This window comes from Pseudomonas sp. XS1P51, from assembly GCF_054897845.1.
Genome location: NZ_CM142707.1, coordinates 222583 through 337925 on the forward strand (window position 1 = coordinate 222583; position 115343 = coordinate 337925).

At 59.9% G+C, this 115343-nt stretch carries 92 protein-coding genes and 5 pseudogenes (2 of these 97 only partly in view); 29 read left to right on the forward strand and 68 right to left on the reverse strand.

The features are described from left to right. A protein-coding gene (locus ACYZUD_RS01155) for an IS3 family transposase (protein ID WP_462021020.1) occupies positions 1–1083 on the forward strand; the annotation gives its coding sequence in 2 pieces (ribosomal slippage) (positions 1–209 and positions 209–1083; 1221 coding nt in all); it begins 137 nt to the left of the window's first position. 214 nt (positions 1084–1297) lie between these two features. Then, positions 1298–2284: a DUF4917 family protein gene (locus ACYZUD_RS01160; RefSeq protein WP_462022212.1), complete on the forward strand. Its 987-nt coding sequence runs from the start codon at positions 1298–1300 to the stop codon at positions 2282–2284. A 253-nt stretch (positions 2285–2537) separates the two neighbouring features. On the opposite strand, the pseudogene ACYZUD_RS01165 reads toward ACYZUD_RS01160, so the two are convergent. Further along, a pseudogene (locus ACYZUD_RS01165) lies at positions 2538–3951 on the reverse strand (IS1182 family transposase). A gap of 228 nt (positions 3952–4179) precedes the next feature. Between ACYZUD_RS01165 and ACYZUD_RS01170 the strand changes: the two are divergent. From ACYZUD_RS01170 to ACYZUD_RS01180, 3 genes are all read left to right on the forward strand, one after another. Beyond that, positions 4180–4683, forward strand: a complete 504-nt coding sequence (locus tag ACYZUD_RS01170) for a sigma-70 family RNA polymerase sigma factor (RefSeq protein WP_462022214.1) — start codon at positions 4180–4182, stop codon at positions 4681–4683. Positions 4684–4696: 13 nt separating this feature from the next. Next, on the forward strand, positions 4697–5662 hold the full coding sequence (locus ACYZUD_RS01175) for a FecR domain-containing protein (RefSeq protein WP_462022215.1): 966 nt from the start codon (positions 4697–4699) through the stop codon (positions 5660–5662). 103 nt (positions 5663–5765) lie between these two features. Next, positions 5766–8213, forward strand: coding sequence for a TonB-dependent siderophore receptor (locus ACYZUD_RS01180; protein ID WP_462022217.1), 2448 nt, complete (start codon positions 5766–5768; stop codon positions 8211–8213). A 442-nt stretch (positions 8214–8655) separates the two neighbouring features. On the opposite strand, the gene ACYZUD_RS01185 is transcribed toward ACYZUD_RS01180, so the two are convergent. Then, positions 8656–8919, reverse strand: a complete 264-nt coding sequence (locus tag ACYZUD_RS01185; RefSeq protein ID WP_427544950.1) for a hypothetical protein — start codon at positions 8917–8919, stop codon at positions 8656–8658. A 213-nt stretch (positions 8920–9132) separates the two neighbouring features. On the opposite strand from ACYZUD_RS01185, the gene ACYZUD_RS01190 reads away from it, so the two are divergent. Further along, positions 9133–10071, forward strand: coding sequence for a hypothetical protein (locus tag ACYZUD_RS01190; protein WP_462025160.1), 939 nt, complete (start codon positions 9133–9135; stop codon positions 10069–10071). A 275-nt stretch (positions 10072–10346) separates the two neighbouring features. Here ACYZUD_RS01190 and ACYZUD_RS01195 read toward each other — a convergent pair whose 3' ends face one another. Next, positions 10347–10709: a DUF3085 domain-containing protein gene (locus ACYZUD_RS01195; RefSeq protein ID WP_462022218.1), complete on the reverse strand. Its 363-nt coding sequence runs from the start codon at positions 10707–10709 to the stop codon at positions 10347–10349. A gap of 456 nt (positions 10710–11165) precedes the next feature. On the opposite strand from ACYZUD_RS01195, the gene ACYZUD_RS01200 reads away from it, so the two are divergent. Continuing rightward, positions 11166–11531, forward strand: a complete 366-nt coding sequence (locus ACYZUD_RS01200) for a DUF3742 family protein (RefSeq protein WP_462022219.1) — start codon at positions 11166–11168, stop codon at positions 11529–11531. 8 nt (positions 11532–11539) lie between these two features. On the opposite strand, the gene ACYZUD_RS01205 is transcribed toward ACYZUD_RS01200, so the two are convergent. The 5 genes from ACYZUD_RS01205 to ACYZUD_RS01225 all read right to left on the reverse strand — a co-directional run bounded on the left by ACYZUD_RS01205 (position 11540) and on the right by ACYZUD_RS01225 (position 16114). After that, a complete protein-coding gene (locus ACYZUD_RS01205) occupies positions 11540–13096 on the reverse strand; it encodes a conjugal transfer protein TraG N-terminal domain-containing protein (RefSeq protein ID WP_462022220.1) in 1557 nt (518 codons plus the stop codon). A gap of 10 nt (positions 13097–13106) precedes the next feature. Then, positions 13107–13415 carry a hypothetical protein gene (locus ACYZUD_RS01210; RefSeq protein ID WP_462022221.1) on the reverse strand — a complete coding sequence of 103 codons (309 nt, stop codon included), beginning with the start codon at positions 13413–13415 and terminating at the stop codon, positions 13107–13109. Between the two features lie 3 nt (positions 13416–13418). Further along, a complete protein-coding gene (locus tag ACYZUD_RS01215) occupies positions 13419–14801 on the reverse strand; it encodes an integrating conjugative element protein (protein ID WP_462022222.1) in 1383 nt (460 codons plus the stop codon). Next, complete coding sequence (locus tag ACYZUD_RS01220; protein WP_462022223.1) at positions 14798–15754, reverse strand: TIGR03756 family integrating conjugative element protein; 957 nt, start codon at positions 15752–15754, stop codon at positions 14798–14800. The genes ACYZUD_RS01215 and ACYZUD_RS01220 overlap by 4 nt, the downstream gene beginning before the upstream one ends. 105 nt (positions 15755–15859) lie before the next feature. After that, positions 15860–16114 carry a helix-turn-helix domain-containing protein gene (locus ACYZUD_RS01225; RefSeq protein ID WP_462022224.1) on the reverse strand — a complete coding sequence of 85 codons (255 nt, stop codon included), beginning with the start codon at positions 16112–16114 and terminating at the stop codon, positions 15860–15862. A gap of 169 nt (positions 16115–16283) precedes the next feature. On the opposite strand from ACYZUD_RS01225, the gene ACYZUD_RS01230 reads away from it, so the two are divergent. After that, a complete protein-coding gene (locus tag ACYZUD_RS01230; RefSeq protein WP_462022225.1) occupies positions 16284–16541 on the forward strand; it encodes a LasR-specific antiactivator QslA in 258 nt (85 codons plus the stop codon). A gap of 41 nt (positions 16542–16582) precedes the next feature. On the opposite strand, the gene ACYZUD_RS01235 is transcribed toward ACYZUD_RS01230, so the two are convergent. The 32 genes and pseudogenes from ACYZUD_RS01235 to ACYZUD_RS01390 all read right to left on the reverse strand — a co-directional run bounded on the left by ACYZUD_RS01235 (position 16583) and on the right by ACYZUD_RS01390 (position 56717). Next, positions 16583–19324: a conjugative transfer ATPase gene (locus ACYZUD_RS01235; protein ID WP_462022226.1), complete on the reverse strand. Its 2742-nt coding sequence runs from the start codon at positions 19322–19324 to the stop codon at positions 16583–16585. Then, complete coding sequence (locus ACYZUD_RS01240) at positions 19321–19737, reverse strand: TIGR03751 family conjugal transfer lipoprotein (RefSeq protein WP_462022227.1); 417 nt, start codon at positions 19735–19737, stop codon at positions 19321–19323. Before ACYZUD_RS01240 ends, ACYZUD_RS01235 begins: the two co-directional genes overlap by 4 nt. Then, positions 19700–21217 (reverse strand): TIGR03752 family integrating conjugative element protein, encoded by a 1518-nt coding sequence (locus tag ACYZUD_RS01245; protein ID WP_462022228.1) that lies wholly within the window; start codon positions 21215–21217, stop codon positions 19700–19702. The genes ACYZUD_RS01240 and ACYZUD_RS01245 overlap by 38 nt, the downstream gene beginning before the upstream one ends. Continuing rightward, a complete protein-coding gene (locus ACYZUD_RS01250; protein WP_462022229.1) occupies positions 21207–22019 on the reverse strand; it encodes a TIGR03749 family integrating conjugative element protein in 813 nt (270 codons plus the stop codon). Before ACYZUD_RS01250 ends, ACYZUD_RS01245 begins: the two co-directional genes overlap by 11 nt. Then, on the reverse strand, positions 22016–22657 hold the full coding sequence (locus tag ACYZUD_RS01255) for a PFL_4703 family integrating conjugative element protein (protein WP_462022230.1): 642 nt from the start codon (positions 22655–22657) through the stop codon (positions 22016–22018). Before ACYZUD_RS01255 ends, ACYZUD_RS01250 begins: the two co-directional genes overlap by 4 nt. Continuing rightward, the gene (locus ACYZUD_RS01260) at positions 22654–23067 is read right to left on the reverse strand and encodes a TIGR03750 family conjugal transfer protein (RefSeq protein ID WP_462022231.1); all 414 of its coding nucleotides are present in this window, start codon (positions 23065–23067) and stop codon (positions 22654–22656) included. The genes ACYZUD_RS01255 and ACYZUD_RS01260 overlap by 4 nt, the downstream gene beginning before the upstream one ends. 7 nt (positions 23068–23074) lie before the next feature. After that, positions 23075–23446 carry a TIGR03745 family integrating conjugative element membrane protein gene (locus ACYZUD_RS01265; protein ID WP_462022232.1) on the reverse strand — a complete coding sequence of 124 codons (372 nt, stop codon included), beginning with the start codon at positions 23444–23446 and terminating at the stop codon, positions 23075–23077. Between the two features lie 17 nt (positions 23447–23463). Continuing rightward, positions 23464–23703, reverse strand: coding sequence for a TIGR03758 family integrating conjugative element protein (locus ACYZUD_RS01270; protein WP_462022233.1), 240 nt, complete (start codon positions 23701–23703; stop codon positions 23464–23466). Further along, entirely contained in the window at positions 23700–24032 is a 333-nt protein-coding gene (locus ACYZUD_RS01275) for an integrative conjugative element protein, RAQPRD family (RefSeq protein ID WP_462022234.1), read from the reverse strand. Before ACYZUD_RS01275 ends, ACYZUD_RS01270 begins: the two co-directional genes overlap by 4 nt. 227 nt (positions 24033–24259) lie before the next feature. Beyond that, a pseudogene (locus tag ACYZUD_RS01280) lies at positions 24260–24789 on the reverse strand (IS3 family transposase); the annotation flags it as partial. A gap of 497 nt (positions 24790–25286) precedes the next feature. Next, positions 25287–25682, reverse strand: coding sequence for a YbaN family protein (locus ACYZUD_RS01285; RefSeq protein ID WP_462022235.1), 396 nt, complete (start codon positions 25680–25682; stop codon positions 25287–25289). 88 nt (positions 25683–25770) lie between these two features. Further along, positions 25771–26379: a biliverdin-producing heme oxygenase gene (locus tag ACYZUD_RS01290; RefSeq protein ID WP_462022236.1), complete on the reverse strand. Its 609-nt coding sequence runs from the start codon at positions 26377–26379 to the stop codon at positions 25771–25773. A 115-nt stretch (positions 26380–26494) separates the two neighbouring features. Continuing rightward, positions 26495–28654 (reverse strand): HlyD family efflux transporter periplasmic adaptor subunit, encoded by a 2160-nt coding sequence (locus ACYZUD_RS01295; RefSeq protein WP_462022237.1) that lies wholly within the window; start codon positions 28652–28654, stop codon positions 26495–26497. A 3-nt stretch (positions 28655–28657) separates the two neighbouring features. After that, positions 28658–30010 carry an efflux RND transporter periplasmic adaptor subunit gene (locus ACYZUD_RS01300; protein WP_462022238.1) on the reverse strand — a complete coding sequence of 451 codons (1353 nt, stop codon included), beginning with the start codon at positions 30008–30010 and terminating at the stop codon, positions 28658–28660. Further along, positions 30007–30774 (reverse strand): efflux RND transporter periplasmic adaptor subunit, encoded by a 768-nt coding sequence (locus ACYZUD_RS01305; protein WP_462022239.1) that lies wholly within the window; start codon positions 30772–30774, stop codon positions 30007–30009. Before ACYZUD_RS01305 ends, ACYZUD_RS01300 begins: the two co-directional genes overlap by 4 nt. Continuing rightward, complete coding sequence (locus ACYZUD_RS01310) at positions 30764–32446, reverse strand: TolC family protein (protein WP_462022240.1); 1683 nt, start codon at positions 32444–32446, stop codon at positions 30764–30766. Before ACYZUD_RS01310 ends, ACYZUD_RS01305 begins: the two co-directional genes overlap by 11 nt. Before the next feature lie 20 nt (positions 32447–32466). After that, the gene (locus ACYZUD_RS01315; protein WP_462022241.1) at positions 32467–41997 is read right to left on the reverse strand and encodes a putative Ig domain-containing protein; all 9531 of its coding nucleotides are present in this window, start codon (positions 41995–41997) and stop codon (positions 32467–32469) included. Positions 41998–42046: 49 nt separating this feature from the next. Next, a complete protein-coding gene (locus ACYZUD_RS01320) occupies positions 42047–43636 on the reverse strand; it encodes a hypothetical protein (protein WP_462022242.1) in 1590 nt (529 codons plus the stop codon). A 236-nt stretch (positions 43637–43872) separates the two neighbouring features. After that, entirely contained in the window at positions 43873–44430 is a 558-nt protein-coding gene (locus ACYZUD_RS01325; RefSeq protein ID WP_462022243.1) for a TadE/TadG family type IV pilus assembly protein, read from the reverse strand. Beyond that, positions 44427–44921, reverse strand: coding sequence for a hypothetical protein (locus ACYZUD_RS01330; protein ID WP_462022244.1), 495 nt, complete (start codon positions 44919–44921; stop codon positions 44427–44429). The genes ACYZUD_RS01325 and ACYZUD_RS01330 overlap by 4 nt, the downstream gene beginning before the upstream one ends. Next, positions 44918–45775 carry a tetratricopeptide repeat protein gene (locus tag ACYZUD_RS01335; protein WP_462022245.1) on the reverse strand — a complete coding sequence of 286 codons (858 nt, stop codon included), beginning with the start codon at positions 45773–45775 and terminating at the stop codon, positions 44918–44920. The genes ACYZUD_RS01330 and ACYZUD_RS01335 overlap by 4 nt, the downstream gene beginning before the upstream one ends. A gap of 20 nt (positions 45776–45795) precedes the next feature. Continuing rightward, positions 45796–46740, reverse strand: coding sequence for a type II secretion system F family protein (locus ACYZUD_RS01340; RefSeq protein WP_462022246.1), 945 nt, complete (start codon positions 46738–46740; stop codon positions 45796–45798). 30 nt (positions 46741–46770) lie between these two features. Continuing rightward, positions 46771–47751, reverse strand: a complete 981-nt coding sequence (locus ACYZUD_RS01345; protein ID WP_462022247.1) for a type II secretion system F family protein — start codon at positions 47749–47751, stop codon at positions 46771–46773. Positions 47752–47753: 2 nt separating this feature from the next. Beyond that, a complete protein-coding gene (locus ACYZUD_RS01350) occupies positions 47754–49103 on the reverse strand; it encodes a CpaF family protein (protein ID WP_462022248.1) in 1350 nt (449 codons plus the stop codon). A 10-nt stretch (positions 49104–49113) separates the two neighbouring features. Beyond that, positions 49114–50331 (reverse strand): hypothetical protein, encoded by a 1218-nt coding sequence (locus tag ACYZUD_RS01355; protein WP_462022249.1) that lies wholly within the window; start codon positions 50329–50331, stop codon positions 49114–49116. 12 nt (positions 50332–50343) lie between these two features. Continuing rightward, positions 50344–50994, reverse strand: a complete 651-nt coding sequence (locus ACYZUD_RS01360; protein WP_462022250.1) for a CpaD family pilus assembly lipoprotein — start codon at positions 50992–50994, stop codon at positions 50344–50346. A 17-nt stretch (positions 50995–51011) separates the two neighbouring features. Then, on the reverse strand, positions 51012–52382 hold the full coding sequence (locus ACYZUD_RS01365; RefSeq protein WP_462022251.1) for a type II and III secretion system protein family protein: 1371 nt from the start codon (positions 52380–52382) through the stop codon (positions 51012–51014). 57 nt (positions 52383–52439) lie between these two features. Next, positions 52440–53360, reverse strand: a complete 921-nt coding sequence (gene cpaB, locus ACYZUD_RS01370; RefSeq protein ID WP_462022252.1) for a Flp pilus assembly protein CpaB — start codon at positions 53358–53360, stop codon at positions 52440–52442. A gap of 13 nt (positions 53361–53373) precedes the next feature. After that, a complete protein-coding gene (locus ACYZUD_RS01375) occupies positions 53374–53925 on the reverse strand; it encodes an A24 family peptidase (protein WP_462022253.1) in 552 nt (183 codons plus the stop codon). Continuing rightward, positions 53922–54116: a Flp family type IVb pilin gene (locus ACYZUD_RS01380; RefSeq protein ID WP_462022254.1), complete on the reverse strand. Its 195-nt coding sequence runs from the start codon at positions 54114–54116 to the stop codon at positions 53922–53924. The genes ACYZUD_RS01375 and ACYZUD_RS01380 overlap by 4 nt, the downstream gene beginning before the upstream one ends. 134 nt (positions 54117–54250) lie before the next feature. Next, a complete protein-coding gene (locus ACYZUD_RS01385) occupies positions 54251–55606 on the reverse strand; it encodes a sensor histidine kinase (RefSeq protein WP_462022255.1) in 1356 nt (451 codons plus the stop codon). A gap of 445 nt (positions 55607–56051) precedes the next feature. After that, complete coding sequence (locus ACYZUD_RS01390; RefSeq protein WP_462022256.1) at positions 56052–56717, reverse strand: response regulator transcription factor; 666 nt, start codon at positions 56715–56717, stop codon at positions 56052–56054. A gap of 765 nt (positions 56718–57482) precedes the next feature. On the opposite strand from ACYZUD_RS01390, the gene ACYZUD_RS01395 reads away from it, so the two are divergent. After that, positions 57483–57680, forward strand: coding sequence for a hypothetical protein (locus tag ACYZUD_RS01395; protein WP_462025161.1), 198 nt, complete (start codon positions 57483–57485; stop codon positions 57678–57680). Positions 57681–58830: 1150 nt separating this feature from the next. Here the strand turns inward: ACYZUD_RS01395 and ACYZUD_RS01400 are convergent. The 3 genes and pseudogenes from ACYZUD_RS01400 to ACYZUD_RS01410 form a co-directional block, all read right to left on the reverse strand. Beyond that, positions 58831–59562 carry a TIGR03747 family integrating conjugative element membrane protein gene (locus tag ACYZUD_RS01400; protein ID WP_462022257.1) on the reverse strand — a complete coding sequence of 244 codons (732 nt, stop codon included), beginning with the start codon at positions 59560–59562 and terminating at the stop codon, positions 58831–58833. A 90-nt stretch (positions 59563–59652) separates the two neighbouring features. Further along, positions 59653–60551: pseudogene (gene traD / locus ACYZUD_RS01405) on the reverse strand (conjugative transfer system coupling protein TraD); the annotation flags it as partial. A 9-nt stretch (positions 60552–60560) separates the two neighbouring features. Next, positions 60561–61937: an IS30 family transposase gene (locus ACYZUD_RS01410; RefSeq protein ID WP_462022258.1), complete on the reverse strand. Its 1377-nt coding sequence runs from the start codon at positions 61935–61937 to the stop codon at positions 60561–60563. A gap of 56 nt (positions 61938–61993) precedes the next feature. On the opposite strand from ACYZUD_RS01410, the pseudogene ACYZUD_RS01415 reads away from it, so the two are divergent. Further along, positions 61994–62288, forward strand: a pseudogene (locus ACYZUD_RS01415) (integrase core domain-containing protein); the annotation flags it as partial. A gap of 109 nt (positions 62289–62397) precedes the next feature. Here the strand turns inward: ACYZUD_RS01415 and ACYZUD_RS01420 are convergent. The 6 genes and pseudogenes from ACYZUD_RS01420 to ACYZUD_RS01445 all read right to left on the reverse strand — a co-directional run bounded on the left by ACYZUD_RS01420 (position 62398) and on the right by ACYZUD_RS01445 (position 76747). After that, the gene (locus ACYZUD_RS01420) at positions 62398–71067 is read right to left on the reverse strand and encodes a GH36-type glycosyl hydrolase domain-containing protein (RefSeq protein WP_462025162.1); all 8670 of its coding nucleotides are present in this window, start codon (positions 71065–71067) and stop codon (positions 62398–62400) included. Between the two features lie 549 nt (positions 71068–71616). Next, the gene (locus ACYZUD_RS01425) at positions 71617–71862 is read right to left on the reverse strand and encodes a hypothetical protein (RefSeq protein ID WP_462025163.1); all 246 of its coding nucleotides are present in this window, start codon (positions 71860–71862) and stop codon (positions 71617–71619) included. A 273-nt stretch (positions 71863–72135) separates the two neighbouring features. Next, on the reverse strand, positions 72136–73590 hold the full coding sequence (locus ACYZUD_RS01430) for a tyrosine-type recombinase/integrase (RefSeq protein WP_462022259.1): 1455 nt from the start codon (positions 73588–73590) through the stop codon (positions 72136–72138). Positions 73591–74007: 417 nt separating this feature from the next. Further along, positions 74008–74661 (reverse strand): annotated as a pseudogene (locus tag ACYZUD_RS01435) (OprD family outer membrane porin); the annotation flags it as partial. A 155-nt stretch (positions 74662–74816) separates the two neighbouring features. Beyond that, the gene (locus ACYZUD_RS01440) at positions 74817–75293 is read right to left on the reverse strand and encodes a MarR family winged helix-turn-helix transcriptional regulator (RefSeq protein ID WP_462022260.1); all 477 of its coding nucleotides are present in this window, start codon (positions 75291–75293) and stop codon (positions 74817–74819) included. A 110-nt stretch (positions 75294–75403) separates the two neighbouring features. Beyond that, positions 75404–76747, reverse strand: a complete 1344-nt coding sequence (locus ACYZUD_RS01445; protein WP_462022261.1) for a spinster family MFS transporter — start codon at positions 76745–76747, stop codon at positions 75404–75406. Positions 76748–77072: 325 nt separating this feature from the next. On the opposite strand from ACYZUD_RS01445, the gene ACYZUD_RS01450 reads away from it, so the two are divergent. Continuing rightward, positions 77073–78053 carry an AraC family transcriptional regulator gene (locus ACYZUD_RS01450; protein ID WP_462022262.1) on the forward strand — a complete coding sequence of 327 codons (981 nt, stop codon included), beginning with the start codon at positions 77073–77075 and terminating at the stop codon, positions 78051–78053. A gap of 18 nt (positions 78054–78071) precedes the next feature. On the opposite strand, the gene ACYZUD_RS01455 is transcribed toward ACYZUD_RS01450, so the two are convergent. From ACYZUD_RS01455 to ACYZUD_RS01485, 7 genes are all read right to left on the reverse strand, one after another. Next, positions 78072–79643 carry a methyl-accepting chemotaxis protein gene (locus tag ACYZUD_RS01455; RefSeq protein ID WP_462022263.1) on the reverse strand — a complete coding sequence of 524 codons (1572 nt, stop codon included), beginning with the start codon at positions 79641–79643 and terminating at the stop codon, positions 78072–78074. A 15-nt stretch (positions 79644–79658) separates the two neighbouring features. After that, positions 79659–80423 (reverse strand): class II aldolase/adducin family protein, encoded by a 765-nt coding sequence (locus ACYZUD_RS01460; RefSeq protein WP_462022264.1) that lies wholly within the window; start codon positions 80421–80423, stop codon positions 79659–79661. A 23-nt stretch (positions 80424–80446) separates the two neighbouring features. Further along, positions 80447–81433 carry a ketopantoate reductase family protein gene (locus ACYZUD_RS01465; protein WP_462022265.1) on the reverse strand — a complete coding sequence of 329 codons (987 nt, stop codon included), beginning with the start codon at positions 81431–81433 and terminating at the stop codon, positions 80447–80449. Positions 81434–81508: 75 nt separating this feature from the next. Beyond that, positions 81509–82303, reverse strand: coding sequence for an ABC transporter ATP-binding protein (locus tag ACYZUD_RS01470; protein ID WP_462022266.1), 795 nt, complete (start codon positions 82301–82303; stop codon positions 81509–81511). Next, positions 82300–84102, reverse strand: a complete 1803-nt coding sequence (locus tag ACYZUD_RS01475; RefSeq protein WP_462022267.1) for a branched-chain amino acid ABC transporter ATP-binding protein/permease — start codon at positions 84100–84102, stop codon at positions 82300–82302. Before ACYZUD_RS01475 ends, ACYZUD_RS01470 begins: the two co-directional genes overlap by 4 nt. Then, on the reverse strand, positions 84099–85136 hold the full coding sequence (locus ACYZUD_RS01480) for a branched-chain amino acid ABC transporter permease (RefSeq protein ID WP_462022268.1): 1038 nt from the start codon (positions 85134–85136) through the stop codon (positions 84099–84101). The genes ACYZUD_RS01475 and ACYZUD_RS01480 overlap by 4 nt, the downstream gene beginning before the upstream one ends. A 108-nt stretch (positions 85137–85244) precedes the next feature. Beyond that, entirely contained in the window at positions 85245–86396 is a 1152-nt protein-coding gene (locus ACYZUD_RS01485; protein WP_462022269.1) for an ABC transporter substrate-binding protein, read from the reverse strand. On the opposite strand from ACYZUD_RS01485, the gene ACYZUD_RS01490 reads away from it, so the two are divergent. The 15 genes from ACYZUD_RS01490 (at position 86395) to ACYZUD_RS01560 (ending at position 100391) form a co-directional block, all read left to right on the forward strand. Continuing rightward, on the forward strand, positions 86395–86835 hold the full coding sequence (locus ACYZUD_RS01490; RefSeq protein WP_462022270.1) for a hypothetical protein: 441 nt from the start codon (positions 86395–86397) through the stop codon (positions 86833–86835). The two genes, ACYZUD_RS01485 and ACYZUD_RS01490, sit on opposite strands and share 2 nt — an antisense overlap. 349 nt (positions 86836–87184) lie before the next feature. Further along, positions 87185–88297: an amidase gene (locus ACYZUD_RS01495; RefSeq protein ID WP_462022271.1), complete on the forward strand. Its 1113-nt coding sequence runs from the start codon at positions 87185–87187 to the stop codon at positions 88295–88297. Positions 88298–88323: 26 nt separating this feature from the next. Then, positions 88324–89496 carry an acyl-CoA dehydrogenase family protein gene (locus ACYZUD_RS01500; protein WP_462022272.1) on the forward strand — a complete coding sequence of 391 codons (1173 nt, stop codon included), beginning with the start codon at positions 88324–88326 and terminating at the stop codon, positions 89494–89496. Positions 89497–89522: 26 nt separating this feature from the next. Then, entirely contained in the window at positions 89523–89882 is a 360-nt protein-coding gene (locus ACYZUD_RS01505; RefSeq protein WP_462022273.1) for an IacB protein, read from the forward strand. 16 nt (positions 89883–89898) lie between these two features. Further along, positions 89899–90432 carry a nuclear transport factor 2 family protein gene (locus ACYZUD_RS01510; RefSeq protein ID WP_462022274.1) on the forward strand — a complete coding sequence of 178 codons (534 nt, stop codon included), beginning with the start codon at positions 89899–89901 and terminating at the stop codon, positions 90430–90432. Between the two features lie 53 nt (positions 90433–90485). Beyond that, positions 90486–91760: an aromatic ring-hydroxylating oxygenase subunit alpha gene (locus ACYZUD_RS01515; protein WP_462022275.1), complete on the forward strand. Its 1275-nt coding sequence runs from the start codon at positions 90486–90488 to the stop codon at positions 91758–91760. A gap of 15 nt (positions 91761–91775) precedes the next feature. Continuing rightward, positions 91776–92255: an aromatic-ring-hydroxylating dioxygenase subunit beta gene (locus ACYZUD_RS01520; protein WP_462022277.1), complete on the forward strand. Its 480-nt coding sequence runs from the start codon at positions 91776–91778 to the stop codon at positions 92253–92255. A gap of 10 nt (positions 92256–92265) precedes the next feature. Further along, on the forward strand, positions 92266–93006 hold the full coding sequence (locus tag ACYZUD_RS01525; protein ID WP_462022278.1) for an SDR family NAD(P)-dependent oxidoreductase: 741 nt from the start codon (positions 92266–92268) through the stop codon (positions 93004–93006). Positions 93007–93085: 79 nt separating this feature from the next. Further along, positions 93086–94045, forward strand: a complete 960-nt coding sequence (locus ACYZUD_RS01530; protein WP_462022279.1) for a PDR/VanB family oxidoreductase — start codon at positions 93086–93088, stop codon at positions 94043–94045. Positions 94046–94064: 19 nt separating this feature from the next. Then, positions 94065–94565: a flavin reductase gene (locus ACYZUD_RS01535; RefSeq protein ID WP_150632634.1), complete on the forward strand. Its 501-nt coding sequence runs from the start codon at positions 94065–94067 to the stop codon at positions 94563–94565. Positions 94566–94791: 226 nt separating this feature from the next. Beyond that, positions 94792–96069 carry an OprD family porin gene (locus ACYZUD_RS01540; protein WP_462022280.1) on the forward strand — a complete coding sequence of 426 codons (1278 nt, stop codon included), beginning with the start codon at positions 94792–94794 and terminating at the stop codon, positions 96067–96069. A 139-nt stretch (positions 96070–96208) separates the two neighbouring features. Beyond that, complete coding sequence (locus tag ACYZUD_RS01545) at positions 96209–97390, forward strand: alpha-hydroxy acid oxidase (RefSeq protein ID WP_462022281.1); 1182 nt, start codon at positions 96209–96211, stop codon at positions 97388–97390. A 141-nt stretch (positions 97391–97531) separates the two neighbouring features. Further along, a complete protein-coding gene (locus tag ACYZUD_RS01550; protein ID WP_462022282.1) occupies positions 97532–98638 on the forward strand; it encodes an NAD/NADP octopine/nopaline dehydrogenase family protein in 1107 nt (368 codons plus the stop codon). Further along, positions 98635–99633 (forward strand): 3-hydroxybutyryl-CoA dehydrogenase, encoded by a 999-nt coding sequence (locus tag ACYZUD_RS01555; RefSeq protein ID WP_462022283.1) that lies wholly within the window; start codon positions 98635–98637, stop codon positions 99631–99633. The genes ACYZUD_RS01550 and ACYZUD_RS01555 overlap by 4 nt, the downstream gene beginning before the upstream one ends. Before the next feature lie 134 nt (positions 99634–99767). After that, positions 99768–100391 (forward strand): NIPSNAP family protein, encoded by a 624-nt coding sequence (locus ACYZUD_RS01560; RefSeq protein WP_462022284.1) that lies wholly within the window; start codon positions 99768–99770, stop codon positions 100389–100391. Positions 100392–100454: 63 nt separating this feature from the next. Here the strand turns inward: ACYZUD_RS01560 and ACYZUD_RS01565 are convergent, their stop codons facing one another. From ACYZUD_RS01565 to antA, 8 genes are all read right to left on the reverse strand, one after another. Continuing rightward, positions 100455–101141 carry an ABC transporter ATP-binding protein gene (locus ACYZUD_RS01565; RefSeq protein WP_462022285.1) on the reverse strand — a complete coding sequence of 229 codons (687 nt, stop codon included), beginning with the start codon at positions 101139–101141 and terminating at the stop codon, positions 100455–100457. Further along, entirely contained in the window at positions 101134–101883 is a 750-nt protein-coding gene (locus tag ACYZUD_RS01570; protein ID WP_462022286.1) for an ABC transporter ATP-binding protein, read from the reverse strand. The genes ACYZUD_RS01565 and ACYZUD_RS01570 overlap by 8 nt, the downstream gene beginning before the upstream one ends. Then, positions 101880–102905 carry a branched-chain amino acid ABC transporter permease gene (locus ACYZUD_RS01575; protein WP_462022287.1) on the reverse strand — a complete coding sequence of 342 codons (1026 nt, stop codon included), beginning with the start codon at positions 102903–102905 and terminating at the stop codon, positions 101880–101882. The genes ACYZUD_RS01570 and ACYZUD_RS01575 overlap by 4 nt, the downstream gene beginning before the upstream one ends. Positions 102906–102915: 10 nt before the next feature. Continuing rightward, complete coding sequence (locus ACYZUD_RS01580) at positions 102916–103827, reverse strand: branched-chain amino acid ABC transporter permease (RefSeq protein ID WP_462022288.1); 912 nt, start codon at positions 103825–103827, stop codon at positions 102916–102918. Between the two features lie 64 nt (positions 103828–103891). Beyond that, complete coding sequence (locus ACYZUD_RS01585; protein ID WP_462022289.1) at positions 103892–105052, reverse strand: ABC transporter substrate-binding protein; 1161 nt, start codon at positions 105050–105052, stop codon at positions 103892–103894. A gap of 107 nt (positions 105053–105159) precedes the next feature. Next, entirely contained in the window at positions 105160–106185 is a 1026-nt protein-coding gene (antC, locus tag ACYZUD_RS01590) for an anthranilate 1,2-dioxygenase electron transfer component AntC (protein WP_462022290.1), read from the reverse strand. An 18-nt stretch (positions 106186–106203) separates the two neighbouring features. Beyond that, positions 106204–106695: an anthranilate 1,2-dioxygenase small subunit gene (gene antB, locus ACYZUD_RS01595; RefSeq protein ID WP_462022291.1), complete on the reverse strand. Its 492-nt coding sequence runs from the start codon at positions 106693–106695 to the stop codon at positions 106204–106206. Positions 106696–106697: 2 nt separating this feature from the next. After that, positions 106698–108101: an anthranilate 1,2-dioxygenase large subunit gene (gene antA / locus ACYZUD_RS01600; protein WP_462022292.1), complete on the reverse strand. Its 1404-nt coding sequence runs from the start codon at positions 108099–108101 to the stop codon at positions 106698–106700. Positions 108102–108513: 412 nt separating this feature from the next. Between antA and ACYZUD_RS01605 the strand changes: the two genes are divergently transcribed. From ACYZUD_RS01605 to ACYZUD_RS01615, 3 genes are all read left to right on the forward strand, one after another. Further along, positions 108514–109770 (forward strand): OprD family porin, encoded by a 1257-nt coding sequence (locus ACYZUD_RS01605; protein WP_462022293.1) that lies wholly within the window; start codon positions 108514–108516, stop codon positions 109768–109770. Between the two features lie 363 nt (positions 109771–110133). Further along, positions 110134–111147, forward strand: coding sequence for an AraC family transcriptional regulator (locus ACYZUD_RS01610; protein WP_462022294.1), 1014 nt, complete (start codon positions 110134–110136; stop codon positions 111145–111147). Between the two features lie 27 nt (positions 111148–111174). After that, positions 111175–112173 carry an AraC family transcriptional regulator gene (locus ACYZUD_RS01615; protein WP_462022295.1) on the forward strand — a complete coding sequence of 333 codons (999 nt, stop codon included), beginning with the start codon at positions 111175–111177 and terminating at the stop codon, positions 112171–112173. A gap of 54 nt (positions 112174–112227) precedes the next feature. Here the strand turns inward: ACYZUD_RS01615 and ACYZUD_RS01620 are convergent, their stop codons facing one another. The 4 genes from ACYZUD_RS01620 to ACYZUD_RS01635 all read right to left on the reverse strand — a co-directional run. Further along, positions 112228–113463, reverse strand: a complete 1236-nt coding sequence (locus tag ACYZUD_RS01620) for a dienelactone hydrolase family protein (protein WP_462022296.1) — start codon at positions 113461–113463, stop codon at positions 112228–112230. A gap of 63 nt (positions 113464–113526) precedes the next feature. Further along, the gene (locus tag ACYZUD_RS01625; protein ID WP_462022297.1) at positions 113527–114339 is read right to left on the reverse strand and encodes an SDR family oxidoreductase; all 813 of its coding nucleotides are present in this window, start codon (positions 114337–114339) and stop codon (positions 113527–113529) included. Continuing rightward, entirely contained in the window at positions 114336–114929 is a 594-nt protein-coding gene (locus ACYZUD_RS01630; protein ID WP_462022298.1) for a cysteine hydrolase family protein, read from the reverse strand. Before ACYZUD_RS01630 ends, ACYZUD_RS01625 begins: the two co-directional genes overlap by 4 nt. Further along, positions 114929–115343: the 3' portion of an aromatic-ring-hydroxylating dioxygenase subunit beta gene (locus tag ACYZUD_RS01635; protein WP_462022299.1), read on the reverse strand. 119 nt of this gene lie beyond the right edge of the window; 415 of the gene's 534 nt are visible here — the last part of the coding sequence; its start codon lies beyond the right edge, outside the window — the gene reads right to left on this strand; it ends in the stop codon at positions 114929–114931. The genes ACYZUD_RS01630 and ACYZUD_RS01635 overlap by 1 nt, the downstream gene beginning before the upstream one ends.

A 115343-nucleotide genomic window follows, 5' to 3' on the forward strand; every position in this document is an offset into this window, starting at 1 on the left:
CGGCATCAATGCCAACCAGCTGTTCCTATGGCGCAAGTTATATCAGGACGGCAGTCTGTCGGCGGTCAGTGCCGGTGAAGCCGTTGTGCCCGCCTCGGAGCTGAGCGATGCGCTCAAGCAGATCCGTGAACTGCAACGGATGCTCGGCAAGAAGACGATGGAAGCGGAAATCCTCAAAGAGGCGGTGGAGATCGCCCGGTCGCGAAAATGGATTGCGCACTCACCCTTGTTGCCGGGGGACGACCAGTGAAACTGGTCAGCGAATGTCTCGGTGTGGCGCGCTCGCAATTAACGGTTCGAATCAAGCAATCGGTATCGCCCAAAGTCCGGCGAAGCAGGGCCCTGAACGACGCTGATCTGGTGGTTGAAATCCAGCAACAGATCAGCGAGCTGCCCAGCTATGGCTACCGTCGTGTTTGGGGATTGCTGCGTCGCGCCCGTGAAAAGCGGTCGCTGCCGGCGATCAACGTGAAGCGGGTTTACCGGGTGATGCGTGACCACAACCTTTTGCTTGAACGCCGGATCAAACAGCCCGGCGTGCCGCGTCGGCACGAAGGCCGTATTGCCGTGGAAACCAGTGATACGCGTTGGTGCTCGGACGGCTTTGAGTTCCGCTGTGAGGACGGCGCCAAACTGAGCGTGACCTTTGCCCTGGATTGCTGTGACCGCGAAGCCATCGGCTGGGTCGCGAGTCCGACCGGGTACAGCGGCGATGACATCCGCGACTTGATGCTGGAGAGCGTAGAGAAACGCTTCGGTGATCAACTGCCTGCAACGCCGGTGCAATGGCTAAGCGACAACGGCTCGGCGTACACCGCCGAACAGACACGCCTGTTTGCTCGACAGATCGGTTTGCAGCCGGTGACCACTCCAGTGCGCAGCCCTCAGAGCAATGGTATGGCCGAGAGCTTCGTGAAGACGATTAAGCGCGATTATGTGGCGCATATGCCCAAGCCGGATCGAGAAACGGCGCTGCACAATCTGGCAATTGCCTTCGAGCATTACAACGAGCAGCATCCGCACAGCGCCTTGAAATATCGTTCACCGAGGGAGTTCAGGCGCTTAGCGGCAGCATCAATTTAACGGGGAGTTGGTGTCCGGTTTGGTAGGGGCAAGTCCAGCAGATTTATTAGCACATTTTCTGCCACACCGGTGGCTCTCTGGTCGTTGCTGACCGCGCCATCTTGATCGAGTGATGGCTAGATGATATTTAAGAGTGTACGGATATGTGTTAAAGCTGTGCTTGGGGATCAACATTGAGGTTAGGGCGGCGTATTTTAATGCCAGGGAAGGATCTATGCCATACCGAATTTTTGATTGGGAAGAGATCGCTGGTGACTTCGAGCGGGGTACTGTTCTGGTCGGTAACGGAGCGAGTATCGCGATCGATAGGAGCTTCGGGTACGAGGCGCTTCTGCAGGAAGCACGTGAGCATGGCCTGCTTACTGCTGATGTAGAAGATCTTTTCAGGTCATTCACTACGAACGATTTTGAGTTGGCGCTTCGGCTCATTTGGCATGCGGCCAAGGTCAATACTGCGCTCCGGATCCCTGATGGCATCACACGTCAGATTTACCGGGATATTCGCCAAGCACTCATTGAAACCGTACGCGCTGTGCACCCTGCACACGCTGATGTAGCTGCTCGTCTTCCCAGTATGTATCGCTTCCTGAAGCAGTTCAGTACGATCCTGTCGCTGAATTACGACTTGCTTGTGTACTGGACGATGACCTACGGGATAGACGTACAGGACCGGCATCGGTTCAAGGACTGCTTCCTGGGTGGAAGCTTCGATGACGACTGGAAGCGTTTTAGACGGAGTACTGGGGAGCAGACAAATACGCTCGTCTTCTATCCCCACGGTAACTTGGCTCTGTGTCGAGACGTAGTAGAAATAGAAAGCAAGATTCACGACCAAGGCCCAGGGCTTTTAGGCTCAATTCTGCATGCCTGGAGCACCGGTGATGTTATTCCCCTGTTTGTAAGCGAAGGTACTTCGGCACAGAAGCTCACGGCGATCCAGAACAGCTACTACCTATCCACGGTGTATCGGGAGGTTATTCCTTCATTGGAGGGGAGCCTCACCATCTTTGGATGGGGAATGGGCGAGCAGGAAGCGCACCTACTTCATCGACTGTCGAAATCGGATGTGGATCGGGTTGCGTGTTCTGTCTATCGGGGCAACCAACGGTTCTGCGATGCCGCGGCCCGTACTCTCAGAGATCACTTTGGCGATATAGAGGTTGTGTTCTTTGATAGTGCGTCTACCGGGTGGGCAGTTTGAATCGCCCCTAGTTCTGTAGCTACCTCCAAGCTACAAGGGAGGGCCTGCTAAGCCCTGAGTAACCGCCCGCTTTTGGCCGAGAGTGTGTAAAAACGCGTTCACTGGCGATGGCCGCCGAGCGCGGATTTCTTTACTGCTTCGAGCGCTCGTAGAGCGCTCTGGTGCTTGAGATTTCGATTTAGGCGTCGCCATGGATGACCAGTCAATGGAACATGCTGTATTGGCCTCATACACTCGCAAAAAATAGCAGCCGTTAGGCTACAAGAGCCCTTAGCAGCCCCTCGGTACCGAAGATTTTCATTGTCCGCTTCAGGTTGTAGGCGAGCACGTTCAGGCTCATCTCCGTGCTGACTCCTTGCAGCTTTCGCGTCAGGAAATGTGTCGCTCCCATCCAGTGTTTGAGCGTCCCGAAGGGATGCTCGACAGTCCGCCTGCGGATCCGCATCATCTCGGGCGCACTATTCAAACGGCTCTGCATTTCTTCCAGTACGGCCTCATGCTCCCAACGCCTGATACGCCGTTCCGTACTCGGTGTGCACTGCGCTTTCAGCGGGCAAGTTTGGCAGCGTGAGCTCCAGTAGCGGTGCAACTTCATTCCCTTTTCAACGCTCGAAAAGCGCCAGATCAAAGCCTGCCCAGCCGGGCAAATGTATTCGTTTCTCTGCGCGTCATAGCGGAAGGCATCGTTGTTGAAACGCAGAGGTCATCGATTTCGGTACATAGGCGACGATATCCGCATCGTGGCAGGCCAGGATTTATTCGCTTTTGAAGTAGCCTTTGTCAGCTACCACCGAGAGCGTTTCCAGGCCCATGGCCTCGCGCGTCTGCTTGGCCATCGAACTGAGTTGATCGCGATCAGAACCGACATTGGTTACTTCGTGAGCCACGATCAAATGATGCTTCGCATCGACCGCCGTCTGCACGTTATAGCCGACGATTCCAGTGCCTCGCGTCATCATGGATCGAGCGTCCGGGTCGGTCAGTGAAACCTGTTTATCCGGCGCTTCGTTAAGCCGGGTTTCGATGACCTGAAGCTCTTTCATCTGAGCTTTTAGCTTGTTGATCTTCTCTTGCAAACGGGCAGCCTTGGGCCGTGAGATCGACGGTTCTTGCTGATCGGCTTCGTCGAGTTCCGTCAGATACCGGTTGATGCTCGATTCAATTTCTTCCATCCGCCGTTGCAGCTTGGTGCTGGTGAAATTGCGGTCGCGGTTATTGACCGCCTTGAACTTGCTGCCGTCGATGGCGACCAGGCTTTCTTCGAATAATCCTAGCTGCTGACACAGTACGACGAACTGTCGGCAGACGCCGAAAATGGCTTTACCGTTATCTTTTCTGAAATTTGCGAGGGTCTTGAAGTCAGGCATCAAACGGCCGATCAGCCACATCAGTTCGACATTGCGCTGCGTCTCTCGCTCCAGGCGCCGGGTGGATTGGATGCGGTTGAGATAGCCATAAATGTAGATCTTCAGCAGGATCTCGGGATGGTAAGCAGGTCGGCCGGTACTTGCTGGCATGACACCTTCAAAACCCAGCTTGCCCAGGTCGAGTTCGTCGACGAAGACATCGACTACACGCACCGGGTTGGTATCAGTCACGTAATCGTCGAGGCTTTCGGGGAGTAATGTACTTTGGCCCCGATGTTCACCTTGAATGAAGCGCTTCATGGGCGATCCCTGCGATGAAATCCTCAGAAATCATAGCAAGGGTTCGCAAAGGCGTTTTTACACACTCTCGGCCGATAGGAGACGCTGTGATTCTCTCCTTTGAGCAGTTCCGCGTGAGACCAGCAAGAGGTGCCTAAGTGTGGGCTTGAGCAATCAGGGCTCAATCGCATACGATAAGCATTATCAAGTACGCACTGATTTCCTCTCGCTTTTCCGGGCCCATTTTCCATGCCGCCACATGACACCCAGCCTTGCGTCGACATCCAGACGCTCTACACCGACCATCACGGCTGGCTGCAAAACTGGCTGCGCAAGAAACTGGGCTGTAGCAGCAACGCCGCAGACCTGACCCATGACACTTTCCTTCGCTTACTGACCAAGAAAGACCCCATCGAGATTCGTGAGTCACGCGCTTTGCTGGTGACCATCGCACGCAGCGTGTTGAGTAATCATTTCCGCCGTCAGAAGCTGGAGCGTGCCTATCTGGAGGTGCTCGCCAGCCTCCCTGAGAATGTGATGCCGTCGCTTGAAGAGCAGGCAATCCTGCTGGAAACCTTGATCGAACTGGATCGCCTGCTCGATGGGCTGGCGGCCGATGTGCGTCAGGCGTTTCTCTGGTCGCAGCTCGATGGTCTGGCACATTCAGATATTGCGGCCCGCCTGAATGTCTCGGTGACCACGGTCAAGCGCTACATCGTCAAGGCGGGTGTACAGTGTTTCTTTGCAGCGTGAAGGGGACCTCTTGATGAGCGCCGTTTCGCCAGCCGTTGCCGAGCGCGCGGTCGAGTGGATGGTGGAGTTGCAAAGCCCGCCTGTGGCGCCAGCCACGCTCGTCCAATGGCGACAATGGCGCGCGCAGGACCCCGAGCATGAGCGCGCCTGGCAGCGTATCGAGGCGTTTGGCGAGCGCTTTTCGGGGTTGGTGCAAAACGCCCATATCGCTCAGGCCACGCTCAATTCATCCGACAGGCCCGATCTGGAACGGCGCCGGGCGATCAAGGCCCTGGCGTTGCTGGTCAGCCTGGGCGCCGGCGCCTGGGCCGGGCGCGATACGACTCTCTGGCAGAACGTCAGTGCCGACTATCACAGCGCGGTGGGCGAGCAACGTCAGCTGACGCTGGTCGACGGAACTCGCGTGTTGATGAACACCGACACCGCCATCGATGTGCGCTTCGATGCCAACTCCCGTCTGCTGCGCCTGTTGCGTGGCGAAGTGCAAGTCCGTACTGGCAATGACCGGATGACACGTCCTTTCCTGGCGTACACCGCCCAAGGTCGCATCGAAACCTTCAGCAGCCGCTTTCTGCTTCGCCAGGCCGAGGGATACAGCCGTGTTGCGGTGGCTGAAGGAAACGTCACCCTGTTAACAGGGAAGCGCCCGGCGCTGGTGCTGCAAGCCGGGCAACAGGTGATGTTCACCCCTGACGAACTCGGCCCGATCCGCTCGGTCAGCGATGCTGACCTGGCGTGGACGGATCGCATCATCATTGCCCACGACCAGCGCCTGGAGGATTTTCTCGCCGAAGTGAGTCGCTACCGGTCCGGACATCTAGGTTGCAGCACTACGGTAGCGAGCATTCGGGTGGCCGGGACATACCCGCTGACCGACACTGACAGGATCCTGCAAACCCTCGGTGCGACGTTCAACCTGCACGTGCGCAGTTTCACCCCTTATTGGGTCACTCTGGAGCCCAGGGAACGGCGGACCTGAATCTATTTTGAAAAACTTCTGCTCAGGGTGGTCCATATGGCGTTCTCGCGAGACATGGAAATAAAGACACCTTTTTCCTTGCTCATTTCTCGTGGAGTTTGACATGAATCACCCCCTGCGCCTTCGCGCCATACCCTTGGCGCTCGCCTTTAGCCTGGCGTCCGGCGCGTTTAGCAGCGCACTACTTCTCGCCCCCGCGCGGGCCTCTGCTGCCGACAGCACGCGTCATTACGATATCGCCGCAGGCAGCCTACGAGACGCCCTCAATCAGTTCGGCCACCAGGCCAATCTGTTGGTGTCCTACCCGGCGCAACAGACAGCGGGACGCGTGAGTCAGGGACTACACGGCGACTACACCGTCGAGCAGGGGCTTGCGCTGCTGCTCTCGGGTTCGGGACTGCAAGCGGTACACCTGAGCAACGGCAGTTACACCTTGCAGACCGCGCCTGAAGGCTCGATGACCTTGCCGACCTCGACCATCAATGGCGCCGCCGAGCAGAGCATTACCGAGCCCATCGAAGGCATCGTCGCCAACCGCAGCAGCGTTGGCACCAAGACCAACACAGCGATCAACGAAGTGTCGCAGTCGATATCGGTGATCACCCGCGACGAAATGGACAAACGCGGCGTGCAGGATTTCAACTCGGCGGTGGCCTATACCCCCGGCATTCGCGCCATCGATTACGTGGGCGGGCAGGGCGCCCCCGACATTTACATGCGCGGCTTCCGCTCCTTCAACTTGTTCGGCATCTACAAGGACGGCCTGCGCAGCGGCTTCAACCAGTACGACACCGACTTCGAGACCTTCGCGCTGGAACGCATCGACGTGATCAAGGGCCCGGCATCGGTGCTCTATGGGCAGATGGCGCCCGGCGGCATGGTCAACCTGACCAGCAAACGGCCCACCGACGAAACCATTCACGAAGTACAGATTCAGGGTGGCAGCCACGATCGCCGTCAGGAAGCCATTGACCTAGGCGGGCGTATCGATGACGAGGGCAAGTTGACCTACCGCTTCGTCGCCCTGCAACGCGATAGCGGCACGCAGGTCGATCACTCGCCGGATGACCGCACCTACGTCGCCCCCTCGCTGACCTGGAAACCAGATGACGACACCAGCTTCACGGTCCTGACCAGCTACATGAAAAGCCGCAAGGGCGGCGCCGAACAAAGCTTCCCGGTCAATGGCACGCTCAACGGGACAGCCGTTGGTCACGTGCCGTCGAGCACCTATCTGGGCGATCCCCATGTCAGCCACTACGACGTCGAGAACACATCGGTCGGTTATATCTTCGACCGTCAGCTCAGCGAGAACTGGAAGTTTGAACAGAACGCTCGTTACGTGGAGTCCGATGTCGACTACATCAGCAACGGCGCGCGTAACAGTGCGCAACTGGGCAGCGACGGCCGCACCTACACCTTCGGCTACCAGAAGCGACCGAAGAAGACCGACACCTTCCTGCTCGACAACAACCTGCAAGGCCAATTCGACACCGGTCCGGTCAATCATCAGGTGCTGTTCGGTATCGACTACGGTCACTATTCGGGACGCGAGTCACGACTGGGTTCGAACAACCAGACGGTGGACATCTTCGACCCGGTGTACAACGCCAACGTGGTGTGGAACGCGGCCAAATCCACCGACGGCAAAAGCGTCGTGGTGCAGAAGGGCGCGTACTTTCAGGACCAGCTCAAGCTCGACAACTGGCGTCTGACTCTTGGCGGGCGGCAGGACTGGCTGGAGGACCGCGAATACAGCTACCTGGGCAGTGGCGATCGCAGTGCGCAGAATGACCACAAGTTCACCGGTCGCGTGGGCCTGGCGTACCTTTTCGATAACGGCATCACGCCTTACGCCAGCTATAGCACCTCGTTCCAGCCAACCTCCGGTACCGCGCAGGATGGCAGCACGTTCAAGCCGACCGAGGGCGAGCAATACGAGTTGGGTGTCAAGTACCAGCCGCCAAGCCAGAACAGCTTCATCACCGCATCGATGTATGACCTGACCCAGAAAAACGTCACCACCACCGACCCGACCAACGCAAGCTTCCAGGTGCAGACGGGCGAGCAACGTTCAAGAGGCTTCGAGCTGGAAGGCAAGGCCGAGCTGACGCAAAGCCTGGACCTGATTGCGTCCTACGCCTACACCGACGCCGAAGTGACAGAAGCCAACACCGTCGGCACGGGTGTGACGGCCTATAGCCTCAAGGGCAACCGGCCGATCGCGGTGGCGAAAAATACTGGATCGTTGTGGCTGGACTACAGCCTTCAAAACGGACCGCTCGATGGTGTGGGAGTGGGCGTCGGGCAGCGTTATGTAGGTTCGTCCTACAACGCCAAGAATACCGTCAAGGTCCCCGGCTACAGCCTGACTGACGCCAGCCTGCGCTACGACCTGAGCAAGTTGAACGCCAGCCTTGCGGGGACCAGCATCGATTTGAACGTCAACAACCTGTTCGACAAAACCTACTTTACGCCCGGGTTCTACGAGAACAGCGTGTTCTACGGCACGCGCCGCACTGTGATTGGAAGCCTGACGTACAAATGGTAAGTGCGGCCAGACTACGTATACAAAAGCCAGTTTGACGGATAGGCGTCGTGAACGATCAAGCCTTCTAAAGCGGGGCTTTTTCGTCAGGGCGGTCAAGGCGAGGAGGTGCCTATCATTTCCTCGATCTGAATCGCCCTATTCGACAGCCTGGGGTCGCACGCGAGACGTAGCACCTCGCGCTGCGTAACTATTGGCAGCCTCATGTGTTCTCCTCGCGACAGGCGTGTGAATGCCTCACAAGTCGCGCCGTGTGAAAATTGCAGACAAACGGAAGGTGATCGGCTTGACGCCGAACGCGAGGAACACAGAATGATGGTGCGTAGGGCTCAAAACCTAACACCACTAAAAAAGCCTAGGACTCCACCCCTGGGCTTTTTTGTGTTCCAAGTCCACCGGCTAACTCCTAGCCTGGTCTCATTGCGATACTCCTCATATGCCTAGGTCACACGGCCTGCTGCCGTGCGCAGCGCTGCGTGGCAATCCAGCAGGCGACCTCCTTGGACAGAGCGAAGAACCCTCGACGATTAGGTACTTCAAACAGGGGCACCTCAATCGTTCCCCGCTGTTTAGCCTTACGAAACGCGTCGTAAGACGTGTAACCCAACTCTCTCCACAGCGCGCTGCCACCCACCATCAGGCCATATCGATCCTTGAGATCGAGCTCTAATTCGGATGCGAGGATTTGGATTTGAATGGGCTCGCGCATCGCACTTATGTCCAGTTTGGTCACAGTTAATAGTAATAAACCGCCCCCTTGCGCTCTAGCCGTAAGACTTCTACATTTTTTACGGTACAAAGAACGGTTGCGGATTTTTAACTGTCTGATTTTAAAAGAATTGCAAACATTTATTCGGAGTTCGCAGAGAGCTTGCGCGAACCAATTCCGGAAAATAGTAGTCCCCGGAGCAACACGGTGGAAATGCTCGCAGTGGGCTATTGGTTCGAAGGCCCGAGGCAGCGGACAGGCCTTAAAACTGCCTATGCCCTTGAGCTGTATTTCGAAAAAGAGTCATTTCGAAGAAACGCGAATGGCACGATCCGGCATTACCGAAGCAAGTGGTCAAGGTATGAGCAGAAAATGATCTCGCCCAAGGCGAAGACCTTGAGCAGGGTGGAACTGCTAGCACCTGGATCTTCCCGCGACCTTAACCATCCCCTATGGGCATTAGTGAAACTGCTCTCGCGTAAACGGAAGATCAGTTTCGACAATTACTTCCGAACGCTAAACACCGAAGTCCAACTGGTGCTTTATCGCAATACCAGCGACATGATTTGGGACAGTGCTCAGCGCGAACCAACCACTCAAGTTCTACTCGAAAAACTCGAACGCAGGGCAAGCTTGGATACCCTCGCAGCGCTGATCGTGATAGTGGTCGAAGCGGATCATCTGGGTCGAAAATCTCTTGCTATAAAAGCAGTAAACTCCCTACACAAAGTACTTCTGATGCTGGCGATGGAGCTTCAGGCGCGCGGTGTTGCCGTTGGCCTAATTGATTGGCTGGCGTTCAACGTCTTACCTCTTGGCGTGCCTGCGCACCTGCAGATCTGGATGAGCAGCGCTGACTACATCCACGCGTCCGCCCATTTGAACACCATGGTTTACCAGCATCCCGAAAGGCGCGGAAAAACCTTGCCTTGGAAGCTTCGTGCCAGGCTGATGTGCAAGCTTCTTGCCGGGGATATGGGGATTGACGTTCTGCACGCAATGCGCCCGCAGTTCGAGTTGCGGGAAGACGTCGGGGAAATCGCGGGCGAGTTGGTCGAGGAGTTTAAGAAGACGTCGGCACTCAGAACTTGGGGGTGGATGTGCATCGCTGATGGCACACCTCAAGTAGTGCCCCCCGTAGCGCTGCTTTAGCCTTCCCATGATTCGCTAGGCGAGTGGTCAAGTCCAATGCAAATGCCTGGTCACGTCCGATGCAAACGACTGGTCAAGTCGAATGCAAGCGGGAGGTCAAGTGGTGTGCAATTTCCCAGGTCAACCTGAATGCGAAAATGACGCGTATATCTGCGAGAAAAAGCCCCTCGATAGAGGGGCTATGAACGGATTTCCCGTCAGGACATCGATCAGGATATGACACAGGTAACTGCCTTAATCAGGCATTCAGTATGTTTTGGCAAGATTGCTGATCTTTATCGCATGCCCGTTTTTGTTTTCAATACTTCCAGGTAAAGGTGAGTGTCGGTCGCACGAATAATCAAGTCATCACCTGTCTCCAATAGCTCGGTAAGCAGTCCATCATTGACGTCTAAGTACTCGCTAAAATCGTCTCCTCCTAATTCGCTAATGGCGACGTTCCACCATTGCTCGAACTCATCGAGGTACGGGTTGCAGCCAGTCGCATAAACAAGGACCTTGCGACTGCCGTTGGGAGTTGTCTCGTCGACCTCAGACATGAGGTACACCCCATGATCCTTGACCAGTATGATTCGACAGTCGTTTGCTAGGGCTTCGGACAAGACCGCCCGCAGTTCAATGCCTGCAAATTGCAGCATGATTGATATCTCCGTTGACAGTGCTAAGAAACCTGTCCCCATGCGGGAAAGATTTCCCCGCGGTGGGTTGAAGAAAAACAAGAAGGTTTGCCTGGCGAGCGGCGCTCGAAAAGTGCTCAGGAGAGCAGTAGGCGTTCATCACCGTAGAAGCGGTTATCGTGCGAGCCACCGAACGCTAATCGCACTTGGGGAGAGCCATCACCGAAATGACGTAGCCTTGAAGGTTCTGGCTACCTGGGAAGTGCTGTCGATAACAGCGATCCGTACCTTGTATTTAGCTGGACGATTTATCTGGGTCAATCACTGTAGAGACGCTGTTTCACGGGGTTTGTCTTCTGGCTTCCAATGAAGATTTTTCGGCCGGAAAAACTGATAAGCGGTCAGGCACGGGCCGTTTTCAGTAGTAGGCTGTTACTCTTGTCTCAACCATGAAAACGCTCAGAAGAGGGCGAGACCATGCCGACTCAGCAACCTGTTCAGAGTTCACGTGCCCACCGCTGGGCGTACGCCTGTGGTCTGTCGGTGAAGCGTGGTTACCGTAAGTTGAAAACGTTTGAATCCCGCGTGGTTGAGCGTGCGGAAACGGCAGGTATGCCCGCAGGTAAATTACTTGTTCGCGGGAGTTTTCTGACTGCCAAGTTTGCTCTGCTCGGAGCATTTCTTTTTGTTAGCTTCTGGTTGTTTGTGCTGATGTGCACAATCGTCGTATTAGCAGCTATCCCAATTCAGGATTCAGACACTCCAGGTATTGACGATCTCGATGATCCAACGCATAGAACGTCTTGGCCTGAGCGGTACGATAAATGGGGTTCTCTGAAGTAGCCTCTTGGTTATTTTGAGCTCGATTTACCCGAAACAATTCTTGCACCGCTCATCAACTGAGAGGTTCCGTTAGAGCTCGCTGTCTGTGCTGCGTGGGTTCCCCTGCTGAGCATTCCTTCTACGCCTGAACCTACGCTATATCCGGCCCAACTCATGGCCCCTAGAAACAGCATTGGTAGCACGATGAACATCGCCCCCATCACATACTCGATCACCTGTGCCGTGACAGTTCCATCCATGAAGCCGGATGTGGGCAGCGACAACAGCACCTGATTGGACGCTGAAACCTGGTTGTACAAGGTGTCGAGCATGCTGGAGTCGACCCAGCGGGCCAACTCCCACCAAAAACTCAGCATGTGCAGCGTGAACAGTGCGAACGTCACCGTCATGACGGTCTTCAACTGGTAGGTACTGACCAATAGAATCAGCGGCAAGCTGATGATGATGCCCATGATCAGGAAAGCCTGCACCATCGGCAGGGCGGCGCGTAGCGCATTCATCGCCGGGAAGTTGCTGAAGGAGCCGAGCGCCAGCCCTGTGTTGGTGGCCAGGTTATTGAGCCCCTGATTGATCGAGCCGCCGCGGGCGCTGGAGCCATAGTCCTGGTACACCTGTCCGGGCGACATGGACATCGATTGCTGGCGCGGGCTGACCAGTTCGCGCACGGCGGCATCCTCGATCTCGTTGCTCGAACGACCAGTCAACCAATCTTTCAGCTGAGTCAACAACGAGGGATCAACCTGCCCGATCAAACGCTCGCGCAACCCGACACCGCTGTCGCTCCACCATTGCTTGCAGGTGGGGTAGCCCGCACCATTCTCCAGCCGCGGCAAGGAAACATCGCGATTTTCGTCATACGGCCAACTGACTCGCGGCGTGCGTGAGCGATCCGTGTCGTAGTAGCCAGGCGTATCGAGCAAATAGCTTGAGCCGATCCAGGAGGCGTCATGACTTTGTGCCTTGTCCAACTGCGGACGGTTGGTGAATAGCCGAGAACGGGAATAGCCGTAGCAGTCGCGGGTGAAGTCGGCGACCTCCTGCAGCAGCACCTGGCTGTCGATGCGCGAGCTGTCGATCTCCATGCGCATCTGCCGGATATCCGGTGCGCAGGGGATGGAGGCGGTGGCCGCCGCGGTCACGCCTTTGCTCAAGGCATGCACCAGAAACCACCAGATCGGCACGTTCGCAGAGCGTTCGCCGATAGTATTGAAGGTCGTCCCCCAGGCGGTTTCCGTCGGTTTGGCCACACTCACGCCGCAGCGCTGGCTCGCCGCATCATCGAACGTCATTGACGAGAGGCTCAACGGAAAGACCGGCGCGCAGCCGAACAACACCACGATGTAGGCCAGCCACAACCGGTTCTCGATCCGCGGCACTGAGAGCAGTCCCTTGTTACCTTCATCCGCGCCTTGCTGACGGGCCGATAGCCATTCCTGCATGATGATTGCACCAAAGGGCGCGGCGAATAGCCCGGTGTCGGACAGGACGCTCCAGAGGCCGTTGTTGATGATCCAGGCCAGCAGGGAGAGGTAAAACTCCAGGTAGCTGTTGGTGCTCATAAGCATGGGGGTGACCTCACAGTCGGGTGAGTTCGACGCAGATAAAGAGCACGAGCCCTAATGTCCCGATGCGTTTCACGCGCAGTCGATCCTGTGGTCGATGTCGGTAGCGTCGAAGCAGGTTCCACCAGAGCGCAAAGGGGGCGGCGTAAAGTAGGGTGCGCCACCACCGCAGATAAGGTCGTGCGGATTCGAATGCCTGCTGCCAGACCTCGAAACTACCCAGCGCAGTGCAGCCGATCCAGGCGACCAGTGCGGCGGTCAGGATCATCACTGCGGCAATCCCCAGACTCAAAAGCAAAGTGAATAGCAGTGAGCGTTTCATGGCTCACTTGCGTCTGGCGTCAGCATCATTGAGTCGACCGGGCTCAGGGTCGCCTTGCTCGACGGTCCGCGAAGCATCAGCACCACCGGCATGCCGATCGAGCACCAGGCTGGCGGTGTTGGTGGCCAGCATCTGCCGGACCTGCAGCTCGGTTTGTAGCAGACGTATTTCGCGCTCCAGGGCGTCGATATTTTTTGTCAAGGCGGTTTGGGCCGGCTCAGCGGAGGCGATGTTCGGTTCGTGACTGCCTGCCAGCAGGGTGCGCAGTAGCAGAAGCGCTTTGTCGAGCACACTGGACAAGGCCGTTTCACTGGCCAGGCGCCGTGCCAACAGATCCTGGTCAGGGTCGTCACGCAGGGCTTCGATCACGCCACGGGTCACCGGCAGCATCGGGCTCGAGGCTTTAGCCAGATTGTCAGGGGTGGGCGACAGTGAGCCGGACAGCAGCCCTTGCAGGGCCTTGAGACGTTCGCTGTAGGCCTCCTGGATCAGCGGCGTCAATCCGCTGCCGGCGGTGGCACGCAGGGTTTCGCAGCTGTCGCAGGTCGAGACTTCGCTCTCGCCCAGTACGCGGACGGCCCATTCGGATTCCTCTTGGGGCGAGGTCCAAGTCTGGCAAATAGCCCCGCCTAAGCAGTCGCTGCTACTGATCGAGGCGCTGTCATCCACCGACCGGTTATGCAGCAGGTTGTAGCCTGCTCGCACCACGTCGTCGGTCACCCGAATGGGCGTCTGTCCGTTACCTCCGGCCTTCGAACCGCCGACCCAGGACACTCCATTGTTGCCGTTATGGGCCTCGGTGTTTTTCACCGCGGCCACTGCATCAGCGCCGGTTTGCTCCAGATTGCCCTGCATCTCCTGGTTCTTGGCCAGCGAACCCCAGCCGGCTTGACCGACCTTGTCCGCCATCTTTTCGGCCATGGCTTGGCAGGTCAGCTTGGAGCGGTCGAAGTCGATACGACCTTGCATCACCCCGTTACTGAGCAACTCATAGAGACCGGGGTTGGCGCGCTGGATGATCAACGCCGGCAGCGACATCACCGCTTGGGTCGCGTTCTGCACGATGCTGCCCATGATCTGCTGGAAACCTTCGGTGACTCCGTTCAGTTGGTTTTGCAGGGTGTTAGTGAGGCTCATGTTTCCGCACATCATGTTCGCTCGCCATGACCCGCCGACACCGAGACCACTGGGTCGGTAGAGCGAACTCGGTGAGCCGACTGCCGAGCCGCCACCGATGGTGTACATCACTCGGTCGTCGAGTACTTCGCCTTGAGTACCCAGGCGGTAATCGCCCTCGGCGGCGTGGGCATGCGTGACCATGGCGAGCAGTCCGTAGAACACCAGACTCATCGTGCCCAACCAGGGTCGCGCGCGAAGCCGGCTCATGACGCACCGCCTTCAAAGTCGATGCTGAACAGGAAGGTCTGTCCCTCACGTTTGCAGCAGCTATAGGGACGCCACAGCGACCAGGCGTAGCCGCCATCCGCGCTTTGTTCCGGATCGCTGGGGAAGATGGCGCACGTAGGCTGCACCTGAGGGTAGAGTAATTGCCATTTGTGGGTCGAAGCGTCGTTTTCAACGATCGGGCCAGGCGGCCAGTAGCCGTCGCGTTTGGCGGGCGTGAGGGGTAAGTACACATGCGGCTGCCAGTTGCGGGTCATCACATCGCCGGCCCGTTGCGCCATGACGGCGGCCGCCTTGAAATCGTCGGGCTGTACCAGAAAACCCTGCCGGGGATAAACGTTGCCCCACATGTTTCCCGAAGCCTGACGACCGATTTCACGGATCCCCGGCACGAGCGACTCGGGGTAGAAACTTTCTGGGATGCCATGGCGCCAGGCCAGTGAGTCCAGGGTACTCAGGTAGTAGGGCATGAACGCCGTTGCACCGCTGGCGCAGGCGTAGCCGGACTGCGAAGCCAGTTGCGTCGCGGCCCAGCCACCGGGGTGGCCGATCCCGTCGACGTTCTTGAAGCGGGGCAGGTTGTCGCGGCGGGTGTTCGGCGTGATCAGGTTGCCGCCACCTTCCGCGCCGCTGATGGGAGCGGAGAAGGCGGCCATCTCGGTCCAGGGGTTGTTGCCGGTGGTGGCATAGCTCGAGACCACCAACTCAGGAATGAAATGACGAACCTTCATTGAGGTTTTGACTGTGCAACCGAAGGGCGTGCAGAGGAGCCAGAAACAAATGCCGACGATTCGGTATTCGAGACAGCCTGGAGAAAGCACGGAGGACGTGATGCTGCCGCTGTCCAGCGCCACGCTTGGGCCGCACGTCAGCAGGATGCTTAGCGCTAAGGGCCGTAGCTTTGTGGGCGGGATTGACGAGCAGGCAACGGGCATGATCCAGGCTCTCGGTGTATGGCCTGGGCAGGTTCGGTTAGGGACTGAAGACTGTCAGTAGAAAAAATGAAGGTGGGTGTGTCGACTTTGTGAGACGTGAGACTATTATTTGACGTGAAGGGCGTTGCGCAGGAGATCGGGTTCCGTAAGCAACTGATCTGTAGTGATTTCGAGAATATTCGCGAGTTTGCACAGGACCAACAGCGACGGATTGCCCGTGCATCGTTCGATTTGACTGACGTAGGTGCGATCCACCTCGGCCATGAGTGCCAGTTGCTCTTGGGTCAGGTTTTTCAGGCGTCGCATCCAGCGGATGTTTTCCGACAGATGCAGACGAAGCTGTTCGTAGTTTTGAGTCATGCGCGCAAACTGCGCCTTGAGGGACTCTCAATCCACGGGATATAGTCTACATTGGCATTCAACTAGGCCATTTGGTGTTCAGGCCTGTTATCGAGCGTTCATTTGGTGTCGTTAAGCTTTTCGAGGTTGGATTCCAAATCTAACAATAATTCAGACATCTAGGGTGTGTATGGACGAAAACTACATTGCAATTCCGGCGGCGGATGGTTGCTCAAGTCTTCTGACGCCTTGGGGCAGCGAGTTTGCCCCGATGATCGAACGTGGCGTGCAATGTGCTCAGGCTTGGCTTGATACGCCCGGCGAGACTCCACTGTGGTGGGCGCTGGCGCAAACCCGCAAGACCTTTCCTGTCGGCGACTGCCAAGATGCCTTCGAAGCCGGCTTCCTGTTGAGGATTCAGCAGCGGCTTCGGGGCGCATCACAATAACCTGTCGCTCGTTTTAGAGCGCGATGCTTGAATAGATTCCCCTATGTGGGTTCTATTCCTCGCGCTCTATCAATCCGTTCAGCTACGCGGTGAGCCGCTTCCAACTCTGAACAGCTGTTCTCCTGCATCAGTGTCCAGCGCTCGGCTTTTTCCTCGGGCTCCGTCATGGCCAGGGCGAGATAAAGACTAGGCGGTACAGCCCGAAACAGCGTTTCGAGCTTCTTCGACAGCACGACTCCCTCAGTGTATTTACCCGGCTCCTTACTGGCGGAGAGCAACAAGGCTTTCTGCGCCGGTGAAAGCTTCTTGAAGCGGGCGATTTCTTCGATTTCCGCCGGTGGCATGTTCAAACAAATCCACCATTCGATCATGTTGAGCATGGTCTGCGCGGCAGTGGGGAAGTCGGCAAGGTTTTGCGTCGCCAGCCAGAACCACGCGCCGAGCTTGCGCCACATCTTCGTGCCCTTGACCACGAATGGCGCCAGCAGCGGGTTTTTGGTGATGATATGGCCCTCGTCGGTGACCATGATGATCGGACGCCCCAAATACTGATCGCGCTCGGCGAGGTTGTTCACGGTGTTCATCAGGCTGATGTAGCTGATGGACATCTGTGCCTCGTAGCCTTCGCGCGCGTAAGTGGCGAGATCGACAATGGTCACATCGCTCTCGGGCCAAGGCGTGCCTTCGCGATCGAACAGTTCACCCTCGAAACCCTGGCAAAATAGGTCGATGGACTCGCCCATTTCCTGGGCGCGCTCGCGACGCTTCTCCGGCAAGTGCGGGTCGGCGGCGACGCGCAGCAAGGCGTCGCGCACGTTGCGGGTCAGTACCTGGCGGCCGGTGGCGACGCAGTTCTGCGCCGCATCCAGAATGCACTCGCGGATCAAGCTGCGATCGGCCCGGCTCAGGCGCGCCTCTTCTTTGGCCTCGCCGCCGGTGATCATCAGCCGGGCGGTGATTTCCAGCTCACCAAGAACATCGCGTTGGTCTTCGCGACTGGCTACCGCCTCATCGTCCAGCTCATCGATCGACAGACTCGCCACCTGATCCGGCTGCTCGACCAGGCGCCAAGCGTCGGCGAACGGAGCGAGGCTGACCGAGGCACCAGGTTTCAATTGGACCTTGTTGACCGACAAGCCCTGTGTCGCGAAGTAATCGCCCTGCAAGCCGAATGAGTTGCCGGCTTCGACGATAAACAGGCGAGGGCGGTACACCGCCATGACCTGCATGAGCAGGGTGACCAGGGTCGCCGACTTGCCGGCCCCGGTGGGGCCGAATAACAGCAGATGGCCGTTCATGGCCCGGTCCAGACGTGACAACGGATCAAAACTCAACGGCGAGCCACCACGATTGAACAGAGTAATGCCCGGATGGCCGGTGCCGGTGCTGCGGCCCCAGACCGGAACGAGGTTCGCCAGGTGCTGGGCGAACATCAGACGCGTGTACCAGTTGCGCGTATCGCGGGCCGGGTTGTAAGCCATCGGCAACCACCGCAGGTAGCTGTTGCAGGCGGCGACTTCGTCGCCTTTCCGCACCGGCTGAAGCCCCGCACCCAACAGGGCGTTGGCCAGGCTGACCGAGCGCTGGTGCAACTGCTGTTCATCATGACCGCGAACATAGAACGCCAGCGTTCCCCGGTACAGCTTGTGCTGACGACCGATGATCGTGCGAGCCTCTTCGACATCCTGACGGGTCTGGGTCGAGGCCAGGTTTTCACCGATGGCTTTGCGGGCCAGGCGGTTCAACTGATCCTCGAGCACGTCCTGCGGCTTGACCACTAGGGTCAGGCTCATCACCGTGCCTTCAGGCAACTGGTCAAATAGCGCATTCACCGCGTCACCCTTTCGGGTTTCGCCGGTGAGTTGACCAATCGATGGCGCCCGCCGCAGCTTATCCACCACCATGACCCGATGGGGTTGACCATCGAAGTACCAGAGTCCGCGCTGCACATCCGAATGCGGTTCGTTGAAGAACAGCCGCTCGGCAAAGTCATGATCAAAGGGCAGTTCCAGCGACTCACCGTCGCCCGACTCCGGATAGGCCGCGCGGCGGTAGAACTCCTCGGGCGCTTCATCGGTGAGCCTGGGGGCTGGATTGAACCAGGGCAATAACCAGGCATACAGACCTCGACCATCGACTCGCGTTGATTGCACCCCGCACGCCTGCAGCGAGGCACCGATCCGCTCACAAGCCTGATGCAGGGATTGCACCGGGGTGAGTCCCGTCTCCTCGCCGTCAGACTCAAGCCAGCGATAGACCACCAGGCGCACCTGGCGGTTGTTTCCGCGCCAGGGCAGGCGCGTGACTGCCTTGTCCTCGAACAGACCGCCGGGCTTGGCGATGGCCTTCAGATGTCGGCGAGTAAGTTCCAGGTACGCTTCGGTGAACACCGTGCCTCGCGCGCTGTACTGAATGTAATCAGTGAGCCGGGTCAGGTAGGGGGTGAAGTCGTTGTCGTCCTGACAGAAAAACTGCGCCACCCAAGGGGCTTGATCCCGCTCGTCAAAGCTGTCCTGCAGGGCATCCTCAAGGGCATCGCGGGCCGCCCTCAACCAATCGGGTTCGCGCCCTTCAGTGCCGATGGGCATCAACTCGAACACCGAACCCACCGAGCGATTGTCATCGAGCAGAAAACACTGCTCGGTGTCGAGGTACTCGACCCACGGAAGGTGATCGGTGAAGCTGGGGTTGCGCGCGTACAGTGCGGCTTCATCGGCCAAGGTGGCGCGAGGGCGCAATGGATTGCGCCAGGCTTTCCACGCGTGAGCGCCGGTTCGCATCATAAGTCTTCCTGGCGTTCACCGGGCAGCGCGTACTGCACGCGCTGGTAAAACGGAAAAACGGTCGAGTAGCCCGGGACCGGTGCCTGCTCGGTACCGCTCAGGTGCGGATACACGTACAGCAGCAGATCGGGATTGGGCAGGCGAGGGAACAAATTGTGGATCTCGTTCGTCGCGGTGCGCGTGTACGGTTCTTGGAGAGAGGCGGAGAAATCTACCTGGGCCAGCGGACGGCGTAACTGCTGCCGAGCATCCAGCAGTTGCTGCTGAGTGCCTTGCGAGCCGGCACCGTTCCAGATGTCCAGCATGGTTTGCTCGCCATGGGACAGCAGTGTCTCCTTGTCGGTGGAACACCCCGCCAGAACCCAGCAGAACACGCTAATCCAGGTCAGGCAGGGAGGCATGGTCTTTTTCATGGCGAACGCTCCGGCCCTTGGGCTCGTAGTCGATGGTGATTTCATGGTCGAGGTGCAGAGCGACTTGGGCGGCCGGTGGCACGTACACGGCAGCAAAGGCTTCGCCATACAGCTTGTTCACCCACTCGCGGATGTCGCTGACCCCACCGCTGAGAATTGAATTCAGTGCGCTATTGCCACTGCTGCTGGTGACCCCGAAGACACTGCCGCCCGAACTGATCACGCTGCTGTTGTTCTTCTCATCCCCGAGCAGAGCGGCGACACCGGCGCCGGCGGCCGTGATGAGGCTCTGGCTGCCGAGGTACTGCTGGGCGTTCGAGCGGCGCTCGCCGGCAATGCAAGGAATGCCATACGGATCGGACAGGTAACCGAGTCCGCCACGGATTTTGTCGGTGTTCGAACTCTGGGTGGTGGAGGCATTGCGGCTGGCTACCGCCTTCGGCTGAGGCACCGTGCGGATGGTGCCATTGGTAAACACAAAGGTGATCGACTCGACCTGTCCGCGTACGCAAGACAGGGTCCAGTCACCGGAGGCTGTGCCGCTCATCACGGCCCCTGCGACGTCCGGCAGGTCGATGCCGTTGGCAGTCAGGTTCTCCGGACCGACCAGCACCTTGAAGGGATAGGGATCATTCACTGTGCCGTCCACCGGGACTCGGCCGATCAGCGCGGTCATGGCGACCGAGCCCATCAATGTCGCGTTTTCGGGAATGGTGTAGACCGGCTTCGCGCCTTCGGTACGATCAGCGGAGCGCGTCAGGTCACGCTCACCCTTGGTGACTGCACGTAGCTGTTTCTGGCTGCGATCAATAGCGTTATCTTTCAAACCTTCCAGTGAGTTGAAGGTGGAAGGCAGACTCAGTGCGGGGGAGGTCTTAGTTTTGCCTCGGGCGTCGGTAGACTTAGCGTCCGAGGGTTCAATCCACTGCATCGTGTCACCGGCAGGATGGCCTCCCTCGAACTGAGCGCCATCGCCTGGCTGAAGCCCCAGTCCGACCGGCAGATCCTGACCTTTGCCGGTCAGTCCGGACAACTGATTCTGCAACTTTGTCAGCAGCCCATGGGCCTGGCGACTGTCTTGTTCCGCTTTGAGTCGTGCTTCGTTGGCTTGGCGACGGCCTTCGTCAACCTGCTGGGTCACACTGCCGAGCGCCGTCTGGATACGCGAATCGACACTGTTTTCCCGCTCGCGCAGTCGATTGTTTTCCGTCTGCAGTGAGTCATTGTGTTTCTTCAAACCGAGCATGTCGCTGCGCATGGCCTTCACCTGGCCAACCAGGGTGGCGACCGTGTCGCGTGGGGTATCGCCTGCAATGCCAAGCGACTTGGCTTGCTCGGCGGATAACTGAAGGTTGCCCTGATCAACAGGGTCCTCTGGAGAGGGCGTGCTGCCACCCGCGACCCAGGTTTTCAGGATGATCAGCACCACAGTCAGCAGCGCAGCCGGTACCAGCCATTTGAGCAATGCATTAGCCTTCATCGCCAGCACCTCGCACAACGGGCGGGAGCAGCACGGCGTGTTCGAGGCCGGCACCGCGAGTGACGAGGTAGGCGATCGTGGTGTCTTCAGCACTGCCGACAGGCCCGAGGAAGGCGTGTTGGAAGGTCGCGGCGAACAGCTTGGCCTGAAGCTGACGCGGGTCGAGTTGCACGGTCCCTGAACCACGATTGCGCAACTTCACCGCCGTTACCCAGTAATCACCGAGTCGCCAGGCAGCGATGGGTGTGCTGGACACGTTTTCGGTCGGCAGCAGGGGCGGTAGTTCGGTGCGCAACTTAAGCGGTACGCGGCGTATACCTGGTAGGGACTCCACGGTGCGCAGAGGCGCGTACAGGCTTTGCGCGGCATAGCGCGTCAAAGCGACCGGGATCGGTGTATGTTCTGAAACAGGGACGGTGCTAGATTCAGCCTCGGTAGCTTGCACCTGAGCATTCTTGAGAATGCGCACGGGCTCCAGCGGTTGATCGCCGGGAGTGGCCGCGATATCTAGAAGGATGATCTCGCCCGTCGTTACTGATTGCAGTTGCAGGCGGGTCGGTGCAATGGCTTCCGACGCGCGCAGGTACAGCGTGCCGCCAGTTGATTGTACGCGCAGCTTACCTGTCAGGGTTGAGGGCACGCCGACTCGAACAGCCTCATCGACAAAGACCACCCGTTCTTGATTGATCACCAGAGGGACCACGAGGGGTAGGCGTTCCCAGTGCATCAGCTCGACGGCCTGCGCTGCAGCTCCCCATAGCATCAGTGCGACGGTGAGTCCCAGGGTAGAAATCCGCTTCATGGCTCAACTCCAGGCAGGGAGATTTTTTGCGGAGTGCCCTGATAGCAATCCAGCGCCAGCCCCCACTTATTGCGTTCGGGGTCCAGGTCGAAACGCACTACGCGTAATGGATAACGCACCACCACTCGTTTCACCGGTTCGGCGGCGTAATACTCATCGGCGTTGAGGTCGAGCTTGACCAGCCAGCTGTCGCGGTCGAGTTGCTTGACCCTGAGTTCCGGATCTTCGCTATAGCCTCGGCCCAGAATTTCGTAGACGCCACGCACCCGCTGGCGCAGTTCGCCAGCGGCTTTGCGGTACTCGTAGTCGCCGTCGAGGAAGGCCTTGCAGGCGGGTGTCAGGTAGGACTGCAAACCATAGATGGCACGGCGATAATCCTGCTCACCATCCGAAGGCCAGCGGTTGAGTTGGCCAAAGATGTACAGGGCAAAGGCATAGACATTCTCTGAGGGAATATCCCACCACTTGCGAGTGCTGCCCGAGCGCAAATCCGGAGGGACATGCACGGTCAGGTCGGTCGGCGCCGAGCGCCATCCGTACCAGAGTCCGGTACAGAGCAGGGCGAGGATCACTACCGCCAGACGCAGGCTGAAGATATGGGCCTGCTGGGCATCGACCTTGTTCCGAAAACGACTCATGACTGCCACCGGGACAGGGCAGGGCGCAGTCGACGTGAGCGGCGAACCGTCCAGGCGCCGGAGTGGAGGATCAAACTGCCGTGACCCAGACGCCAACGGCTGGCGAGTATCCATTCGAGCTTGCGATATAGCCAGGTCTCGGGGCGGGCTCGTTTGGCCCGACGCAGTAGCGTGCCACCGGCAAGCAACACCACCGCCATGCTTGCGATCATGCTCGTCGGTGCCACTGCAATGGAGGCGGTGGCGATCGCCAGAGGCACGCCCAACAGCAGGCCAATGACTGCGCCGGCGCCGAGTGCCACCCACATCTCATCATTGGTTAAACCACGCAATACGACGGGATCGCGATTGAGTCGCTCTGGCAGAAAGACCAAGGTGCCGTTGGCAAGGCGTTCGATAGCGTCGTTCATGCCAACCTCACAGAATCGCGGCAGCCTTGGTCAGGAACCAGATGATGATCACCACCAGCAAGGCTCCGATGCCGACTACGGCGCCGGGGTCTTTCCAAGTCTTGCGCTGGTTCTGCACGTCGGCATACACAGTCAGGGAATGCCAGGCCACACCCAAGAAAGCGAGCAGGGCGATCAGCAGGCCGAGGAGGATGCCGCCGTCGTAGGCGTAGTTTTTGATCGTTTCGATCAATCCTGAGCCTTCGCCACGAGAAGGGGCTTCCATGGTGGGAAGTTCGGCAAAAGCCAGACTTGGACCGAGTACCAACAGCAGACCGATCAAGCGCTGGCTCGCACGATCACGCAGGTTGTTTTTCAGGGGGGCAAAGCACTTGTGCATGACGGCGATCTCCTGGATTAAGACAGGGTGAAGAACATCAGTAAGAGCAGGGCGAGCAAGACGCGCGCGGCACTGCCGCCGAAGGCCCCAAAACGCACACTGCCTGTCGCCCATCCCCGGTAAGCCGTCCACATCACCCAGGCGCACCAGAGCAAGGTCAGGACGAGAACCACGGACAGCCAGAGCGTCGAGCTGCTCTGCGGTGAGAAACCGGAGGCGTTTTGGAAGGCAGCGGCCTGAGCCTCAGTCATGCTCATGGCAACGGCTCCGCGGGCAGTGTGTCTAGACGGTAATCACCGACCAGTTCAGTGGAGTCGCGGGGTTGCGCACGGGAAGGGAACAGGTAGCCCTGCATGCCGTGGCGGATGCGCTGGATGTCTTGGATCCGTTGGGGGTAGTCGAAGCGGTAGCGATCGTCGGGTTCAGCCGTGCTGGCTACCTCAGCTCGCGTTGCAAGGCGTTCGATGGTGTCGAGTTGCAGCTGAATAAGGCTGAGTTGATCCTGCTCATGAGCCGAGGCGGCATAGCTGCTGCCGTGAACGATAGCCAGCGAGATTAGTAAGCAGCGAAAGACGGTAGTCGGCATGATGCTGTCCCATATGGAGCTGGGAGCAGAATCAAGTCAAAGGTCGAATTATTCCGTAAGAAACCTGAGGTCTGATGAATCGCTTTTTCTGGGGAAGGATTGGGGATGTTTACTTTACAGCTAAAGTGGTGCTTCGATCATTGGTGGAGAGCGTCGTCGAACTTTAGGGAAAAGGAGATAGCTGCTACCTGCAGCTTGGGGACGGTGATACATGTCAGCTCTCGATCACAACAGATCTGATCGGGGGTGAGCACATCAAATTCTCGGTTCAAGATGTGGTGAATATCGGGCCACTCGACCGTCGCTGTTATGTAAGTATGCGAGCCCGATTGCTTGCAGATCAACGCCAGTTCCGGCATCGGCCCACACACCTTGACGCAAGCGGTTTTTTTGCCATCCTCTGTATCGTTGACACGATACTGCAGCTGCTGGCGGCGCTTCGGAGTCGAGTGAATAGCTCGCTGACGCTAGCGCGTAATCGAGTCCTCTCAACATCTGGAGTTAGGTCCGTAAGCGATGGCTGAATAGCACGAACAAGGCACATCAAATGCTTCCCACAGAAACTCAATCGAATCGCGTGCGCTTAGCTGATCAATCGGCGTTTGCGTTCGTACTCCCCAACATAAAGAGCTCGGTAGCCGTTTTTAAAATGAATTTCTCCGCTCAAGACGAGCGATCCTGGCTTCCAGCTCCCGGTTTTGTTCTGCTGTTCAGGCGTCAGGGCTTTGTTCAGAGGAGTTTCGCCATTACGTTCCTGCTAAAGGTGATTGAACCCAGCGATGCGGCGCGGACACGATTTCCATCGGCCAGCGTTTACCTCCATATGCGCTGCCACCCATAACTACCAGGGCTCTGGACATGGGCCATGCAAATATGGACCAAAAGGACCGAGCCACTAAGAAAGTGGTGACGTAAATCAATGACTTGACGAACCATTATGCTCATGGGAACCGGACACACTGACGTTCAGCCCCCGACATTGCATGCCAAGTAGACCAGCGGTTGCGGTGATAAAATAGGACGGAGTGCTTCAGGGGTATGAACTTACCCCTAAAATACGTTGCCCTATCGCCCGTGGTCAAACAAGTATGGTTTGGGCGTTTGTTTGGAATCCTTTGGGCAAGCATATTGGAATATAATGTGCGAATCGCACAATCCACTGACCCGCTTCGGTAAATTTCCATGAGGTCGTTATGGCTGCTTGCTTCACGCTGAACAATCGTGGGGTTTCGCCCATTAAAAGTGCATGAATACCTAACGTTCACGCGGTTCTGGTCTAGACCATATCCAGAGGTTGCCCAACGCCATGCCGACAAGCGCGCAATACATCGACCAGTGGTGAGGCATCAGGCCGAGCATCAGGCCACCACACAAGAGCATGCCCAGTGTCGCGCTGATTTTCGCCCGACGGGCGATGACCCTGCCATTTCTCCAGTTGCGCAGGCTGGGGCCGAACAGCCGATGGTTCTCCAGCCAGGCACTTAGTCGCGGCGAGCTTTTTGTCGCTGCCCACGCCGAGAGCAACACGAATTCGGTTGTCGGCAGGCCAGGGACGAAGATCGCGATAAAGGCTATCGCCAAGCTTGCATAGGCCAGGCTCGACAGCAGCCATCGCGTCAGTTTCGCAGAAGGCAGGGCAGGGTTAGTCATGGTTTCTATCATTGAGGGCCGTTGGCGCGAGCCGCCGGCAGCTAAAGACTGCGATGACCACAAGCGCGAACAAGTTGGTCATAAATGCTCAAATCGGTTCTGCGACCACCTCGTAGGCTTTTTCCAACAACACGGTAAAGCGGTTGAACGCGGCGAGCGCTCCTTTGTCGACGGCTGTTTCATCTTCGGCGCTCAGTTCCAGGCCGTCTAGAATGCGGACGAACTGTTTCCAGCCTTCTGCGCGTCCACCTTCGGGCTCGCCCAGGTGACGGGCGCCAAAGTTCTCGCTCAGACCCAAGGCTGCGGCGCGCTTGATAAGGAATGCCGCGCCCAGTTTCGAGCCCTCGGAGACGAACAGCCAGCCCAGTGCTTCTGCCAGGCCAGGCTGGCCCATGCCACCGGGTACCGAAGCTGGCACGTCAGTGCCCAGATCTGCCAGGTCGGCCTTGGCTTGCGCTGCCCGGCAGCGTGAAGGCAGGGCGGGGAAGATTGCGATGAGGGCGGGGTCGTTATACAGCGGCATCAACTCCCACTGGAACAGGTACTGGGCCACGACGAAACGGGAAAAGCCGCCGATGCTGTCGAACGGCGCATTGGCCTTGACCAGCGTATCGAGTTTGGCGTGGGGCTCATGGGTAATTTGGTTCAGGCGTTGAGAGCGCAAGGTCGTGTGTTGGTCGCGAGCATGAGTGGACATGGGCTGTGGCTTTCCTCGTCAAAGTGATGCGCCCACCTTAGGAGGCGCCTGGGGAAGCCACAAGCGTGGCTCCATTAAATGTCCTTAAGGTACGTACCAGCACAATGGCGCCCGGTTAAAAGGACGATTCGCGGATCAACACAGCCATCACCTCACGTGCGATCTGCGCCAATGGGCTGCGCGCCTCAGCCTGGATCGACACACTGCCCCGCAACGCCGTGATGCCCTGCCCGACGTTGGCCTGTGGTCGCAGTAACACGCGATACAACGCCTGTTCTGGTACAGGCACATGCTGTTCATCCAATTGCGCGGCAATGCGGCCCTCGTATACCGAGGCCAGTTCCGGCGCTGAGCTCAGTTTGTGAACGGCGGTCTGGCCGATGTCTTCGACTGTCAGCGACTGGCTCGGCCTTCTTGGGTCTTCGGGGTAGAACCATGCGTTGGCGCCGATGCTTAAGCGTTCACGGTCACGCTCTCCAACAAAGGCCTCCACCAGTGGTTGATCGGGGGCGACCACAGTGGCAAGGCCTTCGCCGGCCTGTAGCCATTCGCCCACGGCCAGTGGAGTGGTGAGGTCTACCAGCCTGCCGTCGAAAGGGGCGATCACTTGCAGCTGTGCGCTCTGGCGCGCCAGTGCGTCCTTGCGCTTGAGCGCTGATTGCAGCTCTTGCTGGGCGACCGCCTGCCGTGCGTTGTCATCGGCGGCACGGCGCTGCAAGCTGGCCTGTTCGCGCAGCAGCGCGATGTCGCGGTCCAGCTTTTCCTGGTCGTGAGCCAGCTGTGGTGATTGCAGTTGGAACAGCGTCTGGTCCTTCTGCACGGTTTGGCCATCGACCGCATCCATGCGTTCCAAACGAGCGGCCACGGGAACAAACAGACTGGCTTGGCGTTCGGCGCGCAGCAGGGCCGGCGCCTCGACCCGACCACGCCAGGGCAGTACGGCGAGAATGATGGCGGCCAGCAACAGAGCGCCGCTGATCAGGGTATGACGGTTCATGCGGTAGTCCTTGCGGCGCTGGTACCAGTGGCGAAGTTCGTTGTAGATGGGGCGCATGATGAAATGCACGATCTCGACCGCGAACAGGACAATGCCCAGCAGTTTGAAGGCGTAGTGATAGACCAGCAGGGCGATGCCCAAAAACAGGAAGAAACGGTAGACCCAGGTAGCGAAGGCGTAGCCCAGCAATACCCGGCGCAGCCAGGGCTCGAAATGCTCGGGGGCCGGGTCGTTCAGGCCGAACAGGGTTTTGCGTAGGCGCCAGCGTGCCAGGTCAAAGGCGCGTTGCTGCAAGTTGGGCACGTCCAGCAGGTCGGAAAACAAAAAGTAGCCATCAAAGCGCATCAGCGGATTGAGGTTGACGGCCAACGTGAGGATCCAGCTGGTGCTGGCCAGGATGAACGCGCAACTGCGAAGCGGGCCGTCAGGCAGGAAGGTCCACACCAGTGTCGCCCAGGCCGCCAGATAGATTTCCGCGAGCATGCCCGCCCCCCCGATGGCCAACCGTTGTCGTCGCTGCGGCAAGCGCCAGGCGCCGCTGGCATCGGTGTAAAGCACCGGCCACAGCACCAGAAAGGCCACGCCCATCGTGGGTACTCGGCATCCTTGCAGCTTGCACGCATAGGCATGGCCGAACTCGTGCAGGGTCTTGGTCAGCACCAGGGTGCAGGCTGCCAGCATCGCGCCTTCCGGGCTGAAAAAGTGCAGGAACGTGTGGACGAACGTCTCCCATTGACGCGTCACCAGGTACAGCCCGAGCAAAGCCGCACCCAAGGAGATCAACGCAAAGCCACGCCCCAGCAGCGGGCGTACTCGCGGCAGCGTGCGGGTCAGAAAGCGGTCCGGGCGCAACAGTGGCAGGCGGATCGACAGGTAGTTCTGTAGCAACCAGCCAGCCCAGCTGCTGCGTCGGGTCTGATGACGCCGACGCAGAGTGTCGAGCGCGGGGGCACCGCTCAACTCGACCAATTGAATGTCGCGCAGAAACTGGGCGAAGGCCTCTACGTCCTCGCTTTCCAGGGCCAGCGTGGTGTCGGTCGCCACCGCCGCCGCGACCTGTGCGGCATTGCCCAGATGCCAGCGTGCCAGCATTTCCGCCTCTGCCCAGGCGATGCGGTAGAAGCTGGAACGTGCCGGGTCTTCCAGGGTCCAGCTGGGCGATCCGTCGCGCAGGCGCGGGCCAGGATACAGACGCAGCGTGCGGCGTAGGATCGGTAAAGGGTGTGGCACGGGTAGCGCGCCTGCACTGACGGGCCGTTCACTGACGGTTGCGCTCATGCTTTACCAGCCCAGATGGGTGCGCAAGGCGGCCAGTGGCCGGCGCAACAGGTAGTTGATCAGTAAGGTGCGCTGGCCATAGAGCTTGGCCGTGCCCTTGAGGCCGACGCGCAGTTGTGGGTCGCTGGTGTCGAAATTGGCCTGTAGGCGGTAGGCCATCGTGCCGTCGGGCTGGGCAGAGGCGCGGTAGCCCAGTTGCTGCAAGGTGGCTGCCGAAGGACTGCCCGGCTGGCTGTTAAGGAACAGGCGCACTTGGGCGCCTTGCTCCAAAGCGATAGCGTCGGACACTGGCAGCAGGATTTGTAGGCGCACGTCATGGGGATTGGCCACCTGCATGATGCGCTCACCCAGCGACACCGGTCGGCCGATCCAGTCACTGGGGTCGTCGAAGATGGCAACACCATCACGGGGGGCCACGATCAGGGTGCGTTGCAGGTTGCCTTCCAGATATTCGACGTCGCTGCGGGCCTGGTCGCGGCGGGTGATCAATTCGGCCAGTTCGGCCTTGGCGCGTTCATCGAACAGGGCTTGTTGGCGCGTCTGGCGCAATTGTGCATCGGCGGCGGCCATTGTCTGGCGTGCTGACTCCAGACGGTTGTCGAGTTCACGACGGTCCAGTTGCACCAGCGGTTCACCAGCGCTGACGGTTTGGTTGGGCTGCACCAGGATACGTTCCACCACGGCCTGCAAGGGGGCTCGCAATACCGCCGGGTCGCGGGCGATGACTTCTGCCGGGGCCAGCACTGTGAGGCTCACCGGCAGCACTGCCAGCACGAGTGCCGCAGCACATCCGCCCAGCACCAATCGGGTTGGCTTCAGGGTTGACCAGCGCGCAGCTTTGGGCCCTTGGACAACCAGGCTGCTCCACGCATGGGCGTAGGCGTCTTGCAGCAACTCCAGCAATGCACGGTCATGCATTTGCAGCGGCGCATCGCGGTTGAGCAACAAGCTGCCCAACAGTTTGCCCCGGCGATTGTGCAAGGGAACCCATAGCAGATGCTCAGCCAGGTACTCTTGCCACTCGACCTGCTCGTCAGCGGGCAGGTTGCTGGCGCGCAGGTCCTTAATCTGTTCGCTCCCTGGCTCGTTGCGCCAGGCTTGGCACCAGCGCTTGAGCGCCAGCGTGAACGGAGCGTCGGGCTCGATCCGCGCCAGACCTGAACACTGCTCGATGCGCTGGCTGTCGGCATTCCACAGCAGGGCCTGGTGATAGTCGAATAACTGACGGCTGTCGTTGACCATCAAAAAGCCCAGCCCCAGGAGGTCAGGCTGGGCGCGGGCACGTCGCTCCAGTTGCAACAGCAGGGCCATGCACTCGGCGCGACGATCCCCGCGCAACGGCACGGCGGCGTTCAAGAACCCACCGCTGGCGGTTTGAGCAAGGCCACGCCGCTCATGCCGGGCAGCAACTGGCGAATGTCACCGGTGATTCGGGCAAATACCTTGATAGACCGGCTGAGCGGGTCGATGGCGGCACCCAGTCGCTCAATTTGTGCGGCGTATTGCTGGCCGGTTTCGTCGAGTTGCACCTGGAAATCCTGACCGGCGTGCAGCCAGCCAAGCCAGTCCGATGGCACGATCAACTCAAGCTGATAGGCGCTGTCATCGTAGATGGCCAGCAACTCGGTGCCTTCGGCCACGTGCTGCCAGCGTTCAGCCTTGCGCTGGGCCACTCGCCCGGCGAAGGGCGCAACGATCGCGCAGCGTTGCAACACGGCACGGGTCACGCCGCTTTCAGCCCGTGCCACGGCCGTTTCAGCCTGAGCCTGGGCAACATCGGCATGGCTGATGGATTCTAGGGCATCGAGCTTTTTTGCCACGTCGAGTTTTTTCTGTGTGCCTTGTTGGGCGGCTTCGCTACGCGCCAGTTGCGCTTGCTGCACTGAGCAGTCGAACGCCGCCAGGCGCTGGCCTTGTTTGAAGTGGTCGCCTTCCTTGACGTTGAGCTCGGTGAGCTTGCCCGCGATCTCGCTGGACAGCGTGGTCTGGCGGATCGGGCTCAATTGCACCCGCAGCTCACCGACCGCCTCGGCGCCATTGGCGCGGGCCGCCGCTACCGCGATCAGGATGGCGAACAACGCAGACCAGCGTTGAGCGGCTGGCGTCGGCTTAGCGGACATTGACGTTCTCCAACGGCACCACTTCGGCGCCGCGCAACGAGCCCAGGCTGTCCCACATATCGACGCGCAGGGTGCCAGTGGCAGGGTCGGCACTGGCTACGGCCATCGTTAGTGGCACCGGGAGCCCTTGCACGCTGGCGATGCCGGCGGGGATAGCGCCCTGGCCTTGGGACAGACGCACGGCATTGCTGGCAATGGCCTGGCTGAGCTGGATGATACTGGCGCCGGCAATGCGCTCGGGCAGCGGGTCAAGCCCGGCCGCCTGATAAACCGCGCCGTAGGCAACCTGCATTTCGGCGAAGCTGCGGTCACGAGTGCGGGTGGTCAATATCGTTTCGGTCGCTGTGCGCACGCGTTCAAGACGGCTCTGGGCCTGGCTTGCATAAGCGCTTTCGCTTTGGCGCAGGATGCCGCGCTGCAACTGTTGCAATTCGTTGGAGCTTTCAAATACCTGACTGGAGCGTTGGTACTCGCGCCAGGCCACGTTGACTTGGGTCAGCACCGCCATGCGCATGGCCTGGCGACGCAGTTCGGCCACTTGCAGACGGGTCTCGCCCGCTTTCTTCACGGCCGGATAGGCCAGCACGTTGAAGAGGTTCCAGCTCACCTGCATGCCGGTATCGGCCCACTGATCATTGACCAAGTAGCTGTTGCTGTCGTAGTTGGCCCCGGCAAACAGGCTGACCCCAGGCAACAACTTAAGCATGGCGCTGCGTGTTTCCAGCACTGCATTGCGGGCCTGATAGGTCTCGGTGCGGATTTCCGGGCGCTTGACCATGGAGGTGGTTTCCAGGTCGGCCAGGGAATAGTTGAGCAACGGCTTGGTATAACCGCTCTCGTCCGGCAGTACCAGGCTGTACTGGGTGGCGGGCGGCAGGTTCATCAAGCCGGCCAGCCGCGCTTTGGCGATGGACAGCTCGCCATCGACCACTTCCAGTTGGCGGATCATTTCCAGCAGCGTCTTCTGGTAACGCAGCGATTCCACGGGCGCCATCAGCCGTTGTTTCTCGGTTTGCCGCGCCTGCGCCAAGGCAGCGCGCGCATCGCCCAGAGCGGTCTGCAACTCGGGGCGCAGACGCTCAGCGCTCGCCGCCTGCCAGTAAGCTTCACGCACCTGCTGGACAATATCGGCCACCACTTTGCGCCGAGCTTCCTCGGCTGCCAGGGCCTTGTTGGCCTGAGCCTTGGCGCTGAAATAGCTGACGCCAAAATCCAGGACGTTCCACGACAGGCGCAGTTGGGCATCGCGCGACGAGCGATCGGTGCTGGTTGAAGGCTCTAGTGATTGCTCGCCCGTGGTGACCGATTGGCTGGACGAGCCAGCCACGTTGTCCCGCCCGCGCCACCCGGCGCTGGCTGCCAGTTGCGGCAGCATGTTGAGCCGCGTCACTTCCAGCATATTGTCTTCGAGGGCGCGCTGCATCAGGCCCAGGCGTTGTTGCAGGTTGTATTTCACGGCCCGTGCCATGGCTTCATCGAGGCTGATCGGGCGGGTCACCGGCTCCTGATTGTCGAACATTACGCGCTGGTCGGCCACGGTGTCGGCCAGTTGCTGTTCCAGGCTCACCGGCTCGGGCTTTATCGCGCATGCGGACAGGCCCACGGCTGCCACGGCGATGGCCAGGCGCAGGGACAGTCGCGGTTCTATGCGTTGGTTTTTGCTGTTCTTCATGTCGTGCGGTCCTTGGATGTTTAGGCGGTCGTGCGTACGGGGGCAGCTTGGTCGTTCAGGCCGCTGAGTTGTTCGAGCAGATGGCGTGCGTCGTCGAGTAATGCGCTGGGCGCTGCCTGACGCAATTGCGCAGGCACTGATGGCTCGGCGTGCTCGCGCTGCGGCGCAGGTGTCGAGTGGGTGCGGGGCTCGCCGGCCGGTCGCTGGTCGCTGCGCACTTGCAGTGCCGTCCTGCTTTCTTTGCCCTCGGTGTCGCGGCCAATCACGGTCAGGTTCAGGCTGCCTTGGCGCGTCAGATGGCTGCGGTCGATCTGCAACTGGCCGGTGCGTGGGTTGAAACGCACCCAGTTGGGCAGTGGCAAGCCGTTACCCAGGCTGATACGGGTAACGTTGCTGCCGTCGGGCAACTGTGCGGGTACTTTCAGGGTCACGGTCTGGCTGCCGTCGACGGCGGGTTCTACCTGGCTGACCTGCGTGTTGCCAACGCGCACAAAGTCGCTCCCGGCCTCGCGTGCAGGGCTGTCGGTGTACACGTCATCGGTTTGTACCAACTGCTCGGTCAGCGATGTCGTGGGGTTGAGCACGTCTTGAACGGGCAGCAAGCGTGTGGTGTAGCGGCTGCTGTTGTCGTTTTCGATGGTCGGGATCGGCGTCTGTATGGCGTCAAGGCTGGCGAACACAGGGCTGTCAAAGGTTCGCTCGGCGAAGGCGGGCAGGTGGGGCGGCGAGGCTCGCAAGCTGTTGCGCTGGTCGATCAACACCGTGGGTCGGGCGCTGGCCGACAGCACATCGAGGGTCAGGACGCGCGAGGTAGAAGCGCCAGCGCTGTCGGTGACGGTCACGGTGAAACTGAAGCTGCCCACCGTGCTGACCTTGCCGCTGAAGGTGTGGCTCAGTGGGTCAAAACTCAGGCCCTCGGGCAAGCCTTGCACGGCCCAGCTCAGGGCGTCGCCGTTGATGTCGCTAAACAGGTTACTGGCCAACGTTGTGCTGTACGCCACGTCTTTTGTGGCACTGGCCAGTGCTGCGTCAGCGGTGCCCGGCTCAGGCGCGCTGTTGATCACGCTGACGGTGGTGTCGATGTTGAGCATGGTGGTGTCGACGCCGCCGTTGGCATTCCCGCCATTGTCCCGTACGGCGTTGAGTGTCACGGTGCGCGCGCCGACGCTGACAACAGGGCTGTCGTTTACGTAGCTCATGGTGTTGATCAGGCTTTGTGCGTTTTGCACGCTCAGGCCCGAGCTGCTGGTGATCGACACCGTTGCGCGACCGTCGACGACCGTGACTGTGATGTGCAAGCCGCTGGCGGTGGTAAGCGTGTCGCCATTGGTCAGTGCCACGCGTGAGCCGTCGATCTCCAGTGCTTCGGCGCTGTCGGTAATACCGGACACGCTGAGGGTCAGCGCGGCAATGGCCTGCTGGTTTTCCAGGGTCGACACCTGAGCGTCGCTGAACAGCGGCACCGAGCTTCCCCCTGCGACATAGTCGGTGCGGCTGCCGACGGCGGTCAGTGTCGGGGCGTCGTTGACTGCGGCGACGTTGACCACCGCAGAGATAGTGGGCGATGAGGTCTGGCTACCACCGCTGTCCTGCAGTGAGGCCAGGGTTATGGTGCGTGTCCCCGCGGTGACATCACGACCGGTATCGGCGTAGGTCAGGCCGTTGACCAGTTGGTTGGCATCGGCGATGGCAATCCCTGCGCTGCGGGTGATCACCAGCGTGGCGACACCGTTGCTCAGGCTTACGCTGTACGCATAGCCGCTGCTGGTGATGCCGCTGCCGTTGACCAGTGCGATGGGGGTGCCATCGACAGTGAGGGTTTCGGCATTGCCGTCGCTCACACCGGCCACGGTCAGGGTCAAGGCGGTGATGTTTTGTCCGGCCTCGACGGTGGAGATATCGGTGCCATTGAACAGCCCCACCGCATCGCCGCCTTCGACATAGGTGGGTAAAGCGGGGTTGGACGTCAGGATGGGCGCATCGTTGATCGCGATCACTGTCACGGTCGCTGTTTGGGCCAGTGCGCTGGTGTCGTTACCGCCATTGGCCGTGCCGCCGTTGTCCTGCACGCTGGTCAAGGTGATGGCGCGGGCACCCTCGGTAGGGGACTGGCTGCTGTTGGCGTATGCCAGGCTGTTGATCAGGGCGGTGGCGTTGCTGGCGGCGATCCCGCTGTCGCTGTTGATGGTGACGGTGGCCACACTGCCGTCTACCGTCACGGTGTAGTGGTAACCGCTGGCGGTGGTGCCGCTGCCGGCCACCAGACTGATGGCCGTGCCGTCGATGTTCAGGGTTTCGCTGGCACCATCGCCAAGGCCTGACACGGTCAGGGTCAGGGCGCTGATTGCCTGGCCGCTTTCAACGGTGGAAAGAGTCGTGTCACTGAACAGACGCGTTGCACCATCGCCTTCGGTGTAGGTCGCGTTTGCCGCCGTGGTGGTCAAGGTGGGTGTGTCATTGATGGCCGTAACGCCCAGCACCAGGGTCGTGCTTGTCCTCACGTCATAGCCATCGGTGACGGCCAGGGTCAGGCGTACCGTCGCTGCGGGGTCGTCACTGGTGTTGGCGTAGCTGATCTGCTTGAGTACCGCGTTGGCGGTGGCGCTGGTGACGTCGCTGGTGAACGTCAGCGTCAGCGCTCCGGCACTGCTGCTGAAGCTGGCGATGGCACTGCTATTGAGGTAGATCACCCCATCGACCAGGGTCAGGCCGTTGCCTTCGGCCAGGCTGTAGGTGTCGTCGTTGCTGGCGCCGCCTTCGCGTACCAGCGTGATGACCGCGCTGTTGTAGTTGCCGACGCCACCGGCCATGGCGTCGTAGTCGGCGTCGCTGAGTGTGAGCATGTCGGCCAGTTGCGCGCTGTGCTGCTCGGTGTAGCTGATTGCGAGTTCATCGGCCAGTGAGTCGGTCAGGCTGACCAACCCGCCGCTGCCGACGACGATGACCGTACCGTTGGCTGCGCTTACCACGGCGTTGGCGCCGGCCAGGGCGGCGTCGCTGTTGCTGTCGATGCTATCGAGCAGGGTCAGGGTCGCGCCGTCGATCTTGTAGCGGCTGACACTGCCGTCGGCCGAAGTCAGATACAACGTGCCGTTGTCGCTGGACAGCGCGATATCGGTCACATTGGCCAGGTTGTCCAGGGCGCCGAGGTAACTCAGGGTGCCTGCGCTGGCGTCGAAACTGAACACCGCCACACCTGTGCTGCTGGCGACGTAGATGACGCTGCCATCGGTGCTTACGGCGACATCCACCGGGCTGGACATATCGACGGTGGCTTCGTCGACGGTCTGGCCGTCGCGCAGGTAGCCGACAGCGCTCAACTGGCCGTCGCTGCCGATGTGATACACGATCAGGGTGTTGGCGACGGTGGTGGCGACCGGGTCGGTGATCACGTAGACGTAATCGCCCACCGTTTCCACGTCCACCGCTGAAAACAGGTAGGGCGCCGCGCTGGTTGTCGCGGCGATGCTCTGGCTCAAGGTGTATTGCTGGGTGCTGCTGTCAAGCGTATAGACCAGCAGCCCGGAATAGTTGCCGTCCACGACATACAGAGCGCTGCCGCTGCTGGAGACAGCCAGGTCGACCACGTTTTGGGTGCTCAGGATCTGGCTCGGAGTGAGGCTGCCATCGCTGCTGTCACGGGTTAGCACGGCGATGCTGTTGCCATCGTTGCCCACCACGTAGGCCTTGCTGCCGTCGCTGCTAAGGACCAGTTGCGAGGCGCTATTGACGCCGCTGTCCAGCGTACCCAGCAGCAGTAACTCGCCGCTGCTGGTGTTACGGCTGAACACTGCGACGGTGCCGCTGCTGCTGATCGCATAGACGTAGCTGCCGTCGCTGCTCAGGGCGCTGGCCGCGATGTCATCAAGGCCGCTGATGTGGGTCAGGCTTTCGCTCACGGCCAAGTGGTTGTAGTCGGAGTCGGCGCTGAGAACCGGCGCCGAGTTGCTGACCACGGTCAGTGTTGCGCTGGTGCTCAACGTGGTGCTGTCGCTACCGCCATCGGCAGTGCCACCGGTGTCTTGCACGCTTACGCTAATGCTGCGTACACCAGCGGTTTGAGTGTTGCTCAGGTTGGCGTAGGTGGCCTGCTCGATGAGCGTCGCGGCGCTGTCGGCAGCCATGCCGCTGGTGCTGGTAATGACCACGGTGGCGGTGTCGCCGCTCACGGTCACCTGGTAGCTGTAGTGGCTGGTGCTGCCGGAGCCGGCAACCAGGGAAACGCTCGTGCCATCTACGGTCAGGGTTTCGTTGTTTCTGTCGATGACGCCGGTGACCGTGAACGTGACGGTGCTGATGGCCTGACCACTTTCCACGGTGCTGAGAACGACATCGCTGAACAGTGGGACGCTACTGCCTGATGTGCTGTAGGCCACGGTTTGGGCGCTGGCTTGCAAGGTGGGTGCGTCGTTGACGGCCACCACATCAATGGTGGCGACGATGGCCAGGGTGGTGCTGTCGGTGCCAGCATTGGCGGTGCCGCCGTCATCCTGTACGGATGTCAGGGTGACGCTGCGGCTACCTGCGGTGGGGTCTTCGCTGCTGTTGCTGTAGGTCAGGCCGGCGATCAGCGCGGTGGCGTTGTTGACGGTCATGCCGCTGCTGCTGGCGATCACCAGCATGGCAGTGCCGCCCTCGACGGTCACCGTGTAGCTGTAACCGTGGCTCGTGGTGCCGGTGCCGGCCACCAGGCTGATGGTGGTGCCGTCCACGGTCAGGGTTTCGCTGCTGCCATCGGCCACACCGGCCACACTCAGGGTCTGGCTGGCCACGGCCTGGCCGGTTTCGCCGGTGGTCAGGGTGACATCGCGAAACAGTGTCGCACCAGCCGCATTCTCGACGTAGCTTGCGGTGTTACCGGTCGCGCTGAGCGTGGGCGCGGTGTTGCCCAGTATCACGTTGATCGTGCTGGCGACGGAAAGGACGGTGGTGTCGACGCCGCCATTGCCGGTGCCACCGCTGTCTTTGATTGCGGTCAGGGTTATGGTGCGGGTGCCGACGGTGGCGCTGCTGGTGTCGGCATAGCCGATGCTGTCGACCAGCGCGGTGGTCGCCGCAGACGGCAAACCGGTGCTGGTGATGGTCACCGTGGCGGTGGTGCCGCTGACGACGACTTTTGCGGTGAAGCTGTAGGTCGTGGTGGTTGTGCCGTCGGTGACGTCAAGGGTGCCCGTGACGCTGGTGCCGTCGGTCAGTGCCGCGCTGGTGCCGTTGAGGCTCAATGTTTCGCTGGCGCCGTCGACGAGCCCGGCGACGGTGAGCGTCAGGCTGGTCACGGTCTGGTCGGCTTCAATGGTCGATACTGCCGTGTCGTCGAACACCTTGATCGCATTGCCGCCAGCGCTGTAAGTCACGGTTGCGTTGGTGCTGGTCAGCGTCGGGGCGTCGTTGAGGGTGGTTACACTTAGCAGCAGCTTGACTGACGAGGCAGTGTATTGGTCGGCCACCGACAACGTCATACTGATGCTGCTGCCCGGGTCCTTGCTGGTGTTGGTGTAGGTGAGCTGTTTGGCGACCAGGTTGGCGGTGGCGGTGCTGACGTCAGCGGTGAAGGTCACGGTCAGCAGGCCGCTGACACTGGTGAAGGTGGCGATGGCGTCTCCGTTGAGGGAGATGACGCCGTCGGCCAGGGTCAGCCCGTTGGCGGCAGTGAAGCCGTAGGTGTCACTGGTGTTGGCACCTGCGCTGCGGGCCAGGGTGATGCTGGCGCCGTTGTAGTTGCCAGTGCCGTTGTTTAGTGCGTCGTAGTCGGCGTCGGACAGGCTGATGGCGCTGGCGATATTGATGCTGCCACCTTCGCTATAGCTGACGGCAACGGTGTCTCCGGTGCTGGCCTGGCCGACTCCGGTGGAATAGGCATAACCGCCTGAATAGATGGAGCTGCCATCGGATGAGACGACCAGGCGCAGGCCACGCCCGCCGGTGTCGGTGACAGTTTTTACGTAGGTGAGTGAGCCGTCGGTATTGATGCTGTAGACACCGAACGAGTTCAACGCGGTTCCCACGTACAGGGCGCTGCCGTCAGCCGACAGTGTCACCGACCAAGGTGTGGACCCAAGCTGGGTCGAGACACTGATCGACGACACCAGCGCCATCGTGTTGCTCGTGCGGTTGTACTGCAACACGCTGATGTAGCCGTTGCTGCCGGTCGCGATGTAAATCGTGCCGTCGTCTGAAACGGTGATGTCCCGGGCGCCGCTGAAACCTGAGCCCGAGGTCAGGGTACCTGCGGCGGTGACCGTGCCTGCGGCATCGGTGTAGTTGAGCACTGTGGCGTTGCGGGTCAGCTTGCCGATGTAGGTCAGCGTGCTGTCGGCATTGGTGGTGTACAGGGTCAGTTGCGCGGTGCCGTTGCTCAAGACATAAACGGTGCCCGAGCTGTCGACGTCAATGCCGTAGGCCGTGGTGCCGTTGACCTCGGTGTAGGTGCCGGCCACGGTCAGGACACCGCTGTCGCTGACGCCGATGCTGTAGACCGAGGTGCCGGTCACGGCATAGAGCGTATTGCCGTCGTCCGACGCGACGAGTTCCTTGACCTGCGTGGTGCCAAGGGTAGTGCCCAGGTTTGTCAGTGCCAGGGTACCATTGTCGTTGATGCTGAACACCGACACGACATAGTTGTTGGCGGCGTTCTTGCCGACCACGTAAACGTGGTCACCATCAGCGGAATAGGTGACCGAGGTGGCACCGATTAGCCCATCCATTTCAGTTGCGCTGGTGGCGGCATTTTCCTCGGTCCCCTGAGCAAAGGACTGCACCAGGGTCAGCTTGCCGGTCGCCGTATCACGGCTGTAGACATAGACCGTGCTGTCGGCGGTAGGTGACAGCAAGGCGTTGGCCCCGCCGCTGCCGATCACCACCAGTGTGGTGTTGTCTTCGGACAGTGATAACGAAAAGACGTAGTAACCGACCCCGCTCAGTCCGCTATCGGCGGTATACACCAGTGCGCTGTCAGCGACACTGATGTCGGGTGCGCTGTTATCGGCTTGCGCTTGGGTGATGACATGCAACGTAACCTCGGCCGTGGCGGCGGCGCCGGAGGCGTCTGTGGCGGTCACGGTAATGGTGTAGCTGCCAAGGTTCGCCGCGGTGCCGGAGATGGTTAATGTACTGGCATTGAACGTCAGCCCATCGGGCAGGCCCTTCACTGCCCACGTCAGGGTGTCGCCGTAAACGCTGTCAGCGTCGCTGAACAGGGCACTATTCAAAGTAGTGCTGTAGGCGGTGTTTTCCGTGGCAGGCGCCAAGGTGGTCGAGGTATCGCTGTCCACCTGGGGCGTGCGGTTGACGATCTGATCCACATGCAGCGCAAGCACCAGCGAAGCACTCGCACCGGATGCGTCGGTGGCTGTCACCGTGATCGAAAAAGTGCCAACCTGGGTTGTCGAGCCAGAGATCGTGCGGGTACTCGGGTTAAAGGTCAGGCCGTCAGGCAGGCCGCTAACGCTCCAGGTCAGATGGTCACCGTCGGTATCCTTGAACAGGTCGGCAAGCAGGGTGTAGCTATAGGCGGTTTCACTGGTTGCAGTACTGAGTGAGTAGCCGGTGGAGGCATCGGTATTGACCTGCGGCAGTGTGTTGACCCGCAGCGTCAGCAGCACTGTGTTGCTACTCAACTCGGCGTCAGCGGTGGTCACGGAAAGCTGAACCAGGCTGCCAGCGGCGGCGCTCGCGTTGGTGTAGGTAAGCTGGTGCAAGACCTGGTTGGCGACAGCGGTGGTGGCGTCACCGGTGAACGTCACGGTCAGTACGCCCGCGCTGGTACTCAACGTGGCGATGGCGGTGTCGTTTTGCGAGATCACGCCGTTGCTCAGGCTCAGCGAGCCACCATCGGCGAAGCCATAGCTGCCATCGCTGACACTGGCTGTAACGGTAATGTTGGCACCCTTGTAATTGCCTTCGCCGTTGGCCAGGGCGTCGTAGTTGCTGTCGCGTAGGGTCAGGCCACCGGCAAACGCCAGCGCAACGCCCGGATTCATGTCTTGAAGGGTGGTGTAGCGGCTGATGCCACCCCCGGCGACCAATAGCGACTTGCCGTCGGCGGACAGCGCGATGTCGCTGCCGTTGGTGCTGCTGGCAACGGCGCCTTGCAGTGTCAGGCCGCCACTGCTCGAAACCGAATAGACGTCGATACCGCCGCTGGATGTCGAGGCATACAGGACGCTGCCGTCGCTGCTCAATGCCAGGCTGGTGACACCGTTCAGGGTGGTGGTGCTGACCAGTCCCAGCGACGTACCGCTGAGATGGTATGTACTGATAGTGCCTTTGGCCGGGTCGCCCACGTAAATGTATTGACCGTCCGACGATGTTTGGATGGCGTAGTCCACGGCACTATAGCCAGAAGAACCGTTGGAGAGGGTGGCGACAGTGCTCAAGGTGCCGTCGCTGTTGCGCGAGTAAACCGTGAGTGTGTGGCTGCCTGTGGTCGAAAGCGTATATACGTAGTTGCCGGAGGTGGCGACGATGGCATTACGGCTGTTGCTTTCGGCGAGAGAGCTCAATGCAGTGAGGGCCCCCGAGGAGCTGTCGCGGCTGAGAATTACCACGCCGTTGTACTGCGTGCCCACATAAACGTAGGCGCCGTCCTGCGAGATCGCCAGGCCACCGGTGGCATTGCCATTATTGGTGGCGATTGATGCGCTATAGCTGACCGTGCCATCACTGGCGACGCTAAATTGGACGACGGTGCCGCTGCCGGAAATGGTATAGATCGACTTGCCATCGGCGCTGATCACCATGTGCGTCGCGCTGCCCATGTCAGTGATGCCGGTGAGCGTCTGCGTCTGTGTCAGGCGCCCGGACGCGTCGAGCGAGAACACCGAGATGCTGTTGGTACCAGCGACATAGGCGTATGTGCCGTCGCTGGAATACACCACTTCACTGGCGCTGCTGCCCAGATCATCGACGCTATAGGACTCAGCGGTGTGCAGGGTATCGTCGCTCGACAGGGTCGGCGCCACGTTGATATCGCTGGTCACGGCGATGCTCGAATAGATGGCGCTCAGGTCGGCACTTTCACCGCCGCTGTCGCTGAGGCTGCCCAGGGTCACAGTGACGTTGTGAGTTTCGACGGTGTTGTCCAGTGTGCTGTACTGGATGCTGTCGATCAGGGTCGCGACATCGGCGCTGCTGTAGGCGTCCGATGAGGCGATGGTCAGGGTGATGGTGGTGGTCGTGCCGCTGACTGCGACGGTATAGAAATAGCCGTTGTCGGTGGTTTCACCGCTGTCAGCCTTCAGCGTGATAGTGGTGCCATCGATCACCATCGCCTGATTGCTGCCGGTGGTGTTGACGCTGACCGTCAGGCTGGAAAGTTCCTGGTTGCTGGAGTCGGTGGCCACACTGACGCCACTGAACAGGTCCACGCTCTGCTTGCTGTCGGTGGCCTGGATGCTGATGGTCGCTTCCGCCCCCTTGGCCGTCACCCCGGGTTTGGTATCGGTTTGGGCCACCACGGCCTCTGCCGTGGCGGTCGCCGCAGCGTCAAGCAAAATGCGCGGCTCAAGGGCCAGCGCCCGAGGGTAGCGGGGTGGAAGTCGGCGAGTAGTCATGGTGGCCCTTGCGCAGAAAATGAAAAAAGGAAAGTGTGTAAGCCTGTTGCTATTCGATCAGTCGGACGAAATTGCTCTGTTGTCGCAGTTCTTCGATGATGCTTTCCAGTCGTGCCTGGATGGCGCCCTCCGAGGCGACGAAATCGGCGCCATTGAGGTAGGTCAGGTCGGCGCTCTGCTCTGCGCAGGCTGCAAGACCGGCACCGGCAACTCGACGAAACGTCGAACCGCTTGCACTGGAGTCCGAGTCGCCGGTTGATTCGTCACTGCCGGTGACGATCAGGTAGAACTTGAGGTTATGCGCGCGAAAGCTGTTGCACAGGCTGGTGAAACGTTGGGTGATGAGCGCTTGGTTAATGCTACCGGTCGTGGCGCTGGCCGAGCCTGGGGTGGACGCGCTGCCGTCTATGCTTTCACCGACATAGGCGTTGTACGCGTCGCTGTCGAACCAGTTCATGTCGGTGGAATTGACCAGAAACACGATGGCCTTGATGCGCTCGTTAGTGCCGTCGTCGAACTCTTTGGGCAGATCGTCCTCCAGGGCCCAGCCTGAGCTGCCACGAAATTCCGGTGCCAGGGCCATGGCGCTCCAGCCCATGGCGATCGCGAAGTTGACGTTAAAGCTGGCCGTCATTTTGTCCAGGCGGGCGCTGATGTCCTGCTGGTTGTTGGTCAGCGGCAACAGTTGCGCATGAGGGCAACCGCGGTCGGCCACTAAGTAGCGGGTGTCGTTGGCACCGTTGGCCTCGCCAAAGGCCGGGTTGGGGCCGATCCAGGAAATCGGTTCTGCGCCTGGGCTACCGTTTGCCGCCAGGTCGGCGCGGTAGTAGACCTTGAAACGCCCGCCAGGCGCTTCGTCCCAGAAGTAGTTCTCGCCACGGTCCAGACCACGGTACATGCACAGTAGATTGGCGATACGGTCAGGCATGCGGCGGTCGGCGAGGCTGCCGTAGCCGCTCTGGAACAGCGAAGTCAGCTCGACCGGATTGAGCGCGCCGCTGGCGGCCCAGCTGCGAATGCGGCCGGTCTGGTTGGGATCGTAAACATTCACCGATTGGCTATAGGGCACCAGCGAGAGCCACGTGTTGCTGCTGTCGCCGATCAGGTCCTGGGCAAACGTCTTGCCCAAACGCCGCAGCGCCGCAAGATTTGCACTGTTCTCGGCGGTAGTATTGGGCAGCGCCAGCGCCACCTCGGTCGACACCTGGCGCACCTCGCTGGTGGAGCTGATGGTCACATCGCGGTTGCCGGTGTTGAGCACCAAAGGCACGTTGGTCAGTGTGGCACTGACCTTGAATGTGTTGTTCCCTGCGCTGCTGGTGCCGCTAGTCACGGTAATGGTGCCCAGGTTTGCCAGCACCGCACTGTTGAGCCCCAGGTTGGCGCGTACGTATTGCTGCGCCATGGTCTGCTGGTCGCCGCTGCCGTCTTCGTCCGGCGAGTAGCTGCGACCCAGCGCTAACGCGGCAGCATCGGTGGCGCGCTTGAGCTGGCTGGTGTCGCTGTTGAGCGCCACGCTGTCAACGGCGAACCCACCGGCCAGGAGCATGCCGCCCATGACCAGCAACATCATTGGGTAGACGCTGCCACGTTGACGACGCAGTGTGCGAAGCGGGGCTGTGGTGTTGAACGGGTTCATGACGCCTGACTCGACATTCAAAGGATGACCGGCATTTTCGGGTGGTGGCGAGAATAAGAATTCTTCTCGATAAACCACAAGAACGGCTTCATTAAAATGACTTAAGGATTGATCTCAATCGCCACTGCGAACACGCGCGCCGCGCAAGCCAAGACGCACCGCTCGCCGGGTTCAGGGGCATGGCCTGCTCTATTGCGGTTATCAGTGCAGGCGATACGGCTAGCCGAGTCTCTGGATCACTCGGTGCTGTCGGTGGGGGCGATACCGGCCAGGGCGGATAGAGAATCGTCCAGTTCGATGTCGGCGCTGCGCAGGCGGCTGATGGCGTCGGCTTGCAGTACCTTGCCGCCGAGACTCAGGGTGCTCATGCCCATTTCATCACTGCTTTGGCAGGCACGTACGACCAGCAACGCGACACTGTCGTCGGCCTCATCGTCGCTTTCCGGCAGGGTCCCGTCGTACATTCCGCCTCCCATCGGGTCGTCGCATAAACCTGTGGTCTGGCCCAAGGGCAGTTTCCAGGCGACTTTGCCGGTGCGCATTACCTTGCCGACATACAGTTGGTAGTTGTCTCCACGCTCGGCCACCAGCGCAGTGACCAAGGCATCCACCCCCTCGGCCGTCAACCGGGTCTGGTTGGACAGGGTACTGGCCAGCATGCTGGTGCTGCGCTCAAGGTCTGCTCGGCCTCGGGCCAGCAGGTAGAGGTCGACTGTCAGCAGCCCGCAGACGATGACCACCGAGAGCATCAGCGCGGTTTCCAGCGTAGCGCTACCACGCTGACGACGCTTCATGATCCACTCCCGGGTTCATACAGATTGCCGACCAGCTGGCGGTAGGTGTAGGTGAATCGGTCTGACAGGTGCAGTAGCGTCGGCAGTGCGGTCATCCAGTTTTGGGTCAACTGGACTTGCACCGACAGGATCGGGCTGTCGGTGTCGTCATCCCCTTCAAGTTTCCGGGTACCGCCGCCGAAGGCCTCCAGGCTGCTGTAGCTGGTGACTTCGACTTGCAGATCAGCGCTGTCCAGATAGCCGTAGGCCGCGTCGATCATGCGCTGCTCAACGTGCTCGGCAACGCCGCTCTCGTTGTCCAGGCGCAAGTTGCTTTGCTGGCGCAAGCCTTGCAGTGCCGAGTCCAGCGCCAGATTGCCGATTACCACCACCAAGGCCAGGCGTGCCAGTTCAAAGAACATCATCAAGCCAATCAGGATCACCGGCAGCAGGAACGCGGTTTCCGTGGTGGTGATCCCGCGCTGGCTACGTCGCGCGGCGCTGCGTCTCATTGCAGCGTATCCAGTGCCAGGGCCTGGCGGCTGGCTGCCAGCAGTTCATGGGGGACGGGCTGGCCGCCGAGAATACGTTGAGCATTGCGTGTGAGCTCGGCCAGCAACGGCTCGCTACGAACCCGCGGCATGTAGCGCTGCAGGGCTTCGCGGGCTTTGTCCTCATCGCGCAACAACAAGTGCGCCAGGGCAAGGTTCAGCACCAGGGTCGGCCGACCGCGCAGATCGGCGCCGTCCAGCAGGTCGATGGCGGCCTGGGGTTGACCCTGATCGATCTTGCCCAATGCCAGGTTGTTCAAGGCCGGGGCATTGCCTGGGTCCAGTCGCAGCACTTTGTGCAGCAGTTCTTCGGCTTGTTGGTCATGCCCCTCGGCACTGCTGACGATGGCCAGTCCATTGAGTGCTTCAGTGCTGTCCTGGCGCGCTTGCAGTGCGCATTCAAAGCTTTCCTTGGCCCCGGCAAACTGGCTGGTAGCCAACTGACCACGGCCAATGCCCATGCACAAGTTAAAGCGCTGCTGGTCATTCAGGCGTTCACCGGCCAGGCGCTGGCGTGCGCTTACGAACAGCGGCAAGGCATCTTGGGCGGGCAGCACGGCGGCGCTGACCTGGGCATATTCAAGGGACTCGCCGGGGTCGAGTTGGCCACGTTGATCGGCCCGGGCGTAAACCCCATAGGCCGCTGCCATGCGCCCGTTGTCGCGCAACAGGCGAGCCAGGTGCAAGGCCTCGCCGGCATCGGCTTTGGTCGACAGTGGGCGGGAGTTGTCAGGTCGGTGGGTACCGCAACCGACGAGCGTGGCAATGCACAGGGCAAGTACCAAGGGGGACAGCAGACGCGAGGATCGGGACATGGAGGGCTCCGTGGGACAACTCAGTGGGTGGTCAGCATGCGCACCAGGCGAATCATCGCTGGGGCGCCCATCATGGCGATGATGGGCGGCAGAACCAGCAGCATCAGCGGCAGGCTCATTTGCGCCGGTAATTTGCCGGCCTGTTCTTCGAGGTTAAGGATCAGGGTCTTGCGGCTTTCCTCGGAAATGGTACGCAGCGCCTGGGACAGAGGTGTGCCATAGCGCTCGGCCTGGAGCAGGGTGGCGACCATGGTCTCCACTTCGCTCACGCCACAGCGCTCGGCAAGGTTGAGCAGCGCCTTGCCACGATCACTGAGGATCTGCAGTTCGGCGAAGGTGTAGCGCAACTCATCGGCCAGCTCTGGCGCAGACAGGGCCATCTCCTTGGACACCACCTGCAGCACCCTGCCGATGGGCAGCCCGGCTTCGGCGCAAATGACCATCAGGTCCAGGCCATCCGGGAGGCTGCGTGACAAGCGCCCGCCACGTCGGGCGGCGCGCCACTTCAGCCAGCCTTCCGGGATCAGGGTGCCGACAAACAATCCCACCAGCCCCCCCGCCAGGCCCAACAGGCTGCTGCGTTGGTGGGCATCGAGTACGCCGAACAGCACCAGTGTGACCAACAGCAGGCCCAGGCCATATTTGGCGATCATCAACAAGCCCAGGCTGTGTGGGCTGCGAAAACCGGCCATGACCAGCAGGCGACGCAGTTGCTGGCGATCGCCATCGGTGCCGGCCAAGTGTTCGCCAAGGCGTGCCACCGGGGGCACCAGACGTTGCAGCGCGGGCGGCAAGGATGTGTTCTGGCTGCGCAGGATATCGGTCTGTTGTTCGATACGTTGCTTTACCGTCTGGCTGCCCAGGCGGGTGACCAGCGGATTGCGTAGACCGCGCAGGTACATCCCGAGCAGCAGCACGGAACACAACAGCAGGCCGATGGCGATGATCAAGCGAGCTTCATGCATGAGGGGCTCCGAGGCGGGAAGGACGATGGTTCATCGAATTCTCCTGACCATTGTCTGGATGATGGTCAGGCCCAGGGTGACGCTGCCCAGTACATAGATCAGCACCTTGTTGCCCGTCGGGTCATTGAGCAGGAAGCGGAAGTCCGCCGGGGAGTTGAAGTACATGTACACCATCATGCAAGGCACCAACGCGGCGACGATCTTGGCCGAGGCCCTGGCTTCGGAGGTCTTGGCCATGATCTTCAGTTGCAGCTCCTGGCGTTCGCGCAGGGTGCTGGCCAGACGCTCCAGTGTTTCGCCCAGGCGCCCACCGGATTCCTGGTTGATGATCAGGATCACCGCAAAGAAACGGTATTCGGGCATGGGCACGCGCAGCGCCGAATCCTGCATCACCCGCCGCAGGGGCACACCCAGGCGCAACCAGTGGTCGATGATCAGAAACTCGGTGGCCAGTGGTCCGTTGAGGTGCTCGGCCACCAGGCTGAACGCGTTGCTGACCGGCACGCCAGCACGGCAGGTGCGATTCAGTGCGTCGATGGCCTGGGGCAAGCTTTGTTGCAAGGCTTTGTGGTGGCGGGCCAACGCCTGGCGCAGCAACAGCAGAAACAACCCTACGCTGGCGGCCAGGGCAATCAGCGGTCCCCATAGCAATGGCAACGGTGTATCACGGCCCATCAGCACACCTAACAGCAAGCCCGCCATGCCCATCAGGATCAGGCGGGTGCGCAGGTTACGGCGCCAGCCCAGCAGGTTGATGTTCAGCCATAGCCGCGCCAGGTTGTCTCCCAACACGGGCACCCCGGCCAGCGGTGTGGCCTGGATTTCGCGCAGCATGTCGTCGATGGCATCACCAGTGCCGGGCAGTAGCGTGGGGTTCTGCTTGAGCGCTGCCAGACGGATGGCGCTGGCCTCGGCGCGCTGACGGCGTTTGCTCAGGCCCAGCAGGCCGTAAAAAGCGCATAGGGTGCAGACGAAGATCAACAGGGTGATCAGATCCAGTACGGCGCCCATGCTCAGGCCCCGCCGAACAGATGCGCATGGGCGCTGTAGAACTGTGGTCGTTGACCGCTGGCGACGAAATCGCCGATCAGCTTGCCATTGGCATCCACCGAGCGCAGTTGAAAGCCGAACAGCTCCTGGGTCTGGATGACGTCGTTTTCCATGCCACACACTTCGGTGATAGAGACAATGCGGCGCATCCCGTCGCGCTGACGTTCGACTTGGACAATCAGGTGTACGGCGCTGGCGATCTGCCGCCGAATGGCCTCAAGCGGCAGTTGCATGCCGGCCATCATTACCATGTTTTCCAGACGCAGAATGGTGTCACGCGGGGTGTTGGCGTGCACGGTACACAGGGAACCGTCATGGCCGGTGTTCATCGCCTGGAGCATGTCGAAGCTCTCGCCGCCACGCACTTCCCCCAGGATGATGCGGTCGGGGCGCATCCGCAGGGCGTTACGCACCAGATCACGCTGATCGACCTTGCCAGTGCCCTCGGCACTCACCGGGCGGGTTTCCAGACGCACCACGTGGATTTGTTGCATCTGCAGTTCGGCGGCGTCTTCGATGGTGACGATGCGGTCGGTGTCGTCAATTTTCTGCGACAGGGCATTGAGCAGCGTCGTCTTGCCTGCACCGGTACCGCCGGAAACGATGATATTGAGCTTGGCCACCATCGCTCGTTCCAGCACTTCAACCATTTCATAGGACATAGCCTGGCGGGCGGCCAAGGCTTCCAGGGTCAGGTTGCGACGCATGAACTTACGGATCGAGATGGTGGTGCCATCGAGTGCCAGCGGGTAGGTGATGATGTTCACTCGGCTACCGTCGGCCAGCCGCGCATCCACCATCGGGTGCGCTTCATCAATGCGCCGCCCCACGCCCGCCGCGATCCGCTGGGCCGTGTTGAACACATGCTCTTCGTCGAGGAAGGTGATGGGCGTGAGTTCCAGCTTGCCGAACCGCTCGACGAACACCAGCTTGGCGCCGTTGACCAGGATGTCGTTGACCGATTCGTCAGCCAGCAGGGGCTGGATCGGACCGATGCCGAGCATCTCGTCGAGCACCTCGGTGGCGATCTGCTCTTCCTCGTTACGCGACAGTTGCAGGCGCTTCTCGTCACAGATCCGGCGGATCTGGGTTTCGATCTGGGCCAGCAGCTTGTCGCGGCTCATGGCGGCGGCTTTGAGCGGGTCGATCTGGTCGTACAGGAAACTGCGCAGCAGGCGGCGATTGACCATGCCCGGTGTCTCGCTCTTGGCGGCTTGCTGTGTGCGGCTGCTAGCGACTTTCTGCACCTCATCATCGACGGGCGTCGGTGCCTGGCTTGAGGGCTGTGCGGGCTTGGCTTTGCGAATCAGCATTTTCAGGTCCTCAGACTGCGCGGTGGCCGATAGCCTGTTTCAGGCGATCGATCAGGCCAGCGGGCGGCTGGCGTTCAGGGCGCCGACCGCAGGCCAGGTCAGCGAGGTCAAGCAATGCCTGGCGCATCGGCGGCAGGCGCTGCAACGACAGTGGCCCCGCCAGCAGGCTTTCGTTCAAGGCCGTGCCGACATAGGGCAGGCTCAGGTCCAGGCGTCGGCCAACGAACGCTTCGAATTGCTCCCGGGCGAGAGCCGGCTGCGCCGCGTGTACCGGGTTGTGTACCAGCAGTAATTGCTGGCCGTCACTTTCGTCACCGATCTTCGCCAGCAGGCGTTGGGTGTTGCGCGCACCCTGGACGGTGAGGTCGGTGAGCAGAATGCGTGTCTCGCTATGGCGCAGTACCTCCATCGCTTCGTGGGGATGAGCGGCAGGCAGGTCCCAGATCACCTGATTGAAAAGCCGACACAAACTGGCGCCCAGGCCCAGCAAGTGTTCGGAGTCCACGGCCTTGAGGGTTTGGGGCGCGCTTTCCTGCCCCAGCAGGTGCAGGCGCGGGTTGACGGTGATCATGGCCCGCTGCAGCAGGCGGGCGTCTATTTCCTGGCTTTCCAGGGCGCTGGCCAGCCCCGCATCGCCCTGGGCGCCCAGCAGCAAACCCTGATCGCCTTTGTGTCGGTCATAGTCGACCACGGCCACGGGGACATGCCGAACCTCGGACAGCAGTTGGGCCAGCGCCGCCACCACGGTGCTGCTGCCAGCCCCGCCCGCACAGCCGGTGACGGCAATGCTGCGGCCAGTACGCGCGAAGTCGTCGTGCTGGTCATTGCGGCTACGTTCCAGGGTGGCGGCCAACAGGTCCAGGCGCACGGGCTTGAGCAAGTAGTCGAGCACGCCGCCGTGCAGCAGGGCACGGTAAAGGTCGATGTCCGAGTGACTGCCCAACGCGACGATGTGGCAGCCCGGCTCGCATAACGTGGCGAGTTCCTTGAGGGTTTGCAGGGGGGCCATCTCACCGTCCAGATCGACAATCACCACGGCTGCAATCTGTTGCGCGCACCACTTCAAGGCGGCTGGGCAACCACCGGTTTGCACATGGCTGCCGGTTGCTCCCAGGCGCTGGAGCAGGGTGGTGAACTCAGCGGCCTGGGCGGCAGTGGCAGCGAAGACGGCAGTGTTGACGGGCGCCACGGCGGCTTCCACGTTCGGGCGTTGTTGAGGGCTGTTCACGATGCGGGCTCCTTAATTATTGCTGAAGTCAATGTCGATCAGTTCCGGCAAATCGTTCTCGTGATAGCGCTGTACAGCTCCGTTGGCCTGGATGCCGTCGCCCGCGTCGAGGGTCTGTGGGGTGATCAGGTCGCGTGGGTCGCTGACCATGGCGGCGATGTTGGCTTCATTGGCGCAGCCAAGGCCTCCGAGCGAGGCATAGGGCGCAATGGTCCAACGGTCCGGGGCGCTGATGACGCATTTAGGCACCCGGACCACCAGTGCTTCGGACACCACCATCACGTCGTCCTGGCCTTTCTGCAGGCGCAGGGCTTCTAGGTTCAGTTGCCGGTTGGGCAAACCACGCTCGCGCAATACCTGGGCCAGGCGTGTGGCGATTCGTTCACCAGCCGGGGTATGCGGGACCAATGTCACGCTCTGGTTGGCCAGGCGACCTTGTTGCATCAGCAAATGGTTGAGCTTGTCCAGCGACTCGGCAGTGAAGCTCTGGCCGTTGGGTGTGGCCACCAGCGTCAGACTCAGTGCCTGAGGCTGCACTTCAATGGCCTGCAAAGGCGGATTGGCGAAGCGGTTTTCACGGATCTGGTTGAGTTCATGGGTGCAGCCTGCCAGCAGCAACGGCAGGCCGAGCAGCAACAACGCAACGGATGGGCGAGGGGGCATGGGTGAACTCTCCGATCTCAATAGAGGTAGCCGGCGCTGGCGCGGGCTGGAAGCTGGGCGTCAATCATCGGCAAGCCACGGCCGGGCACCTGTAGCTGGCTTTCGCTGACCGGGTCGACCACGTAGGCGGTGGCCAGGATCACCAGTTCGGTGTCTTCCTGGCTGCTGGTTTCGGATTCGAACAACCGGCCCAGCAAGGGGATACGGCTGAGCCCCGGCACGCCACTGACCTTCTGGTTGGCATTGCTGCGCAGCATGCCCGCCAGGGCGAAGCTCTGGCCGCTGGCCAGTTCCACCGTGGTGTCGGCACGGCGAACCTTGAGCGCTGGGATCACCGCGCCTTCGAGAGTCACCGAGCCGTCATCGGTCAGGTCGCTGACCTCCGGGGCGATGCGCAGGCTGATACGGTTGGGTGACAGCAGGGTCGGGGTAATGCGCAGGATCACGCCGTACGACTTGTAGTCGATATTGACGTTGTTGTTGGTAATCACCACCACCGGCACCTCGCCACCTGCGGCAAAGCCTGCAGTCTCACCGGACATGGCCGTGAGGTTGGGCTCGGCCAGCAACGTGGCCAGGCCTTCTTCGCTCATGGCATTGATGACCCCGGTGAGGTTGCCGTCGCTGTAGGTCAAGCTGTTGCTGGCGGTGGATGTAACGCCGGTGACCAGGCTGAACTTGCCGCTGTTCATCACCGCATCCCAGTTCAGGCCAAGCTCGTGGCTCAGGCTGCGTGCGACTTCCACCACGCGCACGCGGATGTTGACCTGCGCCGACAGTTCCACCTGCAACTGGTTAATGATGCGCGGCGGGGTATCGGGACCCTGTCTCGCGGCGGTGTTGGCGCCGACGTTCGTGGCGGTGTCGGGGGCACCCAGGGCGGCAGTGACGCTGGCGATCACCTGCCGTGCTTCGATGGGCGTACGAACTTTGCCGCGAACGATCAGGCCGTTGCCCGCAGCGCTGGCGAACTCGATTTGCGACCCCGGGATTTCATCATTGAGCTGACGGCGCAGGGCATCCAGGTCGTAGCCTGCGGTCAGGCGAATGGCGGCGATGACATTGTCATTGGCGTCCATGGCATACAGGCTGGTGGCACCGGCGCGTTCGGCGAAGATGAACACGCTGTCTGGCGAGGGCACTTGAAAGCTGGCTATTTCAGGGTCGGCGACCATGATCTTGGCGGCCGCGCCAGGTAGCTTCAGCAGCCGACCTTGCTTGACGAACAACGACAGGTCCTGGGTGGTATTGACTTCACTGAGCGGGCCAGCGGACAGCGGCGCACCTTCGACCAGCGCCGTAATGGGCAGAGTGACCAGCAGGGCCAGGGCAACAGGCAGGCTGCGGCTGACCTGCCGCGCCTTAGGACGTTTCACGATGAGCGTCATGGGGTGGTTCCGTATGTGGGTGCTGCCGACGCACCAGGCGCCGGGCGGTTAAGGCTGTTAATGCTGGGCGGGGTCGATGATTTCCACTTTGGTGCCGCGAAACGCCATCACTTTCGGCACCACGGCGGGGACGCTGCTGGTGGCAAATACATCGGTGGTGCCGCTGAGGGTGGTGACGCCGCTCGGCTGGTCATACGATTGGTCGTTTTCCCCATGACGCAGGGGCCGCAAGGCGAGTTGCAGACTGCCGATTTCCTTGGCTACCGCCAGTTTCTCCGCCTGACCGGGGTCCACTTCAAGGGTGACGGTCTCGAAGTTGGCCACGACTTTGGCAGGTTTGGCCTGGGTACCGTCCTTCTTGGCTGCTGCCTCGTCGTCGTCACGCAGCGGCTGGTCCACGCCTGTCACGTTGTTCAGCGCCAATACGCGCACATCACGCAGAATGGTCTGGGCAGCCAGGAATGGGGCCGCGTCCTTGTTTTGGTCGCCGGTCTTCTCGCGGTCACGTTGCAGTCCGAGGATCACATCCACCCGATCACCCGGCGACACCAGACCGAAGTTGCTCTCTACGCGGCTGGTGGGAATGGACACAGCACGCATGTCCGGGCTGAGTACTGCCGCCAGGAACCCCGGTTCGCCACGGCGTACTACTTTGTCGATGCGAATGGCTTCGCCGGCTTTTATTGTTTCGCGCACCGTGGCGCCGAACAGCGCTTCCAGGTTGTCCTGACCGCGGACAAAGTAGCGGCTGCGGCTGGGCTTGTCCTTCACCGGTTGCCAGGTGAGCTGCGAACTGTCGATGAAGTCCCCAGGTTCCAGCACCTTACTGGCGACCAATACCTCGCCGGCCGCTTGCACCGTGACGACAGGAGGGGGGGCGGTAACCTTGGGCGGGGCCAGCAGGCTGCGCACCAGAAGCGCTGCGCCGGCTGCCAGGAACACGGCGGTGACGAGCAGCAGCAGAGAGTTCTTTTTCATCGATTGTGGTGGCTCATGAATGAATGGGAATGAACAGCGTGCCCAAGGCACCGACGGCAATGGCGGCAGCGTAAGGGATCCCCGGCAGCGGTATATCGCCCAGGCACTGCGGCAGTGGCGGTGTGCGGGGCAGGTGACGTACCAGGCTCCACCAGGTCAGTGCCAGCATCCGTTCAAACAGGCTTAGCAGTGGCAACAGCAAGGCCAACAGCCCGCCGACCAAGGAGGTGAGGATGATGAACGTTGCTTGATTCGAAGCACCTAGCCAAAGGCACAGCACGGTCATCAGCTTTACATCTCCGGCACCGACGCGACCGAGCCGAAACAAACCGAAACCCACCACCAGAACTGCCAATGCGCCAGGCAGTGCCCAGGCCGCTTCCACCAGCACATCGCTGGCAGAGACACTGCCTGGCAGCGCCAGAAGCAATGCCCCCAGCCACAGCATCAGAAGCGTCAACACCAGGCGGTTGTGAATCTTGCGGTAGAGCAGATCGCTGACCGTCGCCCATAACAAGGCGGGGGGCAGGATCAGGCTGGTCAGGGTGGGTATCGAGGGGATCATTTGCTGTTGTTGTTGGTGGTACTGATTTGATCGGCAATGTCGGTGAAGCGGCTTTTGAGGGCGGTGATGAAGGCGCCGTCGCTGCCGAAGATCAGGCCGATGGCCGCCGCCATCGAAGCGGCTAGGATGCCGTATTCGATTGCAGTCACACCGCTTTCATCCATGAGAAAGGCTTTCAGAGATTGGCGCATGGAGAGGTCCTCGGGTTCGTCCGGCCGCACGGGCCGGTGGTAATGGGTAGGTGGGAAAGCCGAGGGAGAATAAGAGTTGTTCTCGTTTGTGTGCAATGTCGCGATCATTAAGAGTCGTTAAGGAAGCAGCGTTTTCAGACCCGCTCCACCAGCAGGCCAATCCGTAGCCCAGGGGCGTTGTCATGCATCAGCAACTCGCCACCGTGCAGGTCGGCAATGGCCTTGACCAGGGTCAGCCCCAGGCCATTGCCCTGTACCCCTTCCGAGGTGTCCAAACGCAGGAATCGTTCGGTGGCGCGCTCGTACAGGGCCTGAGGAATGCCAGGGCCCTGATCGCAGACGCCGATTTCCAGCCCTAGGCGACAGGGCCTGGCAAACAGCAGAACCGGCGCGCCGGCGGGCGAATATTTAAGGGCGTTGTCGGTAAGGTTGGCCAATGCCTGGAACAGCAATGCGCGATCACCCAGCAGGGTGAGTTCGGCCTCCATGCTGACGTCCAGCACCGAGTTCAGTTGTTCAGCCAACGGCAAGTAGTATTCACGCAGGTCCATTAACAGTGCTCTGGCGTCGAGCACCTCGAAGGTGTGTGCGCAGCGTCCGCTTTCCACCTCGCCGATGCGCATCACCGTTCGAAACAGAGTGTGCAGGTGCTCGCTCTCGGTCACGGCACCCTGCAATTCCTCGCGCATGCTGCCCTCGGCTTTTTCCGAGGCGCTGACCAGGCGGTTCTGCAAGCGCGTTAAGGGCGTGCGCAACTCGTGGGCGATGTGGCTAGTCACGCTGCGTACTTCGTTCATTAGCCGGTTGATGCGCGTAAGGCTGGCATTGATCTCCACGCCCAAACGGTCGATTTCGTCGCCGTGGGGGTCCTGGGGCGGCGTGGCGCGGTGGTCGCCGCAAGCAAAGCGCTGAAGGGCATCGCGTATCAAGTCGATGCGTTGCAGGCTGTGCAAGCTATAGCGCAGGCTGACGCACAGGCTGCCGAGCAGAATGAAGAACAGCGCCGCACCGCCCAGCAAGGGGATCACCTGAATGCGTTCGAGCATCGGTTGCAGGTCGTACGCGGCGAAGTAGCGCTCACCGTCCTGAAGCTTGACGACCAACCCGAGCAGTTCCTTGTGTCGGCCTTCATCGGTCTTAAGCGCGTAGCGGCGCCAGTCGCCATTGCAACTCGGCGGGTTGCAGGCCAGCAAGGGCACAAGCTCCTGGCTGCCATACAACGGTCGGTCCTTGGTATCGACCACCAGCCAATAGCGTTCATCGCGAGGCGCGTAAGTGTCTTCTTGACGCAACAGGTCGACCACCTGTTCGTGGTCGTGGGCCGACAGGCGCATGTTAAGCGCCCGAGCATCGGCCAGCAGCATATCGCTAACGTGGTTGCGTATCACGTTGTCCAGCAAGCATACGCTGCCGAACACCGATAACAGCGAAACCAACAGGCAGATGAACGCACTGGTCGCGGCCTGTTGCAGGTTGCTCGACTCCAGCATTTGTTGCATCCGGGGCCAGTGGATGGCGGTCGATGCCGGGCTCTTTTGGGATAGCCAAGTGAGCATTGATCGCTTCTGGATAGTCTTATTGGCCGACTGAGGCACTATGAACATTACCGATCACATCCGTCAGTTTGGCAGTAGAAATTGAATGCTCCACTGCTCCCAACTTGGGCTTCATGGTCCTGCTGTGTGTTGAGTTGCAACGCGTCCAGGCGAGAATCGAAGGTGCTCCAGTGGGCACCGCGGCTATCGTCCTGGCCTCTGCGGATGGCAGCCTTGAAGTGTGTGGCCTGGGACGGTTCGGTATCCTTGATGGAAGGGCAGGCAGTGATCATGGCTATGTGTGCTCAAAAAAACAGGGACGCCGGCACCATAGGGCGCGGCGCAGGCGGCCAACAAGCCTGTGATCGTTAAGAGTGCTTAAGGTCGCCGTTACCGAAAGTCACCCAAGTTCGTAGCCAATGGCGCGAATTGTTCGCAGCAGCGAGCGTTCGTGACCCTTATCGATCTTGGTCCGCAGCTTGGACATGTGTACATCAATCAGATTGGTTTGCGGATCGAAATGGTAACCCCAGACCTTCTCCAGCAGCATGGTCCGCGGTACTGTCTGGCCGACATGCTCGGCTAGTACCTGCAGCAGGCGGAACTCCTTGTCGGTGAGATCGATGACCTGGCCGGCGCGCTTCACCCGGCGTAGGCCCAAGTCAATGAACAGATCCTCAACGTGCATCTGCTCCTCTATCCCGCTTTGTTGGCGCCGACGGGTCAGTACCTCCAGGCGCAGTAGTAGTTCGGTGTAGTCAAAGGGTTTACCCAGATAATCGTCGGCACCGGCGCGCAGGCCGTCTACGCGGTCGCTGGTCTGGTCGTTAGCTGAGAGAATCAGCACAGGTGGGCGTGCTGTGCTCTGCATCCGGTTGAGTACTTCGATTCCATCCATCTGCGGCAAAATACGGTCGAGCACCATGACGTCGAAAGCTTCTTGTCTGATCATCTGCAGAGCACTCTCGCCGTCGCCTACCAGACGGCATTGGTGACCAGAGGCGTGTAATTTGCTGCTCAACCAGTGGCTCACGGACACATCGTCCTCCACGATCAAAATACGCATGGACCCTCCTTTCTCAGACCTCAGATACTGTGAAATTACAGCTCCACAAATGATAATCGTTATCATCTATTCGTAATTATTGCCGACTATAATTCAGCGTGTCTATTTTTTTTGTATTGGCAGGCAACGTTCATGTCTTCGGAACGACGGATGCTGCAGCGTTGGAAAGGGCGTATTGGCGTGCGGATGGCCTGTCATGGGCGGGAGAGCCGAAAGCGAGGGGGCAAAAATTTGGATCAGTACAAATCTGCGCGATGAAGTCAAACCTGGCGATGAAGTCGGCCCCTCCTCATTTGTTCAGCGTTCATCTGTCCCGTAACGGTATCGAAGTGAACGGCTAGCTGTTCGATCCCTGAAGGGGGGAAGCTGGAGCCATGCCTGATCGGATCTAGCCAGGGCTTTTGGGTAAAATCAGCGGCACTGATGCTAGCCGAGTTGGCCGAAGTGATTGATAAGCGCGCCGATCATGTGACCGCCTTACGAAGCCGATGGCGGATGAACCGCAGCAGCACCTGCATGCCTTGGTGACGCGTCGCCGACAGCTTGTGCGGCTGCAAGTCGGTGCGCGCCAGCACAAGCATACCCCCATGTTGATATCCTTCCGGGGAGCGAATCGTCGAGCCGATGGACATGCTGAAGCGCTAAGTTCTGGTCACCGACGCCCGAGCCGCTGAACACCTGTACCGGCACCAACCCAATCTGAGGGCTCAGGTACAGAGTGTCAAAGGTGCAGGGCCGGCAACAACGGATGCGCTGATTTCCAAGCTGCTCGAGCTTGGGCATCTCAAGGTTAAGCAAGTATGCGCTTTGGTTGGGGTTGGGTCGATGAACCGGAACTCGGGAATGTTGGGCGGTAAATGCATGGCCTTTGGTGGACGGGCGAGGGGGCGCAGCTCGGTCCACATGGCGGTCATCGTCGCTATACGGCACAATGTAGGCGAGCTTGCTATATGCGGTTGGTAGCAGCAGGACAGTCCAAGAAGATCGCCATTAGTAGCTTACATGCGCACGCCTCTGATCATTCTGAGCGCCATGGTAAGGACGGGTAAAAGTCCGTGGAGAGAAGTTACCTCAGATGCTCAAGGCGAGCCAGAGGATGGCATTGTGGCAATACGAGGTTGTTGAGTGGGCTCGGTCACTCATGGTCGGTAACCGATCCAGCCTTTAAAGGTGAGTGCGCAATAAAACAACTCGATATCCACTAATCCGACCTCACTGAGCAGGTCGGCATCCTGCTGTGGGCAGTCGCTCCTTGACCGCTGCGATGCTGCTTCAGCTTGTGCCGTAGTAATCTGGACGAGACAGCGTATACAGCAGTGCACTTGAGCCATTAGAGCTGCGTTGGCGAAGCTTGTGGTGTGCGACGACAACGGGAGCGCTGGACGTGAGCCGGGGGCATTTCCTTTAACTTGAAGACAGGTCGCGCCATCTAAAGGCCGATGGGAGCACTGTCGATATAGCCTTCTTGGAAGCGCACGCGAGCCCCGATAGATCCGAGGGGTGTGCGGGCCAACTAGAGCATCTCGGGCGGACGGATCTATCCCGTCGAAGTGCTAGCCCGGCTGCATCTCGGAAGCCCTTCGACTCCAGCCCACCGACGGCGCCGGGCACCAGGATGCGGGTGTCAGCAGGTGCTTGTTCGGCAAGCAGCCCGCCGGCCATCCTTCGCTGGTCCCGAAGCTTGGGCACGATCCATACAATCTTCTCTGTATAGCTCGATACGGTCGTCGGATCGGAAAACGGGATCATCGTGTGCTGGTCCTCTCACGCACGGGGTAGTGCTCTCGGGCTAGGGCAGTGAACCGGTGTATCTGGGCGCCTGCCATGGCGCCGTAGCACTCCGCCAGCGACGCCGAATGAGGTACCTGGGCCACATCGCCGCAGGCGAATACTTCGGGTTCCGAGGTCTTCTTTTCGGTATCGGTGCGCACCTGCAGGTCCATGGGTGTTTCTTCCAGCGCGCAGCCCATCGCTTCGGCCAGAGAACTGGAGGGAGAGGTATGCTTCGTCGCGAATGAACAGGCCCGCAAAACGCAGCAGCCGACCATCGGTGTCTTTTACTGAAAGAGATCACCCTGAGTTCCAACGCCTTGGAAGAAGCTTTAGTGAGTGCTTAGAGATATTTTTTGAACGTCGTCGATGTGATCGCTACTGCTGCTCCAAGTAGTACTGCACAAGGCAAAAGCACAGCGATGGGGTTGAGCGAAAAGGGCAGGGATAGGTAAATGATCCAGGGCACGATCAACAGTGGTAACACTGCTCGCTTAGCGCGGTGATAGACAAAGCTGCTTTCTCGCCCCGCGCCAAATTTTCTCAGGTCGCGGCGCATCAAACCATCGACAAAACCGGTTAGTGTGGCCAACAAAAACAGTGGTGTGGCCAGGACCAGAATGGTCAGGCGCACCACGAAGGTGAAGGTGACATACACCGCCGCCAGCACGAAATTCTCAATGCTCACGTATAGCTGATTGGTCCAATTCCAGAAGCCGTTGCCCTGGCTCGACACCCGCGCCTGCCGGGCAAAATCCGCAAAGCCAGTCTTGACCAACAACCATTGGTTGAGGAAGTCCAGCAACTGGACAATCGTTCGCCCAGGCTGTTGGAGGATCAGTGAAGACTTGAAGTAATCACTGAGCCAACCCAATTCACTGGTCAGCATGGCCTGACTATGCCGCCAGCCCTGTTCACCCCAGAACAGCAGAAAACCGGCGAACTCGGTGAGGATTGAGAACAGCAGTGAGGTAACCAGCAAGCCGATGATGCGCAGGACCAGGCTGATGGCCGAGACGATTATTCCCGGATGCTGGATCGGTTGTGGTGGCGTGTTTTGGATATTGGTCGCCATTGTTCACCCCATTGCGCGGTGCAGAGTTGATGTCGTCACGACGTCTTCTGGATAGTTTTCTGCCGAATCGAAACCTGTGGCGAGGCTGGGCTACCCCACCTGATCCAGATCGAAGTTTGTTGTTGGACCGCCACCGCTTGCGCTCCACCATTGTCCTGCCTGCTCGTTATAGGTGGCCCGCATTCGCTGGGTAAGCTCCTGCAGGTCTTTGGGCATGGCATCGTCGTTGGAGGGCTTTGGCAACGGCATGCGGACTTTCCAGAGCTGGCCACCGGCCTGGAAGGAGAACATTTGCCCCTTGGGCAAACTGACGATGTGCGCAGGCTCGATCAGCGGCACACTGGTGCTGCTGACACGGTCCTGTGAGGACGAGGTGAAGTCGGTGTTGGCTTCAGGATCGGAGGTGTCTGTGGCTCCCGACACCAGGGTTTTGGTCAGCACATTGACCTTGGGCAACTGCAGGGTGAGCAGCTCCGCGGTCGCGGTTTCACGCACCCGCAGCATCTGCAGGGTGTTGAAATTGCCGATCACTTGGCCGGCCTTGGCGCGGTTGCCGATACGTGCTTCGATATCGCTAAGGGTCTGGGTGTAGGCGGTTACCTGGATACCGGCACCGCCACCCTTATTGATCAGTGGGATGAACTCATCACCCACAACTCGTTGAACTCATCGGCGTGCAGGTTGATCGGTAGCTTGTCACTGTTGTTACCCGATTGGGGCAGGCCATGGTCAATGCCATGTTTGTAGATGTGGCCCGCGACTGAGACCAAGTCGGCGAACATGGAGTTGCCCACAGCGGCGGCCACCTCGGCGTCGGTCAGCGCATCCAGACCGACGTAGACGATCCCGCGCTTACGGATGATCTGCATCCAATCGAAGATTGGTCGTGGGTCATTCAGATCGGTGTAATTCGGTGCCAGCAACTGGGCCGTCTTGCCGGTGGTGAGTTTCTCCAGCAGCGGCAGTAGGGAGGCAACGATTTTGTCGAAGCGGCGGATTCAACCGGTCGTCGCAACACTGGATTGTTGAATAGATTTTAGATACTTGTTCAGCGCTTCGGCAGGTGTTTTCCAGCCAAGTGTTTTTCGAGGTCTTGTGTTCAGCGCATGAGCTACAGCTTGGATCTCTTGGGCACTCCAGCGAGACAGGTCGGTGCCTTTCGGGAAATATTGCCGCAAAAGACCGTTCGTATTCTCGTTCGTGCCGCGCTGCCAAGGACTATAAGGGTCAGCAAAGAAGACCTTCACTCCGGACTCGATGGTAAATCGAGCGTGATCCGATAGTTCCTTTCCACGATCCCAAGTCAAAGATCGCCACAATTCGATGGGTAGGTCAGTCACCGTCTTCCTCAGTGCGTTGGCCATAGTGACAGCCCCGTAGCCGGCCAGCGCCGGGCCGTTCTTCGTTCGAGGAGTTAACCCATAACCTTCCTCGCGAGGCAGATGGACGAGCATGGTGAATCGAGTGGAGCGCTCGACCAGCGTTCCAATCGCGGATCGGTTCAGACCGATGATCAGGTCGCCCTCCCAATGCCCAGGTACAGCCCGGTCTTCCACCTCAGCAGGCCGACTGGAGATCATGACATCCTCGCTGACGTGCGCCCACGTTTTGGCCTGCGCCCTGGCTCTCGGCACGCGCAGCGCTCGCCCTGTGCGCAGGCAGCTCACTAGCTCGCGCTTGAGAGCCCCTCGCCCCTGAATATAGAGGGCCTGATATATGGCTTCGTGAGAGATGCGCATGGATTCATCGTCCGGAAAATCGATCTGTAGCCGGTTGGTAATTTGTTCGGGCGACCAGCCGTTGACCCATTTACGGTCACTGCGATGTGGTTTATTTCGGCCTTTGAAGGGAGCTTGTCGAGGCCCAACAATCTCACGGCCATCAGCATCGTGAACCTTACCCTCGAGACGGTCTTGCACGTAGTGACGCAGTCGCGGGTTAGTCACGAGTTTCGCTGGCTTCGGACTCTTGGCCACCAGTTCTGCCTTCCATTGCGCGACTGAAGCTCGATACTCAAGCCGACCGCAACGAGTTGCAGCATTACGTGTCAGCTCCCGTGAAACTGTCGATGGGCTTCGTCCAAGGCGACGAGCAATCTCACGCACGCCAACACTTTGCGCCCGAAGCAGACCAATCTCTTCTCGCTCTACGAACGATAAGTACCGTCCTGATATGTGGTTCGACATGAATAATGGCATCCCGCCCCGATGACGAAACCAGCGTGTGCCTACCGCTGATGATACGCCAACGGCCTCCGCTGCCTTTTCGCTTGTGATCCCGGTTGCGATCTGCTCCCAAAACAGCCGCTCGATTTCATTGCGAAGTGACGGCGCACCTGGCGAGCGCATCGCTCCTCGTCCGGTCAAATTTTGCATCCAGCCTGCGGGTCGTCCCATAAACACCTCGATCAAAGGTGTTGCGACGACCGGTTGAATCCGCCCAGTATGCGAGTCGTTTATTTCGTCAGCGGCTGTGGCGTTACCGTATGCGCCAGAGCATGAGTCGCCGGGGAAATTGCTGGGACTGCGCCGATGGAGCGTGTGTTCCGGAGTTTGAAAATCGAATGGATACCAACCACGGGCTACCGAACGGCCCAAGAGGCCCAGCGCGACATCAGTCATTTTTTGATGCATCGGTACAACTGGATTCGGCCCCATCAATTCAACGCTGGGCTCGCGCCAGCTCAGGCTGAGAAAAAACTTAACGTCGTGTCCGGGATTAGTTGACCACTACATCTGGACGTGAACAGGGAGTGCGGCAAGCAGATAGTTCTGTCGTGACCTAAGTGCATGGAACCTATAACACCACCGCTCAGAACCCCTGTTACAACTGTCGTTAAGAAGTTGATGTGACGCGCCCCTCATTAACTGCCGTAGATTTCGGGCAAGTCGCCAAAATGCGGTGTTCGATCCCATCGTCCAGCAGTCCCAACATCGCATCGGTGAGTAGCGTGCCATCCAGGCTGAGTGTGCGTGTTGCGTCTTCGTTTTGGCGCACCTCTATGTGGTAGAGGGTTGCACCGAACCAATAATGGAGGGTGAAGCCCGGCCAATCGGCTGGCAGCACCGGTTCAATGCGCAGCGAGTTGGCGCAGCGTGTCAGTCCCAGTAGTGATTCGACGATCAGGCGATACATCCAGCCAGCGGAGCCGGTGTACCAGGTCCAGCCGCCGCGTCCTGTGTGGGGTGCTACCCCGTAGACGTCGGCGGCCATCACGTAAGGCTCAACCTTGTACGTTTCGATTTGTGCAGCGCTGCGACGGCTGATGGGATTGATCATGCGCAGCAGCTCCCATGCCTTGTCGCTGTCGCCAAGACGGGCGAAGGCCATACTTGCCCAAACGGCAGCGTGAGTGTATTGGCCTCCATTCTCGCGTACGCCGGGTACGTAGCCTTTGATGTAACCGGGATCCAGTGCACCCTTGTCGAACGGCGGATCCAGTAACAACACCACGCCGGTATCGCGCCGGACCAAGTGCAGATCCAGTGAGTCCATGGCCGTTCGGCGCCGTACCTGCGACGCGGCCCCGGAGAGCACCGACCAGCTTTGCGCTATGGAGTCGATACGACATTCCTCGTTACTCGCCGCGCCCAATACCTGGCCGTCGTCGAAGTAAGCGCGGCGGTACCAAGCGCCATCCCAACCCTGATCTTCCAGGCTCACACGTAAAGTCGCCGCCTGCTCAGTACAACGCTGGGCGAAGACCATGTCACCTTCCAGCTGCGCAGTACTGGAGAATTGCAGCAGCACCTCGTAGCCGAAGAAGCCAAGCCACACGCTTTCACCACGGCCTTGCTCGCCGACCCGATTCATTCCGTCATTCCAGTCTCCGCACCCCATCAACGGCAGCCCATGGGAACCGCGCTTGAGGCCATGCTCAATGGCGCGAACGCAATGTTGGTAGAGGCTTTCCTGGAGTTGTGAAGTGCCGGGCAGATCGTAGTAGGACTCTTCGCCAGCAGTGAGTGCGCGTCCCTCGATATAACCCACCACTTCGCTCAGTACGCTACGATCACCGGTGATGTACACGTAGCGGCTGGTTGCCAGGGGCAACCAAAGAAAGTCGTCGGAACAGCCCGTTCGCACACCCCGACTTTGCGGTGGATGCCACCAGTGTTGTACGTCGCCTTCGGGGTACTGATGCGCGGCGCAGAGCAGCAGGTGGCAGCGCGCGGCAGCCGGGTCGGCATGGATCATTGCCATGCTGTCCTGCAATTGATCACGAAAGCCAATGGCTCCGCCGGATTGGTAATAACCGCTGCGTGCGCAGAAGCGGCACGCGATGACCTGATACATCAGCCAGCCGTTGACCAGCACATCGATGGCTGGATCGGGAGTCTGAATTTGTATGGCCCCCAAGGTCTTGCGCCAATGTATACGCACAGCGTCCAGTTCACCCGCCGCGGCCTTGGCGCCGCGGTATTTCTGTACCAGGCGAGTGGCTGATTTGGTGTCCTGTTCGGCGCCGAGGCGGAACACCACGTCCTGGCTTTCGCCGTCCGCCAGCTCCAGTGCGACCTGCATTGCCGCGCAGGGATCGAAGCCACCACCGCAACGTCCTGACAGCCGGGCACGAATCAATGCTGCCGGAGTTTGCAGGTTCCCGTTGCGACCAATAAATTCGGCACGATCGCCGCTAAAACTGCGCCCCGTCGAATCCGTGTCGAGAAAGGCGACGCGCCCGGAGAACTCGATCGAAAAGGCGTTGCGCGCGAACAGCGCGCCACTGAATGGGTCCACCTCCGTGACCACATGCATGGCCGACTTGCTGCGCAAATCCCCCAGTACCCACTCCACGTAGCACGTTGCCGACAAACGCCGCAGCCGGTCGCTGGTATTGCGAATTTTCAGGCGCGAGAATTTGATCGGTGCATCCAGTGCCACATAGACCCACAACTCGGTATGGATGCCGTCCTCTTCATACTCGAATACGCTGTAGCCGAAACCGTGACGAGTACGGTAAACGCCACTACCTGGGCAGGGTTGTGGGGTCGGCGACCAGAAGTGGCCGGTCTCTTCGTCGCGCAGGTACAACGCCTCACCGCTGGGGTCAGAGATCGGGTCGTTATGCCAAGGGGTGAGACGATATTCGTGAGCATTCTCGCTCCAGGTGTAAGCACCGCCACTTTCGGAAATCACCGTGCCAAATTGCGCATTGGCCAGCACATTGGCCCAAGGCGCTGGTGTGGGTTGGCCTGGTCGCAGGGTCACTACGTATTCGCTACCGTCCGGGCTGAAGCCACCGTAGGGATTGTTCAATATCAAGGCAGGGTCGGTTTGTGTGGCACCGACCACAGGTGGTTGCTCCACTCGCACAAGACTCGGTTCGAGCCTGGGGAGCAGAGGGTCCGCGCGGCGCCGATGGACCTGATCGGCCAGGCTGCCGTGGCCGTCATTGAGTACCAGGCGGGCCACCGATAGCATCAGTGTCCGGTCCTCGCCCGACAACTGTTGTGCCGGTCGCACAAAAATCCCGCCAGGACGGTCGACCAGGCTCGCTTCACTGCCCGAGGTGACCAGTCCCATAATCAGGTCTTGCAGTTGCTGGCGATAGCCGGCCTGGTCCTCGTTCCAGATCACCAGATCTACCGACAGGCCTTTCTGATGCCAATAGGCATGAGCTTTGACCATCTGCTGTACAAACTCGATGTTAGCCAGATCGCTGATCTGCAGCAGCACGATGGGCAAGTCACCCGATATCGCCTGGCCCCAGAGGCCGGACTGGTTGCGCCGGTTGGCCAGCAGCACGCTGCTCTCGGCCCGCAATGCAGCGCTGGCGTAGATGATCGACGCGGCCATCTGCTCGAACAAACGCGCGTCGCCCAATGACGCGTTAAGCTGGCGCAGCAGCACCTGGCTATGGGTCCAGGCCAAGTCAAAGACGCGATCGGCCAGATGGCGGTCGCGGTACTTGTCGATCAGGTGCAGGCAGTTGTCGCGGCTGTCGGCAAGGCCGGTCACCAAGTCGATGGTCGCCGTCTGACCGGGATCCAGGGTGATGCGACAACGTATCGCTACAATCGGATCAAGTACCGGGCCGGCGGTTCCTGATAATTGTTCGACCTCATCATCCATTGCCGCCGGGGCCACGACACTGCGCCCACGACCGATAAAGCGCGCACGGTCGGTCTCGTAGGAGATCGCATCGACATCTACACCGTGCGCTGCCAGCAAATGACACATCCAGGGCACTGTTTCCTGGCTGGAGCGCGGCCGACGGGTGCAGATGATTGCCTGCAGCGGGCGCAACAGCTCGGTCTGCACGAACAGATTGCTGAAGGCCGGGTGCATCGCATCACTGATGGCCGAAGCCAGCACTACCTCGGCGTAGCTGGTGAGCTCAATACTGCGGCGCACTCGCGCGCGGTTGGTGATGTGCAAGCGGCGCAACTCGATGTCGTCTTCCGGTGATACGACGATTTCGGTATGAGTGTCGAAGTCTTGCTCACGTACACGGAATTCGGCACGGGCATCAGTGAAGATGGCTTCGTAGCTTTCCGGATGGCGCAATGTCGGTTGGTGCGCGGCGGACCAGAATGTGCCGCTTGCAACATCGCGCAGGTAACAGAACATGCCCCAGTTGTCGCAGGTGAAGTCTTCATGCCAACGGGTGACAGCAATCTCGTTGCTGCGGCTGTAACCTGCGCCAGCACTGCTGACCATCACATGGTAGCGGCCGTTGGAGAGCAACTGCACCGCAGGGCGTTTGCGGTCAGGATCGGGAAAGACCCGCAGCTTGGTTTCATGTATTCGTGATGCCCGGTCCGCAGCCGGCGCGCTTGCGGCATGCAGGTACTGTGCGGCGGTCTTCGGCACACGCTCCTGCAACAGCAGGGCGGTCGCCTGGAATTGTGGGTCGGATTCGAAACGTCGCTGCATTGGCCGGTCGAGTAGCAGGCAAGTCAGCGCCAGCAGGCTCATGCCCTGATGGTGTGCCATGAAGGAATAGACGACTGCGCAACGCTGCCCGCGTTGCAAGCGCGCCTCGGTGAAATCCACGGCTTCATACAGACCGTAGCGCCCGGCCAGGCCCAGCGCGGCAAGTCGCTGCAGGTTCCGGCACGAGGCCTCGGGGGCCACCATCAGCGCCAGGGCGCTGGCATAGGGAGCGACAACGGTGTCCGCGCCAAGGCCTCGCTTGAGTCCCAGGCCTGGTACACCGAATGCGCGATACTGGTAGTTGAAGTGAGCATCCTGAATGTTGTAACCCGACTCGGAAACCCCCCAGGGAATATCCAACTGATTGCCGTGCTCTATCTGCAAGGCGACCGCTGCGCGGCAGGTCTGGTCGAGCAGGGTGCCTTCATAGTTGGGCATTACCAGCATAGGCATCAGGTACTCGAACATCGAGCCGGACCAGGACAGCAGCACGGGTAGGCCACCGTTGCTGCTGAGCAGTCTTCCAAGGCTGAACCAACCTTCCTGAGGTAACTGGCCTTGGGCGATAACCACAAAGTTGGTCAGTCGCACCTCCGAGGCCAGCAAGTCGTAATAACCGGTATCCAGCTTGCGCTCGTCGGCGTTATAGCCAATGGCGAAAAGATCGCGCGGGGCATCATAGAGAAAGGTGAAGTCCATGTTCGCCATGGCGCCGACCAGATTGGCCAGGCGGGTGACCGTGGCAATGCGCTGTACAGCCAGGCGCTGCACGGACGTCACTTGAGCCTGCTGAGCCGGCAACCAGCGAGCGACATCGAGTTGCGCCAACTGGCGCCAGCTGAGTGCCAACGGCTCTGCCCTGTCAATGGCGGGCGGCAGTCTGAAGCTCAGCAGCTCGGCCTGCAGATCCTGACATTGTGCGCGCAGCGCCTCGAGCCAGAAGGCGGCTTCGCCGACCGTCGCCAAGTGGCTGAGGGCAGTGGGTGCACTCATGCGCTCCAGCAAGGTCAGGAGAGTCTCGGTGGCATCGTCAGGGCTCGAAACAACCCGAACCTGCGCCGCGAGCGCTTCGCCTTGCAGAGTTCGCACATCGTGGTCGTCCAGACCCGCTGCGAGGAGGGTGTCTTGCAGCACATCCAGGGTGTCGATCAGCCCGTTGACCACCCGCAGATCAAGCAGTGGCGCATCCATCAAGTCCAGCAGCCCAGGGCGCAAGGTCAGTAGCAGTCCTGCCAGATTCCCGCTATCCACCGTCGATACGTAGTGCGGTGGCAAGGGCTTGAGCGTCAAGGTGTCATACCAGTTGTAGAAGTGCCGGCGGTAGCTCTCCAGGCCGGCCATGCTGGACAAGGACTGATCGAGGCGCTCCAGCAACCGTCCGCCACTCAGATAGCCAAAGTCGTGCGCCGCCACGTGGGACAGCAGCGCCATGCCCATGTTGGTCGGCGATGTACGGTGTGCAATGGCGGGGCGGGGCTGCTCCTGGATGTTGTCGGGGGGTAACCAGTTGTCGGCCGGACCGACGTATTGATCGAAGAACGCCCAGGTTTTGCGCGCCAGGGATCGCAGGAAGCGCAGCTCCTGCGCTGAAGGATTGAATTGCGCTCGGGGGGAAGGCCGACTGAGCCACCAGGCGACGGCCGGGCTCGTCAGCCACAGCAGCAAAAATGGTCCGGCCAGGGCGAGCAGATTCGGAGTGGGTAGTAACAGTGCTAAAAGGACCGTTGTCAGCAATGGGGCTATCCACATTGCGCGGTACAGCTGCGACAGCTTGTTGCTGTCGCTGCGTTCTACTTCCCGTGAAGGGTTCCACTGCAACAGACGACGCTTGCTGATCAGCATGCGCCACAGCGTACGGCCGATCGCATCCAGGCTGTATAAGGCTTCGAACGGCAGCCAGACCAGAGGAAGTATCGCCCGCGCAAAGTGTTGGCTGGAGGCGCCAAGGGCCGCCGTCAGATGCTGCTCGATCGGAACGTCGACGGTTTTGTGCATCAGCTCCTGCAAGGTGCTCGACAGCGGTTGGATCAGTACCAGGATAAGCACCATGAAGGTCCACGAAAGAGGCTGCATTGCTCCAAGCCAGCCCCACAGCAACATTGCCAGGAAAGCGCTCGGCTCCAGACTGCGCCGAAGGTTGTCAAAGATTTTCCAGCGAGCCACGGCGCAAAGGCGATTGCGCTCCAGCCCTCCACCTGCCTTGGGCGTCCAGGGCATGACCCATGGCAGCAACTGCCAGTCTCCGCGAATCCAGCGATGCCGGCGCTTGACGTCGGCGCTGTAACAGGCGGGGTATTCTTCGAACAATTGCACGTCGCTGAGTAACCCCGAACGGGCATAACAACCCTCTATCAGATCGTGACTAAGGATGCGGTTCTCCGGGAAACAGCCTTCCAGAGCGTACTCGAAAGCATCCACGGCGTAGATCCCTTTGCCAATGAATGAACCGTGCTGGAAAAGATCCTGATAGACGTCCGAAACAGCACGGGTGTAGGGATCGACGCCTGCATCGCTCCCGAACAGCCGGGCATAGGAAGAGCGTGCAGTGCTCGGCAGACTGATGCCCACTCGCGGTTGCAAAATCGCATAACCGCTGCTGATATGGCCCTGATGCGGATCGAACACGGGGTGATTTAGCGGGTGCTCCATCGCGCCGATACATTGCTGTGCAACATCACGCGGAAGTTGGGTATCAGTGTCGAGGGTGATCACGTAACGAACCGGAGTCAGTGTCTGGATATCGCCAACGATCAGTGAAAAGCACTCCTGGCCACGGCCCCTCAGCAGGGCGTTGAGCTCGGCGAGTTTGCCGCGTTTGCGCTCATAACCCATCCAGGTCTGCTCTGCCTCGTTCCAGCGTCTTGGTCGGTGCAACAGGAAAAATCGGTCATTGTGTGGGTCGGGGTATTTCTGATTTAACGCTTCTATCAGCCGCCGTGCCAGCAACAGCAGACTCGCATCCTGCTCCAGCTCCCGGGTGGGGGCATCCATGAAATCGGTGAGCAGGGCGAAGTGCAGATTGGCATCCCGATTGGCCAGGAAGCGTACTTCCAGGCCTTCGACCAACTCTTCGACATCCACGCAATGGGCTATCAGGGTGGGAATGACCACCAACGTGCGCGCTTGCACCGGGATACCCTGGCTGTAGTCCAGTCGGGGAAGAATGCAGGGGGGCATGGTGAGAGTGATCAGCCAATTGACCAGCCCGATGGCCAGGCGGCTGGACATCAGCAGCGTGGGTATCGCGAGCAATGCCAGCAGGTATCCAGGCCTTGCGTCGCGATAAACGGCCTCAAGGAAAGGCCAGGCGAACAGCGTTGACAGGATCAGCACCAGACCCAAGTAGAAGGTCAGCGGTGCGCGAAACAGCAGGCGTGCCCATTGCTCGCCCAAGGGCACTCGAGCGGCGATTCGATGCTCGAGCTCATTGAGCCCAGGACCCACCAGGTAGTAACCCACATGTCCGGCCACGTCGCCCTCGGGCGGTGGCCTTACCCGGGCATCGGCCAGGGCGATGGCCGCTCGCGCGACGTTTTCTTCAGCCTGGTCACAGTTCTTCGCCAAGCGTTCGACCACATGCCGATAGTGATCGCGGGTGGCGAAATCCATCCGCGCGTAGATCCCTGCCGGGTCTGTGCGCAACACGTGCTCGACGTGGCTCAGATGTTCGACGAACTCCTGCCAGTCGGTGGCCGACAGCAGGCGCAAGCTGGCGATGCTGTTGCTGATGGACACCTGATTGGCGGCTTGCTGCTGGGCATCCACCTGCACCTGGCGCTCGATATTGAGCCCTGATTCGCTGAGCATCTGCTCGATCCAGGCCAACGGCAGTATCAGCGCGGCACTTTGCCCTTGTAACCGTCGCGCCAGTTCAGCGACGAATGATGAGGTCATCGGCGGCCCCGAACGCGCCATGTCAGCCACCGTCAGGACCACGCTTTTGGCATCGCGTTCGGCGGTTTCGATCAAGTGATCGGCCCAGTCATTGGCCAGGTTGCGGTCATCCCAGTTAGCCATGACGCGCGAGGCTACTCGCCGCAGATTCTCGATCAGTGCCAGGCGCAGCATGATCGGAATCGCCCACAACTCGCCGAGCGTCAGTGGTGTGATCGCCTGATAGAACTCTACAAAACGGCTCAGACTCTCCTCATCGACCCTGCCGTCGCCATGTGAAATGGTCTCCAGAGCGATGTCGTAGACCCGTGGCATTCCGGCCGACTGGCCATCGGCCAATTGCGGTAACTCACGGCTGTAGCCTCGGGGTAGGTGAGACTTGGTGGTGCGGATTTGTTCTTCGACCAGGTAATAATTGTCCAGCAACCATTCCGCTGCCGGTGTTGTACGCCGGGCGGACAACGGTGCAGCAGTGAGCGCCTTGCAGCTACTGGCTAGCGTCGCCTCGTTGTCGGCCAGGCGCGCAAGCAGCGAGTCTTTCGCCGTGCGGCCGCTAATACGGTGCTGTTGGGCCAGTAGCGTTCCATGGCTGGCCATCTGTTCGGCGCTGAACAACTCCGAGCGCAGCAGTGGTTCGTACTCGAATTTACGACGTGATTCGCGCCACTGGCGATAGTAAAAGGCAGGCAGACGCCAGAACCGGAAGAAGACGTGGGTCCAATGACTGTCCATGTTTCCTTGCATGACACGCCCTCGACGAATGGAGTGATGAGGGTGGCAGTGCTCCCGACGCAGGTTGTGACCTGATGGCTGCGTCACGAGCACGTTGCAGCACACAACTGCGGCAGGCTTCGAGTCTGCCAAAGGGGGCTGGCCGATGTTTGTATGCTAGCGAGCATAGCTGCGTCAGCGGATGCTCGGAATGTAATGTCACCTGGCTTGCGACATAACTGACGTTGGCGTCACACCGTCGCAGTGCAGGGCTTGAGAGTGCACTTCACTACGTCGCACCGGTAGGGGAAAACGAAGAATACATTCAGCACGGGATGCGCAATATCGCACCGTATCTGCACGATGGGCGGGTTCCTGTTTAAACAGACTTCCAGACAAGGAAAACGAATTCGCACCGATAACCGCCGAGCTTTTTCAGGATGGGCTAACGCGAACCCATACCGACGTACGAAATTCGATGAGTTCGCGCTTGTTGTGGAGGGGGCTTTCACAGCCTGAGGTAGCAAGCTCAAGGTCAGGCATTGGTTGAAACCGGGCCGACTTAATTCCCTACCGGGACATGACCATCTCTTCCAGAGTCTCCCGGGCAAGCCTGGCGACTGAATCGGCTCCGTGGTAATTCGATCTGACTATGCTGTTGATCTCGAAATGATCTGAATCGGGTCCGGACAATACTACTGAGAGGGTGCCATCCAGATGAAGGCAGCACTCAACCTGATAGCTGGGAAGCCGTGCAGCTAGGGCTGCTTCTACCGGAAGGTAGAGTTGACGGGCAAGTCGCGACGAGTGGGAAATGACTGCTTTTGGCCGATTCTGTTGAAAAAGTCGGTCATGGTTTCCTCAGCAGAAAAGTACGCGTCTGAGATTGAAATCTTTACTTTTGGCAGAGGCTTCCGGACTCGGATTTCACATAGCAGCGTGCAAAAAAGGCGTTTTCACTAGTCAATGAACAGGCAGTTTTGGCAGACCGACTTTTTCAACAGAATCGGCCGATTTCTGCCGATCACTGTGAGCCGGAGTCGACCTGAAACAAGCGCTTGGCGATATCTATGAAACTATGAACCTGACCTATGGAGCGGGCAGTGATCCAGTGGCAGAGTAGGCTGGAAAAGACATCATCGACTCAGCCGGTGGATGCTCGTAGGTCGAGGACAAGACAGCACTGAGTCGATCGCCCAACAGGTTCCAGGCGCGTTTCTTCTCTTCGGCATAATCGTGATGCAGATAGTGGCGTCTCACCCGGGAGCCAGCCAGCACATGGTTTTGACAGCGATCGATAACATCCAAGCTAACGCCCAAGGCCTGCATCATGGTCGCGCCGGTGCGGCGCAGGTCATGCGGCGTCCAGTCACCGTTCTGGCCGTCGGCGAGGACCAGGGTATCGTCGTGACGCCGTCGGGAGAGGGCCTTGCGGTTTTTGAACCGAGCTTGACGGTCACCGACCTGTTTGCTCACCACTTTCACGTCCACATGCTCATCATCCTGCTTGTTCGGAAAGCACCACTGGGAATCTCCCGTCAGGGTCTTGAGTTCCTGAAAGAAATGCAGGGCGAAAGGCGAGAGGAAGACATGGTGGTCCTGTTTCTTGCCGCGAGTGCCTTTGACGTTTTCGCTGGGGAGGAACCAGATCTGCTGGTCCAGATCGACATTTTTCCATTCGGCCTGCAGCAACTCGCCTATCCGACACAGGGTGCCCAGACTGATCCAGAGCGCGAGTTGGGTTTCCTTCTTTAACGGCCGTATGCCGTCGTATTTTTGCCCAGCGGGCAGGGCGTTGTAATCGGCCGTCATTTGCTGGAAGCGGTTGTGCAGTTCCAACAGCTCAGCCGGGGAAAGGATGCGGCTTCTTTCGGCCTCGTAGTCGGCAGGGATCAGCGGGGAGATGTCGACCAGCTCAGTCGGATCGCCCTCGATCAATAAGGCCCGCCAGGGCTGACGCTTTCTGGCCCAGCTGAACATCTGAGTGAGGTCGGCGAAGAAACTGATGGCTTGCCGGTGAGCGCCGCGGTTGATCACGGCCCGGATCAGCGCCCGAACATCGTGTTCGGAGACGCTGCTCACCGCGGTCTTGCCGAGTGCCGGAAAAAGGTCCTTGTTAAAACGGCGCTGCAATTCAGCATTGCCATCTTTGCGCGCCACGCCATCCAACAGCCACGCCTTGGCTAGATCCTGGACGGTCAGCGTTTTCACCGTCGTCGTTTTTACTAGTTCAGCCTCTACGTTAGCAGCGGCGCATGCTTGTGCCTTGGCGGTTTTCTTTTGCTCGTTGGGATTGATCTGCTCATCAATGAGCGCCCTGGCCTGATTACGCGCCTTGCGGATGTCCGTCAGGGATTTGCGTGGCCAGGACCCGCAGGCGTATTCTTTGTTCTGGTCGCCCCACCGATAGCGATAGAAAAAGCTGACCGACACGCCGTCCTTACGCAGGGAACTTCGACCCGCGAGATTGCCATCTTCCCGGAGGATTCGGCCGGCATCGTTGGCAGTTAGTGCCTCAAGTTCTTTGATGGTAATTTTGGCCATGAAACGGACTCCCCCTACTTTTACCCCCACAAAAACGTCGGCTCTTGATGGACGTTACTGGACTCTCGTAGAGCAGAACACCGCTGGAGCTCAAGTAAATACTAGCTTAGAAAAATCCAGAGTAAAATTTTAGAAGCTTTCAAGAAGTATGAAAAAGGAGATGGGGTGCTAGGGGTCGAGTGTTCGAATCACTCCGTCCCGACCATATAATTCAAGGGGTTGCGAGATTTTATCTCGCGACCCCTTTTTATTTTTGGTCGTTTTTACCCCTACAAAACGACTGGCTCTGGGTGGAGTCCTCAGCTGATTCCAAGGTCGGTGTTTGTTCCGGGCAGGGCTTTGGTCCGGCTTGATAAGTGAGCTGGATCGACGATTTCGACCACGCTAATGCAGCACGATCCAGCGGTAAGAGCCTCCTCAGAAGCGATGCTCATCGCTGTCCCGTTGCGTGGACACTCCGGTGCGCAGTGAGGCGTGGCGCTGGGCAATGCTCAGGTCCTTCAGCGGGCCCTACTGGACCACGTAGCTCACGGTCAGGTTACGTTCCCACTCACTTTTGTCGCCAGTGGGAGTACGGATGTTGGAGTCGCTTTCGTACATGCCCAGGAAACTCAGGCCGGGAATCCCGACTTTCGCAAAGTCATAGCCATGGCGAACCTGCCAAGTGGTTTCCCCGGCGCGCTGGAACTTGCCGATCATCGATTCAGTCATGAAGTAGGCGGTCGAGCCGTCGCCCTGGCTCAACCAGACTGCATCGCTGTCGCCGCTGACTTGTTGCAGGCCTGCGGCGAAGGTGTGGCCGTTCACCAGGTAGGTGAATTGCGCGCTGCTCAGGCGACTGTCGACCTTGCCTTTGGTGACGCTGTCGTCGTAGTAGCCGAAGGTGTAGAAATTCGGGTCATGGTCGTTGGCTCCATCGGAGCGCGTGTCGAAGTGTCGCAGGTCGGTACGCAGGCTGCCGGGGCCGACCTGCCAATCGTATTTGAGACCCAAAAAGTTCTGTTTGTAAAAGTCCTGCAGATTGCCGTAGTAGTACTGCAAGGTCAGGTCTTTGGTCGCTCTGTAATTCACGCACTGCGCGATTGCCTGTAAAGGGATCAGCTATCGGTGGTGAATGCTGTGCCTTTAAAAAAGCAGAAATCTGAATCATCGGATTTCTGCTGTACACGGCTGCTATTCAAGGTATGTAGACTGTCTCCAGTGCCCACAGCGTTGGTCGTTGCGGATCAATCTTCCGGCAGGTTATTGAATATTTTTTCCAGTGTTCCGTTCAGTTTCGTGATCTGGGCTTCAGTCAGACCTTTGAAACTGGTGCGGAAGATATCGCTGGTAGCGTGCTGGATTTCTTCAATGGTGTGGCGTCCGGTATCAGTGAGCGAGACCTGAGTCACCCGCCCGTCACTGACGCTGGTATTGGTCTCTACCAGCCCGTCGGCTTTCATGCGATAGACAATTTTGGTGATGGTCGAGAGCTTCGCGATGGCGTGGATGGAGATTTCCGAAATGCTCGACTCGCCATTTTCCTTGAGGATGAACAGAATCCGCCAGCGCGGTATGTCCATATCGATTTTTTTCAGCGCTTTCTCCATGGCCATGGAGTAGCGGCCGTGCAGGCGAGCCAGCCAGTAGAAGGGAAACTCTTCCTTCTTGAAGTCTTCGCTGGCGGGGTTGTATCGGCTCAGGCGCTTTTTCGGGGTGGTCATAAAGGTTGGCGTAGTCTTTCAGGTGAGCGGGTTTGATAGCGGGCGTCATTGTCGCGCCGCCCGCGGTAAAAAACCAGCAGACACGCCGTAGCGTGCCTCAGGTAAGGACGTCAGGCCAGACCTTCGTGTTTGAGGCTCTCACGGAAGTGTCGGCAACCGTTGATCAGCAAGAGCAGGGTGAGTGCGACTGCGAAGGCATTGAGCAGGGAAATCGACGAGCCGACCATGGCCGGATTTTGGAATAGCCGGTCGGTGAGCAGCGCGACTAGTGTGGTACCAAGACCCAGGCCGATCAGATTGGAAATCAGCAGGAACAGCGCGCTGATCTGCGCTCGCATCTGATTGGGTGGCAGGATCTGCATGGCTGCGGTTGATGCCGGCATTGGGAACGAAGCGAAGAACATCGCCGGTGCCAGCAACGCCACGGACATCCACAGTTCGCTGACCTGGGTGAACGCGATGGCTGGCACGGCCATGCCGATTGCCCCGATGACTCCCGCGCGGATCGGCGCATCGCTGTAGCCTTTTTTCGCCAGCCAGTCGATCAGCCAGCCGCCACAAAACACGCCACTGGTATTGGCCAGTAGCACCACGATCCCGAGCATGTAGCCGGTATCGCTGGGGGCGAGACCGAATTTGCGCATATAGAAGGCTGGGGTCCAGCTAAGCATGCAGAACAGCGTCATCGCGTAGAACGAAAACCCCAGGTAGTGGCAGAAAAAGGTCTTGCGGTGCACTGCCAGGAACTTGAACGCCTGTTTCATGCTGGGCGCATGGACCTTGCCCTCGGCGTCCAGTTTCAAACCCTTGCGAGCCGGGTCGCGAATGGTCAGGGCAATCAGCAGGGCAACGAGAATGCCCGGCAGTCCCACCAGAAAAAACGTCACCTGCCATGGCCGCATTTCGCCCAGTAGCGGTACGGCGACACTGTCGAGGTTCTTCAGCAAGTCGATGACGTAGCCGCCAATCAGAAAGGCCACGCCGCCACCGATGAACGAGCCTATCGAGTAGATCGCCACGGCGCGTCCGAGTTTTTCCCGGGGGAACATATCGCTGAGCATCGAGTAGGTGGCCGGCGACAGCGCCGCTTCACCAATCCCGACACCGATGCGCGCCATAAACATCTGCAGGAAGTTTTTGCTCACTCCGCACAGGGCCGTCGCCAGACTCCAGAACGCGATGCCGACGGCGATGATTTTCGGTCGGGAAAATTTGTCCGCCAGCAGCGCGATGGGCATGCCCATGAAGGCATAGAACAGGGAGAAAGCCAGGCCGTGCAGCAGGCTGAACTGGGTGTCGGATAACTGCATGTCGTGTTTGATCGGTTCGATCATCAACGCCAGGATTTGACGATCGATGAACGAAAAAATATAGGCCAGCATGCAAACGGCAACGACATACCATTCGTAGGCATAGCTTTTGCGGGTGACCTCGGTCAGTGTTTTGCTGGTCATGCTGTTTGGCCCCTTCAGGGTTGGCAATCAGTCAGTCGGCGGCAGCGGTTCGCAGTTGGGTGTATTGGTGACGTCGTCGTTACCCGAGCGCCTTGCCCTGGTGCGTTTATTGGTTTTGTTGTGCGGTTCCAGGTTGCCAATGGCTTGGCATGTGTGTGCTGCAGGACCTTTTTAAGCCCTTGTTTGCCTTGACTCTATGCACCAGGCGCAGAGGCTGTTCCGGGCGCGCAGAAAGCGTTTGCGTGGCGTGAAAATTGCTTTCCATTTCCACTAAATTATCGATGTGCCTGCGGGCAACGGTGTCATTTTATGGAGGTGCTTCAGCATGTTCGATCAACACTCTTCGCTCCGTCATCATTGCCTTCTGAGTTCCGGCGGGTTTGGCGAGGTCAAGGATCGGGTCAGTCATTACCTGTGGCCCCACCAGATGAAAATGCAGCAGGGCGGCGCCCTTCAATCGCAGCTGTACGGCGTGTTTTTCGGCAGCTCGGCGTTGTTCGATCTGCACTACGGTGCACCGGTGGAAATCGACGCCGGCGATATCAGTGACTACTACCTGATTCGGGTCACCCTGGAAGGCAGCGGCATGGTCAGCCTGGGCAAGCAGAGCGCGATTTTGCGAAAGGGCGGACTGACGATTTCTTCGCCTTCCGAGCGCAGTTTTATCCGTATCGACAAGGACTGCCGCAACCTGATTTTGCGCGTCGATCGCCAAGCCCTCGAGCGTCAGCTACAAGTGTTGCTCAACCGGCGTTTGCGTCAGCCGTTGGTGTTCGACATTCAGGTCAACGCCGAGCATCAGGGCATGGCGACGGTAAGGACCACCCTGGATTACATCTGCCAGCTCTATGGCGACGCCAGCCAGACGCTGCTGACCTCAACCATGGGCGGGAGTCTGTCGGACTATCTGCTGTCGGTGCTGCTGACCCAGTTGCCGCACAATTATTCGGTCGATCTGCTGCAAGACCAGCGCCAACCAATGCCTCACCACGTCAAGAAGGCCCGTGACTACATCGAACAGCACCTGGCCGAACCGATTGCGCTGGCGGGTCTGGCGCAGTTCTGTGACGTGTCGATCCGCACCTTGCAAAATGGCTTCACGCGCTTTCTTCAGCAAACCCCCAGCGACTATGTCCGTACTCGTCGGCTGGCCTTGGTTCACGTAGCCCTGCAGCGGGCCGGACCGACCGACAGCGTGACGGATATCCTGTTGCGTCACGGGGTCGCCAGCTTCGGTCATTTCGCCATGCAGTACCGCAAGCAGTACGGCTGCCTGCCCTCCGAGACCCTGCGACGTCAGGCCTGATGCATGAGGATGAATCGCTCAGCCCTGTAGAAAACGCTGGGCCAGGTCGAGTTGGGAGTTGGCCAGTTGATGTAGCTCCTCGCCGATCTGGGTACTGCGTCGGGACTGATCGCTGCTGGTTTGCGCCAGGTTCACGATCTGGGAAATCTGGCCATTGATCTCTTGCGCGACTTGACCTTGCTGTTCGATGGCCGAGGCCATTTGCAAACTCATGCCGGAGATCTGCCCGACTTCCTCGCAGATACGCCGCAATGCGGTTTGGACCTGCGATACGTCTTCGCGTGATTCCCGCGCGGCCGATTCGCCGCGTTGCGCGGTGGCGAGGGCCAGGGCGCTGCCGTCACGCAACTGCTCGATCGAGCGTTGGATTTGTTCAGTGGATTCGCGGGTGCGGGTCGCGAGGCTGCGTACCTCATCGGCGACCACTGCGAAACCGCGTCCGGTCTCGCCGGCGCGGGCCGCTTCGATGGCCGCATTCAGCGCCAGCAAATTGGTCTGCTCGGCAATGCTGCGAATCACATGCGCGACGCCGCTGATTGATTCGATCGATTCTGCGAGGCGGCTGACGGCCTGGCCAATTTCCTCGACCGAGGTGCACAGGCCGGTCATCGAACGCTGACTTTGCCCGGACATCCGGTCACCATCGCGAGCCAGGTGGTCGACGGCTTGGGTAGCTTCGGCTGCGTGTTGCAGGTTGCGCGACAGTTCCTGGATTGTGGCGCTCATCTGATGGACGGCGGCGGCGGACTGCTCGGCTTCTTCGAGTTGTCGTTGCAGGTGCCCGGATTGGGTCTGCACCAGTGTCGACGATTCTTGCGCGCGTTGACGCACGGTCTCGCCGTTGATTCGGATACGCGCCATGACCGTGCGCATCCGTGTGTTCTGGCTATTGAGGGCCATGTCAAAACGGCTGGCGAGGCTGGCACTGCCGTCCTGAAGCGGTGCCAGCAAGGCGTCGCTGTAGACCTGATCATGGCGGGCCATGATCCGGGAGACATCCGCGCGCTGTCTGGCGCGCCATTGCCAGATCGAAGCGAACACGCCGCCAAGCACCAGCAGCCCCGGTGCCAGGTCGATCTGTCCGCCGACCATCGCGCCAGCCACCCCAAGTCCCAGCAGCCAGGCGATACCCTGGCTGCTGGCGTGTTCCTGCACGTGCTGGATAAAAGTCTGCGGGCCGTGGCCGTCATTCAAGCGTCGATAGAGTTTTTCCGCTCGCAGGCTTTGGGCGGCGTCCATCGGGTGATACGCCGTGCCCAGCGCATTCAGCTGACCGCCCTCCAGCAGTGGCACCACATAGAGATTGCACCAGAACGTCATGCCCTGTTTATCGCGACCCATCATAGGCGCTGTCCAGGGCACACCGCTGCGCAAGGTCTCCCACATACGATCAATGACTCGCTTGGGCATCAGCGGATGATTGATCAGCTCATGCGGCTGGTTCAGCAAGTCCTCCCGGGCGTAACCGCTGAGCGCCACATAGGCATCGTTGCAGGCGATCAGATGGCCGTGAACATCCAGGCGCGAGATCGGTATTTCTGGCTGCGCCGCAACGATGACCGGCGGCGTGTATTCCTTTGATTTAGCCACTGAACGCTCCCGCGATTACCAGCACTGGCCGCGTTCGGCGCGCATTTTGCGAACCATGGCGTCGAAAAATTTCACAGCGAAGCCGCTGTCCCGAATGAGCATGGCCGTGAGTTCGGCACACTTCTGGCTGATCGCTTCAGGCAGCGGATTGTCCTCACCGCCCAGAGCGCCGGCCTGGCACTGGATTTCGGCGGCGCGCTGCACTGTCCACAGCAGGAAGAACGCCTTGGCAATGCTGCTTTCGCCGACGGCAATGCCGTGATTGCGCAGCACCAGGATGTGCTTGTCGCCAAGGCTGTCGATCATCCGCGCTTTTTCGTCATCGAATAGCGTGATGCCTTCGAAGGTGTGGTAGCCGATCCGTCCGTAGAGTTGCGCACCATAAAAGTCGTTATGGGCAAAACCAGCCTTCTTCATGACGATGGCCGAAATCGGCGTGGTGTGCGTATGGATCAGGCACTGAATGTCCGAACGGGCACCGTGCACCGCGCTGTGCAGGGCGAAACCGGCGGGGTTGCCGTCGTAGGGCGAGTCCTCGAGCTTCTTGCCGTGCAGGTCGACCTTGAGCAGGTTTTGCGGCGTCACTTCGGTGTAATTGAGGCCGAACGGGTTGACCAAATAATGGTGCGCCGGGCCGGGAAGGCGCGCGGAAATATGGTTGAAGATAGTCTCGGTCCAGCCGAAGAAATCCACCAGGTGGTAGCAGTGCGCAAGTTGCACGCGCAGTGCCCATTCTTCGTCGCTGTACGCGTGCGGTTTTGCCATTGGGGTGTGATCCATGTCGGAGTCCTTGTCGTAGTGATTCAGTGACGGGCCTGTTCGCCGCGAAAGCGTGCCAGGGCAATGAGGTGTCGAGTAACGGGCATCGGGATCGCCATGCCATCGGCCAGCTCCAGCACTGCATCGCCGATGGCGGCCAACTCCAGAGGACGGCCTTTTTCATAGTCCTGGAGCATCGAGGTGCGCACGGCGCCCATGCCGGCGCCGAGTTCGAGAAAGGTCCGTGGATCGATGCTAACGCGCGCGCCGTACGCGGCGGCCGTCAGCAATGCTTCGTGCAGGCAACTGCTGACCAGGTCGCGTAACTCCGGCAGGCTGTAAAGCTGATCGAGCGTCGCGCCGGTAATCACCGAGAGGGGGTTGGAGGTGAGGTTGGCGATGATCTTGGTCCACAGATTGTCGCGGATGCGGTCGGTGGCTCGTGCTTCGATGCCGACACTTTCGATCAGTGCGCGCACACGCTCCAAGCGGGAGCTGAGGCAGTTGTCGGGCTCACCAAAAATCATCAGGTGCGGGGTGTTCGATTCAGCCACCGCGTTGGCCGGGCAGTGCGCGGTGATGAACACCACGCAGCCGATCACGTGGCGCAGGTCCAGGGCCTGGTTGAGCGTCGACTGCGGATCAACCGCGTTCACCCGTTGCCCGTCGTAGCGTCCGCCTTCACCGTGGAAGTACCACCACGGCACACCGTTGATCACCGGGATCACCACCGTTTCGGTGCCGATCATCGGTTGCAGTTGCGGCAGCAGGCTGGCCAGGGCTTGTGCCTTGGTGCAGAGGAATATCAGGTCTTGCTCGCCAAGGCTGGCAGCGTCGTCGCTGGCCTCGACTCGCACATGATGATGACCGTCCAGATCGGACAAGTGGATGCCGTCACGGCGGATGGCGGTCAGGGTTTCACCTCGGGCCAGTACGTTGACCGTATGGCCGTTACCCGCAAGACGGGCCGCCAGGGTGCAGCCGATGGCACCGGCACCGGCGATGCCGATGCGCAAGGAAGAAGCGTTCATCGTGACTCCGGATGTTCAGAAAGGCCTGGGAAGGCCGGACCCGGCGCCGTTTCGGGCGCCGGGGCAGGGCGGCGGTCAGTTGGCGAGCATTTCCTGGTGCTTGCTGGCCAAGCCGAGATAGGCTTCGATCACGCGGGGGTCATCAGCCAGTTGTTGCGCCGGGCCCTGCATGGCGATCTGACCGGTTTCCAGCACATAGGCGTAATCGGCCACCCGCAGGGCGGCACGCGCGTTCTGCTCGACCAGCAGAATCGATACCCCTTGCTCACGCAGCGCGGTGATGATGCGGAAGATCTCCCGGGTAATCAGCGGCGCCAGGCCCAGGCTTGGCTCGTCGAGCATCAGCAGCTTGGGCTTGGCCATCAGCGCCCGGCCGACGGCGAGCATCTGCCGTTCACCGCCAGACAACGTCGCCGCCAATTGCTCGCGGCGTTCCCACAGGCGCGGGAACAGTTCGTAGATTTCGCCAAGCGTTTCGCTGTAGCGACGGTCGCCCCGGCGATGGCGTTGAAAAGCGCCGAGCAGCAAGTTGTCGGCCACGCTCATGCTGGTGAACAGTTCGCGTTTTTCCGGCACTAGGCCCAGGCCCCGCGAGACCATCACTTCCACTTCCGGCAAGGTTTCCAGGCTGCCGTCGAAATGCACCTGACCCCGGGAGCCAAGCACGCCCATGATGGCCGAAAGCAGGGTGGTCTTGCCGGCGCCGTTGGGGCCGATCACCGTCACGATCTGGCCCTTGCCGACGGTCAGGCTGGCGTCGCTCAGCGCTTCGACCTTGCCGTAGGCCACGCTCAGGCCCTTGATTTCCAGTACGGCGTCGTCGACCTGGTTGCGCGGTGCGAGGCGCGGTTCCACTTGTATGTTCATCATTCAACTCCTCCCAGATAGGCTTCCAGCACGGCCGGATCCTTCTGTACGTCTTCGGGCAGGCCCTGGGCGATCCGCTGACCGAACTCCATAACCACCACGCGATCGACCAGGCCCATGACGAAGTCCATGTCGTGCTCGACCAGCAGAATCGCCATGCCTTCGCTGCGCAGGCGGCTGAGCAGGATGCCAAGGGCTTCCTTTTCTTTCAGGCGCAGGCCGGCGGCGGGTTCGTCGAGCAGCAGCAGGCAGGGGTCGGCGCACAAGGCGCGGGCGATTTCCAGAATCCGCTGTTGGCCGAGTGCCAGGCTCCCGGCCTCTTCATACAAGTAATCGCCCAGGCCTGCGCGCTCCAGCTGACGCCTGGCTTCGCCGAGCAGTTCGGCTTCCTCGCGACGATCCAGGTGCAGAGCCGCCGACAGCACGCCTTGCTGTCCACGCAAATGCGCGCCTATGGCGACGTTCTCCAACACGCTCATGTTGCCCAGCAGTTTCACGTGCTGAAAGGTGCGACTCATGCCCATGCGCGCCACTTGCCGCGAGTTCAGGCCGTTGATCTTTTGACCCATGAACAGCACTTCGCCACTGCTCGGCGTATCGACGCCGGAGAGCTGGTTGAACATGGTGCTTTTGCCGGCACCGTTGGGGCCGATCAGCGCGAGGATTTCACCCGAGCGGATTTCCAGGCTCATGTCGTTGTTGGCCACCAGCCCGCCGAAGCGCTTGGTCACATGCCGCGCTTCAAGGATCAGCTCGCCGTGTTTGGGCAGTTGCCGGCGCAGCAGGGGCGTAGCCTTGGCATCGACATTCCGAACCTTGGCGCGGACCCTGAAGCGAGCCGGTATCAGGCGCGTCAGCAAGGGCCATAGCCCGCCCGGTGCGCGCTGCATCAGCACCACGATCAGGATGCCGAATACGATGATTTCGTAGTTGCCGGTGTTACCCAGCAGGTGCGGCAACCAGTCCTGCAACCATTGCTTGAGCAGGGTCAGGATGCCCGCGCCGAGCAGGGCGCCCCACACGCTGCCGACCCCGCCGATCAGGGCCATGAACAGGTAATCAATGCCCATGTTCAGGCCGAAAGGTGTCGGGTTGACGAAGCGTTGGGTGTGCGCATAAAGCCAACCGGAAATGGCTGCGAACACCGCAGAGATGACGAAGATCACCATCTTCGAGCGGAAGGTATTGACCCCCATCGACTCGGCCATTACCTGGCCGCCCTTGAGTGCGCGAATGGCGCGGCCTTCGCGAGAATTCAGGAGATTCTGCGTGATGACGATCGCCAACAACAGCAGGGCCCAGATCAGGTAGAAAATGTTTTCGCCCTTATCCAGTTTCAGGCCGAACAATGAAATCGATGGCAAGCCACCGACGCCGGTATGGCCGCCCAGGGATTCCAGGGTACCGAACAAGTAGTACAGCGAAAGGCCCCAGGCAATCGTTCCCAGCGGCAGGTAATGCCCCGACAACTTGAGCGTCAAGGCGCCGAGAATTAGTGCCACTGAGGCGGTGAGCACCACGCCCACCAGCAGCGTCAGCCACGGTGACGTCCCGGCCCAGGCCAGCCAGGCCGGCAATTGCTCGGTGGTGGTCAGGTAGGCAGAGGTGTAGGCGCCCAGCCCGACGAACGCGGCCTGACCGAAACTGGTCATGCCGCCGACACCCGTGAGCAGCACCAGCCCCAAGACGACCATGGCGTACATGCCGATGTAATTGAGCAGGGTGACGTAGTACGGCGGCAACAGCAGCGGCGCGACGCCCACCACCAGCAACAGGGCAAGCAACAGATAGCGCGAATTCATTCTTCTTCCTCCACATGACGACTGGTGAGCGAACGCCAAAGCAGGAACGGAATAATCAGCGTGAACACGATGATCTCTTTATAGGTACTGGCCCAGAACATCGAGAATGCTTCGATCAGGCCCACCGCCAGGGCGCCGAGTGCGGCGACCGGATAGCTCACCAGTCCGCCGATGATCGCGCCGACAAAGCCTTTGAGGCTGATGACAAAACCAGAGTCGAAATACAGCGTGGTGATCGGGGCGATCAGGATCCCCGACAGCGTGCCAATCAGCGCCGCGAGCAGGAAGGTCGACTTGCCGGCGAGGGTCGGCGAGATCCCCATCAGCCTCGCCCCCATGCGGTTAACCGCGGTGGCACGCAGGGCTTTGCCATAGAGCGTGCGCTCGAAGAACAGATACAGTCCGACGATCAGCCCCAGGGACACGGCCAGCACCCAGAGCGTCTGGCTGTTGAAGGTGACCGGGCCCAGCTCCAGGCCGGCTTCGGAGAACGGTCGGGTGCGGGCACCTTCGGGACCGAACAGTAACAGGGCGATACCGACCATGCTGACGTGCACGGCGATCGACACAATCAGCAAGACTAGTGAGCTGGCCGAGGCGATCGGCTGGAACACCAGTCGGTAGATTTGCGGCCCCAGCGGAACCACCAGCGCCAGCGTCAGCAAGGCCTGGACCGCCATCGGCAACTCCGCCAACGGCAAGGTGTTGATCAACACCGCCAGCAGGCCGGCATAGCCGAGCTTGAAGAGAATGCGCACGGGGAACCGAAAGGCCTGGCTTGAACGCGCCGCGCTCCAAACATCGAGTGCGCAGTCGATCAGCGTCAGGCCGAGCAGCAGCCAGACCAGAGCAGTCGGGTGACCGCTCTGCAACGTGGCCATGGTCAAGGCGCCGTAGGTCACGAATTCACCCTGGGGGATCAACAGGATCCGGGTCACGGTGAACACCAGGAGGATCGACAGGGCCAGCAGCGCATAGATTGCGCCGTTGGTCATGCCGTCCTGGCCCAGCAGCATGGCTATCTGGAAATTCATAATGAGAGCTCTTTTTCTACAGATTGAATAACAGGCCCGCTTGCCGGCGCAGATTGACTCGCCGGCAAGCGGGCAGGGCGCGCAGTGGGCTGTGCGCCCGGGTTTCGATCAGTTGTCGTGCAACAACATCCAGTTGCCGTTCTTCACCACGATCAGTTCGCGACCGCGTTCGTCGAAGCCGCTGTGGTCCTGCTGCGTCATGTTGTAAACGCCTTGGGTGCCGGCCAGTTCGTGGCTTTGCTCAAGCGCATCGCGCAGGGCCGCACGAAATTCAGGAGTGCCCGGTGCCGCTTTTTTGGCTGCAATCGGGATCGCCTGCTGTAGCAGCAGACCGGCATCGAAGGTGTTCCCGCCGAAGGTCGCCGGCTTGCTGCCGTTGAGCTTTTCGTAGGCTTTGGTGTAGTCGCTGGCGATTTTCTTCGAAGGATGGCTGTCCGGGATTTCATCGAGTACCAGCATCAGGCTGGCTGCCAGAATGGTGCCCTCGACCTTCTTGCCTCCCAACTTGAGGAAGTCTTGCAGCGCCGCGCCGTGAGTCTGGTAGACCTGGCCGCGATAGCCCTGATCGAACAGGGTGGTCTGCGGCATCACGGCCGAGCTGCCCGGCGCTGCGACCAGCACCGCATCGGGGCGTGTGGCGAGAATTTTCAGGCTCTGCCCGGTGACCGAAGTGTCCTGGCGCTGGAAGCGCTCGTTGGCCACGACCTTGATGTTCTGCTGCGCTGCCAGTCCGGCCATGACCTTGGCCCAGTTTTCGCCATAAGGGTCGCCGGTGCCGATGAAGCCGAGGGTCTTCACGCCTTTTTTGGCCATGTGTTCGAACAGTGCCTTGGCGATCAGGTCATCGTTCTGCGTGGTCTTGAATACCCATTTCTTCTGCTCGGTCATCGGCAACACCACGGCGGCGGTGCCGACCGGTGCCAGCAATGGCACGCCTGCCTCGGCGACGAACTGGATCACGCCCATGGCGTTGGGCGAGCCGCTCGGGCCGATGATGGCATCGACATTTTCTTCGTCTATCAGCTTTTTCAGCGCCTTCACCGTAGCGGTCGGGTCGCTCGCATCATCCAGAGAAATGTACTTCACCACCTGGTCGCCGGCCTGGGTCGGCAGCAACGGTATGGTGTTTTTCTGGGGTATCCCGACCAGCGCGATCGGTCCGGTGGAGGAGGTAATGACACCGACTTTCACATCCGCCTGCGCAGCGGCGGCGCAGGCGGCACTCAACAACAACGTGGACACGGCTTTTCTGAATAGCATGACTTTCTCCGAAGAGTTGCAACGCTGCAAAAGGCTAATGGCCAGCCGCCTCGACCACGACGTGGTGCGAGTTCGGCCCAAGGTACGGCCCTGTTTTAGTTATCGAACTGCGGCGACACCCATGCTCGGTTACCGAGTCATCAGGGTGCCGCTCGACCATGAGCGATCGGTCGAAGGCGAAGAGGGCAAAAGCAGATTGCATGCCAGAAATTTTTTGGTGCATGGCAGAAAGCCGTTACTGCGATGCCTGATGCACACGCTTCAAGGCGGGCTGACCAAGGTGATCCGAAGGACCGGCAGAGGGGCGTGTGAAGGGCGGGAAAAACCTGCAGCACGCCATATCAAACAAGGCTTTGATCTGGATCAAGGAAGCCCTCAAATGACCAAAAAACAGCTGACAAAAAACTCAAAAAACATTGTTTATTTACCCTGTTTTTGACTGCAATTTTTGGGCTGATTTATTTTTTCTGTTTGCCTTTGTAAAGAGGCCGTCGCTCAACATTTTTCTAGATGTTTCGATGTTTTTTGTTCGTTTATTATAAATAACTATCTGATTTAAAAGATAAAAATATCAAATATTCGGAGTTTGACGTTTTTTCAGCAGTGTTACCAAACTGCACGTCGTTGGTGCGAAAAGGGGGAAATTGCACCGAAAATACACACTCTTTTATTTGGTAAAATTCAATTGACATTTCACGTAAATATTACGATTTTAGATTTAAGCGTTTTCCCCGGCCCTCATGCCGAGGTCATCCGTTCTGGTGACACATCACGAGCAGGTAAAGAGCATGTCGATCGTTGTTGAGGATTTAGCCTTAGGAGGGAATGGCCTTTCGGTCATGGTGAAAGACACCATTGATATCGCGGGCTATCCGACCCGCGCTTCAAGCAGCGCGTTGGCCGATGCGCCGGCAGCTGGCGAACATGCACACGTGGTTCAGTCTGTTCTGGATGCGGGCTGCCGGATCACCGGTAAAACCAGCCTGCATGAATTGGCGTTCGGCACCACCGGCCTCAACGCATGGACCGGCACAGCGTCCAATCCGCGCTACCCGGGCTATATACCAGGCGGCTCTTCCAGCGGTTCGGCCGCTGCGGTAGCAGCAGGCCTTTGCGACTTCGCGCTGGGCACTGATACCGGCGGTTCGGTACGGATTCCAGCGGCATGCTGTGGTGTATTCGGTCTCAAGCCAACCTTCGGCCGAGTCAGCCGTCAGGGTGTAATGCCTGCGCGCAGCACCCTCGATTGTGTAGGCCCCCTGGCTCTGGATATGGATCGCTTGATTGAAGCGATGCACGTCATTGACCCCACGTTCACCGCCATCTCGGTGCCTGAGCACCTGGCTATCGGCGTAGTCGCGGTAGAGGCCAATGAACAGGTCCACGCGGTGGTGAGCCAGGCGCTGGCCCGTTCGCGTTTCAAATTGCTTGAGCAGACGCTGCCCGGCATGGCCGCCGCGTATGGCGCCGGCATGGTGATTATCAACGCCGAAACCTGGGCAGCGTGTGGTCATCTTCTGCAAACCGGTCGGGTTGGCAGCGATGTCGCCGACCGTCTGCGCGCGGCCAGTCTGACCTCGGCCGAGTCCGTTGAAGAGGCTGAAATCATCCGTCGCGCGTTTATCGCAGAAGTCGACGCAGCCCTGGCCATCACCCCGATTCTGGCCATGCCGACCATGCCCGACTTCCCGTTGCTGGTCGCCGATGCGGCCGACACTCGCGCCGCCCTGGGCATGACCTCCCTGGTGCGCGCTTTCAACCTTTCCGGTCATCCGGCTCTGAGCATTCCTCTGGAAAGCGCTTCGGGACTCCCGGTAGGCCTTCAACTCATTGCCGCCCATGGCGCGGACGAACTGCTGTGTGCAGTCGCCCGCGAACTGGTCCGGCGCCTGGAAGAGTAATCGTCATGCTTACTATGGAGAAACCCATGACTGCGCCAAGCGAGCTGAATCACCAGCGCCGCGTGCCGATCACGGCGAATGAAGCGTTTCAGAAACTGCTGGTCGAGATTCGTGCGCGTGCTCGAAGCGAAGAGTTCGACCAACAAAAATTCATCTCGCAGGACGTTATCGAGCAGTTCCGCAAGCTCGGTGTCTATCGGGCTCTGGTGCCCAAGCGTTTTGACGGTGACGAGCGTTCGCCGGCCGAGTTTTGCCAGATGGTGGAAGATATCTCGATCGCCGATGGCTCCGCCGGTTGGGTCGCCAGCTTTGGCATGAGCCCGGTTTACCTGGCGGCGCTGCCGCTGGAAACCATTAAGAAAATCTATGCCGACTCTCCTGACGTGGTCTTCGCCGGTGGGATCTTCCCGCCGCAGCCTGCGTCCTTTGTTGAAGGTGGCCTGGAGGTCAACGGGCGCTGGAAATTTTCCAGCGGTTGCATGGGCGCGTCGCTCATCGGCGTGGGCATCAGCCCGAAAAACGGCGAGATGCTCGGCCTGCCACGACTGGCGGTGATGCCTCGGGAAAAGGTCAAAATCGAGGAAACCTGGGACGTCGTCGGCCTGGTCGGCACCGGCAGCCATGATGTGGTCGTCGAAGGCGTGGTGGTGCCGGAGGAGTGGACCTTCATACGCGGCGGCCCATCGAATCTTGACGAGCCGTTCTTCCGCTATCCGTCACTGTCGTTCGCCACGCAGGTGTTGTCAGTGGTCGGTCTGGGCGTTGCCCGCGCGGCACTCGATGAGTTGAGCGGCATGGCCAGTGGCCGGATCTCCGTGACCGGTGCGCCGTCGTTGTCCGACCGGCCCCTGGCCCAGGTCGAGATGGCCAAGGCCGAAGCGTCGCTGCGCGCTGCACGTTCGTGGTTCTACCAATCCATCGACGATGCCTGGGCCAGCGTACTGGCCGGCGATCCGGTGAGCGTCGAGCAGACCAATATGCTGCGCTTGTCCTCGACTCACGCCACCCGCGTCGCGGCCGATGTCGCGCGCACTGCGCAAATGCTGTCGGGCATGAGCGGGGTGTACCGCACCAGTCCTCTGTCGCGTTTCGTCAACGACACCCAAGTCATTACACAGCACGCCTTCATGGGCGATATGACCTACCAGAACGCTGGCGCGATCTTCTTCGGCAATAAGCCGCTGCCTGGCTACCTGTAATTTTTTCCTACTGATTGGTGAACCCCATGACCGATAAAAAAGCCCTGCGTGTTCTGTTCTGCATCGGCATCAACCAAAACTTTTTCGATGCTCCGCGTCCTGAAGCGCTGGAAGTCTGGGCCGCGTTCGGCGCCATGTGGAACGGCATCGCCGAGCTGCCAGGCGTCACCGTGCTGGGCAACATGGACGACGATCAGAGCATGGTCGGCCCGTCTGCCGGCTGGCCCTGGACGACTTACTTGCTGGCCGATGTACCCGACATCGAAACCGTCCACGCCGCCTGCAATCTGTTTCGCACCACGGATGTCGGCAATGGCCCTTACAAGCTCTGGAAGTATTGCAAGGTCGAGGCCCGTACCGGTCGCGAATTGATCATCCAGCGCTGAGTCGAGAGAAGTCGCCATGTCATCACAAGAGCATTTGCGCGCACTGGAACAGCGGCTCGAGCAGTTGGAAAGCGAGAACGCGATCCGCGGCTGCATGAATCGCTACATGTTTCTGTGCGACGAGCTGGGCGTGGGTTCTCCGCTCGAGGAACTGGCCGGGTTGTTCACCGAGCAGGCGGTCTGGGAAGGCAAGGGTGCCAAGTACCAGAACAGCTTCGGCGGTTACCACGGGCGTGAGGCGATCAAAGCGATGTTCGCAACCTACATGGTCGAACCGGCGCACTTTTCGCTGAACGTGCACTTCCTGACCTCGGAGCTGATCCGGGTTAGCGGTGAGACCGCAGATGCCAGTTGGGTGATGTTGCAGGCCTCGACCTTTGCCTCGGGTGCCTCGCACCTCAATAGCGCCCGCCTGACCGTGCGGTTCGCCCAGGAACAAGGGCAGTGGCGCATGGCGCATTTTCAGACCGAGAACCTGTTCAGCCGGCCGGTAGATACCTGGAACAGTACCGCGCACCTGCCCGTACCCGGTAAGTCCGGCCAGTCCTGAAAGTAACACCCAGAATTCTTAGAGTCGGCGAACAATGCCGACGAGGAGTGATCGTGAGTAACCTGATAAACACCGTAACGCTCGACGCCAGTCCTTCCGACCTGGTCCTGCATGACCGCGTTCACACGTCGCTGTACACCGACGGCAAGATCTTCGATCAGGAGCTGGACAAGATTTTCTACAGCACCTGGATCTGGGTCGCTCACGCCAGCGAGATCCCGGAGTCCGGTAGCTACAAGAGCACCTATATCGGCAAGCAGCCGGTGATCGTCGTGCGCGACCGCAAGAAAGAAGTGCATGTGTTGCTCAACCGCTGCCGCCATCGTGGCGCAACGGTGTGCGAACACAAGAAGGGCAAGGCCAACAGTTTTGTCTGCCCTTATCACGGCTGGAGCTACGCCCTGGATGGCAGCCTGCGCGGTGTGCCGCACCCGGAAAGCTACGCCGATTGCCTGGACAAGGGCGAACTGCCTTTGGTCAGCCTGCGTGCCGAGCAATACAACGGCATGATCTTCGCCACCTTCAAGGATGACATCGAGCCCCTCGCCGATTTCCTCGGCCCGGCCAAGAAGTGGATCGATCTGTTCATGAAGCAGGGCGCCGGCTACCCGGTCAAAGTGGGTGGCGAGCACCGCTTCCGCTTCCCCGGTAACTGGAAGATCCAGCTGGAAAACACCACCGACGCCTATCACTTCCCGCTGGTGCACAAGTCGTTCCTGTCGTCCGTGGATGAACAGACCCTGGAGCTGTTCGACTTCGTCGAAGGGCCGGGCTATGTCGAAGACCTCGGCAACGGTCACAGCGTGATGGTGATGATTCCTGACCTGGTCGACCTGGAAGCCAACCTCGACTTGCCGATCCCTGAGCGTTTCGAAGACCTGGCCGCGCAGTTGCGCGCCGAAGGCCAGGATGAAGAATCGGTCCGTCGCATCGTGCGTGCGGTCGGCGGTTCGGGCTTCAACCTCAACCTGTTCCCGAACATCGCCTGTTCCATGGCGTTCTTCCGGGTGCTGCAACCGATCGCGGTGAACGAAACCGAAATCCATCACGCTGTCATCACCATGGACGGTGGCCCGGCCGTGGCCAACCGTTATCGTCTGCGCCTGCATGAGCACTTCCAGGGTCCGATGGGTTTTGGTACTCCGGACGATTCCGAAGCCTGGGAGCGCGTACAGCGCGGCGCCAGTGCTGGCACCGATCTGTGGATCATGCTCAACCGCGGCTTGCCGGGGGAAAAGGAATCCGAAGACGGGCTGGTGAGCGATGTGAGCGCCGAGACCGGCATGCGCGCTGGCTACCAGCAGTGGAAAAAGATGATGTCGGCCTGAGTGACGGAGAACCCCATGAACAACCTGCAATTGCTCAACCAAGTCAGCGCTTTCATCTGGCAGGAAGCGGACATGCTCGACCACGGTGATTTCGTCGAATGGCTCGATCTGTGGGCCGAGAAAGCGACCTATATCATCCCGATCGATCCACTGGAAACCGACTTCGAGAACACCCTGAACTACGCCTACGACGATCATCACATGCGTCAGTTGCGCGTCACCCGACTGACCAGCGGCGAGTCGATCTCGACCACCCCGCGGGCGCGCACCGTGCGCAGTCAGTCGCGCTTTCGCGTGCTGTCGGATGAAGACGGGATAATCACCGTGCGCTGCGCGCAGAACCTGCGTGAGTTCCGCAAGGATGTGCTCAAGCAGTACACCGCCGATGTCACGTTTGAACTGGTACGCAGCGGTGACACTTTCAAGATTCAGCGCAAACTGATTCAGCTGATCAACTCCACCGATACCCTCGCCGGTATCGGCTACATCCTCTGAGGACGCTGCCATGACACAGGTTGCATTGGTCACCGGCGCGGCCCAGGGGCTGGGCAAAAGCATTGCCGAGCAACTGCTGAGCGCGGGTTATCGGGTCGTGATCAGCGACCGTTCACTGGAGTCGGCACAGGCCACCGCCACTGAACTCGATGCCACAGGCGAACGAGTCCTGGCGCTCAAGCTCGATGTATCGAGCAAGGCCGATTTCGAAGACGCCCTGGCGGCCGTCGTGGCGCATTGGGGTGAATTGCAGGTGGTGGTGAACAACGCCGCGATGACCATGACCACACCGGTGATGCAGATCAGCCCGGAAGAGTTCGACCGTGTTGTGAGCGTCAATCAGCGCGGCACTTTTGTCGGCTGCCAAGTGTTCGGCAGCTATCTGGCGGCCCGGGGTTACGGGCGGATCATCAACATGGCCTCCCTGGCCGGGCAGAACGGCGGCACCGCGACCGGTGCGCATTACGCCGCGTCCAAGGGCGCCATCATTACCTTGACCAAAATCTTCGCCAAGGAGCTGGCGGCGTCCGGTGTCACGGTCAACGCCATCGCCCCGGGCCCTATCGAGTCGCCGGCGGTGCGCGCCGCCGTGCCGCCCGAGCGCCTGGAAAAACTGATAGAGGCGATCCCGGTCAAGCAATTGGGCAACGCCGCGTTCATTGGCAAGCTGATCGTGCAACTGGCCAGCGAAGACGCCTACTTCACCACCGGGGCGACCTGGGATGTGAACGGCGGGATCTTCATGCGCTGAGGCCACGGTTACGCGGTTTGAAAAAGCAGTCGGGGGTGCCCAGGTGCGCCCCCTTACAACGAAATCGGGATGGTCCTGTATGAGCGATCAATTATTGAAAGTCGTCGTGCGCAAGCGCGAAGAACAGGGCGAAGGTGTTGTCGTACTGGATCTGAGTGATCCGACGGGACAGCCTTTGCCCGCCTTCGAGGCGGGCGCGCATGTCGATATCCACCTCAAGACCGGTCTGGTTCGCCAGTATTCGCTGTGCGGTGATCCGGCCAACGCTGGCGCCTATCGCTTGGGCGTACTCAAGGACCCCGCCTCGCGTGGCGGTTCGGTGGCGGTGCATGAACTGCTGCAGGAAGGTCGTGAAATCGAGATCAGCCTGCCGCGCAATCACTTTCCGCTGGCCAGCGATGCCAGGCGTTCGATCCTGATCGGCGGCGGTATCGGCATCACCCCGATGGTGGCCATGGCCTACGCGCTGAATGCTCGCGACAGCGATTTCGAACTGCATTATTGCGGTCGTTCGCGCAGCCGCAGCGCCTTTCTCGAGGAGCTGGGTAACGCTGCGTTTGCGTCGCGGTTGAACACCCATTTTGACGACGAAGCCGCCGAACAGAAACTCGACCTGCCAAAAGTGCTGGGCACTCCACAAGCCGGCATACACGTGTATGTCTGCGGACCGGCCGGTTTCATGGACTGGGTCATTGCCCAGGCCCTGGACGCGGGGTACGCCGACGATCATGTGCACCGCGAATACTTCCAGGTCGAAGTCGACGCTTCGGGCGCCGGTTTTGAAGTGGTCGCTCAGCGCAGCGGCAAGACCGTACAGGTTGCCGAGGGCCAGAGCATCGTCGATGCGCTGACTGCCGTGGGCATCAAGATTGAAGTGTCTTGTGAGCAAGGCGTTTGCGGTACGTGCTTGTGCGACGTCATCGAAGGCGAACCGGATCATCGCGACGTCTATCTCACGGATGACGAAAAGTCTGCCAATGACCAGATTCTGGTGTGCTGTTCCCGGGCCAAGTCCAAGAAACTGGTGCTGGATATCTGATAGACCGGAGGGTAAGACCATGGTCGATACAACTGGATTTCGTAACTCAATGGCAATGCTTGGTGGCGCGGTGTCGGTCATCACCACAGATGGTCCTGCGGGGCGTTTCGGGTTTACCGCTTCGGCGGTGTGCAGCGTGACCGACCAGCCACCGACGCTGTTGGTGTGCATGAATCGCTCGTCGTTTTCCAACGTGCATTTCAAGAGCAACGGTGTGCTGAGCGTGAACGTGCTGACCCCTGGGCACCAGGAGGTGTCGGGGGCGTTCTCCAACCGCAATCTTGATACCGAACAGCGCTTTTCCTGCGCATCATGGAGCACTCTGGAGAGCGGTGCGCCGCTGCTTGATGAATCACTGGTCAGTTTCGACTGCCGAATCGCCCAGGCTCATGAAGTGGGATCGCACACCATTTTCTATTGCGAAGTATTGGGTATCCGTAATGGCGACAGTCAGGAAGGCCTGGTGTATTTCAATCGCGCCTACCACCGATTGGGGGATGCCTCTAAAGCAACTTCCTGATGTTGGTTTGCCCCAAAAAAACGATAAGACTTTCCCTGATCATTGAGTGTTTAAAATAACTATAAAGCGGTTTTCGCTGTTCTGGCGAACGGCTGCGTTACGACTTTTTTGCAGTAAGTGGTTATAAAAATAATACTGCGGATTGACTGCCAAAGTTGCACTTTTGCTGAATTGATCTGCTTCCACTAGTCGTGCCTTCGTGCATGTAAAAAAGAAGGAAAGTTTGATGTTCCAGAAGAGCTGGGTAAACCGTGGCATCACCACCGCGGCCGTAATGGGGATCTTCACACCTATCGTTGCGCAGGCCGATTTCGTAGACGACAGCCAAGTCAGTCTGGGGATGCGCAACTTCTATATCGACCGCGATTTCAAACAGCATGACGCGCCGCAATCACGGGTCGGCAGTTGGACCCAAGGCTTCGATTTTCGCGCGATCTCGGGCTATACCGAAGGCACGCTGCAGTTTGGCCTGGACCTCTCGGCGCAGTATGCCTATCGCCTTGACGGCGGCGGTGGCCGCGGTCCGGACAGCATCATTCCGTACGACTCCAGCAAGGGCGAACAAGTCCGCGACTACGGCCGTGCGGCGCTGACCGGCAAGGTTCGTTACAACAAAACCGAACTCAAAATAGGTGAACTTCGCCCGACGTTGCCGGTGGCTTACATCGACGACTCGAGGCAATTAATCACCACCTACCACGGTGTGCAGCTCGAATCGAAAGAAGTGGACAACCTGACACTGACTGGTGGCCGTTTTACCGAAATCAGTTCCCGGGAGTCTTCCAATACCGAGAAGATGTACTTGTTCAATGGGCCCAACGTTAAACGTCGCAGTGACGGTTTGAACTTTGGGGGCGGCACGTATGCGTTTACGCCGAATTTGTCCGGTACTTACTTCTTCGGTCAGTTGGAAGATATCTACAAACAACACTATCTCGGTTTGACTTATAACCACGATCTGGGGGCCGGTTACGGCTTGAAGACCGACCTCCGTTACTTCAATAACAGCGAGGACGGCAAGGCGTTATACGGCGACATCGACAACAAGTCCTACGGGATCATGACGACCCTGAAGAAGGGGGCCCATGCTTTCGGTGTCGGCTATCAGCGCATGCTTGGCGAGTCGACATTCCCGACGCTCAACGGCTATGCACCGCAGCCTTACCTGGTGAACTGGTCGACAGTGGCGTTCGTCAAGCCGAACGAAAGCTCCTGGCAATTGCGTTATGACTACAACTTCGCGGGCATCGGTTTACCGGGTCTGAAATTGATGACGCGTTACATGCGCGGCACGGGTGTCGATCGGGGCAACAATGCCCTCGACCAAAACGTCGAAAGCGAACGCAACATCGTGCTCGGCTATGTGGTGCAAAGCGGTCCGCTCAAAGATGTGGGTTTCGAATGGCGCCGCATTGACGTCAAGACGCGTTATGGCAATGGCAGTGCGTCGGGTGCGGACTATCAGGAGAACCGCCTGATCACCACCTACACCTGGAAGTTCTGAAATCCCCCGGGAGTCGTTCGCGGCTTCCGGGTTTGCCCGCGCATCGGGCAAAGATTTTCAACACTGCTTTTCCTTCGCCCGGATTGCTCCTTCCGGGCTTTTTTTCGCAGCAGTTTTATCCGCCCTACGAGGATGACCTATGCGTCGCTTCTATACCGGTTCCGACTTGAATCGTGTGCACAGCATTGCCGAACTGGCCGACATGGCCCGGCGACGCGTGCCTTACTTCGTCTGGGAATACCTCAGCGGTGGCGCGGAAGCCGAACTGACGCTCAAGGATAATCTCGACGCGTTCAGTGCCTATGGCCTGCACGCCAGAGCCATGGTGCCCTGCCATGCGCCTGACACGTCTCGCGCGTTGTTCGGCAAGGTGCTGCCAATGCCCATGCTGATCGGGCCGACGGGCTACAACGGTCTGTTGCACCGCGATGCCGACATTCACTTGGCCAGGGCTGCAACGGCACGTGGTTTGCCGTTCAGCCTGAGCACCGCGTCCAACACTTCTCTTGAAGACCTTGTTGCGGCGGCGCCTGGCGTCGACCTGTGGTTCCAGCTGTACGCCATGCGCGATCCGGCGGTGCAAAAAAGCCTGTTGCAGCGCGCCGCCGCTGTCGGTTGCCGGACTCTGGTGTTGACCTGTGATGCGATGGTGCTAGGCAACCGCGAGTGGGACCGACGCAGTTTCGCCAGGCCGCGACAGCTGACATGGCGCAACAAGGTTGACGTGGTCCGTCACCCGCGTTGGCTCAAGCAAGTGATGTGGCCATCGGGGCTGCCTGGCATGGGCAATCTTGAGCCTTACTTACCGCCGGGCGAGCGTAATCCCCTGGGATCGATGGCGTTTATCGGCAAGCAAATGGACACCTTGCTTGACTGGGACATGCTGGTGCGTCTGCGTGATCAATGGGGCGAGCGGCTGTTGCTCAAGGGCGTGTTGCATCCGGCCGATGTGGAGCGAGCCGTCGTCCTCGGGCTCGACGGTGTGGTGGTGTCCAATCACGGCGGCCGCCAACTGGACGGCGCCCTCGGCAGCCTCGACGCACTGGCGGCCATCGCGCCCCGGGCGAAAGGGAAGCTCAGCCTGCTGCTGGATGGCGGGATCCGGCGTGGCAGCGACATCGTCAAAGCGCTCGCGCTTGGGGCCGATGCCGTGCTGCTGGGGCGATCCACCCTTTACGGCGTGGCGGTGGCAGGTGAGGAGGGTGTTGGCCGGGTGCTGGACGTATTGACGGAAGAGCTGGCGCGGACCATGAACCTGATGGGCTGCACCCACCTCAACCACCTTGACGGCGACAGCGTGTTCCAGCGTCGCCGCACCTGAGCATGAAAGTGCGTTGACTCGTCTCACGGTCATGCACGATCAGGTTATTGCGTTGCAGAATCGGAATGACACTTGCGCGTTTCGGGCAGTGGGTCGCCGGAGCCGTTGCTAGGATCGAGGCTCTTCTACAGGAGTGCATTCATGAATATCAGTGTTATCGGCGGTGGTCACGGTTGCTACGCGGCAGCGATAGAGTTGGCGGAAAAAGGCCATTCGGTGTGGTTGTGGCGTCGGGACAGTGCCGCGCTGGAAAAACTGCAAGGCCTCGGTCATTTGCTCGTGCGCGACTTTCGTGGCGAACGCCGGTTGAGCCTGGGGCAGGTCGGGGATGCCCTGACCTTGACGGCCGATCTGGCACAGGCCGTGGCCGATGCACAGTTGTTGGTCATTGCCTTGCCGTCGACCTCTCACCAAGCCCTTGCCAGCGAACTGGCTCCCTTGTTGCGCGACGGGCAAGTGGTGTTCCTGCCGCCGGGGACGTTCGGCAGCATGGTGTTCGCCCAGGCAATGGCGAAAGTGGGGAATCACAGCGAAGTGGCGTTTGCCGAGACCGGTACCTTGCCCTACCTGGCGCGCAAGCATGGCGATAACCAGGTGGTGATCAGCGGCTACGCGACCCGTTTGCCGACCGGGGTTTTTCCGAGTCGTTTGAGCGAGTCGGTGTTCGCCGTATTGCGCGAGGCTTACCCCAGCGTCGAACCGATCGAAGATGCACTCAGCGGCGCGCTGATGAACGCCGGGCCGATCATTCATCCGCCGTTGATCCTGATGAACGCGGGTCCACTTGAGCATTTCGAAACCTGGGACATTCACAACGAAGGGACCGTGCCTTCGATCCGCCGCGTGACCAATGCCCTTGACGCCGAGCGTATCGCCGTTCGTGAAGCATTGGGCTATGGCGCGCCGCATTTCCCGCTGGCCGATCATTACGCCACCGACGGCGATGAGTGGATGTACGGTCGCGGCGCTCACGGCAAACTGACCGACAGCGGTGACTGGCGTGAAGACATCGACCTGCAAAAGCACCGCTACATGCTCGAAGACACACGACTGGGCTTGTCGTTTCTGGTGTCGGTCGGGCGCTGGGCCGGCGTGCCGACGCCGGTCGCCCAAGGCCTGTTGAGCCTGGCCACAGTGGTCAGTGGCATCGATCTGTACGCCGAGGGTCGAACCCTGGAAAACCTCGGGCTGGATCAACTGAGTCGCAGCGAAATGGCGCAGTGCCTGAGCCAGGGATTGCAGGCATGAGCGCCGATCCGCAACGCATCTGTATCGTCGGCGCGGGGCGCATGGGCGAGGGCATTGCCTTGGCGTTCATGTTCGCCGGACTGCCGGTGACCCTGATCGATATCAAGCAACGCGAGCCCGTGGAGCAGGACCGCTACTTCCGCCAGATCGAGGGCCACTTGCGCGGCGAACTGGCAACGCTTGCACGTCTGGGATCACTCGATCCGGCGCAAGTCGAACAGGCGATGAGCCATTTACGCTTGAGCGATCGCGAGGGCAGTGGCGACGATTTGCACAGTGCTGCTGTCGTGTTCGAAGCAGTGCCTGAAGTGCTTGAACTCAAGGCCCTGACGTTCGCTTGGCTGAGTGCCGCGTGTGGCGATGAAACGGTAATTGCATCAACGACGTCGACCTTTCTGGTGACGCAGTTGGCGGCACTGGTCACGCACCCGCAACGCTTCGTCAATGCCCATTGGCTGAACCCGGCGTTCCTGATGCCGCTGGTCGAAGTCAGCCGCAGCGAAGACACCTGCCCGCAGGTGGTGCAACGCCTGATGGCATTGCTCAAGCGCATCGGCAAAGTGCCCGTGCAATGCTCCCCGGCAGCCGGTTACATCGTGCCGAGGATCCAAGCCCTGGCGATGAATGAAGCGGCGCGAATGGTCGAGGAGGGGGTGGCCAGCGCCGAGGACATCGACACCGCGATTCGCGTCGGTTTCGGTCTGCGTTTCTCCGTGCTGGGGATGCTTGAATTTATCGACTGGGGCGGCGGCGACATTCTGTTCTATGCCTCGCATTACCTGGCTGAAGCCATCGATCCGCGTTTCCTGCCACCCAAAGTCATTGCCGAGAACATGGCGCAAGGGCGGAACGGGCTTCGAGAAGGTCAGGGATTTTATGATTACCAGGACGTTGATCTGGAGGCCTACAAACTGCAGAGGCTGGGTGAGTTCACCCGCAAACTCGAGTTGATGGGGCTGTCGCCGGTGTTCAATGGTGGCGTGGCAACGTCCTGAGCGCGGAGCTGACGTGTGATCGCGACAGCTTCACGACCGGGTTGCACAACCGGCGCGCCGTTATGGCTGCGTCGGTTTTTTCGTGGTGGATGCAGGTCATCCATGCATTTGTCTGGTCCTGAATCGAGGTTGTCATGAAGCTGTACGAATTGATCACGTTCACCGTGCGGGTGCGCACTGTCGCCACTGTCATGGCTTGTCTGGAGCAGCGCCTGGCCGTCGATGACGCCGCAGTGAAACTGGTCGGCTGCTGGGCGTCGGAAATCGGCCCGCTGAATCAGATCGCGGTGTTGCGTGGTTTTGTCGACGAAGCGTCTCGCCAGGCTGAGCGCGAACGTTATCTGTCGAGTGCCGATGCGTTTGGCATCGAGGCGTATCTGACGGACATGCGCGTGGAAAACTACACGTTGTTTCCCTTTATCCAGCCGCTGCCGGTCGGGCACCACGGGCCGTTCTACGAACTTCGCGTCTACGACCTCGTGCCATCGGGGCTGGCACCCACGCTCAAAGGCTGGGAAAAAGCCGTGGGGCCGCGAACCGGCGCGCAATACTCGACGGTGTATGCCGCCTTCTATGCCACCGACGGTCAGTTGCCGCGCTACCTGCACATCTGGCCTTATGCTTCGCTCGAACAACGTCTGGACGTGCGCACCCGTGCCGTGCAGGACGGCGTCTGGCCGCCGGAAAATTCAGGCCCGCAACTGCGCGACATGCATTCGACGATCTACCTGCCGGCGAGCTTTTCGCCACTGCAATGAGACTGCTGCTCCATCCACGATCCAACGCGTTCCCCCAAAAGGGGGAACTTCAAACCCTGTGATTCATACGCCCAAGTAACGTTGGGACAGTTCCGGTGTTTCGGCCAGTTGCACCGGCGTACCGTGCCAAACCTGTCGGCCCTTTTCGATGATGTGATGGCAGTCGACCACCCGCGCCATTTCCTTGAGGTTCTTGTCGATGACCAGAATCGTCTCGCCTTCGGCTTTCAAGTTCGCCAGGCAACTCCAGATGGTTTCGCGAATGATCGGCGCCAGGCCTTCGGTCGCCTCGTCGAGAATCAACAACTGCGGGTTGGTCAGCAGGGCGCGGGCGACCACCATCATCTGCTGTTCGCCACCGGAGAGGGTTTTCGACAACTGATCCTGGCGTTCCTGCAACCGTGGAAACAACTGGTAGATCCGCGCCAGGTCCCACTTGCCCCGGGTCGCGGTGGCCAGCAGGTTTTCCCGCACGCTCAGGCTGCCAAAACCGCGCCGGCCTTCGGGCACCAGTCCCAGGCCGGCCTGGGCGATGCGGTAGGGTGGGGCGCCGCGCATTTCCCGACCGTGAATCAAGACGCTGCCAGCGGTGGGCTTGAGCAGACCCATGATCGACTTGACCGTGGTGGTCTTGCCCATGCCATTGCGCCCGATCAGCGACACGACCTGGCCCTGTTCGATCTTCAAGTGCATGTCAAACAGCACTTGGCTCAGGCCATAGCCGGCCTGTAATCCAGACACTTCAAGCATGTTCTTCTCCCAGGTAGGCGGCACGGACTTGCGGGTCGTTGCGAATCTGCTCGACGCTGCCGGTCAGGATGGTCTGGCCGTAGACCAATACGGTAATGCGGTCCGCCAGGGCGAACACGGCGTCCATGTCGTGTTCCACCAGCAGGATCGCGTAGCGGCCCTTGAGTTCGAGCAACAATTGCGTCATGCGTGCCGATTCCTCGGCCCCCATGCCTGCCATCGGTTCGTCGAGCAACAGCACTGAGGCTTCCTGAGCCAGGGCCAGGGCAATTTCCAGTTGCCGCCCTTCGCCGTGGGACAACTCGCTGACCAGCGCCTGGCCCCGTGCAGCGAGGCCGACACGATGCAGATAGTCCGCCGCCGGGTCCAGCAGGCGACTGTCACTGCTCAGGGGTTTCCACATGCCGAAGGTCTGGCCATCCCGGGCAGCGATCGCGATGGCGACGTTTTCCAGCAGGGTGAACTCCGGATACAGCTGACTGACCTGAAAGGCGCGCGCCAGGCCGAGGCGAGGGCGTTGATGGGCGGGCACGTCGGTAATGTCCTGGCCGTTGAGGAAGATCCGCCCCTTGTCCGGGCGGATCTCTCCGGCGATCTGCGAAATCAGTGTCGACTTGCCGGCGCCGTTGGGGCCGATGATGGCGTGCAGTTCCCCCGGGGCAATATTGAAGCTTGCACCGTTGGTGGCCTTGACCGCGCCAAAGGTTTTTTCCAGATCCTGGATCGACAGTTGCGGGATCATGAGCGCACCTCGCTGTTGGCAATGGCGGGCGGAGCGCTTGGCACCGGGGGCTTGCGCCAGCGGGGCCACGGGCTGAGTAGCAGGCCGTACAAACCTTTTTTGCCGAACAGCACCACCACCAGCAGCAACGGACCGAAGATCAGCAGCCAGTGCTCGGTCCACAGGCTCAACACCTGCTCCAGTCCCAGGTACACCGCAGCGCCGAGTACCGGCCCGAGCAGGGTGCCGACGCCGCCAAGAATGACCATCGCCATCAACTCACCGGACTTGTGCCAGGCGCCCATGTCCGGGCTGACGAACATTGCGTAATTGGCCCACAAGATACCGGCCAGGCCGCCGCCAACCCCAGCGATGACGAAGGCGCTCAGACGATAGCGCAACGGGTGCAAGCCCAGGCTGATGCTGCGACGTTCGCTTTGCTTCAGTCCTCGCAGGACATAGCCGAAGCGCGAGTTGACCAGCCGCCGGCAGAACAGCAGCCACGCCACCAGTAGCCCCAGGCACAGGTAGTAAAACTGCACCGAATTTTCCAGATCAAGGCCCGGCAGCGTATTGCGTTCGTTGAGCAGGATGCCGTCGTCGCCGCCATACAGCGACAGCGAGCTGAGGACGAAATACAGCATCTGGCCGAACGCCAGGGTAATCATGATGAACTGCACGCCGCTGGTACGCAGTGACAGATAGCCGACCACCAGGGCAAACAGCGCACAGACCAGCAGCGACAACGGCCAGACGATCAGCGCGCTGCTTGAGCCTTCCCAGCCCCACAACGGCATGGCCTGGGAGGTGTGAAAGCCGATGACGCCGACTACGTAGCCACCCAGACTGAAGAACGCTGCATGACCGAAGCTGATCATCGCGCCATAGCCGATCAACAGGTCCAGGCTGGCGGCGGCCATGCCGTAGATCGCCAGGCGCGTGAACAGGCTGACCAGAAAGGGTTCGTGCAACCACGATGCAAGCAACGGCAGGAGGGCGAACGTCGCCAGGCAGAGCAGATCGATAAGGACTCGACGGGACATGTAGTTCTCCTCAGGCGCGGGCGGGCAACAGGCCGCGTGGACGGACCAGCAGGACGACGGCCATGACGATGTAGGCACTGGCGGAAATCAACCCGCCACTCAAGGTGCCGCTGACTTCGGCGGGCAACAGTTGGTCGAGTAATTGCGGGATGTACGCTCGCCCGAGGCCGTCGACCATGCCGATCAGCAAAGCACCGGCGAGCGCACCACGCACCGAACCGACACCGCCGACGACGATCACGACGAACGTGGTGATCAGGACTTTTTCGCCCATGCCGATTTCCACCGACAGCAGCGGGGCGGCCATGAAACCGGCGAGTCCGCAGAGCACACAGCCGAAGACGAACACGAGGGTGTAGAGGCGCGCGATGTTCACGCCCAATGCACCGACCATCTCGTGATCGTCAGCCCCGGCACGTATCAGCATCCCCAGGCGGGTATGGTTGATCAGCAGCCACATGGCAATCGCCACCAAGGCCCCGGCAGCGATGAACAGCAGGCGGCTGACGGGGTACATCAACCCTGGCAGGACTTCGACGAAGGTGCCGTACCACTCGGGTGTCGGCATGGCCGGCGGACTGCGACCGAACAGCACGGTGATCAACTCGTTGGTGAAAAACACTACGGCCAGGGTGGCCAGCACCTGGTCGAGGTGATCGCGGGTGTAGAGACGGCGCATGATGCTGGTTTCAATCAGCAGCCCGTACAGTGCGGAGCCAATCACCGCCGCCAGCCCGGCAAGCCAGAACGAGCCGCTGAGCGAAGCAGTGTAGGCGGCGAAGAATGCCCCGACCATGTAGAAGGCACCATGGGCCAGATTGATGACGCCCATGATGCCGAAGATCAGCGTCAGGCCGGAGGCGAGCAAAAACAGCAAGGCGCTGTATTGCAGGCCGTTCAGAATTTGTTCAAGTAACAGCATGCTGGGGAATCCTACGAAAAGTGCCGGCAGCCGAAGCTGCCAGGCACGAGACCGAAAGGTCGGATCACAGGGCGCATTCGGCGGCGAAGCTGTCCACTTGCGATTTGGCGATGGTCTGCACCGGCACCTGGACCAGCTTGCCGTTGGCGTCGGCTTCTACGCGCAGCAAGTACCAGTCGATGACCGCATGCTGGTTTTTGCCGAAAGCGAAATCGCCACGGATCGAGTCGAACTTGACGTCGCGCAGCGCCTGGCGAAAAGCTGCGGGGTCTTTGGTGTTGCCGTCCACGCTCTTGAGTGCAGCGCCGATCAGCCGCGCCGTGTCATAGGTCTGAGCGGCATACACCGTTGGCACGCGGTTGTATTTTTCGCTGAACGCTTTGACGAACGCCTGGTTGGCCGGGTTTTTAGATCCAGGGTTCCACAAGGTCACGATGTTCATGCCTTTGGCCACATCGCCGGTGGCGGCGAGCATGCGTTCGTCCATGGAGAACACCGGCACTACCATCGGGATGGTTTTGCTCAGGCCCGAGCTGCCGTATTGCTTGGCGAAGTTGATGCCGGCACCGCCGGGGTGGAACTCGAAAATCGCATCCGGCGCCAGCGAACGCACCCGAGCCAGTTCGACCGAGAAATCCAGCTGGTTGAGCTTGGTGTAGATCTCGGTGACCTCACCTTTGTACGTGCGCTTGAAGCCTTCCAGCGCATCGCGTCCGCCCTGGTAGTTGGGGGCCAGGATGACCATCTTTTTGTAGCCCAGCTCATTGGCCGCGATACCGGCCATTTCATGGATCGTGTCGTTCTGGTATGAGGCCACGAAGTAGTTGGGCTTGCACTGCTTGCCGGCCAGGCTCGAAGGGCCGGTGTTGTTGCTGATGTAGAAACCGTCCTTGGTTGCCGTGTTGACCACTGCCGCCAGCACATTGGAAAAAATCACGCCGGTGTACAGCGAAATGCCGTCCAGGCTCATGCGGTCGATGATTTGTTTGGCGCGCGCCGGTTGCAGTCCGTCGTCCTCGACCAGCAGGTTTACGGGCACACCGCCGAGCTTGCCGTCCTCCTGATCGATGGCCAGCTGAAAGCCATCGCGGGAGTCTTCGCCCAGATAACCGGCGGGGGTCGAGAGGGTGGTGATAAAACCGATGCGCACCGGGTCCTGCGCCTGCGCCAGCAGACTGGTCACGCAGCTGGCCGCCAGCAGTGTACCCACAAGTAGTTTTTTCATAGTGCCGCCTTTAATGAAGTCCGCATCGCGCGTGACGTAGTTGTTAGTTGAGGGCAGTAAAAAATGTCCGGGGGCCTGGAAATTTGTTTTGGCTGTGGGTTCCAGTGTCAGGTGTTGCTTTCGGTGAATTTCTCGTAGTACAGGCGGGTCTGATCCAGGGCCTGGACGGCCAGCCATTGCTTGATCGACTCGACCATCGGCGGCGGGCCGCAGAGGTACATGTCCAGGTCCTGATCACGAAACTCGGCAAGGTCGAAATGCTCGGTGATGTAACCGCGTTTGCCGCTCCAGTCCGGGGCCGGATCGCTGATGACCGGGGTGAAGCGAAAACCGGGAATCCGCTCTGCGTAGGCCGCGATGCGCGCGGTTTCGCAAAGGTCGGCGGCGTTACGCACGCCGTAGTACAGATGCACCGGATGCCCGCAGCCACCACGCTCCGCGAGTTCATCGAGCATGCCCAGGAACGCCGAGAGCCCGGTGCCGCCGGCGACAAACACTAATGGCTTGTCGACGTGGCGCAGGTAAAAGGCGCCGAGGGGCGCTTCGAGCATGATCTCGTCGCCGATCAGGCTGCGCTCGCGGATGTAATTGCTCATCAGCCCGTCGGGCAGCAGCCGGATCAGGAACTGCAACTGGTTGCTGCCATTGGGGCGGTTGGCGAAAGAGTAGGAGCGCTGGCCGTCTGTGCCCGGCACTTGCAGTCGAGCGTACTGGCCGGGCAAAAAGTCCAGTTGCTGGCCGTCGGCACCGGCGTCCAGATGCAGGATCGCGGTGTTCGGCGATACCTGCTCGACGGCCCGCACGATACCCTTGAGCCGCTCCGGGCCATGCGCATTGCATAGGCTGGAGGCGAAGTCGAAGTAGAACGCAGCATCGGATTGGACGCGGGTCTGGCAGGTCAGCATTTTGCGCTGGCGCAGGTCGTCGGCCGACAGCGCTTCATCGTCGACATAGTCCTGACTGTACTGGCCCGACTCGCAGCGCCCCTGACATGTCCCGCACACACCTTCCCGGCAATCGAGCGGGATATTGATGCCGTTGCGCAGCGCCGCATCGAGCAGGATTTCATTGTTCTGTACCGGGAAGAACAAGGTTTTGCCATCGGCAAAACTGAACGCGACCTTGTGACTCATGATCCAGATTTCCGCCAGTCAGAGGTGATAAAAATCGAGCACCGAATTGATTGTGTCGTTGAGTAGCACCACATGCTTGCGGCTGATCTTCCAGCTCTCGCCATCGGGTCGCAGGCGGTAGGTGGCGCGACCGAAAAACTGCTCGGCGGTTTGCAGGCGGTAGTAGAGGGTGTGCCAGTTGGCCCGCACCTCCAGCTCATCGTTGTCCAGTGGCGCAATCCGCACATTGCTGATCAGGTGCAGGGTGCGCGGCATCGGAATGGTCGATGCGGCTTTCCCGGTGCGAATGCGGAACACCCGGTCTTCGAGGCCGCCACGGTTGGGGTAGTAAATCAGCGACATGCCTTTTTTCGGGTCGGTGGTGTAGACATGCTCCGAGTCCCATTGCGGCAGGTGGAACTCGCTGTCGTCGCTGAACATCGACAAATACGTATCCCAGTCCTGGGCGTCGCAGGCTTCAGCGTTGCGGTAGAAAAATTGCTCGATGCGGTATTGCAGTTGCGAATTCATGTTCACACCTCACGCAGTTTCAACGGTTGCTCTTCGGCGGCCTTGCGCTCCAGGCCTTCGAGCATGAAGCGCTGCCAGTTGCCATGTTGATTGACGTAGAGGCCTTCATGGGTGAACTCGGTGCCGGTCAGTGCCGGTGAGATGCCGATGGTTTCACTGTTGGGCGTCGCCCCTTCGACCCACTTGCCCACGCCGCGGGAAATGTCGCTCCAGCGCTCCAGACGTGCCTGGAAACCGCGCTGGGCTTCGCGGAATTCCACCAGGTCGTCGGGGGTGCCCATGCCGGACACGTTGAAGAAGTCTTCGAACTGACGAATGCGGTTTTCCCGATCGGCATCCGACTCGCCGACCACACCCAGGCAGAAGCTGTTGATCTCGGTCTTGTTCCAGGCGATCGGACGAATAATGCGCAACTGCGAGCTGATCTGGTCGAGGAAGAACATGCTCGGGTAGATGTTCAGGTTGCGCAGCCGGTGCATCATCCATTCGGCTTTGCCCTGGCCGTACTCTTCGAGCAGGCGCGGCATGATCGTGCTGTATCCGGGACGTACCGCCGGGTTGGGCATATCGCTGAACAGCACGCTGTGGCCGTTGTGGAAGGCAAACCAGCCGTCGTCGGTTTCCTTGTCGCCAGCGCCGAGCTTGCTGTAGTCCAGGGTATCGGCCCCGGCCAGGCCTTTCTCGCTGTTGACCTGCTGGCGATGCTGCACGGTGGCCACGTAGTTGTAGTGCACGGTGCTGACGTGATAACCGTCCAGACCGTTTTCGTTCTGCAGTTTCCAGTTGCCGTCGTAGGTGTAGGCGGACTTGCCCGGCAGCACTTCCAGTTCACCGGTGGGTGACTGGGCGACCATCATGTCGAAGAACACCTTGGCGTCGCCGAGGAAGTCTTGCAGCGAGTCAGTGCCCTCGACATTGAGGCTGACAAATACAAATCCTTTGTAGCTTTCGATGCGGGCTTTTTTCAGGCCGCGGGTGGCTTTGTCGAAACCTTCCGGGTATTCACCGGGTGCCTTGACCTTGACCAGGCGACCATCGCTTTTGTAGCACCATGCATGGAATGGGCAGGTGAAGGTCGACTGGTTGCCCTTGCCGACGCGGGTCAGGGTTGTGCCCCGGTGCTGGCAGGCGTTGATCAGTGCGTTGAGTTGGCCGTCGCCGTCGCGGGTGATGATCATCGGCTGACGACCGGCGCGCATGGTCATGAAATCATGCTTGTTGGCGATTTCGCTTTCGTGGCAGGCGTAGATCCAGTTTTTCTCGAAGATCAGTTCCATTTCCAGATCAAACAAATCCGGCTCGGTAAACATATCCCGGGCAATTCGGAAGATGCCTTCCGCTGGCCGGAAGTCCAGGCAGCCTTCAATAAAGCTTTTCCACTGTTCGACGCTTTTGGCACTGCTCATTAATCGATACCTCGTTGCATCGGGATAATTCGTGCGTTCAATAAGTTGTTCGTGTCTGCATTAAATAAGTTGCCCGCTTCGGGGTCTATCCGCTTTGTCGGCAAACACAGTCCATAAAATTGGCCAGTGCGCCTTGGCCCAGACATCGCTGGCTGGAAGCGGCACGGCGAACGAGGGGAAATTGATAATTCTAAGTAAACGGATATGAGTCTTGAATTAACAGGATAGAGACTCTGGCGCCGATGCTGCCTAATCATTCTCGATGCGTATCGGCTGTCTCGCCGGATCGACATCAACCATAACGACTCATGCTGAATATTTTAATAAAGAAACAACTGCCAACTATTGGAGTGATCACTTTGGTCGCGCCGCTACTTGATGTGTTCGCACATTAAATAAGAGGGGATAAGTTATGTTTCAAGCGAGTTGGTTTACCCGTTGCGTGCAGACGGCCAGCCTGGCCGGAATGATTACACCGATGATGGCCCAGGCGGACTTCGTTGAAGACAGCCACCTGGGGCTGGGCTTGCGCAACTTTTATATCGATCGCGACTTCAAGGGCGAAAACCCGAAGAATTCCCGCGTCGGCAGCTGGACCCAGGGCTTCGACCTGCGCTTCATCTCGGGCTACACCGAGGGGCCGCTGCAGTTTGGCCTGGATGCTTCGATGCAGTACGCCTACCGGCTCGACGGCGGTGGTGGCAGGGGGCCTGACAGCATCATTCCCTATAGCGTCAGTAAGCAAGAACAAGCGACCGATTACGGCCGTGGTGGTTACACCGCGAAGGTGCGCTACTCCAAGACCGAGTTGAAATACGGTGAGCATCGGCCAACGCTGCCGGTGGCCTACACCGACGATTCGCGGCAACTGGTCACCACGTATCACGGCACCCTGATCGAGTCCAAAGAGGTGGATAAGCTGACGCTGACAGGCGGACGCTTTACCGAAATCAGCGGCCGTGAATCCTCCAACAGCGAAAAAATGTACTTGTTCAACGGGCCTGACGTGCAGCGCCGCAGCGACGGTTTGAACTTTGGCGGCGCCAGTTACGCCTTCACGCCGGCGCTGACCGGGACCTATTTCTACGGGCAGTTGGAAGACATCTACCGTCAGCATTACCTGGGCGCAACCTACCTGGCCGACCTGGGCGGCGGCTACGCTCTGAAAACCGATTTGCGTTATTTCAACAACAAGGAAGATGGCGACGCCCTGTACGGTCGCATCGATAACCGCTCCTATGGCGCCATGACCACCGTGCGCAAAGGTGCCCACTCCTTTGGCCTGGGTTATCAACGGATGCTCGGCGACAGCACGTTCCCGACCCTCAACGGTTACGCGCCGCAGCCCTACCTGGTGAACTGGTCCGCCATCGCCTTCGTCAAACCCAACGAAAAATCCTGGCAGGCGCGTTATGACTTCGATTTCGCTGGCGTGGGTATGCCTGGCTTGAAGCTGATGACGCGTTACATGCGCGGCACCGACATCGATCGCGGCGCCCTCAGCGACAACAGCGAATCGGAGCGCAATATCTATCTGTCCTATGTGGTTCAGGAAGGTCCGCTGAAGAACCTTGGCGTCGAACTGCGCAACATCAACGTCAAATTCCGCCATGGTAATGACTTCGACGAAAACCGTCTTATCACCACCTACACCTGGAAATTCTGGTAAGCGACCAGCCCCACCCGAACGAGATTTCGGTCTCCTGCGCTTCAACAAATCCAGGGGGTAACACCTGCCTGCTCATCTGGGCAGGTAATACCCAATCCCGCCTGGTGTTCAATGCATGCCTATTGTGCCGACCGGTGGGTGTCTGCTCTTTTTTGCAGCGCCATACCTGTGTTTACGGCGTGAGAAAGGCGTTCACGGGGATGGACGGTTCTGGCGATGCGCTGTCCCTATCCGATTATTCGGTGAATGTTATCCGCATATTTCGGCCGGCCCCCGGAGGGAGCCACGCGGCATGAAGATTGCTCTTTCTAACAGAGGCGTGCCGTTAGAGCGCGTTCATAAAACAGCCGTGGGTGCCCCGTGATGAGTACAAGTCCTGATGTACATGTTCGTGACATTCGTATCGAGCGTTATGACCTCAATGGTGCCCGGCAGTGGATGGCCGGAATCTGTGGGCCGCATCTGCTCAAGACCAGCCATCCCAACCGCATTCAGTTCCATCACAGCGGCAATGTGCTCAAATCCATGTCCACGACACTGGGGGTGATCGAGTACGGCACCGACGTCACGGTCGGCATCGAAGACGCCGAACACCTGAACAGCTACAGCCTCAGTCTGCCCCTCGTTGGCGAACAGCACTTAAGCAAGCAGGGCTGTCAGGTGACGTCCGATCGCGACAGCGCAGTCATCGTGTCGCCCCACGAAAACCAAGAGCTGTCGATCAACGGTGATTGCCGCAAGATCCAGGTCGCCATCACCCGTGCGGCCATGCGCAAGTCCCTTGAAGACATGCTGCAGCGGCCATTGGAAACCCCCTTGCGTTTCGAGCCGGTGATGGACGCCGTCAACGGTTCCTCCGCGTCCTGGTGGCGCATGGCTCGCTACTTTATCGGCGAGCTGGAGCGCAGCCACGAGTTGTATGACCAGACGTTTTTCACTCGCGACATCGAGAGCTCGCTGATCAAGGGCTTGATCCTCGCCCAGCCGAACAACTATTCCGATGAATTGCGCAATGTGCTCGGCGTCAAACTGCCGCACTACCTGATTCGAGCCAAACAGTACATCCATGAAAATGCCCGCGAAGCGCTGCACCTAGAAGACATCGAGGCGATTTCCGGTGTGTCGCGGTTCAAGCTGTTCGAAGGTTTCAAGAAATACTTTGGCATGTCGCCGATGGCGTATCTGAAGAAGCACCGGCTGGGTGCCGTACGCCAGGAAATCCTCGAGGACAATTCGGCGCGCAATATCTCGGTGATTGCCATGGGGTGGGGTTTTACCCACCTGGGACGGTTCTCCAGCGAGTATCGCAAGTTGTTCGATGAAACGCCGAGCACCACCCTGCAACGTAACGAAGCTCGCCGAAACCGGTCGCTTTGAGCCATGGCTGCGCTATCGGTTCACCCTATGCCTGGCGCTGGCGCGGGGCTTGATCTGTCGAGGCTGTGCCAGACACCGGTCTTCACCAGCCGCTCGCGGCAGGAAAGTCATCGGCTGCTCGCGCGTGAGTTGGTCGAACATGACTTGAGCTGGCGCACTGGTAATGTCGACACGGCGTTTTTTCGCGCTGAAGTGGGGCGTTGCCAATTGTTTGTCCTGCGTTACGGCGCCGAGGTTGAGGTACGGCCACGGCCTTTTACCGATTTCGTATTGATGCAGATGCCGTTGCGCGGGCGGGCCAGTATCGAGTGCGATGGGCTGGCGCTGGAGCTGGAGGAGGGGCAGGTGGCGGTGCTCGCGCCCAATCGCCAGGCCCGACTGGTCTGGCACCGTGGCTGCGAACAATTGCTGCTCAAGGTGCCGCGCTCCTTGTTGAGGCTGATGCAGGAACGGCTGGTGGACGAAGGAGGGCTGGCCGCCGATTTTAGCTTGCCACCCGCCTACCGGCTCGACACCGGTCAGGCGCGTGGCTGGTTGCGCCTGGTCGATGATTTGCTTGAACAGCTGGGCGCCAGCGCGGGTGAGCCGGTGCATGCTCACTGGTTACGACATCTGGAGGAACGCCTGCCGCTGTTCCTGCTGACCCACCCACCGAAAGTCGACGGGTCACCGATAGCGGTCGTTGAGTCGCCGGCACAGCGTCAGGCATTGCGACAGTTGCATAAGATCGAAGACTTGATGCGCAGTCGCCTGGGTGAAGCACTTTCCCTGGGTAAACTGGCAGCCGCGGCGGGCATGAGCGAGCGCAGCCTCAACACCCTGTGCCAGCGCTGTTACGGACAAACGCCCATGGAGCGGTTGCGCAACCTGCGGCTTGAAGCGGTGCGTGATCGTTTGCTCGGCCGTCGCGACTTGAGCATTACCGAAGTCGCTCTGGAGCATGGCTTTGGTCATCTCGGTCGTTTCGCCCGTTATTACCGTGAACGCTTTGGCGAACTCCCGCATCAGACGGCTGCCATCAGATAATCAAACGCTGCCCCTTGTAGGAGCAAGCTCGCTCCTACAGGGTGCAGTGTTCGATTACTGTTCGGCGCTGCCCGCCCATTTGCCCATCAGCGTATTGGACGGCCGTTGTTCGTCGAGCAGTTTCTTCGCGGTTTCGATACCGGCCACGGGCAACCCGATGGGGTCGAGCAGGCCGATCTGCACCAGAACGCTAGCCTGGTCCCAATAAATGTGTTCATGACACAGCTTGTCGCCACGAAATTTGATAACCCCAAGCATCGGTATTTCGACGTATTGACCGGTCGGCGCGACGTTGGGCAGCATCCAGTCGATTTCACTGGTGTGGGTGAAACACATCACGAACTCGTCGACGATCTGCGAGGCCCCTACAGTGCGCGAGATGGGCACCAGCTTCATGTCCGGCGGATTGGCGTGGACGAAATGGTTCTGGTAGAAGCGGCTCAGTTCGCGGTAGCCCACGCCACCAGTCATGGTCGGAATGTGGTTGACGTAAGGTTCGGCAACCATGGTCGCCATGGTCGCCGGGACATCGCGGACGGCAAACTCGAATTCGATGTGCTTTTCCCACAGTTCGGACAGGTTGTAGTTCGGGCCGATGGCCTGTTTGAGTGCGGCGATGCTGCGTTGATGGGCCATCAACGCGGCCGGCTTGTTGTAGTGCATGCCACCGTTGCGGGCGAAGGCATGGTCGACGTCGGGGTAGGTGTAAATCTCGACGTTGTTGCGTCTGTCCAGGCGCTGACTGATCAGCGTTCGGGCATTGGCGTCGCAGTAGCCGTCCTGTTCGGCGAAGTGCAGCACCAGGTGACCTTTGATGTTGTCGGCTTCGTCTAGCAGATGTTCAATACCCATGCCGTAGTAGCCCACGCAGCAGGCCGCGTCGGTTCTCGTCGCCGTCAGGTAGGCCAGCTTGCCGCCCATGCAGAAACCCACATAGCCGAAACCTGCGGCCTCGACTTCGGGCAAATTGCGAAGCGCCTTGAAACTGGCGTCAATGTCATCGACGGCCTTGTCCACGTCCATGCGCTGGAACAGCTCGATTGCTCGGGCGAAGTCGGCCTCGGTGTACCCCAGATCTACGCCCGGCTCCAGGCGCCAGAACAGGTCCGGCACCAAGGCGACATACCCTTCCTCGGCGTAAAAATCGGCTACTTCGCGCATGTTGGCGTTGATGCCGAAGATTTCCTGGCCTATTACCACGCCGGGACCTTTGCCGCTGGCGGGTAGCGCCAGGTAACCGGCGAAACTGCCGCTGCCGTCGCTGGCTTTTACGGTGATCATCTTGCCCATGGTGTTACCTCGTTATCGACTCTTCATCAGGTTTTGTTGGCGGTGCTCAATAGGCGAAGCGATTCAGGCCGGGTCACGCAAGCGCTCGAACCACGCGCGTGGCGAGAGCCCCTGATCGGGGCCGAGGATCGAGAAACCGCCGTCCACCGGAATGTCCACCCCGGTAATCCAGGACGCACCATGGCTGCACAGGAAGGCGACCACGTGGCCGATCTCCTCGCCGCGCCCGACGCGCCCAAGCGGGTGAAAGGTGGCACCCACGCGGTCGGCCACGGCAAGGTCGCCACCGCTCAGGTTCGCCACCGACGGCGACCAGGTCCAGGCCGGCGAGACGCTGATGACCCGGATCGAAGCCGGCGCCAGGCTCACCGCAAGGTTTCGGGTCAGCTGTAGCAATCCGGCCTTCGACGCCGGGTACAGGGCTCGCCCGGCTGCGCCAAACTTGCCACCGGTGCTGCCGATGTTGATCACGGTGCCGCCTTCACTCATGTGCGGCGCGGCTTTCTGTACGAAGATGGCCGCCGACACCAGGTTGATGTTGAGGGTGTTCAACCATTGCGCGCGGTCTGACTGTAGCCCCTGATCGTCGTAGACACAGGCATTGTTGACCAGAATGTCGAGACGGCCGAAGGCGGCCAGCGTTGTGTCGATACAGTCATCGATATCCTCGTCCAGCTCGACATTGCAGGCGACAAAGCGACAACGTTCACCCAACTCGCTGGCCAGCGCCGCCCCCATGTTGCGGTTGCGGCCGACCAGCATGACGCTGGCGCCGGCGTTTAACAGTTGACGAGCAATGTCAGTACCCAGGCCCTGGGTGCTGCCCGTGACAATCGCCACCTGACCTTGCAGGTTGGCAGTGGGAATGGACTTCATGGCATTGACTCCAGGGTGCTTGCGACATCCGTGACAGTGGCGATCAACCGCATGCTGTCCAGCGCCGCCAGATGAGTCGCGGGGCGGGCGGCGGCGCAGGCGTCGGCCAGCACCGTCACCTCGAAGCCGCAATCGACAGCATGCCGTACCGTGCTTTCCACCACCGAGTGGGTGGCGACGCCGGCGATCAGCAACTGTCGCGTTTCGAGCTGGCGCAACAGGGTGTCCAGCGGTGTGCCGTAAAACGCGTTGATTCGGGTATGAGTGACGACGAACTCGTCCGGGCCTTCCAGCGGTTGCAGCGTGTCATGGAACTGCGCGCCCCAGGTGCCTTCCTGTACGGCACCGCTGGCGGCGACGGCACGCAGGATCGGCGCGTTCTGTACCAGGTCGGCATAGTCCGGGCGATACGCCACGCGCACATGAATGATCGGCCAGCCCCGTGCGCGGGCACCTTGCTGCAGCCTGATGGCGGCGTCCAGCACGGCGTCGCGTGCCGGATCATCGGCTGCGAGCCCAACCCGGATGCGTCCGTCAGGGTGCAAGACGTCGTTTTGATAGTGCAGGGCCAGTACGGTTGGGCGCCCCATCAGACAAAGACCTCAAGGTTGGCAAACACATCGTTGCAGTTGATCAGGTCAACCCGCTTGAGCTGGATTTTCCAGCCGCCGCTGTCCTGACTGGCCAGCTTGTAGGTGTAGCGCCCGGCCAACTGACGCTGTTCAAGACGCCATTCGCTGACTTGGAACGTCGTACTCACCACCAGCAACCCCTGACTGTCGAGCCCTTCGACCATGACGTTGCCCACCAGATGAGCCGTACGGGTCGGTGGTTGTTGCGACCAGTTACGTACGTTCTCTACCCGGCGAATGCGCACTTCGCGCAACATGCGGTTTTCCCAGAACAGCGAAATGTGTTCGAAAGGGTCGACCTGCCCGTGTTGGTGCGGCACCCAGTACATGCCCGCATCGGTAAACAGTTGGTCCCACTCCCAGAAGCGGCGC

Bases quoted from the DNA above. Each gene is read 5' to 3' on its own strand.
- ACYZUD_RS01160 (WP_462022212.1), top strand. From the start codon at position 1,298: ATGCCATACCGAATTTTTGATTGGGAAGAGATCGCTGGTGACTTCGAG.
- ACYZUD_RS01170 (WP_462022214.1), top strand. From the start codon at position 4,180: ATGCCGCCACATGACACCCAGCCTTGCGTCGACATCCAGACGCTCTAC.
- ACYZUD_RS01175 (WP_462022215.1), top strand. From the start codon at position 4,697: ATGAGCGCCGTTTCGCCAGCCGTTGCCGAGCGCGCGGTCGAGTGGATG.
- ACYZUD_RS01180 (WP_462022217.1), top strand. From the start codon at position 5,766: ATGAATCACCCCCTGCGCCTTCGCGCCATACCCTTGGCGCTCGCCTTT.
- ACYZUD_RS01185 (WP_427544950.1), bottom strand. From the start codon at position 8,919: ATGCGCGAGCCCATTCAAATCCAAATCCTCGCATCCGAATTAGAGCTC.
- ACYZUD_RS01190 (WP_462025160.1), top strand. From the start codon at position 9,133: ATGCTCGCAGTGGGCTATTGGTTCGAAGGCCCGAGGCAGCGGACAGGC.
- ACYZUD_RS01195 (WP_462022218.1), bottom strand. From the start codon at position 10,709: ATGCTGCAATTTGCAGGCATTGAACTGCGGGCGGTCTTGTCCGAAGCC.
- ACYZUD_RS01200 (WP_462022219.1), top strand. From the start codon at position 11,166: ATGCCGACTCAGCAACCTGTTCAGAGTTCACGTGCCCACCGCTGGGCG.
- ACYZUD_RS01205 (WP_462022220.1), bottom strand. From the start codon at position 13,096: ATGCTTATGAGCACCAACAGCTACCTGGAGTTTTACCTCTCCCTGCTG.
- ACYZUD_RS01210 (WP_462022221.1), bottom strand. From the start codon at position 13,415: ATGAAACGCTCACTGCTATTCACTTTGCTTTTGAGTCTGGGGATTGCC.
- ACYZUD_RS01215 (WP_462022222.1), bottom strand. From the start codon at position 14,801: ATGAGCCGGCTTCGCGCGCGACCCTGGTTGGGCACGATGAGTCTGGTG.
- ACYZUD_RS01220 (WP_462022223.1), bottom strand. From the start codon at position 15,754: ATGCCCGTTGCCTGCTCGTCAATCCCGCCCACAAAGCTACGGCCCTTA.
- ACYZUD_RS01225 (WP_462022224.1), bottom strand. From the start codon at position 16,114: ATGACTCAAAACTACGAACAGCTTCGTCTGCATCTGTCGGAAAACATC.
- ACYZUD_RS01230 (WP_462022225.1), top strand. From the start codon at position 16,284: ATGGACGAAAACTACATTGCAATTCCGGCGGCGGATGGTTGCTCAAGT.
- ACYZUD_RS01235 (WP_462022226.1), bottom strand. From the start codon at position 19,324: ATGATGCGAACCGGCGCTCACGCGTGGAAAGCCTGGCGCAATCCATTG.
- ACYZUD_RS01240 (WP_462022227.1), bottom strand. From the start codon at position 19,737: ATGAAAAAGACCATGCCTCCCTGCCTGACCTGGATTAGCGTGTTCTGC.
- ACYZUD_RS01245 (WP_462022228.1), bottom strand. From the start codon at position 21,217: ATGAAGGCTAATGCATTGCTCAAATGGCTGGTACCGGCTGCGCTGCTG.
- ACYZUD_RS01250 (WP_462022229.1), bottom strand. From the start codon at position 22,019: ATGAAGCGGATTTCTACCCTGGGACTCACCGTCGCACTGATGCTATGG.
- ACYZUD_RS01255 (WP_462022230.1), bottom strand. From the start codon at position 22,657: ATGAGTCGTTTTCGGAACAAGGTCGATGCCCAGCAGGCCCATATCTTC.
- ACYZUD_RS01260 (WP_462022231.1), bottom strand. From the start codon at position 23,067: ATGAACGACGCTATCGAACGCCTTGCCAACGGCACCTTGGTCTTTCTG.
- ACYZUD_RS01265 (WP_462022232.1), bottom strand. From the start codon at position 23,446: ATGCACAAGTGCTTTGCCCCCCTGAAAAACAACCTGCGTGATCGTGCG.
- ACYZUD_RS01270 (WP_462022233.1), bottom strand. From the start codon at position 23,703: ATGAGCATGACTGAGGCTCAGGCCGCTGCCTTCCAAAACGCCTCCGGT.
- ACYZUD_RS01275 (WP_462022234.1), bottom strand. From the start codon at position 24,032: ATGCCGACTACCGTCTTTCGCTGCTTACTAATCTCGCTGGCTATCGTT.
- ACYZUD_RS01285 (WP_462022235.1), bottom strand. From the start codon at position 25,682: ATGACTAACCCTGCCCTGCCTTCTGCGAAACTGACGCGATGGCTGCTG.
- ACYZUD_RS01290 (WP_462022236.1), bottom strand. From the start codon at position 26,379: ATGTCCACTCATGCTCGCGACCAACACACGACCTTGCGCTCTCAACGC.
- ACYZUD_RS01295 (WP_462022237.1), bottom strand. From the start codon at position 28,654: ATGAGCGCAACCGTCAGTGAACGGCCCGTCAGTGCAGGCGCGCTACCC.
- ACYZUD_RS01305 (WP_462022239.1), bottom strand. From the start codon at position 30,774: ATGTCCGCTAAGCCGACGCCAGCCGCTCAACGCTGGTCTGCGTTGTTC.
- ACYZUD_RS01310 (WP_462022240.1), bottom strand. From the start codon at position 32,446: ATGAAGAACAGCAAAAACCAACGCATAGAACCGCGACTGTCCCTGCGC.
- ACYZUD_RS01315 (WP_462022241.1), bottom strand. From the start codon at position 41,997: ATGACTACTCGCCGACTTCCACCCCGCTACCCTCGGGCGCTGGCCCTT.
- ACYZUD_RS01320 (WP_462022242.1), bottom strand. From the start codon at position 43,636: ATGAACCCGTTCAACACCACAGCCCCGCTTCGCACACTGCGTCGTCAA.
- ACYZUD_RS01325 (WP_462022243.1), bottom strand. From the start codon at position 44,430: ATGAAGCGTCGTCAGCGTGGTAGCGCTACGCTGGAAACCGCGCTGATG.
- ACYZUD_RS01330 (WP_462022244.1), bottom strand. From the start codon at position 44,921: ATGAGACGCAGCGCCGCGCGACGTAGCCAGCGCGGGATCACCACCACG.
- ACYZUD_RS01335 (WP_462022245.1), bottom strand. From the start codon at position 45,775: ATGTCCCGATCCTCGCGTCTGCTGTCCCCCTTGGTACTTGCCCTGTGC.
- ACYZUD_RS01340 (WP_462022246.1), bottom strand. From the start codon at position 46,740: ATGCATGAAGCTCGCTTGATCATCGCCATCGGCCTGCTGTTGTGTTCC.
- ACYZUD_RS01345 (WP_462022247.1), bottom strand. From the start codon at position 47,751: ATGGGCGCCGTACTGGATCTGATCACCCTGTTGATCTTCGTCTGCACC.
- ACYZUD_RS01350 (WP_462022248.1), bottom strand. From the start codon at position 49,103: ATGCTGATTCGCAAAGCCAAGCCCGCACAGCCCTCAAGCCAGGCACCG.
- ACYZUD_RS01360 (WP_462022250.1), bottom strand. From the start codon at position 50,994: ATGCCCCCTCGCCCATCCGTTGCGTTGTTGCTGCTCGGCCTGCCGTTG.
- ACYZUD_RS01365 (WP_462022251.1), bottom strand. From the start codon at position 52,382: ATGACGCTCATCGTGAAACGTCCTAAGGCGCGGCAGGTCAGCCGCAGC.
- cpaB (WP_462022252.1), bottom strand. From the start codon at position 53,360: ATGAAAAAGAACTCTCTGCTGCTGCTCGTCACCGCCGTGTTCCTGGCA.
- ACYZUD_RS01375 (WP_462022253.1), bottom strand. From the start codon at position 53,925: ATGATCCCCTCGATACCCACCCTGACCAGCCTGATCCTGCCCCCCGCC.
- ACYZUD_RS01380 (WP_462022254.1), bottom strand. From the start codon at position 54,116: ATGCGCCAATCTCTGAAAGCCTTTCTCATGGATGAAAGCGGTGTGACT.
- ACYZUD_RS01385 (WP_462022255.1), bottom strand. From the start codon at position 55,606: ATGCTGGAGTCGAGCAACCTGCAACAGGCCGCGACCAGTGCGTTCATC.
- ACYZUD_RS01390 (WP_462022256.1), bottom strand. From the start codon at position 56,717: ATGCGTATTTTGATCGTGGAGGACGATGTGTCCGTGAGCCACTGGTTG.
- ACYZUD_RS01400 (WP_462022257.1), bottom strand. From the start codon at position 59,562: ATGGCGACCAATATCCAAAACACGCCACCACAACCGATCCAGCATCCG.
- ACYZUD_RS01410 (WP_462022258.1), bottom strand. From the start codon at position 61,937: ATGCAAAATTTGACCGGACGAGGAGCGATGCGCTCGCCAGGTGCGCCG.
- ACYZUD_RS01420 (WP_462025162.1), bottom strand. From the start codon at position 71,067: ATGGACAGTCATTGGACCCACGTCTTCTTCCGGTTCTGGCGTCTGCCT.
- ACYZUD_RS01430 (WP_462022259.1), bottom strand. From the start codon at position 73,590: ATGGCCAAAATTACCATCAAAGAACTTGAGGCACTAACTGCCAACGAT.
- ACYZUD_RS01440 (WP_462022260.1), bottom strand. From the start codon at position 75,293: ATGACCACCCCGAAAAAGCGCCTGAGCCGATACAACCCCGCCAGCGAA.
- ACYZUD_RS01445 (WP_462022261.1), bottom strand. From the start codon at position 76,747: ATGACCAGCAAAACACTGACCGAGGTCACCCGCAAAAGCTATGCCTAC.
- ACYZUD_RS01450 (WP_462022262.1), top strand. From the start codon at position 77,073: ATGTTCGATCAACACTCTTCGCTCCGTCATCATTGCCTTCTGAGTTCC.
- ACYZUD_RS01460 (WP_462022264.1), bottom strand. From the start codon at position 80,423: ATGGATCACACCCCAATGGCAAAACCGCACGCGTACAGCGACGAAGAA.
- ACYZUD_RS01465 (WP_462022265.1), bottom strand. From the start codon at position 81,433: ATGAACGCTTCTTCCTTGCGCATCGGCATCGCCGGTGCCGGTGCCATC.
- ACYZUD_RS01470 (WP_462022266.1), bottom strand. From the start codon at position 82,303: ATGATGAACATACAAGTGGAACCGCGCCTCGCACCGCGCAACCAGGTC.
- ACYZUD_RS01475 (WP_462022267.1), bottom strand. From the start codon at position 84,102: ATGAATTCGCGCTATCTGTTGCTTGCCCTGTTGCTGGTGGTGGGCGTC.
- ACYZUD_RS01480 (WP_462022268.1), bottom strand. From the start codon at position 85,136: ATGAATTTCCAGATAGCCATGCTGCTGGGCCAGGACGGCATGACCAAC.
- ACYZUD_RS01490 (WP_462022270.1), top strand. From the start codon at position 86,395: ATGACTTTCTCCGAAGAGTTGCAACGCTGCAAAAGGCTAATGGCCAGC.
- ACYZUD_RS01485 (WP_462022269.1), bottom strand. From the start codon at position 86,396: ATGCTATTCAGAAAAGCCGTGTCCACGTTGTTGTTGAGTGCCGCCTGC.
- ACYZUD_RS01495 (WP_462022271.1), top strand. From the start codon at position 87,185: ATGTCGATCGTTGTTGAGGATTTAGCCTTAGGAGGGAATGGCCTTTCG.
- ACYZUD_RS01500 (WP_462022272.1), top strand. From the start codon at position 88,324: ATGACTGCGCCAAGCGAGCTGAATCACCAGCGCCGCGTGCCGATCACG.
- ACYZUD_RS01505 (WP_462022273.1), top strand. From the start codon at position 89,523: ATGACCGATAAAAAAGCCCTGCGTGTTCTGTTCTGCATCGGCATCAAC.
- ACYZUD_RS01510 (WP_462022274.1), top strand. From the start codon at position 89,899: ATGTCATCACAAGAGCATTTGCGCGCACTGGAACAGCGGCTCGAGCAG.
- ACYZUD_RS01520 (WP_462022277.1), top strand. From the start codon at position 91,776: ATGAACAACCTGCAATTGCTCAACCAAGTCAGCGCTTTCATCTGGCAG.
- ACYZUD_RS01525 (WP_462022278.1), top strand. From the start codon at position 92,266: ATGACACAGGTTGCATTGGTCACCGGCGCGGCCCAGGGGCTGGGCAAA.
- ACYZUD_RS01530 (WP_462022279.1), top strand. From the start codon at position 93,086: ATGAGCGATCAATTATTGAAAGTCGTCGTGCGCAAGCGCGAAGAACAG.
- ACYZUD_RS01535 (WP_150632634.1), top strand. From the start codon at position 94,065: ATGGTCGATACAACTGGATTTCGTAACTCAATGGCAATGCTTGGTGGC.
- ACYZUD_RS01540 (WP_462022280.1), top strand. From the start codon at position 94,792: ATGTTCCAGAAGAGCTGGGTAAACCGTGGCATCACCACCGCGGCCGTA.
- ACYZUD_RS01545 (WP_462022281.1), top strand. From the start codon at position 96,209: ATGCGTCGCTTCTATACCGGTTCCGACTTGAATCGTGTGCACAGCATT.
- ACYZUD_RS01550 (WP_462022282.1), top strand. From the start codon at position 97,532: ATGAATATCAGTGTTATCGGCGGTGGTCACGGTTGCTACGCGGCAGCG.
- ACYZUD_RS01555 (WP_462022283.1), top strand. From the start codon at position 98,635: ATGAGCGCCGATCCGCAACGCATCTGTATCGTCGGCGCGGGGCGCATG.
- ACYZUD_RS01560 (WP_462022284.1), top strand. From the start codon at position 99,768: ATGAAGCTGTACGAATTGATCACGTTCACCGTGCGGGTGCGCACTGTC.
- ACYZUD_RS01565 (WP_462022285.1), bottom strand. From the start codon at position 101,141: ATGCTTGAAGTGTCTGGATTACAGGCCGGCTATGGCCTGAGCCAAGTG.
- ACYZUD_RS01570 (WP_462022286.1), bottom strand. From the start codon at position 101,883: ATGATCCCGCAACTGTCGATCCAGGATCTGGAAAAAACCTTTGGCGCG.
- ACYZUD_RS01575 (WP_462022287.1), bottom strand. From the start codon at position 102,905: ATGTCCCGTCGAGTCCTTATCGATCTGCTCTGCCTGGCGACGTTCGCC.
- ACYZUD_RS01580 (WP_462022288.1), bottom strand. From the start codon at position 103,827: ATGCTGTTACTTGAACAAATTCTGAACGGCCTGCAATACAGCGCCTTG.
- ACYZUD_RS01585 (WP_462022289.1), bottom strand. From the start codon at position 105,052: ATGAAAAAACTACTTGTGGGTACACTGCTGGCGGCCAGCTGCGTGACC.
- antC (WP_462022290.1), bottom strand. From the start codon at position 106,185: ATGAGTCACAAGGTCGCGTTCAGTTTTGCCGATGGCAAAACCTTGTTC.
- antB (WP_462022291.1), bottom strand. From the start codon at position 106,695: ATGAATTCGCAACTGCAATACCGCATCGAGCAATTTTTCTACCGCAAC.
- antA (WP_462022292.1), bottom strand. From the start codon at position 108,101: ATGAGCAGTGCCAAAAGCGTCGAACAGTGGAAAAGCTTTATTGAAGGC.
- ACYZUD_RS01605 (WP_462022293.1), top strand. From the start codon at position 108,514: ATGTTTCAAGCGAGTTGGTTTACCCGTTGCGTGCAGACGGCCAGCCTG.
- ACYZUD_RS01610 (WP_462022294.1), top strand. From the start codon at position 110,134: ATGAGTACAAGTCCTGATGTACATGTTCGTGACATTCGTATCGAGCGT.
- ACYZUD_RS01615 (WP_462022295.1), top strand. From the start codon at position 111,175: ATGCCTGGCGCTGGCGCGGGGCTTGATCTGTCGAGGCTGTGCCAGACA.
- ACYZUD_RS01620 (WP_462022296.1), bottom strand. From the start codon at position 113,463: ATGGGCAAGATGATCACCGTAAAAGCCAGCGACGGCAGCGGCAGTTTC.
- ACYZUD_RS01625 (WP_462022297.1), bottom strand. From the start codon at position 114,339: ATGAAGTCCATTCCCACTGCCAACCTGCAAGGTCAGGTGGCGATTGTC.
- ACYZUD_RS01630 (WP_462022298.1), bottom strand. From the start codon at position 114,929: ATGGGGCGCCCAACCGTACTGGCCCTGCACTATCAAAACGACGTCTTG.